The organism is Cognatiluteimonas sedimenti (assembly GCF_022808325.1).
GTDB lineage: Bacteria > Pseudomonadota > Gammaproteobacteria > Xanthomonadales > Xanthomonadaceae > Cognatiluteimonas > Cognatiluteimonas sedimenti.
This window is the reverse complement of record NZ_JALGCL010000001.1, coordinates 162,229-271,970: the sequence shown is the minus strand read 5'-3', so window position 1 is coordinate 271,970 and position 109,742 is coordinate 162,229. Positions and strand designations below refer to the sequence as shown.

The window sequence follows — 109,742 nt, the reverse complement described above, 5'->3', positions numbered from 1 at the left end:
AGGATGCGCGCCGGCGCCATTGACCTCGATCTTGGCGAACATCGGGAAGTCGACATCGTAGGTCAGCGAACAGAAGTTCTTGATCTCGGCGGCATCGCCCGGCTCCTGGTGGCCGAACTGGTCGCAGGGGAAGCCAAGCACCACCAGGCCGCGCCCGCGATAGTCGCGCCACAGCCGTTCCAGCCCCGCGTACTGGGGGGTAAACCCGCACCTGGACGCGACGTTGACGATCAGCAGGACCTTGCCCTGGTACTGCGACAGCGCCTGCGGCTGGCCGTCGATGTCGGTGGCGCTGAAGTCGTAGGCAGTGGTCATGGGCTCTCCGTGGCATCGCGGTTGCCGCCGGATTATGCCCCGGCGGCGGAAGCACGTGCCATGGAAAACGCCGCCATCCGGGACGGCGTTTTCGCGATGCACCGGCGCCCGACATCGCCGCTGCGACGCTGCTCCAGCGTCGTGCGGCCCGCCCGGCGGATCAGTTCGGCCTGGACACCTGCTTGACGACCTCGGCGGTCTTCTCGTCGCGGCCACTCAAGGCCACGTCGGCCTGCGACACGATGCCGCAGAGGCGACCCTGCGCATCGACCACCGGCACCCGCCGCACCTGACCGGCCTCCATCGCCGCGCAGCAATCGGCCAGCGTGCTGTCCGCGGCAACCGACTTCACCGGCGTGCTCATGCAATCACCGGCACTGCAGCTTGCCGGGTCCTTGCCGCCGGCGACGGCACGGGTGGCGATGTCGCGATCTGTGACCACGCCCAGCAACTGCCGCTGGTCGTCGACCACCGGGATCAGGCCGCAATCGTTGTCCAGCATCATCTTCGCCACTTCCCGCAACGGCGTGTCGCGGCTGCAGCACGCGGGATTGGCGGTCATCACGGTGTTCAACTCCATGGTCTGCTCCTGGCGTGGGGGGAAGCCCAGCCTGCCCCGCGCGCGGTTCTGGCGGCGTGAACCCAACCCGCCGACCCCTGGCCGCCGCGTTGGCAGTACCTTCGCCATGGGCTCGATGCCGCGACATCGGCTAGGCTGGCGGCTTGCCTCCGAGGGATTGCCCGCATGAACCATCCGCTTGCCCTGGCCGTGGCCCTGGCCCTGGCCGCCGCCGCGCCGGCCCACGCCGCCGCTTCCTCCCCCGCACCGGACCAGCCCGTGTCCAGCACCCCGCAATCGTCCAACCCGTTCTTCGCCGAGAGCCCGCTGCCGCTGCAGTACCCGCAGTTCGACAAGATCCAGGCCAGCGATTTCGGCCCCGCATTCGATCGCGGCATGGCCGAGCAGCGGCAGGAATTCGACGCCATCGCCGCCAGCGACGCCGCGCCGACCTTCGATAACACGATCCTGGCGATGGAACGTTCCGGCCAGGTGCTGTCGCGCGCACGCTACGTGTTCGGCAACCTCACCAGCGCCGACACCAGCGACACGCTGGACAAGCTCGACGCCCAATACTCGCCCAGGTTCGCGGCGCACCGCGACGCCCTGTACCTCAACCCGAAGCTGTTCGCGCGGGTCAAGGCGCTGTACGACAGCCGCGGCACCCTCGGCCTCGACGCCCAGGACGCGCGCCTGGTTGAGCGCTACTACACCGATTTCGTCCGCGCCGGCGCCAACCTGACGCCGCAACAGCAGGAACGGGTCAAGGCGATCAATGCCGAACTGGCGACGCTGACGACGAAGTTCAGCCAGGACGTGCTCGCCGAGCGCAATGATTCCGCGATCGTGGTCGACAGCCGCGACGAACTGTCCGGCATGACCGACGACCAGGTCAACGCCGCCGCCGAAGCCGCCAAGGCCAAGGGCCTGGACGGCAAGTTCCTGATCCCGTTGCTCAACACCACCGGCCAGCCCACCGAGGCGCAGCTCGACAATCGCGCCCTGCGCGAGCGCATCCATCGCGCCTCGGTCGCGCGCGGCAGCCGCGGCAACCAGTGGGACACGCGCGCGGCGGTGTCGCAGGTGACCAGGCTGCGCGCCGAGCGCGCGAAGATCATGGGTTACCCGAACTACGCCGCGTTCGCGGTCGCCGAGGAAACCGCGAAGACGCCGGAAGCCATCAACGCCATGCTCGAAAAGCTGGCGCCAATCGCCGTCGCCAACGCGCGCCGCGAAGGCTCGGTGCTGCAGGCGATGATCGACAGCGAGCAGAAGGCCAAGGGCCAGCCGAGCTTCCAGCTGCAGCCGTGGGACTGGGCCTACTACACCGAAAAGGTGCGCAAGGCGCAGTACGACTACGACGAGTCGCAGATCAAGCCCTACCTCGAACTGGACAACGTCCTGGAGAACGGCGTGTTCTTCGCCGCCGGCAAGCTGTACGGCCTGAAGTTCAAGCGTCGCACGGACCTGCCGGTGTACCAGCCCGACGTGCGCGTCTACGACGTGTCCAACGAGGATGGTTCGCAGCTCGCGCTGGTGCTGGTGGACCCGTACGCGCGCCCGACCAAGCAGGGCGGCGCGTGGATGAGCTCCTACGTCGACCAGTCCGACCTGATGGGCACCAAGCCGGTCGTCGCGCTGCACCTCAACGTCACCAAGCCGGCGGCAGGCAAGCCCGCGCTGATGACCTGGGACGACGCCAACACCGCCTTCCACGAATTCGGCCACGTCCTGCACGGCATGTTCTCGGACGTGAAGTACCCCTACTTCTCCGGCACCAACGTGCCGCGCGACTTCGTCGAGTTCCCCTCGCAGGTCAACGAGATGTGGATGGACGACCCGGTGGTGCTGGCCAATTACGCCAGGCACTGGCAGACCGGCGAGCCGATGCCCAAGGCGCTGCTGGACAAGGTGATGGCGGCCTCCAAGTTCAACGAAGGTTTTGCCACCACCGAGTACCTGGGCGCGGCGATGCTCGACCAGAAGTGGCACCAGGTCGCCGCCGACCAGCTGCCCGACGCCGCCGGGGTGATGGATTACGAAGCCGCCGCGCTCAAGTCCGTCGGCCTGGACTACGCCCCGGTGCCGCCGCGCTACCGCACCCCGTATTTCAGCCACATCATGGGCGGTTACGCGGCCGGCTACTACGCCTACATCTGGTCGGAGGTGCTGGATGCCGACACCGCGAAGTGGATCCGCGAGCACGGCGGCCTGACGCGGGAGAACGGCAACCGCTTCCGCGACATGATCCTGTCACGCGGCGGCAGCCAGGATGCGCTGGAACTGTTCAAGGCCTTCTATGGCGCCGACCCGGAGATCGCGCCGCTGCTGGAGCGCCGTGGCCTGGTTGCGGAAGGCGGCGACGACGCGGCCAAGCCCGACACAGGCCCGGTTCCGCCGAAGCCGTAAGCCACGGGATACGCCCCAAGCGAGCCGCCCGGAGCGATCCGGGCGGCTTTTTCTCCGGTCGACGACCAAACCCGTCCAGCGCCGGCGCATCAATCCAGCGCGACCAGCTCCTGCTGCGTGGCCTGCGCCCAGCCATCCCAGGGATCCTTGCGCAGGCTCGCGGCGCGGCGTTGCGCGCGTGGCAGCGGATAGTCGGCGCCGGATTTCGTGCGTCCCAATTCGGACCAGGCCAGCGGCATCGCCACGCCTGCCTCCTTGCGCGCGCGCAGCGACCAGCTGGCGACGCTGGTGGCGCCGCGGCCGTTGCGCAACCAGTCGATGAAGATCACACCGCGGCGCTTGGCCTTGCTTGCGGTGGCGACGTACTTGTCCGGCGCCTGGGTGGCCATCGCATCGGCGAAGGCTTCGCAGAAGGCCTTGGCCGTCCCCCAGTCCGGGCCCGGCGCGATCGGCACCACCACGTGCAGGCCCTTGCCCCCGGACAGGCGCACGAAGCTCTGCATCCCGATCTCCTGCAGCCGCGCGCGCACGTCGCGGGCGGCCGCGACGATCGCCTTCCAGTCCACCCCTTCACCGGGATCCAGGTCGAACACCAGGCGGTCGGGGTGTTCGACATCCCCGATCCGCGCGCCCCAGGGATGCAGCTCCAGCGTGTTCATCTGTACCAGGTCGAGCACGCCCTCGATGTCGTCGACGTAGAGGTAGTCGTCGCTGCCGCCATTCTTTTCGCGGATCGGCACTGCATGCACGGCCGCACCGAGGGTCCCGGCGTGGTGCTTCTGGAAGAAGCACTGGCCCTTGAGCCCGTCCGGGCAACGCAGCAGCGACAACGGGCGTCGCACCAGCTCCGGCAGCAGCCAGGGCGTCACCGCGCGGTAGTAGTCGGCGACCTGCTGCTTGCTGAGGCCGAGTTCCGGATACACCACCTTGCCGGGGCTGGTCAGCCGCTGCGCCGGGGCACTCTGGTCGCCGATGTCGTCCATGGTCTTGTCCTCCCGCAATCGCTGGAAACTCGCCTGCCGCAGCAGCCCTTCCTTGCCCCAGCCGCGGAACGCCAGCTCGGCGACCAGGCGTGGCTCGACCCAGGTCACGTCGCGCGGCCTGAAGGGCACGTGGGCCGGCAATGTCACCGTCGGCGGCGTGCGCGCCAGCGGCTGCAATCGCGCCAGCAACGAACGCAGTTGCGCATCATCGAAGCCGGTGCCGACGCGGCCGACGTATTTCAGCGCGCCGTGCTCGCGGGTCGCCATCAGCAGCGAGCCGAAGCCGGTACGCGAGCGCTTGGGCGCGGTGAAGCCGACGATCACGAATTCGTCGGACTGCGCGTGCTTGGTCTTGAGCCAGGTCGCCGACCTTCCGGGCGTGTAGTGCGCGCCCAGCGCCTTGCTGATGATGCCTTCCATGCCCTGCGTGGCACTGGCGGCGAACACTTTCGGTCCGTGGCCGACGATGTGCCTACTGTAGGCCAGCACCGGATCGGCCCCTTCCAGCAGGCTCTCCAGCAGCGCCTTGCGCTCGTCCAGCGGGACCGCCATCAGGTCGCTGCCGGCCAGGGACGGGAGGTCGAACAGCATGTAGCGCAGCACGCCGCGGGCACTGCCCTGGATGGTCCGCTGCAACAAGGCGAAGTCGTCGCCGCCTTTGGGATCGAGCGCGATCAGCTCCCCGTCGAAGCTGCCTTCGGCCACCCCCAGCCGCTCCAGCGCGACCACGATCTCCGGATAGTCCGCGGTCCAGTCGAGCCCATTGCGGGAAAGCAAACGCGCCTTGCCGGCGACGACTTCCGCCAGCAAGCGGTAGCCATCCCACTTGAGTTCATGGAGCCAGTCGTCTCCTTGCGGCGGGGCCTGGCGCAAGGTCGCCAGCTGAGGCGCCGGCGCCTTCCAGTTGCGGTTCCTGGCACGGGCGCCGGGCAATGCCGCGGCCCGCCCGGCCCAGTCCGGGCGCGATGCCCGCGAGCGCCTCGCCGGGGCAGCGCCGGCATGCTTGCCGGGCTTGGCCCTGGGCGGCCGGGGAGTCGCGGCAGTTCCATTGCCGCCCTTGGCGCCGGCAGCCCCGGGGGCGCCGACACCGGCTACCAGGTCGTCGGCCTCGGCATCGCGTGCCCATGCATCATCGCGCTTGAGCAGCAACCATTGCGGCTTGCCGCTGCGCCGCTGTTGCGTGCGCACCAGCTTCCAGGCGCCGTGCAGCTTGTCGCCATGCAGTTCGAAATCGATCTTGCCGGCCGCCAGCCCCGCCAGCGGGTCGCCTTCCGCGTTCCATACGCCACGGTCGAAGATGTCGACGTGGCCGGCGCCGTAATGGCCCTTGGGAATGTCGCCCGAAAATCCCGCATAACCCAGCGGATGGTCCTCGACCTCGACCGCCAGGCGCTTCTCGCCCGCGCGCAGCGAAGGCCCCTTGGGCACCGCCCAGCTCTTCAGCGTGCCGTCCATCTCCAGGCGGAAGTCGTAATGCCGCGCGCGTGCGTGGTGCAGCTGCACGACGAAGATCGGGCGTCGCCCGCGCTTGCCGGGACGCGTGTCGTCGAATGGTTCCGGCGTTTCCCCGGCGCGGCGCTTGCGTGCGTACTCGCGAAGGCTCATCGCCACCGCCCGTCAGGCGCGCTTGCGCGAGGCGGACCTGGCAGCCCCCTTGGCCGCGGCCTTCTTCGCTGCCTTCTTCGCGGTTTTCCGGGGCGCCTTCTTCGCCGGCGCAGTCTTGGAGGCCGCCTTCCGGGCCGGGGTGCGCTTGTTGCGGTCGATGCTCTGCTGCAACAGCGCCATGAAGTCGACCACGTTGGTGGTCGCGCCCTCGCCCACTTCCGGTTCCTCCTCCTCGCGCTTGACCACGCCATCCGCCTTCATCCGCTGCTGGATCACCTTGTGCAGGCGTTCGCGGAACTCGTCACGGTACTGGTCCGGCTCCCATTTCGTGGACATGGTTTCGATCAACTGCTCGGAGAATTCCTGTTCCTTCGCGGTGATCCGGTAGTCCCCGCGGGCGCCCTCCGGGATGTTGTATTCGTCGACGTCCACCAGTTCCTGCGGGTAGCGCATCATCAGCAGGACCAGCGCGTACCCCTGCGGCATCACCGCGCACAGGTGCTCGCGGGTCCGGATCACCACCCGCGCGATCCCGATCTTGCCGGTGCCCTGCAGCGCCTCGCGCAGCAGCACGTAACCCTTTTCCGCCTTCTTCGCCGGCACCAGCACGTAAGGCTTCTCGAAATACTGCGGCCCGATCGCGCCGGCATCGACGAAGCCCTCGACCTCGATCGCGTCGTGGCTCTCCGGCGCCGCCGACTTGATGTCCTCGGGCTCCAGCACGACATAGCTGCCCTTGTCGTATTCGAAGGCCTTGACGATGTCCTTCCACGGCACTTCGTCGCCGGTCTCGGCGTTGACGCGCTCGTAACGCACCGGCGCGTTGTTGCGGGAATCGAGCATGCGGAAGGAGATGTCGGTACGGCGCTCGCCGGCCATCAGCGAGACCGGGATGTTGAGCAGCCCGAACGAAAGCGTACCGGTCCAGACGGGGCGTGCCATGGTGGCCTCCTGGGGCGGGGCACGCCGGCGCGCGATGCCGGCATGCGGCGCACGAGTATTGGCGGCGGGGCGTGATGCGGTTGTCGACCGCCGGGCGCGGAGCGGGTGGCAGGAAAGCAAAACGCCGCCTTGCGGCGGCGTCGATCCTGATGAGCCTGCGGGGGCGCTCAGAACACCGGGGCGTCGTCTCGCAGGTGGTCCTCGCGCTCCAGCTTGGCGCACTGCCAGGCCGCATGGGCGTGGCCGCGCACGTCCGCCCAGGCCAGCGGCGAATTGCCACGCACCGCGCGCCAGTCGCCCGCCATGTGCGGTTCCACCTCGCCCCAGGGCTGGCCCGGGTACAGGTCGGTCGCTTCCTCGCCGAAGATGCGCGCACGGGTGCGGCCTTCGTCGTGGTCGACTTCGGGGGCGTGGTGCAGGTGGACGAGCATCGCGTCTTCTCCGGTGATGGCGCCGCCATTAGCGCAGGCACCGCGTTCGCGCCCGGTGAAGGGGATGTTCAACGGCCGTGACGCGGTCGCCGTCGACGCGCATTCAGCGCGGCGCGTCGTACCCGCCAGGGACGCCGTGCGGCGACATCACCAGCTGCCACAACTGCGCGCGGCGTGCGCGGAAGGTCGCCATCGACGCGGCCAGGTAGAACCGCCACATGCGGCGGAAGCGCTCGTCGTAGCGCGGCGGCAGCCTGTCCCAGGCGGCTTCGATGTTGTCGCGCCAGGCCTGCAGGGTGCGGTCGTAGTCGGTACCGAAGCCGTGCCAGTCCTCGGTCACGAACAGGCCTTCGCTGGCGCTGGCGATCTGCGCAGCCGACGGCAGCATCGAGTTGGGGAAGATGTGGCGGGCGATCCATGGGTCGGTGTGCCGCAACGAGACGTTGCTGCCGATGCAGTGCAGCAGGAACAGGCCGCCGCCGGTGGCCTCGTCGTTGCGCAGGCAGCGGCGCGCGACTTCGAAGTACGCGCGGTAGTTCTTCGCGCCGACGTGCTCGAACATGCCGATCGAAAAGATGCGGTCGAAGCTGCTGTCGGCGGTGTCGCCCGCGAGCGCACGGTAATCCTGCAGGCGGATGTCCACCGGCAGGCCGGCACACAGCTTGCGGGCGTAATCGGCCTGTTCGCGCGAAATGGTGACGCCGACGCCCTCCACGCCATGGTGCTGCGCCGCGTACTTGAGCGCCTCGCCCCAGCCGCAACCGATGTCGAGAACGCGCATGCCCGGGCGCAGGCCGAGCTTGCGGCAGACAAGGTCGAGCTTGGCTTCCTGCGCGTCGTCGAGGCCGTCGGCCTGGCGCCAGTAGCCGCAACTGTAAACCAGGCGCTTGCCCAGCATCGCCTCGAACAGCTCGTTGCCGAGGTCGTAATGGCGCTCGCCCACGGCCAGCGCGCGGCGCCCGGCCTGCAGGTTGAGCAGCCAGGCGCGGAGATCGTCCAGGCGCGAGCGCAGGCCGTGAACGCGCTCGTCGACGCCATGGCGCAGCAGCCGGTACAACATTCCATCCAGCGAGCCGACCTGCCACCAGCCGTCCATGTACGAGTCGCCGAGGCCGAGGGAGCCTTCGCGCAGCACGCGCCCGTAGAAGTGGTCGTCCAGGATCCGCGGGTCGCACTCGCCCGGGCCGTCGGGTTGCACGCCCGCTGCCTGCATCAGCCCGGTCACGCGCTGCCGCAAGGGATGGATCGCCATCGTCGCCCCCTCCACGCCGCCGCGGGCACGGCCCGCCGTTCAACCCCCTTCGAACAGACCGCGGTATCTGGCCGCCACCTTGGGCAGCAGCACCGCGGCCGGGACCTCGACCGTCTGCACGCCGTCCGCGTATGGGCCGACCTGGTAGGGCGGGAACACGAACCGCAGCCCCACTATCTTGCCACCAGCGCCCAACACCGGCTCGAACTGGGCGAAGTTGGCCGGATCCGGCGTGGTCCCCTCGTCGATCATCTGCGAGGCGTTCTTGACGATCTGCGCACGCTCGGCCGGCGGCGGCGCGTCCGCGTCCACCCGTTGCGACAGCGCGGACAGCAGCTGCTCGCGGACGTAACCGGCGATGTCGCGCCAGGCTTGCGGGTCGGGAATCAGTTCCGTGGCGGTAAGTTGCCGGTCCTGCTGCGGCAACCATACGAAGCGCGCCAGCAGCGGGTTGCCGTGGGCGCCGCCGGTGTAACTGCTGCCATCCGCAGCGATCGCGACCAGTTGCGGGGTGACGACCAGTTCGCTGAAGGCCAGCGACAGGTCGTAGGGGGCGGTCGGCTTCTGGGAACCCAGGCCCGCGACCGCCTGCATCAGTTCGCCCCGGGCCGCGTCGGCATAGGCCTTCAGCGCCGCCGCCAGCCCCGGATACCGCTTGGCGACGGGCGGGTAACTGATGCCGATGAGGTAGCTCGGGTCGCGCTCGACCACGTCCTGCAGCGGCGGCGCCGCGACCGCGGGCGTGGCGGCCGCATCCGCGGAAGCGGCGGGTGTCGTCGACGCGGGCGCCGCATCACGCTGGCAGGCGGGCAGCGCCAGAAGCAACAGGCAGGACAGGCAGGCGATGCGAAACATGGCGGGCTCCTTTCCCGGCACGGACCGCGATCACGATAGGGACGATGGCGTGATGCCTGAATGCACGCCAGAGCTGCTGCCCGCGCAAAAGAAAAACCCGGCCGGAGCCGGGTTTCTCGTTACAGCAATGTGGCGGCTGTGATTACAGCGCCTGGACTTCGTCCGCCTGCAGGCCCTTCTGGCCCTGCACGACCTTGAACGAGACCTTCTGGCCTTCCTGCAGCGACTTGAAGCCGGTGCCCTGGATGGAACGGAAGTGCACGAACAGGTCCGCACCCGACTCCGGGGTGATGAAGCCGAAGCCCTTGGCGTCGTTGAACCACTTGACGGTACCGGTCTGACGATCCGACATGTCTAACTCCTTGAAACGTTGTGTTGATTTGGCACGGAACGCGACACGCGGACCGAGACTGTCGAGCAAGGGGTATAGACGCGACGATGTAGCGGATCGTTTGGATCAACCGCATCGGGCCACGATGTACCGTGATCCCGCTTTGAACAGTGGGCGCACCTTAACCTACTTTTGGCCAAAAGTGTGAATGGGCGGCGTACGGCCCCCGGCCCCGCCCTGGACCGGCTACCAGTCGCTGCGCTGCGGCAAAAGCCCATGCAATTCGGCATCGGTCAGGTTGCGCCAGCGGCCAGGCTTGAGGTGGCCCAGCCGGACGTTGCCGATCCGCACCCGGACCAGCTGCTTCACCCGGTGGCCGAAGTGCGCCGCCATCAGTCGGATCTGCCGGTTCAGCCCCTGCACCAGCACGATCCTGAAGCCGTAGGGGCCGAGCTTGCCGGTCTTGCACGGCAGGGTCGCCTTCTCGTGCACCGGGATCCCGCCGCGGGCCATGGCGCGCAGGAACGGCTCGTCGACCGGGTGGTTGATCGCCACCAGGTATTCCTTCTCCAGCTTGTTCTCGGCGCGCAGGATCTCGTTGACGATGTCGCCGTTGCTGGTCAGCAGGATCAGGCCTTCGGACTCCTTGTCCAGGCGGCCGATCGGGAAGATCCGCTGCTCGTGGCCGACGAGGTCGACGATGTTGCCCCGCACCGCGGCTTCCGTGGTGCAGGTGATCCCCACCGGCTTGTTGAGCGCGATGTAGACATGGCGGCGCTGGCCCTTGGCCGCGCTGCGCGGCCGCAGCGCCTGGCCGTCGATCCGGACCTCGTCGCCCTCGCCCACTTCGGCCCCGACCCGGGCACGCTGGCCGTTGACGGTGACCCGGCCTTCGGCGACCAGCCGGTCGGCCTCGCGCCGCGAACAGTGGCCGCTGTCGCTGATGTGCTTGTTGAGGCGCATGTGCCGGGAACCGACGGTCAGGGCGCGCAATTCTACGCGGCCGGCGAAGGGTCCCCCGGCTCAGGTCCACGGACTCGATCGCGCTCCCGGTCCGCCCCGTGCATCGCCTCTGGAGTGGCAGCACCCGGCGCGCGGGTCGCCCGCTGCTCAGGCACGCAGGTCGTCGTACTCGGGATGGCGACCCATCCAGGCCTCGGCATAGGAACACGCCGGCCGCACCCGCAATCGCCCCGCGCGCGCGTATTCCAGCGCGGTACGCACGAGTTCCCCGGCGATGCCGCGGCCGCCGATCGCCTCGGGGACGATGGTGTGGGTGATGGCAAGGACATCCCCGGCCACGGTGTAATCGAGCCGGGCTTCGTGTCCGTCGCGCCGGGCCACGAATCGTTTCCGGGCCTCATCGTGGGCGACCGGGGAAGGGATGGAGGAATCGGCAGGCATGGCAGTCCCCCGCATCAGCGCTGGTCGCGCTTGCCCTGGTCATGGCGGTCCCGGGTGCTGATGGCGCCCTGGATCGCCTCCATCCGGCTTTCGCCGGCGTGCAACTCCCCGGCCCGATCCTGGGCTTCGGCGGACTGGAAACCGGCCGCATGCGGCAACTGGTCGGGCTGGCGGTCGAGCGCCTGCCATGCCGGCGGCTGGCGATCGTGCGCCTGCTTGGCTTCCAGCAGCTTGCGGGTGTTGGCCAGCGCCTGCTTCGGGGTGATCTTGCGCGGCGCGGCGGTGGTCTTCGATCCCGAGGACTTGCCGGCGGACCTGGCTGCCGGCGGTTGCGGAGGGGTTTTCGCCGCAACGGTTTTTTTCGCAGGCGCTTTCCTGGCAGGTGCTTTCCTTGCCGGCACGGCCGCGCGCGATGCCGATTCCTGCACCGCCTTCCCTGCGGCGGACTTGGCGACGGATTTTTTCGCCTTCGAAGGCGCTGCGGTTTTGCCGACAGCCGGCCGCACGGACCTTGCCGCCGTCGTCCTTGCGTCCTTGGTTGTTCTGTTCGCCGGCTTCACGGCCTTGCCGGCCCTGGAATTCGCGGCCACCTGCGTTGCGGCGGACTTCGCGGCGGGCTTCGACGCGCTCTTGCTGGCGGCGGTCTTCCGGGTTGCCGTCTTGGCCGTCCCGCCACCCTTCAATGGAATCCGTGCGCTTGCCATGCCGCCTCCACCACCGCGCGGCCCAGGCCGCAATGACGGTCTGGATAGCACACCCGATCTTCAGGCCGGGTGAGCATCGGCGGCGACCGCGCCGCAGCTCAGCCGAACGACGGATGCAGCAACCGATCCACGAAGGCCGCGCCCACGCGCGGCTCCATCAGCAACGTGAACGCGATGCCATAGGCCGCGCCCCAGAGGTGGGCGCTGTGGTTGACGTTGTCCTGGCCGTGCTTGTCCATCCACACGGAGTAACCGACATAGAGCGCGCCGTACACGATCGCCGGCACCGGCACGAAGAACACGAAGATCAGCGACCACGGCTGCACCAGGATGAAGGTGAACAGCACCGCCGAGACCGCACCGGAAGCGCCGAGGCTGCGGTAGCGCGTATCGCCCACGTGGCGCAGGTAGGTGGGCAGGATCGCAATCACTATCGCCGACAGGTAGAACAGCACGAACCCGACCCGGCCGATGTAGGGCACGAACCACTGCTCCACCAGTCGCCCGAAGAAGTACAGCGTGATCATGTTGAACAGCAGGTGCTGGAAATCGGCGTGGATGAAGCCGTGCGTGACCAACCGGTCGTACTGGTGCTGGCGCGCGATCGCCGGTGGCCACAGGACCAGGCGGTCGAGCAGGCGCGGGTTGTTGAACGCCAGCCACGACACCAGCACGGTGGCGGCGATGATCAGCACGGTCAGCGACAGCGACATCCGTCAGCCTCCGGCCGCCTTCAGCCGCAGGCCTATGGCTTCCGCCCGCAGCGCGGCGGTTTCCGCGTTGCGTGCCTTGAGCGCGGAAGCGACGTCGGCGGGCAGGCCTGCGTAGGGATCGCCGATCTGTGCCCTCAGCGCACTGCTGTTGCCTTCCATCTTGCGGAAGCCTTCCAGCAGGTCGGCCTTGGACTGGATTTCGTCGATGCGGTCCTTGACGAATCCATAGCGCGCCGGCGATAGCCGGGAGGCCTGCACGCCGGCTTCGTCGATGCCCTCGGCGGTCATCGCGAACAGTGCCTGGATTTCGGCGTCGCTGTCGTTGGCGGCGCGCGCCTGCTCGATCTTTCGATACTCCGCCTTCAGCATTTCGACCTCGCTGCCCATGCCGCGGACGTAGGCGTCGATGTCGGCGACCTGCAACGGCGCGTCGGTCGCGGCCGCGGGCGCGGCTTCCGGCGCGGCTTTTGCCGCGGGCGCCGATGCGGCGCCTGGCCGTGGCTTGGCGGCCGCGTCCGCCGCCTCGGTTCCGGCGGTGTCGGCGGGCTGGCCGCCACAGGCCGCCAGCCCCAGCACGGCGGCGGCAAGGATCCAGTACTTCATCGTCGTTCTCCCCATTCTGGCCGTCGCGGGTCGTCAGCCCGCCGGCCGGTAATTGTCCTGCATCGGATAGCGCCGCGCATAAAGCGCGAACGCCAGCGCTGCGGCGAACGCGAACGCGGCGAAGAAGAACATCAGGAAGGCGTTCTCGCTCCAGCCCGTGGTGGCGATGCGCGCAGTCACCGCGTCGTTGCGCACTGCGACATTCGTCAGCAGCACCCACAGGCTGCCGAAGGTGCTGGCCAGGTACCAGAAGGCCATGATCACGCCCTTCATGGAACCCTTGGCCTGGCTGTAGGCGAACTCCAGCGCGGTCGCCGAGACCAGGACCTCGCCGAAGGTCAGCAGCGTGTACGGCAGCGCCTGCCACGCCAGCGAGGTCACCGCGCCGCTGTCGATCTGCAGCTGGATCAGCCCGGCCACGATCCAGGCGATGCCCGAGAACGCGATGCCCCAACCCATCCGCCGCAGCGCGGTCGGCTCGTAGCCCAGCCGGCGCAGCGCCGGGTACAGCACCATGTTGTTGAAGGGGATCAACAGCATCACCAGCAACGGGTTCAGCGCCTGCATCTGCGCCGCCTCGCGCACCAGCCAGCTCGGCCACCACCAGCTGTGGTGCGGCACCGCCATGTCGCGGCCCTGGATCACCCAGGTACTGGCCTTCTGGTCGAAGAGCGACCAGAACGGCGTGGTCAGCGCGAACACGATGATGATGCGCAGCACCGCACGCACGCTGTCGACGGCGGCGGCATCGTGGCGGCCGCGGGCGCGCTCGAGCTGCATCGACACGCCAATGCCGCCGCAGGCGATCAGCGCGCCCAGCACCAGGCACGCGGTAATCACGAAATGGAAGCCCGCGGGCCAGAACGGCACCGCGAGGCCCGCCCACGCATGCAGGCCCCAGGCCAGCAGCATCGCCGCGGCCAGGACCACCCCGGCGACGGCCACGACCAGCCCCGGCCGCCCCTGCCCCGGCGCGTGCGACAGCAGCGCGGTGCGCGCGACGTTGTAGAACGAATCGGGATCCTCGCCGCGGCTCGGCGGCACCCGCACGTACTGCCTGCGGCCCATCCAGAAGACCAAGGTGGCGATGAACATGAGCACGCCGGGAATGCCGAAGGCGATCGAGGGGCCCAGTTCGCGCAGGAACAGCGGCATCAGCAGCGACGCGAAGAAGCTGCCGAAATTAATCGTCCAGTAGAAGAAGTCGAAGACGACCTTGGCCAGCGACTTGTTGGCCTGGGTGAACTGGTCGCCGACGAAGGACACCACCAGCGGCTTGATCCCGCCCGACCCCAGCGCGATCAGGAACAGGCCGGTGTAGAAGCCCTGGCGGTTGTCCTCGAACAGCGCCAGGCAGGCATGGCCGGCGCAATAGACCAGGGAGAACCACAGCACCGTGTCGTACTTGCCGAAGAACCGGTCCGACAGCCAGCCGCCGAGCAACGGGAAGAAGTACACGCCGATGACGAAGCTGTGGAAGATGTCCTTGGCCGCGCCCTCGCGATCGGCTTCCGGGATGTAGGCCAAGATCACGCTGCTGATCAGGAACTGCACCAGGATGTTGCGCATCCCGTAGAAGCTGAAGCGCTCGCAGGCCTCGTTGCCGATGATGTAGGGCACCTGGCGCGGCAGGCGCGCGAGCGTGGCGGCGCTCAATTCCAGGCCTCCAGGCCCTCGGACGCGCACAGCGCGGCGTACGACGGCCGCGCCTTCATCCGCTGCGCCAGCGCGGCCAGGTGCGGCCACTGCGTCGCCGGCTTCGGCATGTTGCGCGACCAGCGCATCAACATCGCCAGGTAGAAGTCGGCGGCGCTCACGGCATCGCCCAGCAGGAACGGTCCGCCCGCCGCGAGCCGCGCATCGATGCGCTGCCATGCCGCCTCGATCCGGGGCGCCACGTGCGCGCGCACGCCGTCGGAGAACTCGGCGCCGGCCGGTTCGTGCGGATACCACCAGATCCGGAACAGCGGCTGCACCGCATTGGCCAGGTGGAACATCCACTGCACGTACCGCGCCCGGCTCGGATCGTCGAATTCCGGCGCCAGGCCAGCCTGCGGATGGCGGTCGGCCAGGGTCATCGCCAGCGCCGCGGCCTCGGCCATCGGCTCGCCATCGAGCACCAGCGTCGGCACCACGCCGTCCGGATTGAGCGCGAGGTAGTCGGGGTGCTTCTGGGCACCGGTCGCGGTATCGACCAGCTGCAACTCGTGCGGGTGCCCGCATTCGATCAGCAGCCAGTGCACGAGCATGCTCGCGGCGCCGGGCGCGTAGTACAACCGGTCGATGGATTGTTCCAAGATGGCTTGCTCCGACATGGCTTCCAGCGCGGACTATGCCAGCCGCGGGCATTCGCTACCATGCGGCGGTCGTTCTCCCGGAAGCCATCGCATGCCACGCCCCGTCCATCTCGCCGCCGCACTCGCCGCCCTGCTCACCGCGGCGGCCCCCATGGCCATGGCCACGGCGGCGCCTGCCAGCCCCTCCGCCTTGACGACGGTCGCCGAGCGTTCCGGATTCACCAGGACCGGCCGCTACGACGAGGTGATCGCACTCTGCGACGCCTTCGCGCGCGCCTACCCGGATGCGGTGCGCTGCAGCGAGTTCGGCACCACCCCGGAAGGCCGGCCGATGAAGCTGCTGGTCGCGACCCGCAGCGGTGCGTTCACCCCGGAAGCCGCGAAGGCCGCTGGCGTACCTGTGCTGCTGGTGCAGGGTGGCATCCACGCCGGCGAGATCGACGGCAAGGACGCTGGCTTCCTCGCGCTGCGCCAGGCCCTGGACGGCGAAGCCGCCGCCGGCGACCTGGCCAGGCAGGTGCTGCTGTTCGTGCCGGTGTTCAACGTCGACGGCCACGAGCGCTTCGGCGCATGGAACCGCCCCAACCAGCGCGGCCCCGAGCAGATGGGCTGGCGCACCACCGCGCAGAACTACAACCTCAACCGCGACTACGTGAAGGCCGACGCGCCGGAAATGCATGCGATGCTGGCGCTGGTCGAAGCCTGGGATCCGCTTGCCTACGTGGACCTGCACGTCACCGACGGCGCCAAGTTCCAGCACGACGTCTCGGTGCAGGTCGAACCGCTGCACGCCGGCGACGAGGCGTTGCGCAAGGCCGGCACCGCGCTGCGCGACGGCGTGATCGAGCGCCTGGACGCGCAGGGCTCGATGGCGCTGCCCTTCTACCCCTCGTTCGTGGAATTCGACAACCCGGCGTCCGGCTTCGAGGATGGCGTGTCGACGCCGCGCTTCTCCAACGGCTACTTCCAGCTGCGCAACCGCTTCGGGATGCTGGTCGAGACGCATTCGTGGAAAGGCTATCCGACCCGGGTGCGCATCACCCGCAACGCGATCATCGCCCTGCTCGACCTGGTGGCGGCCAACGGCAGCCACTGGCTCGCCCTCGCCCACGACGCCGACGCACGTGCGCGGCAGCTGGGCGGCACGCCGGTTCCGCTGGACTGGAAGGTCGCCGGCACCGCACGCGCCATCGATTTCCAGGGCTATGCATACACGCGGACGCCATCGGACGTGTCCGGCGCGCTGATGACGCGCTACGACGAGACCAAGCCGGTAACCTGGCAGGTGCCGCTGCGCGACCATATCGTTCCGGACCACGTCGTCGTCGCACCGCGCGCCGGCTACCTCGTGCCGGCCGCGCACGCGGACTGGGTCGGCAGGAAGCTGCGACAGCACGGCATCGCCTTCCGCCGCCTCGACCACGGGCTTGCCGATGCCGCGCTGCAGGCGTTCCGGCCCGACCGCACCGAGTTCGGCAAGCAGTCGTTCGAGGGCCACCAGCGGCTGACGGTTGCGGGCGACTGGAAGCCCGAGGCACGGGACGTCGCCGCCGGCGCGCTGTTCGTGCCGATCGCGCAACCCAGGGCCCGGCTGGTGATGGCACTGCTGGAACCGCAGGCCCCGGACTCGCTGCTGGGCTGGGGCGAGTTCAACAACGCCTTCGAGCAGAAGGAATACATGGAGCCCTATGTCGCCGAGGAAATCGCGCGCGACATGCTGGCGAAGGATCCAAAGCTGAAGGCCGCGTTCGAGCAGCGGCTGAAGGGCGATCCCGCGTTCGCGGCCGATCCGCGGGCACGCCTGGACTTCTTCTATCGGCGGCACTCGTCCTACGACGACCGCTACAACCTGTACCCGGTACTGCGTACCGATACCGTGCCGGAGTGACGACCGGCAGCCGCCGCTCTTCGGCTGCAACCCGCCCTCACGCCGCGTTGAAGCCGCGTTCCTATGCTCGGGGCCCTTCCCGGGGAACACCGCCATGCGCATCGCCAGGATCCTGCCGTATCTGGTCGCCGTAACGCTCGCTGCATGCCAGCCCGGGGCGCCTGCCGGCGCGGGCGCTGCGGTCCCGCCAGCGCAGGCCCCAACGGACGGGATGCGGGCGCCTCGCCACGCCGACCAGGGGCCGCCCCCCGCCAGTCCGTCGCCGCAGCCGCAGCCCACCACGGCCGGCGCCACGATGCACTGGCAGTGCGGCGAACTGCTGGTCGATGCGGACGCCGAGGGCGATGCCGTGCGCCTGCATTTTTCCGGCCGCGAACTGCGGCTGCCGCACGTGGAATCACTGACCGGCACGCGCCACGCCGACGCCGCCGGAAACGAGTTCATGCGCCAGGGCGATGGCGCCATCCTGATCCTGGCGGGCGAAGAACAGCGCGACTGCAGCCCCGGCGATCGCGCTTCGCCGTGGACCGACGCGGCCGCGCGCGGCATCGCCTACCGCGCGGTCGGCAGCGAGCCGGGCTGGCTGGTGGAGGTCGGAGGTGGCGACGCTCCGCGCCTGCATGCCGTGCTCGATTACGGCGAACGCACGCTGGACATCCCCCGCGCCACCGGCATCAGCAGCACGCCCGGCTATGGTGGCAAGCTGTCCGACGGCACCGACGTCGTCCTGCGCACCAGGCGCGAACCCTGCCGCGACGGCATGAGCGGCGAGGCGTTCGAAACCGGCGCCGAGCTGACCGTCGGCGACAAGGTGTATCGCGGCTGCGGGGCATACCTGGGCGATTGACGCCGGCGACGCCTCTATCGACCCGCCCAGGCCGGTCGTGCGGTTGCGCCGCCGCACCGCTCAGTGGTGCTTGAAGTACTGCACTTCGCGTTCGTGCTTCTCGGCTTTCTCGCGGGTTGGGAAGGTACCGAGATTGCGGCGCTTGCCGGTCCGGGGATCGGGTTTGCGTGAGTACAGGCGGTATCCGCCCGATGGCAGCTTGCGGATCATCGCGGTCTCCATCCAGTGGGGCGCCGCCATGCCAGCACGGGGGCGATGAAGGACGTGGCAAGCGCGATGTGCGGGGGCGTTCAGCAGTTCTCGTATTTCCAGTTGCGACGCTTGCCCTCTGCCAGCCATTCGACCGCCTGGGCCAGCCGTTTCGCGCGGGTGTCCTCGCGCTTGGCCCCCACCAGCCAGTCGATGTATTCGCGTTGCTGGCCCGGCGGGAAGGCCTTGAACGTGGCGGCGGCGGCCTTGTTCTTCCGCAACGCCGCGGCAAGGTCGTCGGGGGCGGCCGGCGGCGGCCTGGGGCTGGTGGCCTTGCGCGCGCCTGGCGTCTTCACCCCTTGCTCGTTGAGTGCCATCGCCTTGCCGATCAATGCGAGCAGTTCCTTCTTCGCCGGCAGGTCCTTGACCGAGGCCATCCTGCCGAAGCTGCCCATGCCGTCGCGCTCGACGCCCTCGCCCATCACCAGCGCATGCTTCCAGAAGCCGAAGGACACGTGCTGCTTGAACGCCGCCATGCTGCACAGGATGCCGCCAGCGTGCATGAAGCACGGCATGCTCCATTTGATCGTTTCTTCGGCGCCCGGGCAGGCTTCGTGGACGATGGCGCGCAGCTTCCCCAGGATCGGCTGCGCGAAAGGGGCGGCGCCGGCGATGTAGGCATCGATGCGCGGATCCTGGCTGGGCATGGCAGGCACTCCGTTCTGGCCGCTGCCGCGTTGTAGCGCGCAATGGGCGCGGCGTGAAGTGCCGTTGCTACCCTGGTGGCGCTCGGTAGCGTCGCGGGTCAGCCATCCAGTTCCGCCCAGCGCGCATAGGCCGCGTCCAGTTCGGCCTGCAGGTCGGCGATGGCGGCATTGTGGGCCAGGATCGCGGCGCTTTCGCGCTGGTAGAACGCGGGGTCGTTCATCTGGCCTGCCATGTCCGCCAGGCGGGCCTCCAGGGCCTCGATCCGCGCCGGAAGCTGTTCCAGTTCGCGCGCGTCCTTGTAGCCGAGCTTGCGCTTTGCCGGTGCAGCCGCAGGTTCCGGCTTCGCTGCCAGCGGAGCCTTCGGTGCGGCGGCGGCGGCGGCGGCCGGGTGCGGCCGTTGCCGCAGCCAGTCGCTGTAGCCGCCGACGTATTCGCCGACCGTGCCATCGCCTTCCATCACCAGGGTGGACGTCACCACGTTGTCAAGGAAATCGCGGTCGTGGCTGACCAGCAGCAGGGTGCCCGGGTAATCGGCCAGCAGTTCCTCCAGCAGCTCCAGCGTTTCCACGTCGAGGTCGTTGGTCGGCTCGTCCATCACCAGCAGGTTGGATGGCTGCGCGAACAGTCGCGCCAGCAGCAGCCGGTTGCGCTCGCCACCCGAGAGCCGCGTGATCGGCGCGCGCGCGCGCTCGGGCGTGAACAGGAAGTCCTGCAGGTAACCGACGACGTGCTTCTGGCGGCCATTGATGGTGACGGATTCGCGGCCTTCGGCGACATTCTCGATCGCGTTCCAGTCCTCGCGCAGGGTCGCGCGGTACTGGTCGAAATACGCCGCCTGCAGGTTGCTGCCGAGCTTCACTTCGCCTGATGTGGGCGCCATTTCGCCCAGCAGCAGCTTGAGCAGCGTGGTCTTGCCGCTGCCGTTGGCGCCCACCAGGCCGATGCGGTCGCCGCGCAGGATGGTGGTGGAGAAATCGCGGATCACCGGTACGGTCCCGTAGCCGAAGGATACGTTCTTCGCTTCGATGACCTTCTTTCCCGATGCTTCGCCCTGCGCCACTTCCATGCGCACGTTGCCGGCCAGCTCGCGGCGCTGGCCGCGCTCGTTGCGCATCGCTTCCAGTCGCCGCACGCGGCCTTCGTCGCGGGTGCGTCGCGCCTTGATGCCCTGCCGGATCCAGGCTTCCTCCTGCGCCAGGACCTTGTCGAAGCGCGCGTTCTCCTGCGCCTGCGCGTTGAGCCGCTCCTCGCGGCGACGCTCGTAGTTGGCCCAGTCGCCCGGCCAGCTGCTGACCTGGCCGCGGTCGATCTCGACGATGCGGGTGGCCAGCGCGCGCAGGAAGCGGCGGTCGTGGGTGACGAACACCAGTGCGCCCGCCCAGCCCTTGAGGAAGCCTTCGAGCCAGTCGATCGCGGCGATGTCGAGGTGGTTGGTGGGCTCGTCGAGCAGCAATAGGTCCGGCGCCGATACCAACGCGCGCGCCAGCAATACGCGGCGCTTGAGGCCGCCGGAGAGGCCGGAAAACGTTGCGTCGCCGTCCAGGCCCAGGCGGGTCAGGGTTTCGGTGACGCGCTGCTCCAGCGACCAGCCGTGGCCGGCCTCGATCCTGGCCTGCACTTTCGCCAGCGCGGCAACGTCGACCTGGTCGGCGTGGCTGAGGTGGTGGAACTCGGCCAGCCAGGTCCCGAGTTCGCCCAGGCCACCGGCGACCACGTCGAATACGTCGCCCTGCGCGCCGGCCGGGACTTCCTGCTCCAGCCGCGCGATGCGGATGCCGCCTTCGACCCGGACCTCGCCATCGTCGGGTTTCAGTTCCCCGGCCAGCAGCTTGAGCAAGGTCGACTTGCCCGCACCGTTGCGGCCGATCAGGGCGATGCGCTCGCCGGGCTCGATTGCCAGGGTGACGCCTTCCAGCAACAACGGGCCGCCGACGCTGTAGTCGACGTCTTGCAGGGTGATCAGGGGCATGCGCCATTGTAGACGGCCCACGCGCCAACCCCTTGCCTGCGGCCACGCGCGGCGCATAATCCGGGACGGGCCAGGATGCATCACCCGGCAACCCGCCACCCAGACAGGAGACCGCCATGAGCAAGGGCATGGACCAGAAGAAGACCGAGAAGAAGAAACCGGAAAAGACGCTGAAGGAAAAACGCGCAGCGAAGAAGGAAAAGAAAGCCGGCAAATGAGCCGGCTTTTTTTTGCGGGGGCCGCGTCAGTAGCGCGAGCGGACGTCGACCTCGACCCGGATGTACTCCGCCAGCCAGGCGTTGCCCCACGGTCGCGCCTGGATGCTGACCACATCGCCCGGGTCGAGCTGTTCCGGGCGTAGCCACTGGCCGCGGTACTCGACCCGGGTGTTGCGGTCGTAGCGCACCTGCTCGCGGCCGCCGCTGTAGCCGCCGCGGGTGATCACGATGGTCTGCGCGCGCGGATCGACGAAGCTGACCGCCCCGCGCAAATCGCCCCCGTAGTAGCTGCCGCCATGGGCGTTGCGCACGTCCTGCACCAGCTCGATCCGGCGCGCCCACAGGCGCCCGCCCGATTGCACCGCGTCGACGCTGACGCGGTCGCCACGCTCCAGGCCGGCTACCGATTGCAGGCGGCCCTGGTAAACCAGCTGGGTGTTGCGGTCGAAGTACAGCTCGACCCGCGACTGCCCCCCGTAGTAGCCGCGGTTGTCGACGCTGACCAGCAGGCGCCCGTAGTTCGCGTCCACGCCCTGAACCGTCGCCAGCAGGCGCTGGCTGCCGTAACCGCCCGGGTACGCGCCTCCGCCCGGATAGGTGCTGCCACCGGGATAGCTTCCGTAACCGGTGGCGCAACCGCCAAGCAGCAGCGCCGCCAGCAATGCCAGCGCAATGTGCCAGCGCCGGGCGTGGCCGGCTTGGGGTCGATCCGAATGCGTGTGCATGGCGATACCTCCTGGACGGGCAGGATCGCGCGCGAATCGTGAATGCGCGGTTATCGCCGCCGACGCCGCGGGCGTCGATTCAGGAACTGCAGGACAGCATCGAGCAACCCGGCCGGTCGCGGGCCCACTCCGGCCGTCGCGCCGCGAATGCCTCGCGACCGGGCTGCTCGTCATAGGGATGGCGCATCACCTCGAGCAATTCCGCGATGCCGGCATGGTCGCCGGTCTCCGCGCGATCGATGGCCTGTTGCGCCAGGTAGTTGCGCAGCACGTATTTCGGGTTGGCGGCCTGCATCCGTGCGCGCCGCGCCGCCGTATCGAGCGGGTCGTCCCCCAGGCGCACGCAATAGCGCGACAGCCACGCGTCGAAGGCCGGCCGTGCCGCCGCGCGCTTGCCGTCGTCGTAGAACGCCCCGGCGAAATGCGCCAGGCTCGGCGCCAACGGATCGACGTCGGCCAGCGCACGGAAGAACAGGGTCATGTCCACTTCGGCCGATTGCAGCAGGCCGTGCAGCTCACGCATCAGTCCGACGTCGTCTTCGCGGCATTCCGCCAGCCCGAGCTTGCGCGCGATGTTGTCGTGATCGGCGGCGGCGTACGCCGCGGCGTAGCGATCCAGCCCGCCCTGCAACGCCGCGGCATCGGGGAACAGCGGCGACAGCGCCTGCGCCAGCCGCGACAGGTTCCAGTGCGCGATCCTGGGCTGCCAGCCGAAACGGTAGCGGCGGCCGCCGGCGTCGGTGGTGTTGGGGGTCCAGTCCGGGTCGTAGTCGTCGATCCAGCCGTAGGGGCCGTAATCGATGGTCAGGCCGAGGATCGACATGTTGTCGGTGTTCATCACCCCGTGCACGAAGCCGACCCGCATCCACTGCGCCACGGTCACCGCCGTGCGCTCGCAGACCTCGCCGAACCAGTCCGCGTACAGGGCCTCGCCCTTGCCGCGCAGGTGCGGGAAGTCGCGCCCGATGCAGAAATCGACCAGCCGGCGCAGCAGCTCGATGTCGCCGCGCGAGTACGGCAGCTCGAAGTTGCCGAAGCGGATGAACGAAGGCGCCACGCGGCACACGATCGCGCCGGGTTCGGGGCGCGGGTGGCCGTCGTAGAACATGTCGCGCACCACCGCCTCGCCGGTGCCGATCAGGCTCAGCGCGCGCGTGGTCGGCACCCCGAGGTGGTGCATCGCCTCGCTGCAAAGGAATTCGCGGATCGAGGAACGCAGCACCGCGCGGCCGTCGGCGCTGCGCGAGTATGGCGTCGCCCCGGCGCCCTTCAGCTGCAGTTCCCAGCGCTCGCCGGCGGCGTTGACGCTTTCCCCCAGCGTGATCGCGCGGCCGTCGCCGAGCTGCCCGGCCCAGTGCCCGAACTGGTGGCCGCCGTAATTGGCGGCGAACGGCTGCATCCCCGGCAGCAGCACGTTGCCGGCGAAGACCCGGGCGAACCCCGCGGACGCAACCGCTTCCTCGCTCAACCCAAGCCGCGCCGCCATCTCGCGCGAATGCGCCAGCAGCCGCGGCGCGGCGACCGGGGTCGGCGCGACGGCCGACCACAATGCGCCCTCGACCTGGCGCAGGCGCGGCCCGCTTTCCGGATCGCCGGGCAGTTCGCGCACGAAGGCGTTGTCGAAGCGCAGCGGTTCGGCGCTGCGCAGGCTGGCGGCATCCATGCAGCCATTGAAGCACCTTGCGCGGACGCCGGGCGCGACAAGCTGCGATCATGGCGGCATGACCGAACCCACTCCCGACTCCGCCGCCCTGGAGGCCAGCGCCGTCGAATTCACCGACCTGGCGCTGGATGCGGCGTTGTTCCAGGGCCTGGACGCCTTCGGCCACGTGCGCATGACGCCGATCCAGGCGCGCAGCCTGCCGGCCCTGCTCGCGGGCTGCGACGTGATCGCGCAGGCGCCGACCGGCAGCGGCAAGACCGCGGCGTTCGGCCTCGGCCTCCTGCACCGGCTCGACGCCTCGCAGACCCGGTTGCAGGCGCTGGTGCTGTGTCCGACCCGCGAGCTCGCCGACCAGGTCGGCAAGCACGTGCGCAGGCTCGCCACCGGCATCGCCAACCTCAAGCTGATGACGCTGACCGGCGGTACCGCGCTGGGGCCGCAACTGGCGTCGCTGGCGCAGCACCCGCCGCACGTCGTCGTCGGCACGCCCGGGCGGGTGCAGGAGCTGCTGCGCAAGCGCGCACTGGACCTGCGCGGGCTGCGCACGCTGGTGCTGGACGAAGCCGACCGCATGCTGGACATGGGCTTCGAGGAGCAGATCCGCGAGATCCTCAAGGCCACGCCGAAGGCGCGCCAGACGCTGCTGTTCTCGGCGACCTGGCCCGACGCGATCCGCGAGCTTGCGCGGAAATCGATGCGCGACCCGCTGGAAGTGTCGGTCGCGGAGGCCGCAGGCCAGGCGCCGATCGAGCAGCATTTCTTCGAGGTCGAGCCGGCGCAGAAGCTGGCCGCGCTGGCCGGCCTGCTGCTCCAGCACAACCCGGAATCGGCGGTGGTGTTCTGCAACATGCGCCGCGACGCCGACGAAGTCGCCGCCTCGCTGGCGCACCTGGGCTTCTCCGCGGCGGCGCTGCACGGCGACATGGAGCAACGCGACCGCGACGAGGTGCTGGTGCGCTTCGGCAACCGCAGTTGCAACGTGCTGGTCGCCAGCGACGTCGCCGCGCGCGGCCTCGACATCCACGACCTTGGTGCGGTGGTCAACTACGAGCTGCCGAGCGACGCGGACAGCTACCTGCACCGCATCGGCCGCACCGGGCGCGCCGGCCGCGCCGGCCTCGCCCTGAGCCTGGTGGCGCCGCGCGAGATGCCGCGCGCCCTGCAACTGGAACAGCAACAGGGCACGACTCTGCGCTGGGGCCGTGCCCCGCTGGCCAACCTGCGCGCCTGCCAGGCCCCGGCGGCGGCGATGGCGACCCTGCGCATCGACGCCGGGCGCAGCGACAAGCTGCGCCCCGGCGACATCGTCGGCGCGTTGACCGGCGAAGCCGGCCTCAAGGCCGACGCGATCGGCAAGATCGACGTCTTCGCCACCCGCAGCTACGTCGCCATCGCCCGTGGCCAGCTCGAGCGGGCGCTGTCGCGGCTGCAGGCGGGCCGGATCAAAGGGCGCAATTTCCGCGTCAGGCGGCTCTGAACAACGGCTTGCGCCTCGCAGGAGGCGCTCCGCGCCGCTTCCGGCGGTGCCGCCGGCCGGCTTGGCCTAGACTGTGGCCATTCCACAGGAGAAATGCCGATGGCAAAGCCCAATTACTCGTTCGAGAAGCGACAACGCGAGATCGCCAAGAAGAAGAAGCAGGACGAAAAACTGGCGAAGAAGCAGGCCGCCAAGGCCGCCGCCAACCCGCCGCCGCCCGGGCAGGACGGGCCTGCCGGCCAACAGGGCGAGTGATCCCGTCCCGCGACGCGGATACCTTCGCCGCCCCGGCGGACGCCGCGCCCGCACCGGCGCCCCCGCGGATCTGGGTCGATGCCGACGCCTGCCCCGGCGTCATCAAGGACATCCTGTTCCGCGCCGCCGAGCGCGCACGGGTCGAAGTCACCCTCGTCGCCAACCAATGGCTGCGCACGCCGCCGTCGCGGTTCATCCGCGCGCTGCAGGTACCCGGAGGGCTGGACGTGGCCGACGGCGCCATCGTCGAGCGCGTCAGCCCCGGCGACCTGGTCGTCACCCAGGACATCCCGCTGGCGGCGCTGGTGCTGGCCAAGGGCGGCATTGCCCTGGATCCACGCGGCGAGCTCCATACCGCCGACAACATGGCCGAGCGCCTGTCGATGCGCAATTTCATGGACGAACTGCGCGGCACCGGGGTGCAGACTGGCGGCCCGGCGGCGTTCCATGCCCGCGACCGCCAGGCCTTCGCCAACCAGTTGGACCGCTGGCTGGCCAGGCGCGCCTCCGGCACGTGAGCGGTTGCTCCAGCCCCGCCGCGTAAACTGTGCGCTTGTGCCCGGCCCCACCGGCGCCGCGAGATCGCCATGAGCGCCGAGACAGCCCCCGCCACCACCATCCGGTTCACCGATCTCGGCCTGCCCGAGCAGCTGCTGCGCGCACTGGCCGATGTCGGATACGAATCGCCCTCGCCGATCCAGGCCGCGACCATCCCGCCGCTGCTGGCCGGCCGCGACGTGCTCGGCCAGGCCCAGACCGGCACTGGCAAGACCGCCGCCTTCGCGCTGCCGATCCTTGCACGCATCGATCCGGCCCAATCGACGCCGCAGGCGCTGGTGCTGGCGCCGACCCGGGAGCTGGCGATCCAGGTCGCGGAGGCGTTCCAGAAGTACGCCAGCCACCTGCCCGGGTTCCACGTGCTGCCGATCTACGGCGGCCAGAGCTACTACCCGCAGCTGCAGGCGCTCAAGCGCGGCGTGCAGGTCGTGGTTGGCACCCCCGGCCGGGTGATCGACCACCTCGAGCGCGGCTCGCTGGACCTGTCGCAGCTGCGCTGCCTGGTCCTGGACGAAGCCGACGAAATGCTGCGCATGGGCTTCATCGACGACGTCGAGACGGTGCTGAAGAAGGTGCCGGAGCAGCGCCAGGTCGCCCTGTTCTCCGCGACCATGCCGGCGCAGATCAAGCGCATCGCCCAGACCTACCTGAAGGACCCGGTCGAGATCGCGATCAGGTCGGCGACCAGCACCGCGACCAACATCCGCCAGCGCTACTGGATGGTCAGCGGCGTCAACAAGCTCGATGCGCTGACCCGGATCCTGGAAGCCGAATCCTTCGACGGCATGCTGATCTTCGCCCGCACCAAGCTCGGCACCCAGGAGCTGGCCGAGAAGCTCGCCGCTCGCGGCCTCTCGGCCGCGGCGATCCACGGCGACGTCGAGCAGAAGCAGCGCGAGAAGATGGTGCAGTCGCTCAAGGACGGCCGCATCGACATCCTGGTCGCCACCGACGTCGCCGCGCGCGGGCTGGACGTGGAACGCATCAGCCACGTGCTGAACTACGACATCCCCTACGACACCGAGAGCTACGTCCACCGCATCGGCCGCACCGGCCGCGCCGGGCGCAGTGGCGAGGCGATCCTGTTCGTGGCGCCGCGCGAGCGCGGCATGCTCGGCGCGATCGAGCGCGCGACCCGGCAGAAGCTCGAGCCGATGCAACTGCCCAGCGTCGAGGCGGTGAACGAGCAACGCGTGGCCAAGTTCCTCGGCAAGATCGGCGCGGCGCTGGAAAGCGCCGACCTGTCCATGTTCCGCGAACTGGTCGAACGCTACGAGCGTGAACACAATGTGCCCGCGGTGGAGATAGCGGCGGCGCTCGCGCAGCTGGTGCAGGGCAAGACCCCGCTGCTGCTGCAGGCGCCGCCGGAACGTCCCCGTTTCGAACGCCCCGGAGGCACCACGCAAGTTCGTTCGCGCGACCAGCGCCCCGCCGCACCGGCCCGTCCCTCGCGCCACGGCGAACGCCCGTTCACGCCACCCCAAAGCGGCCATGCCACGCAGGCCAATGCCGGCGAGGCACTGTTCGGCGACGACCGGCCGGCGGCGCGCCCGCGGCGCGAGGCCCCGGAAGTCGGCATGGAGACCTTCCGCATCGAAGTCGGCCACAACCACGGGGTGCAGCCCGGCAACATCGTCGGCGCAATCGCGAACGAGGCCGACCTGGAAAGCAGGTACATCGGCCGCATCGACATCCGCGACGACTACAGCCTGGTGGACCTGCCCGAGGGCATGCCGCGCGAGCTGATGGAACACCTGAAGAAGGTCCGCGTCGGTGGGCAGATGCTGCGCATCCAGCGAGCCGGTCCCGGCGATGGCGACGGCGGCCCGGCACGCGGCCAGCGCCCCCACCCGGGGGCGCGCGGACCCCGCCCGCCCGGCAAGCCGCACGCCGGCGGCCCGCGCAAGCCCGGCGGATTCGCCAGGCGCGACAAGCCGCGCGGCTGACATGGCGCTCAAGGCCACCGTGTTCCGGGCCGAGTTGCAGGTCAGCGACATGGACCGCAACTATTACGCCACCCATGCGCTCACCCTGGCGCGGCATCCGTCGGAGACCGACGATCGCCTGATGGTGAGGCTGCTGGCGTTCGCGCTGCATGCGGACGAACGCCTGGAGTTCGGCCGCGGCCTCTCCAGCGTCGACGAACCCGACCTGTGGCTGAAATCCCGCACCGGCGAGATCGAACTTTGGATCGACCTGGGCCAGCCCGACGCTGCGCGCATCCGCAAGGCCTGCGGCCGCGCGCAACAGGTCGTGGTCCTCAACTACCACGGCCGCAGTGCCGACATCTGGTGGGAGAAGGTCGCCGGCCCGCTGGCGCGCTGCGACAACCTGACCGTGATCGACCTCGCCGCCGATACCGTGGCGGCGCTGGCCGCGCTCGCCGACCGCGGCATGCGCCTGCAATGCATGATCCAGGACGGCCAGGCCGAAATCTACGGCGAAGGCGGCAGCATCACCGTCGGGCAGGCGCTGCGCATGGCCCCCGCCGCACGGGCCTGAACGCGTGGGCGGCACGTTCGACGCGCTGGTCATCGGTGGCGGCGCGGCCGGGCTGATGTGCGCGCTCACCGCCGGCCAGCGCGGCAAGCGGGTGCTGGTGGTCGAACACGCCAACCGCGTCGGCAAGAAGATCCTCATGTCCGGCGGCGGGCGCTGCAACTTCACCAACCTCGGCGCGGCGCCGGCCAACTACCTGTCCGCCAACCCGCACTTCTGCAAGTCGGCGCTGGCGCGCTACACGCCGCGGGATTTCATCGAACTGGTGGAGCGCCACGGCATCGCGTACCACGAGAAGGAGCCTGGACAGCTGTTCTGCGACGTCTCGTCGAAGCTGATCGTGAAGATGCTCCTCGACGAGTGCGCGACGGCCGGCGTGCGCATCGAAACCTCATGCAGCATCGAGCGCGTCGGCCACGGCGACGCCGGTTTCCACCTGCGCACGGCGCGCGGCACGTACTCCGCGCCGGCGCTGGTGGTGGCCTGCGGCGGGCTGTCGATCCCGAGCATGGGCGCCAGCGGTTTCGGCTACGCGCTGGCGCAGCAGTTCGGGCACGCGGTGCTGCCCACGCGCGCGGGCCTGGTGCCGCTGACGCTCACCGGCAAGCACCAGGAACGGCTCGCGGACCTCAGCGGCGTCGCGTTCCCGGTGACGGCGCGCTGCAACGGCGCGCAATTCAGCAACTTCATGCTGCTCACCCATCGCGGCGTCAGCGGGCCCGCCATCCTGCAGGTTTCCTCGTACTGGCAGCCCGGCGACGACCTGCGGCTGGACCTGCTGCCCGGGCAGGACGCACTGGCGAGCCTGCAGCGGCTGCGGGCCGCGCGCCCGGCGGCGGAGCTCAGGACGGTGCTCGGCGAACTGCTGCCCAGGCGCTTCGCGCAGCGCCTGTGCGAAGCATGGCTGCACGCCCTGCACCCGGCGCGGCCGATGCGCCAGTTCAACGACCCGCAGCTGCGCGAAGTCGCCGCGCTGCTCGGCGACTGGCCGCTGGTCGCCAGCGGCACCGAGGGCTACCGCACGGCCGAGGTCACGCTCGGCGGGGTCGACACCGACGGGCTGTCGTCGTCGACGATGCAGTCGCGGCACATCCCGGGCCTGTACTTCATCGGCGAGGTCGTGGATGTCACCGGCTGGCTCGGCGGCTACAACTTCCAGTGGGCATGGGCTTCCGGGCATGCCGCCGGCATGGCGCTGTAACCCGCGCATTGCCTCGCGTGCATCCGCAGGAGCGCCTTGCAGGCGCGAGCTCTTCGCCAGATGTGCCGCAGGACCGGGGAACAGCTCGCGCCTGCAAGCGCTCCTGCCTACCCGCCCGTTGGCAGGAACACGATCATGGCGACACGGGGCCCGGGGGCTAACCGTCCTTGTGGCCATCCGGCTTCACGGGCGCCAGCCGCAGGTCCTGGAAGTCGAAGCTGAAGTCGGTCAGTTCCGAGGCGGGCACCATCCGCGCCTCGCGGATGCCGCCGTCGGGGTCGAGCGAGAACGTCAGGAACGCGTCCGCATTGAGCCAGCGCTGGTCCCAGCGGACCAGGAAGGTGTCGTGCTGCCAGTGCGAAAGGGTGCCGACCAGCTCGGCGGTATGCGCGAAGCGGATGCGCAACCTGTCGCCCTGCCGCGTGACCGCCACGTCGCCGTACCACGGGTCCCGATAGCTGCCGGCGTACGCCGACAGCGGCAGCGACGGCTTCGAGTTCGCATCGCGCGCCTTGAGGTGCTTCTGCCAGCTTTCGTCGGCCTTGCCTTCCTGCCTGGCGCGCGCCTTTGCGTAGGCATCGGTCCAGTCGTACGCCGGCAATCCGAGCATCGCGTCCAGCGCGCGCATCGTCACCGCGTTGAAGGCGGCGCCGGATTCGGCGTTGGTCAGCACGACCACGCCGACCTGCTGGTCGGGCAGCATCGTCACCCGCGAGACCATGCCCGGCCAACCGCCGGTGTGCCAGACCAGCTTGCGGCCACGGTAATCGCCGAGGAACCAGCCCTCGCCGTAGCCCATGAAGTTGGGCACGGCCGGCGCCAGTTCCGGGACCGACGGCTTGGCGACCGGGATCGGGGTCAGCATCGACCACATCTCGCGCTGGCGCTTCTCGGTGAACAGGCGCCGGGCGTTGTCGCCCTCGCCCGCGTACACGCCGCCGGCCAGCTGCGCGCGCACCCACTTCGACAGGTCGTGGGCGCTGGAATAGATGCCACCGGCGCCGCCGACGTTGGCCCATGTCATGCGCGGCGCCGGCACCAGGTCCTTGAAGTCGGCCTTGGCGTAGCCCATGGCCACGTTGTCCATGCCCTGCAGGTGGTCGCTGTTATAGCGGGTCTCGTCCATGCCCAGCGGCGCGAAGATGCGCTGCTGCAGGAATCGGTCGTACGGCATGCCCCCCGCGGCTTCGACCACCAGCTGCGCGACGCCGAACAGGATGTTGTCGTAGGCGTACTGGCCGCGGAACTGGCCGGTGATCGGCACGTCCTTCAACCGCCTGGCGACCTCGGCGTTGTCGTAGTCGGTGGTCGGCCAGTACAGCAGGTCGCCGGCGCCCAGGCTGAGGCCGCTGCGGTGGGCGAGCAGGTCGCGGACGCGCATTTCCTGGGTGATGTACGGATCGGACATGCGGAACCACGGCAGGTGCTCGATCACGCGGTCGTCCATCTCCAGCTTGCCGTCCTCGGCCAGCATCTGCAGCGAGGCGGCGGTGAAGGCCTTGGTGTTGGAGGCGATCGCGAACAGCGTGTGCGCATCGACCGGCGCGTTGGCTTCGCGGTCGCGCAAGCCGTAGCCGCGCTCCAGCACCACCTTTCCGTCCTTGACGATCGCCACGGCGATGCCGGGAACGTCGAACGTCTTGCGCACGTTCTCGACGTAGGCGTCGAAGTCCTGCAGTTGCGCCGGCAATGCCACGGCATCGGCCCCTGCCGAAGGGGCGGCTTGCGCCTGCGGTTGCGCCGCGAACGCGAATCCGGCGCAAAGCGCCACGCCGAGGCCCGCCAGGACCACTCGCACCCGCTTCCAGTCCAGCCGCAGTCCGTCCGCTCGCATCGGTGTCGCTCCCCGGAATCGATTCCCGACTATCGAAGATAACGCATCCACCGCGCAGGCCCGAAAGTCAGGGGCGGCATAATGGCGGCCACGACGCCCGCCGATGACCAGCGCTTGCCCGCCATGCCCGCAGCAGACGACGCGATTCCCGGCCTGGTGGTCATCGGCGGCGGCCCGGCCGGGCTGATGGCGGCCGAATGCGCACGCGCCGCGGGGCTGGCCGTGGACCTGTTCGAGGCCAAGGGCTCGATCGGGCGCAAGTTCCTGATCGCCGGCAAGGGCGGGCTCAACCTCACCCATTCCGAAGCACGGCCGGCGTTCGATGCTCGCTATCGCCAACGCGCCCCGTGGGTTGGCCGCTGGCTCGACGACTTCGACGCCGACGCCCTGCGCGACTGGGCACGCGTCCATGGCGTCGAGACCTACGTCGGCAGTTCCGGGCGCGTGTTCCCGCGGGACCGCAAGGCCGCGCCGCTGCTGCGCGGCTGGGTGCGACGGCTGCGCGAGGATGGGGTGCGCTTCCATGCCCAGCATCGCTGGCTCGGCTGGGATGCCGACGGCGCATTGCGTTTCGCGAGCGGCGACGGCGAGCGCCGCATCCATGCCGGCGCGACCGTGCTGGCGCTGGGAGGCGGCAGCTGGCCGCAACTGGGCTCCGACGGTGCCTGGCAGGAGGTGTTGCGCGGGCGCGGCGTCGACGTCGCGCCACTGCAACCGGCCAACTGCGGCTTCGACATCGGCTGGAGCGATCATTTCGCGTCCCGCCATGCAGGCGCCCCGCTCAAGCCGGTGGTCGCGCACTGGCGCGACGACGACGGCGAACACGCGCTGCAGGGCGAATGCGTCGCCACCGCCACCGGCATCGAAGGCAGCCTGGTGTATGCGCTGTCGGCGACATTGCGCGAAACCATCGCGCGCGACGGCGTGGCCATGCTCGAACTCGACCTCGTCCCGGGCCGCGACCTCGCGCGGCTGCAACGCGACCTTGCCAGGCCGCGCAATGGACGCAGCCTGGCCGAGCACCTGCGCCGCAATGCCGGGATCTCCGGCGCCAAGGCCGCGCTGTTGCAAGAAGTGCTCGACAGGGCGCGCCTGGGCGACAGCGAGCTGCTGGCGCGCACGCTCAAGCGCCTGCCGCTGCGCCTGCTGCGCGCGCGCCCGCTGGCCGAGGCGATCAGCAGCGCCGGCGGCGTGCGCCTGGAGGCACTGGACGATGCGCTGATGATCCGGGCGCTGCCCGGCGTCTTCTGCGCCGGCGAAATGCTCGACTGGGAAGCGCCGACCGGCGGCTACCTGCTCACCGCGTGCTTCGCCAGCGGCCGTCGCTCAGGGCTCAGTGCAGTGGACTGGTTGCGCACGCAACCGGCCATGCCCGCGCCCGCGAGCCGGCTGCCCGGTCAGAACGGCAACGACAGCCCCAGCAACGGCGCCGCGAACAGGTAGGCGCCAACCAGCACCAGGATCCACATCAGCAGCTTCAGGACCGTGCCGGCAACCTTCAGCGCCAGGTACAGCCCGACCAGCATCATGGCGATGCCCAACCAGTGCATGCGCGTGCCTCCGGAGGGTGTTGGCGTAGCTTATGCCAAGGCCACCAGGGCCATCGTCACGGCCGCGCCGATCCTTCAGGCATCGAACACGAGGCTGCAGCAGGTCACCGCGCCTTCGGCCTTCTGCAGCTCGGACACGTCGACGCAGGTGACTGCGACCCCGGCCTCCTGCAGCCGCTGCCGCGTGCGCGGGAAGCAATCCGGATACACCACGCCGGAGCCGATGCGCAGCGCGTTGGCGGCGTGCTCCTCGGCCGGATCGACCTCGACCACGCGGTAGCCGGCGAAGACTCCCGGATCGACCCAGGCCGGCTGCACCAGCAGGGTGTCGTCGGCCACCAGCGTCGCCGCCGATTTCAGGTGCAGGCATCCTCGGGTCGGCACCCCGTGCACGCGATAGCCATGGCCGTCCAGCAATGCGCGCAGTTGCGCGATGCCCTGGGCGTTGCTGCGCGCGGATTCGCCGACGAAGATGTCGCGGCCGATGCGCAGCACGTCGCCGCCGTCGAGCGTGCCGGGCGCGAGGATCCGCAGCAGCGGGCGGTAGCCGGCCAGCACCTGCGCGACCGATTCCACTTCTCCCCGCCGCGCTTCGGCGCCGGGCCGCGTCGCCACCGCGACCTCGTCCAGCACCAGCGCCACGTCCTCGACGAAAACCGCATCGGGCAACGTCTCCTGCGCGGGCAGCGCGACCACCCGACAACCCAGCGCCGACAACGCCTGTCGATAACCCTCGTGCTGGGCGATCGCGCGCCCGACATCGATCGTGCTGCGCTGGACGAACGACAAGACGCAATCGCCGAGGCTCGCGCTCACCTCGCGGGTGATGGCGACCAGCGTCATCTCAACCGGCCTCGGGCTTGCGCGCCGACGCCACCGGCACTTGCCAGGCGGCATAGCACGGCGGTGTCTCGATCGCGGCGATCATGCGCTCGAAATCGGCGCGCACCGCCGCGGCATCGCGTCCGCTTGCTGCCGACAGCGGTTCGACGTAACCGTCGCGCCAGGCCTTGAGGATGCCGGCGAAGGTGGCCCGCGGCACCCGCAGCGTATCGACCGTCAGGTAGTCCATGGCAATGTCGGCGTAGCCCGCCTGCGCCAGCAGCGCCGGCGTGTGCCGGCCGATGCGGCCGTCGCAACCGATGCCCTGCAGGAAGCCGAGCACGTCGCCGGTCCAGAAGCGGTCCGGGTCGAACGCCTGCGGATCCGGCGCCGGGAAATGCAGCATCGCGTAATCCTCCGACAGCAGGTGCAGCCAGCCCCCGGGCTTCAGCACGCGGGTGATCTCGGCCAGCACCAGCGGGAAGTCCGGCACCGCCTGCGACATGTGCCTGCAGGCGACCAGGTCGAATTCGCCATCGCCGCATTCCAGCGCGAAGGCGTCGCCCTGCGCGTAGCGGACGCGGCCCGCCAACGCTTCGCTGTCGCGGCGCGCGCGCGCGAGGTTGCCCTCGAGGATGTCGACGCCGAGCAACATCGCCCGCGGATAGCGTTGCGCCAGCCGCCGTGTGATCTCGCCGGTGCCGCAGCCCAGGTCGAGGATGCGCGGCGCCCCTGGCAAGGCATAGCGATCGAACAGGCGCTGCTCCTGTGGCCAGATTGCCTGCGCCTGGTGCGCGAGGTTGCGGGCCATGGACTCGTCGCCCATCTGCTCGGCCTGCGGGTTGCGGTCGTGCGCCATGCCTAGTCCCCGCGCCTTGGCGCAGGCTGCTGGGCGGCTTCGGCGGCGGCCTTCAACCGCGCCGCAAGGTCGGCCTGGTAGGCATCGATATGGGGCAAGGCACGCAGTACACGCGCGTGCGGGTCGATGGTGTAAAGCGCGTGGGGCGGCAGGTCGACGTGGCCGCGGCCCGCGGCCATCGGCAGCTCGACGTCGCGGCCGTCGACGCGAACCTGCACCGGCATCGGGAATGGCTTCCCTCCCGGCGCCTTCCATTGCAGCGACAGCCCCGAGGCATCGCGCCTGGCGACCAGCTCCGGCAATGCCGCCGAATAGGCATAGACGTCGAAGAACCAGCCGTAGTCGCGACCGGTGGCCTGGTTCACCGCATCGATGAAATCGCGGGTGGTGGCGTAGCGCGGCTTGAAGTTGCCCGGCCTGGGATCCGTGGTCCCGTACACCAGTTGCCGCGTGGCAGCGAAGAATGCCTGGTCGCCGATGAGATTGCGCAGCGTGTGCAGCAGCAGCGAGCCCTTGTAGTAGATGTCGTTGCCCGGACCGGTCTCGTCGTTGTAGACGGCATCCTCGACCATGCTCCGGCCGGAGACGATCGGCACCCTGTTCACCAGGAACTTGCGCTGGAACAGCAGCCAGGCGTCGGACTCCCTGTCGCCGCGCAGCCATTGCAGGTACAGGGGTTGCATGTAGCTGCCGAAGCCCTCGTGCAGCCACATGTCGTCCCAGTCGGCGTTGGTCACCTGGTTGCCGAACCACTCGTGCGCGAACTCGTGCTGCAGCAGCCAGTCATAGCCGTACTCGGTGAGCTTGTAGTCGTTGCCGTAGGCATTGATGGTCTGGTGCTCCATGCCCAGGTACGGCGTCTCGACCACGCCCATCTTCTCGTCGCCGAACGGATACGGGCCGATCGTGGCCTCGAAGAACTCAAGCATCTTCGGGAACTGCTCGAACAGCGCGCGAGCCCGGGCCTCGTTGCCCTTCAGGTGCCAGAAGCGCAACGGGATGAGGTTGCCGTAACGGCTGGCGTAGTCCGCCGACAGCAGTTCGTACGGGCCGACGTTGATCGCGATGGCATAGGTATCCGGGCTCTTCGCGCGCCACTTCCAGGTACGCCAGCCATCGTGCTCCTCCATGCCCATCGCGATGCCGTTGCCGGCCGCGACCAGCGGCGCCGGCACGGTGATCGCCTCGTCCACCAGCAGCGGCTCGCCCTGCGGGTGGTCGATGCACGGCCACAGCAGGTCGCAGCCCTCGCCTTCGATCGCGCTGGCGACCCACGGTTCGCCACCCGGGGCCTGGCTCCAGACGAAGCCGCCGTCCCAGGGTGCCCGGCTGGCGACATGCGGATGGCCGCCGTAACGGATCCTCAGTGTCGTGCGGGCGCCGGCGGCAAGCGGTCTTGGCAGGGCCACGGCCATCCTGCCTTCCGGATTCGACCAGGCAGCGGCGGGCAACGCCTGCCCATCGATCTCGACTGCCTCGATCGCGTAACTGGGATCGAGGTCGACGACCAGGCGCGACAGCGGTTGCAGGGCGCGGAAGGTAAGGCCGGCATCGCCGTCGAGACGGCGTTGCGCCGGGTCGATCCGGAAGCGGAGGTCGGCGTGCTCGAACACCACGACGGCCTGCTCGGGCGCGCGCGCGACGCCGGACTTTGCCGTGAGCGCCGTCAGCGCCGGTTGTCCGCGCGCCTGTTGAGCAAGGGCCGGCGCGGAAAGGGTCGTGGCGAGCAGGCAGAGCCCGGCCGCGGAAAGGCGCTTGCGCAGAAGCATCATGGAAATCCCCAGGACCAAGGCCTGCGAGTCTTACGTCCGGCCGGCGGCCGGCGCAAGTGCGACAGGTGGCATGCGGCGTTGAGCGGGCTTCCATGAACGCAAGCCGACAGCAGCTGAATGCGTCCGGCGGCGCTCAGATTTAGTTAAGTGGTTTTCACTTGTAGTGCATGCCATGCAAGCAAATGGCTTGCGACCTGCCCGACGGGCAGCACGATGAGGGACGCCATGAACATCATTTCCCAACGCAGCCTGCTGGCCATTGCCCTGGGTACCTTGCTGGCCGCCGGCTTCAATGCCCCGGCGGACGCGCGCCAGGACCCGCGCGAGCAGGACAAGCAGCAACACGACAAGCAGGCCAAGCACAAGGCCGGCGCGGACAAGGCCGGCAAGCAGGCACCGCAGCGGCAGCAGCACGTTCCCGCCGCGCAGGCCAATGCGCGTGCGGTCGAAGCCCGCCAGGACGCCATCGCCCGCCAGCGCAATGCGGAAATGGAAAGCCAGCGAGCCGCGCAGCAGCGCTCGGCACATGCCCAGCGGCAGGCACAGCAGCGCCAGGCGCAAGCAGCCGAACGCCGCCAGCAGGCGGCCGCGCAGCAGCAGGCTGCACGGCAGCAAGCGCAACGCCGGCAGCAGGCCGAACGACAGTCCGCCGAGCAGCATCGCCTGGCCGCGAAACGCGCCGCCGAGAGGCAGCGCGCGACGGTCGCGCATCGCGATCTCGACCAGCAGCGGCTGGAACGGCAGCGCAGCGAACGGCGTCTCGCGCAGCAGCGCCAGGCCGCGGAGCGCCGGGAGCATGATGCGCGCGCCGCGCAGGAACATGCCCGCCAGGAGCAGGCCCGCAAGCAGTCGCTGGTTTCGCACCGGATCGAGCAGCAGCGCGATCGCATTTCCCGCCAGGAACAGCAGCGCCGGATCGACCAGCAACGCCAGCGCGCCGAAGACTATCGCCGCTACGTCGCCACCCGGCAGGCACTCGAGCGCCAGCGGGCCATGCAGCTGCAGCAGCAGCGACGGATGGCGCAGTACCGCTACCAGCAGGAGTACTACCGCCGCGTGCACCTGCAGCAGCAGCGCTTGGCCGCGCAACGCTACGACTACCACAGCAATCCGTACTTCTACACTCCGGTGAACTATCGCTACGGCTACGGCGGCAACTACTACACCACCAACCGCTATGGCGCCGACATGCTGCGCCAGGCCGTCAACTACGGCTACCAGGAGGGCCTGCGTGCCGGCCGCGCCGATCGTTACGATCGCTGGAACAGCAACTACCGCGATTCCTATGCCTATCGTGACGCCAGCTACGGCTACGACAACTACTACGTCAGCCGCAGCGACTACAACTATTACTTCCGCCAGGGCTTCCAGCGCGGTTACCAGGACGGTTACGGCGACCGTTACCAGTACGGTCGCTATGACCAGGGCAACGCCTCGATCCTGCAGGCGGTCCTGGCGCTGATCCTGAACCTGCAATACCTCGGCTAGGCCGTCGTGCCAATCCGTCCGAAAACGCCCGGGGATCCGGGCGTTTTCCTTTCCGCTGCCGGCGTCCGCGTCAGCGCTTCGCGGTCACTGCCCGGCGCAGGTTGTTGCGGGCGCGCGCATCCAGGCGGGCGTGGAAATAATCGCTGAGGAAGATACGCTTGCGCGCCAGCAGCGCCTTGAGGAATGCCCGCCGCCTCAACCGGAACAGCCATGCCGGCAGCGTTCCGCGGTACTCGGCGGCGATGCCGCGGTCATAGGCGTCGAAGACCTCCGGTTCGGCACCGAGGATCGCCATGTCGCAGTCCAGGAACCGGCGGGCGTCGTCGGGGGCCGGATCGTCGTCGAAATCCGACGGCTCAAACCCGCCGTGGCGCGCCGTCAATCCGATCAGGTACGCGACGCGTTGCATGTCGATGCCGGCTTGGGGCTGCCAGCGCGCCATCTGCTCCAGCGCGAAACGTGCCGACCTTGCTTCGTTGTCGCTGCGCCCCGGGTCGTGGATGGCGTCGTGGTAAAGCACCGCCAGCGCCACTTCGCGCGGCTGCTTCCATCCCGGCCCCGCCATGACCTCGGCATAGTGCCGCAGCACTTCGAGGACATGGCGAAAGTCGTGGTAGGCCCGCGCCGGTGTCGCATAGGCGGCCTCCAGCGCGCTGCGTTGCGCATCGCCCAGGTCGAACGGCAGGCTCGCGAGGGACAAACGTCAATCCCTCCGGTGCTGCGCCACCGGCAGCTGCCAGCCGTAGCGGATCGCCATGAAGCGCAGGCCGAAGCACAGCAGGGCTCCCGCCAGCAGCACCGGTGGCCCTGGCAGCTGCAACCAATGCCCGGCAACGACGACGGCGGCACCGGCCAGGGCGGCGACTGCATACAGGTCGGACTGCAACACCACCGGCACGCGCGCCACCAGGATGTCGCGCGCCATGCCGCCGCCGATCCCGGTCAGCATGCCCAGGAGGATCGCGCCCATCGGGCCCAGCCCCGCGGCCAGGGCCTTGGTCGCGCCGGTGACCGCAAACAGCGCGAGCCCGATCGCGTCGAACACCTGCACCGGATTTCGCAGCCGCTCGACATCGTCGCAACGGTAGAAGGTGACCAGGCCCGCCGCGCAACTCACCCCGAGGTAATGCCACTGCGCCAATGCGACCGGCGGCGTCGCCCCGATCAGCAGGTCGCGCGCGATGCCGCCCGAGACCGCCGCCGCGAACGACAGCACGAGCACCCCGAACAGGTCCAGTTGCTTGCGCACGCCGAGGGTTGCGCCGCTGATCGCGAACACGAAGGTTCCGACCAGGTCGAGCACCATCAGGAAATCGTGCATGGGAGAAGTGGGCATGGCCGCTTCGGCGGGGGGGTTCCGTGCGACAGGATGACAGGCATGGCGGCCGCCGGGCCAGTGCTCGGCACCGCGCGCGGCAGCGTTCGCGGGCTGAACACGATCCTGCTGGTGGCGGCCGCACCCGGCCGGTCGTGCCCATACCGCGTAGAATCGCGCTGCAACGGCTGCAACCGTTGCATTCGCGCGTTTCGCCGGGCCTCGCGGCCTTACGTCTCGCTCCCTTCCCGCGTCATCTTCCCGCCACCAGGCGGAATGACGCCCCCACGGGAGCGCCCATGCCGGGCTACACCACTCGCCTGCTGACCGTTCGCCTCGGCGGGCGCGATTACCGCGTGCGCGCGCTCAGCGACCTGCAGCAGTTCGCCGATCGCAATGGCGCGGCCGAACGCGCGGGCATTTCCTCCGCCCTGTGGAGCCTGTTCGGGCAGGTATGGCCGTCGAGCCGCGTGCTGGCCGAGGCGATGGCCACGTTCGAGGTCGCCGGCAAGCGCATCCTCGAATTGGGCTGCGGGCTCGGCCTGTCCAGCCTTGTCCTGCAACAGCGCGGGGCCGACGTCACCGCCAGTGACCACCACCCGCTGGCCGAATCCTTCCTCGCCCACAACGCCGCGCTCAACGCGCTGCCCCCGATCGCGTATCGCAACCTGCCCTGGGCGGTACCGGACGCGACCCTGGGCCGCTTCGACCTGATCATCGGCAGCGACATCCTCTACGAGCGCGAACATGCCGCGCTGCTCGCACAGATGATGCTGCGCCACGCATCCGTAGACGCGGAGATCCTGATCACCGATCCCGGACGCGGCAACAGCGCCGCGTTCACGCGTTCGCTCGCCGGCCAGGGGTATGCCGTCAGCGAACGGCGCAGCCGCTTCAACGACAGCGACGTCGCGCCCTTCCGCGGCCGCCTGCTGAGCTACCGGAGATGATCATGGAACCGGACAAATTCGGCACCAGCTCGTTCGAGATCCTGGACGACGACGACCGCATCGATCCGTCGATCTCGTGCAGCCGCTGCGATGCAGTGTGCTGTCGCCTCACCGTGCTGGTGATGCCGGAGGACGACGTCCCGCGCCACCTGGTCGAGCGCGACGCGCATGGCCTGGAGGTAATGGCGCGCGGCGAGGACGGCTGGTGCGTGGCGCTGGACCCCCTGCACATGCGTTGCGGCATCTACGACCAGCGCCCCGGCATCTGCCGCCGATTCCAGATGGGCGGCGGCTATTGCCGCGCGACGCGCAAGGAATATCTCGAGCGCGGCGCCGCGCCGGAATGACGCCGGTCCGCGCGACCGCGGCGCCGCGCCCCGCCGCTTACGCCTCGACCAACATCTTGAAGCCACAAAAGAACATGCGCTTGGCATCGGCGCCGTCGCGTGAGTCCGCGCCAGCGCCCCGGCAGCGCCGCACGCCGGTCACGAACATTCGACGAGCGCCGGTGCGCAGGAGCGACATCAGGGGCCGCCCTGCCGCCGGGATCAGCCCGCCTGTTCCACCCGGTTGCGCCCGGCCGCCTTGGCCGCGTACATCGCGGCGTCCGCGCGCTTGATCAGGGACGGCAGGTCCTCGCCCGGCCCGAGCGTCGCCACGCCGATGCTGACCGTGGGCGTCGCACCCGCGGGATCCTGCATCGCGCGGGCATCCAGGCGCGCGCGGATGCGCTCGGCGGCCTGCAATGCGTGCGCGCCATCGACGCCGGGCAGCGCAACCACGAACTCCTCGCCGCCGTAACGCCCCACTTGGTCCTGCTCGCGCAACTCGGCGCGCATCGCCACGGCCATCGCCCGCAACGCGGCATCGCCGGCCTCGTGGCCCAGGCGGTCGTTGAGTTGCTTGAAGCGGTCCAGGTCGAGGAACAGCAACGACAGGGGCTGCCCCTGGCGGCGCACCGTGGCGTCCAGCGCCAGCAGCCGCTCGCTCCAGGCGCGGCGATTGTGCAGGCCGGTCAACGGATCGATGTCGGCCAGGCGGCGCGCCTGGTCGCGGTCGCGGCGCAGCGCCAGGCTGCGGTCGGCCAGGCCGAGCGACAGCACCAGCGCCTCCAGCGCACCGGCGGCGAGGGCGGCATCGCCGGCCCAGGTCCAGCCCGACAGCAGGCCATAGGGCTGCAGCCCGCCAATGACCGTCACCACCAGCAACGGCGTCCAGCCCAGGAGGAAATAGGCCGCGTAGCGCGAACCGCGCACGGTCGCAAACACGCTGGCGATCAACAGCCATGGTCCGCCCAGCACCAGCAGCGGATTGATCAGCGCCCGCGCCAGCGCATCCAGCCCCGGCACGATGCCGATCGCCGCGAGCAGCGTGATCGCTCCTGCGTAGCCGAGCAGCGGCCTGCGACCCGTTGGCAGGTATCGCCGCAGGTTGGCGAACCGGTCGGCGAACAGGACCGCGAACACCACCGACGCCGCGGTCGCGATCCGACCCAGCGTGCGCAGCCAGTCCGACAGCCAGCCCCAGCCCAGCGGTTCGAATACATAGCCGGTCTGCAGGCCCAGGATCAGCGCGTAAGCCAAAACGAAACCCGCGTAATACACGAACGTGCGATCGCGCAGGCGCAGCGCGAACAACAGCGCCATCAGCGCCATCGCCGCCATCATCGCCAGGCAAGCGCTGGCGAATGCGAGCCAGCGCGCATCCGCGCGCAGGTAGGCCGCCACCGGCTGCAACGCGAAGGTCATCGGCGCCGCGATCACGCCGGCCGCATCCACGTGCAGGCGCAATGCCTGCCCGGGCGCGGGCGCGACGTCGACGACGAACGCCAGGCGGCCATGGCCGGGCCAGGCCTGCGGATCGATCCGCGAGGCACGCGCGCTGCGCGCAGAAGCCGCTCCCGGCACCTGCAACGCCAGCGTCTGCAGCCCCGCGCCCTTGGCCTCGAGGACGAACGGCGGCGCAGGCCATGCATCCCGAGACGGCCACAACAGGACCCAGTTGCCGGCGGTCCCTGTGCCGAAAGCCTGCAGCCGCGCCGGATCGAAGGTGCGCAGGCGCGGATCGCCGCGCCGCACCGCGGCAGCCTCCTCACCGGCGACGGCCGGGCGCCACGCGCCCCGCAACGGCACGTCCGCGGCGGCTCCGGGCAACGGCGCCAGCGCAACCAGCGCGAAAGCCAGTGCCAGCATGCGGCACGGCCAAGCGCGCGCACGCGTGCCCCTGCGGCAAGCGAAGCGAGGCGTGGAAGCAGTCACGCCGCCAAGGGTAACGGACGACGGCGCCCGCCGGCATCGGTCTTTGGTGCAGGGCGCCGCAGGGGAGCGCGCTGGGGTCTTCGCCTGCGCCGACGAAACGTCGGCCATGGCCCGCTCGAATCGGCAACGACAGCGCGCCAATTGCCACACGGTCGGGCGCGATCGCGCCTTCAGTGCCGCATCAACAGCACCGGTATCAGCGCCACCAGCCCCAGCATTCCCAGGATCGCAAGCACCGTCAGCGCCACGCGCAGCGGCTCGCGGCGCAGCACGGTGGCGAAAGTGTCGGCAGTGCCGTCGCGCACCGCGGCGGCGTGCTCGGCGCGCGCGCGCGCCTGGCGCTCGGCCTGGTACTCCGCCATCAGGCGCTTGGCCGTGGCGATATCCCCGTCATCGGTGACCCAGATCCCGCCATGGGAAATGCCCCAGCGGCTCGGCAGCGTTTCGTAGAACTCGATCCGGTTGGCCTCGAGCATCGCCCGCACATCGGCGATCTCGTCGTCCGGCACGTGGCGCAGGTTGAGCAGCAACTTCGACATGCCCGGATCATAGCCGTTGGGGGCGGGACTCGGCTCACCCGCTCCCCGGTTCCGCCCCTCCATGGCGCTTGCGCCACGCCGCGAGCGCCATTTCGTAGCGTGCGATGGCGTCGTCGTACAGGTCGTAGACGCAACGCACGCAACCGCCGCCGCAGCAGTCGGCGGGGTCGGGTTCGGCCGGCCGGCGGGGCCGCGGATCGGCCGGGGTCGGAGCAGGATCGTTCATGTCTGCCAGCGTGTCCTTCCCTGCCTTCAGCTTGGGATGGTGGCATCCGAAGCGGACGCATGCGCGGCCAGTTCGAACGAGCGTACGCGCGCGGCGTGGTCGAAGATGTTGGCGGTCAGCAGCAGTTCGTCCGGGCAATGGCGCTCGACGAAGGCGGCGATGCCGGCGCGCACGGTATCGGGTGCACCGACCACCGCGCAGGCCAGCGCGCGATCGACCCCGGCCTTTTCCGCCGGCGTGCAGAACCCATCGATGTCCGCGGCAGAGGCGAGCGGTGGCGGCACCAGGCCGGCGCGGCCCCGGCGCAGGTTGACGAAGGCCTGCTGTTGCGTGGTGAACAACCGCTGCGCCTCCGCATCGGTATCGGCGACGACCACGTTCAGCGCCAGCATGACGTGCGGCCGCGCCAGCCGCGGCGATGGCCGGAAGTCGCGCCGGTACAGCGCCAGCGCATCCTCCAGGGCATCCGGCGCGAAGTGCGAGGCGAACGCGTACGGCAAGCCCAGCGCCGCCGCCAGTTGCGCGCCGAACAGGCTCGACCCCAGGATCCAGACCTGGACGTCGACCCCGGCGCCGGGCACGGCGCGCACCGCTTGCCCCTCCTGCGCCGGCTCGAAGTAGCGCAGGAGTTCGACCACGTCGGCGGGAAACTCGTCGGCGTTCTGGTAGTAGCGGCGCAACGCGCGTGCGGCCGCCTGGTCGGTGCCCGGCGCGCGGCCCAGCCCAAGGTCGATCCGGCCCGGATGCAGCGACGCCAGCGTGCCGAACTGTTCGGCCACCTGCAGCGGCGCGTGGTTGGGCAGCATGATGCCGCCGGCGCCGACGCGGATGGTCGTGGTGCCGCCGGCGACATGGCCGATCAGCACCGCGGTCGCGGCGCTGGCGATCCCGGGCATGTTGTGGTGTTCGGCCAGCCAGTAGCGGCGGTAGCCCAGGCGCTCGGCACGCCGCGCCAGGTCCAGGGTATTGGCGAACGCCTGCGCCGCGTCGCCGCCTTCGGTGATCGGCGCCAGGTCGAGGATGGAGAACGGGATCATCGGCAATCCTGCGGGTCCGGTTCCTCCAGGATGGGGGCGCGGGCCGCGAATTCCACGTCCGCCGGGCATCTTCCGGCCGCCGGCCCGGCATCCCGCTAGACTGTGCGCGGGAAGGCACGAAGGATGGCCATGCACGGCGAATACAAGGTTCCCGGCGGCAAGCTGGTGGTCGTCGACCTGGCGGTCGTCGATGGGCACCTGGCGCAGGTCCGGGTGAGTGGCGACTTCTTCCTCGAGCCCGACAGCGCGCTGGACGCGATCGATTCCGCGCTGCACGGTTTGCCCGCGGACGCCAACGAGGCGCTGCTGGCAGCGGCGGTGCGGGTCGCGCTCGGCCCGGGGGCGAGGCTGTTCGGGATCACGCCCGAGGGAGTCGCCGTCGCCGCCCGCCGCGCGATCGATGCCGTGGGGCAAACCGCGTGAGCCGCAGCAGCTGGCACGACCATGCTTGGCAACTGGTGCATGAGGCCCCGCAGGCTCCAACCCTGCACATGGCCCTGGACGACGTCCTGCTCGACGAAGTGTCGGCCGGTCGGCGCGCGCCGACCCTGCGGATCTGGGAATGGGCCAGCGCGGCGGTGGTGATGGGCCGCTTCCAGTCGCTGCGCAATGAGGTCGATGCCGACGGCGCGCGGCGCCACGGCATCGAGGTGGTGCGCCGCATCAGCGGCGGCGGGGCGATGTTCATCGAGCCCGGAAACACCATCACCTATTCGATCGTCGCACCGGTCTCGATGGTCGAGGGCATGAGTTTCGAGCAGGCCTACGCGCTGATGGACGCCTGGGTGATCGCGGCGCTCGGCGATCTCGGGATCCAGGCCTGGTACCAGCCGCTGAACGACATCACCTCGCCCGCCGGCAAGATCGCTGGCGCCGCGCAGGCGCGTCGTGGCAAGGCCGTGCTGCACCACGTCACCATGGCCTACGACATCGATGCGGCCAAGATGCTGGAAGTTCTGCGCATCGGCCGTGAAAAGCTGTCGGACAAGGGCACGACCAGCGCGCAGAAGCGGGTCGACCCGCTGCGCAGCCAGACCGGGCTGGCGCGCGAAGCGGTGATCGCGCGCCTGGTCGAGAGTTTCCGCCAGCGCCATGGCGGCCTGGAATCCGGCGCGCTCGGCCACGAGGAACTGGCGCGCGCGCAGGCGCTTGCGCGCGACAAGTTCGCAACGCCGGGATGGACCGGGATCGTGCCGTAGGCAGGCGACGCTGCTAGTCCGCGGACGCTGCCGCCTCCCGCCCCTGCTGGCGAATCAGTGCTTCCTCGCGCGCATCGTTGATCGCGTGGCGCACCGCGTCCAGGTCGATGTTCGAATCGTCGTGCGCGAACACGCCGGTCAGCTCGCTGTCCGGCCGCAACCGGCCGGCCTCGTAGAGCGCCCACATCTCCTCGCCATACCAGGTGTCCAGCAGCTCCGGCGCCCAGCGGCCGAGGCTGGCGGTGAGGTTGTTGACGTCGCGCAGCAGCATCGTGCGCGCGGCGTTGTTGCCGGCGGCGCTGACCACTTGCGGCAGGTCGATGATCACCGGGCCATCGGGAGCCACCAGCACGTTGTATTCCGACAGGTCGCCGTGGATCAGGCCGACGCACAGCATCTTCACCACCTGCCGCACCAGGAATCGATGGAAGCCCCGCGCCTGGCCTGGCGACAGCTCGACTTCGCCCAGTCGTGGCGCCGAATGTCCGTCGGCATCGACCACCAGCTCCATCACCAGCACGCCATGGTGGTAGCCATGCGGTTTCGGCACGCGCACGCCGGCGTCGCGCAACTGGTACAGCGCCTCGACCTCGGTGTTCTTCCAGGCGGTCTCCTGCTGCTTGCGCCCGTACTTGCTGGCCTTGGCGATCGCGCGCGCGTCGCGGCTGCCACGCACCTTGCGACCTTCCTGGTACTGCACGCGTTGCTGGAAACTGCGCTGCCCCAGGTCCTTGTACACCTTGGCGCAGCGCACGTCGTCGCCCGAGCGGACCACGTACACCGAAGCTTCCTTGCCGCTCTTGAGCGGGCGCATGACCTGGTCGATCACGCCGTCATCGATCAGCGGCTGCAGGCCGTCAGGGGCTTTCATCGTTGTCCGGGACCAGCCGCGAATAGCCGACCATTATGGAGCATCGCCGATCGGCGTCCGCTGCGCACCGGCGCGGCAGCGGCGCCCAGCCTCCGCCGCCTCGCGCGCCGGTCTCACGCCTTTCGCAGGAAACAGGTCTTCAGCACCAGGCCCTTGATCTTCTCGGAATGCCCTTCGATGTGCTCGGGATCGCCGTCGACCAGGCGGATGTTGCGGATCACGCTGCCCTGCTTCAGCGCGATCGAGGAACCCTTTACCTTCAGGTCCTTGATCACGACCACGGTGTCGCCGGCGGCCAGCGGGTTGCCATTGGCATCCCTGGCGACCACGTCGGTTTCGGCGATCGCGGCGGAAAGCGACCACTCATGCCCGCAGTCGGCGCAGACGGGGTTGCCGCCGTCGAGATAGGTGTTTTCCATGCCGCATTGCGGGCAGGCGGGGATCGTGGGCATGGCTTCTGCTTGTTGCGTGGAACCACGGATTATAGGCAATGGGTGGAAACTCCCGGCCACTCCATGGTCACGGCCCGCCTGCGATGCTCCGCTCCGGAACCCCACTGCGGACGCCCCGATGAAACGACAGCTCATCCTCGCCCTGGTCATCGCTACTGCCGGTTGCAGCGCGCCACCCGCGCCCTCCGCCCCCCCCGCGCCGGCCGATACCGCGGCCGACACGCCGTCGCCGCCGGCGGGAACGGATGTTCCCGCGACCACGCACCCTGCACCCACGCCGGTTGTCGACGACGTGGCGGCGAACGGCACCACCGTTCCGGTCCGGTTCCGGGGCGAATGGGCGGCCGACGTCGCCGCCTGCACCAGCCCGGGACATGAATCGCAGTTGCGCATCGACGGCGACCGCATCGCCTTCCACGAAAGCAGCGGCGAGATCCTGTCGGTTGCCGGCAGCGGTTCCGGACTCACCATCGTCGCGAAGCTGACCGGCGAAGGCGAAACCCGTGAGGCGACCTATCGTTTTCGCCTGTCCGAAGACGGCAAGACGCTGACCGATACCAGCAGCGGCATGGGCATGGTGCGCCGGCGTTGCGAATGACGCCGCGGCGGCGCGGGGCAACGCAGCCCGGCGCCTCAGTAGACGCGGAATTCCGCGCGGCAGCCGCCTGTCACCCAGATCCCGCCCCGATCCCAGCGCCAGTTCTGCCCCTGCACGCAACGCGTCCGCGACAGCTGCTTGCTGAGGTCGGCCCGTTGGCGGATCGGCACCCGGCAATACCGTTCGTGGCCGTCGTTGGACTCGCAGCGCACGACCTGGCCGGCGCCCGGGCCGGGCTGGCCGTAGCCGGGCCGATAGCCACCGGTGCCGGTGATGAATTCGGCCCTGCACCCGCCGGAGACCCAGATCCCGCGATTGTCGTAACCCCAGTTGCGGCCCTGGATGCAGTCGGTGCGCGACAGTTGCCGTGTCAGGCGCACGCCCCCGCGCACGTCCGCGGGGCAATAGCGGGTGCGGCCGTCATTGGATTCGCAGCGCACGTCTGCGCCGTAGGCGCCATCGGGGTACGGTGCGCCGGTTCCGGGCGGGTAGTAGCCGCCTCCGGGATAGCCGCCCCCGGGTGGATAGCCACCGTAGCCCGGTCCGGAGCCGGGGTAGCCGTATCCCACGCAGCCGGCCAATGCCAGGCTGCCAACGAAGATCGCGCAGGTCCGCAGGGTGCCGCCCATGATCCACCTCCGTGCCGGCCGACATGGCCGGAATTGCCAGTGCAATCGCGGGCACCGGCCAGGCATGGCCTGGTCGTGCCATGGCCTCAGCGCAACTGGCTGTCCTTGCTGCCGCGTCGGTTGTAACCGGCAGCAGCGCCCTGTTCGCGATCAAGCGCTTCCTGGCAGGAAACGCAAAGGCGTACGCCCGGCATCGCCTTGCGCCGCGCCTCGGGAATCGATGCGCCGCACTCTTCGCAATGCGTCAGTCCCGGCCCTTGCGGCAGTTGGCTGCGGGCGCGCTTGATCGCGTCCTCCACGGTCGCGTCGATCTGGTCCTGCACGGCGTTGTCGCCTGCCCAGCCGGTTGCCATCACCGTCTCCTGCCCGTTCTTCCAATCGCGGCAAGCATAAGCCCGCAAAGGTGAATTGCCGCCATCACGGCGGGAGCTGGTTTTCCGTCGACAGGGCAGCCATGCTCGACTGTGCCAAGCTAGGGGACTGCGCCCTGCTGGAAGACTTGCGCCTCAACGCTCCGAGACGGATTTGTGCGTGAGCAATACGGAACCGGCTTCGCCACGCTGGCACCGCGCGATGTTGTCGATCCGCCGCTGGCCCGTTCGTCGACCCGGACATACGCCAGGAACTGCCATGACCACGCCCCTGCCCCGCCTCTACGCCCACCCCTTCTCCTCCTACTGCCAAAAGGCGCTGGTCGCGCTGTACGAGCTCGGCACGCCATTCGAGTACCGAATGCTCGAGGATCCCGGCGCCGCGGAGGAGTTGGAGGCGCTGTGGCCGATGAAGCGCTTCCCGGTCCTTGTCGATGGCGGCCGCACGGTGCTGGAGGCCAGTTGCATCATCGAGTACCTGGACGTGCACCATCCCGGCCCTGCCCGCCTCATCCCCAAGGACGCCGACGCCGCGCTGGAAGTGCGCATGCTCGACAGGTTCTTCGACAACTACGTGTCCACGCCGCAGCAGAAGGTGGTGTTCGACCGCCTCCAGCCGGAGGCGGCGCGCGATCCGCACGGCGTCGGCCTGGCGCGGGCGATGCTCGACACGTCGTATGCCTGGCTCGACCGGCACATGGCCGGCCGCGAGTGGGCCGCGAGCGGGGAATTCAGCCTCGCCGACTGCGCGGCGGCGCCATTCCTCTTCTACGCCGACTGGACCCATCGCATCGACGCGTCGTTCGCACACGTCATCGCCTATCGGCAGCGATTGCTTGCGCGCCCGTCGTTCGCGCGCGCGGTCGACGAGGCGCGGCCGTTCCGCGGATATTTCCCGCTCGGTGCACCGGATCGGGATTGATGCGCGCCTGGTTGGCGACCGCGATGGCGGTCAGCCGACGATCTTCTTCAACTCCCCCGCCATCGCCTCGAACACGGCCGCCCAGTCGCCCTGCTCCGGTTGCCGGAACAGGCGCAGCGTCGGGTACCACGGACTATCCGCTCGGTCGAGCATCCAGCGCCATTCCGGGGCGTACTTGATCCCCACCCAGGTGGGCCGCCCGAGCGCGCCGGCCAGGTGCGCGAGCGAAGTGTCGGAGGTCACCACCAGGTCCAGCGCCTGCATCAATCCGGCGGTGTCGATGAAGGCATCGGCCCCGGCATCGAAGTCCGGTCCGGGGTTGCGCACTTCCATGCCCCGCGGAAGGCCAGCCAACTGGTCCAGGCCGAAGTTCTTCTGCAGGCTGACCAGTCGAACGCCGGGAACGCGCGCCAGCGGGTGGAACGAGGCGAGCGGGATCGAACGCCCGGCGTCGATCTTGCGCCCGGGATTGCCCTGCCAGCAGACGCCGACGTTGAAATGTCCCGTGCCGAGCCACTGCGACCAGCGGGCCGCCGCCCCGGCATCGGCAGCCAGGTATGGAATGCCGCCAGGGATGTCGTCGAGCCCGGTCCGAAGCAGGCGCGGCAGGCTCCACAGCTCGCAACGGTAGTCGAACAGCTCGCCCGCCGGCCGCTCCGACAGCAGCCGCACCGGCCACGGGCTGCTGCGCAACAACCGGAACATGCGCTCGAGCCCGAGGAAACTGATCCGTGCGCCCATCGCGTCGAGCAGCGGCAGGAAGCGCCAGAACTGGATCGTGTCGCCGAGGCCATTGGGTTCCGACAGCAGGATCGACTTGCCGCGCAGCGGTTCCCCGGCCCAGTACGGTATGTCGCGCAGCGGGCCATCGGCGTGGCGGCGCGCGTGCAACAGGCTGGTTTCGTAGTCCTCCCAGCCGCGACCGTAGTCGCCCTGCAGCAGATGCAGGGTCGCGCGCCGCTTGTAGGCTTCCGCATAGGCCGGCCGGAGCGCGATGGCGGCGTCGTAGGCTTCAAGCGCCTGCTCGAAGCGCCGGGTGTCCTGCAGGACCAGGCCGCGGTTGCTGTACGCCTCCGGAAACGCCGGCATCAGTTCGATCGCCGCCTGCAATTCCAGCAGCGCTTCCTCCATCCGGCCGAGGTCGTAGAGGACGTTGCCGAGGTTGTTGTGCGCATGCGCGAAGCCCGGATCCAGCGCGATCGCCTGGCGATAGGCGAGCACCGCCTCCTCGTAACGGCCCATGTCGTTGAGGACGATGCCGCGGCCATCGAACGCCTGCGCCGAACCTGGCTGCAGGGCGATGGCCTGGTCGCAGTCGCGCAACGCCAGCTCGAAACGCCTCAGCCGGCGCTGCGCCATGGCGCGCCGGATCCAGGCCGTGGCGAACCCGGGATTGCGCGCGATCGCGGCATCGTGGCTGGCCACGGCCTCCTCGAAACGGCCAAGCTCCTGCAGCGCGAGCCCCTGGTTGTCGTGCGGTTCCGCGAGTCCCGGGGCAGCATCGATTGCCTGGCGAAAGGCCGCCAGCGCCTCTTCGTGGCGGCCCATTTCGAACAGCGCGCGGCCGCGGTTGTTGAGCGCGCCGGCGTGCGCCGGCGCCAGTTCGACGGCGCGGTCGAAACTCGCCAGCGCCTGGATCGGGTCGCCCAGCGCGAGCAGCGCTTCACCCAGCTTGTCGTGCGCGTCGCGCAGGTCCGGCCGCAGCGCGAGCGCGGCCTGCAGGCTGGCAACGGCAGCCTCCGCGCGCCCCAGCGCGACCAACGCGGCGCCGCGGTTGCACAGCGCCTCGGCCATGTCCGGCTTCAGGCGCAATGCCTGGTCATAGCTGGCGATCGACTCGCCGGCACGGTCGGTCGCCAGCAAGGCGTTGCCATGGTTGTACCAGGCGCCCGGCACGCCGGGATTGACCCTGACCGCGTGCGCGATCTGCTGCTCGGCCAACGCCGGTTCGCCGCGCAGCATCAGCAGGATGCCCAGCAGGTGGTGGGCGCCAAAGTCATCCGGCCGTACCAGCAGCAGCTGCCGGCAGATCCGTTCCGCAGGCCCGGGCTGGCCCGCGCGCAACAGCGACAAGGCTTGCTCCAGGGTCTCGGCAGTCGTCACGATGCATGCCCCCGCGGCCGCACGCCGGTGCCGGCTGCAGGCGCGTACGGGGCATGGTATTCGGCGATCGTGCAGGAACCGGTGCGGCGGACCGGCAGGGAAGTGGTCGGGTGCATTCGGGACGGGCAGTGAATAGCGCCCGTCGAGGATACATCCGCCGTTGCGGCAATCGGAGCCGGCCACCACGATGGTCGATGCGCTCGACGCAGCCCTTCCCGACGTGACGGCGCGTGCGACAGGCGGCATTCGATCCCAAGGCGCCGGAGGATCGGCAAGCAGCGGGTTGTGGCATGCCGGGATCCGCGGGCGACGGCGCGGGTGTATAACACCATCACCTCTCCCGGGAGCGCCCGATGGCACGCGAACTTCCCCATCTCGCCGTCCTTGCCGCCGCCGGCGCGCTTGCGCTTGCATTGCCGGCGTTCGCAGCATTGAAGGTCGGCGCGCCGGCGCCCGATTTCAGCGCCCCGGCCTACCTCGCCGGCGAGCCGTTCACCTTCAGGCTCGCCGATGCCCTGGAGCAGGGCCCTGTGGTGCTCTATTTCTTCCCGGCCGCGCACACCCCCGGCTGCAACCTGGAAGCGCACCTGTTCTCCGAGGCGATCGACAAGTTCAAGGCGCAGCACGCCACCGTGATCGGAATCACCGCCGGCAATGTCGACCAGCTCGCCGCGTTTTCGAAGGAAACCGAACACTGCGGCGGCAAGTTCCCGGTCGCCGCCGACCCCGGCGCGAAGATCGCAAGGCAATACGACGCGCTGCTGAAGCTCAAGCCCGGGTGGTCGGACCGCACTTCCTACGTGATCTCGCCTTCCAGCACGATCGCCGCCGCACATTCGGACCTCAATCCGAACCTGCACGTGAAGGCCATGCTGGATGCGGTGACCGCGCTCGAAAAGTAGGGCCCGTCCGAACGCGGAAAACCCCGCGAGCGGAGTGCGGCCCGCCTACGTGGCTTGCGCGACCGCGCCACCGTAGGCGTCCGCCTGCACCTCGTGGCGTCGCCGCCAGAACCACAACGCCACCGCCGCCATCACCAGCGGCAGCACGAAGCCGAACTCGTCGATGGCGTAGGGAGTGATCGCGCCGCTCGGCGCCGTCATCGGCGTAAAGAAGCCCTGGATGAAGAGATTGTGGCTGGCATGCATCAGCGCGGCGGTCCACAGGCTGCCCGAGCGCAGTCGCAGCCAGGTCATGATCACGCTGCTCGACAGCACCAGCACCAGGAAGCAGGCGAACGCGAACCACCACTGCGTGCCGGCGTTGTAGTCGGCAAACAGCAGACCCGGCAGGTGCCACGCCCCCCAGATCGCGCCGGTCACCAGCGCGCCACCGGTGAAGCCGAGTCGTTCCACCAGCGCCGGCGCCAGGAACCCGCGCCAGCCAATCTCCTCGCCCAGCGCATTGGCCATGCTGCGCGCCAGCCCGACGCTGCCAAGCAGCAGGAAATAGGCGGACGCGTTGACCCAGCCGGGCGCGCCGCTCCAACCCAGCATCGGGCCGAGGCCAGCGACGAATTCCGGGTTGCCGAAGCCGCCAAGACCCGTGCTCCATACGATGGCGTAGGCGGCGGCCGCGTACCCCAGTGGCAACAGGTATGCCAGCCACTGCCAGCGCCACGCGCCCCAGCGCCAACCCAGGCGCGCCGCGGATTCACCACGCAGGTAACAGGTCAGCAGCGCCGCGATCCCGGGGCACCACATCACCCCGCCGACGTACATGCCCTTGCCCGCCGCGAGGTGCCCGGTGCCGATGATCGGCAGGTAGAACACGCAGCTCAGCAGCAGGGTCAGCAGCAGGAACAGGCCGATGCCGGAGGACGGGGCGCGTGCCATCGAAATCCTCAAAGGGGCAGCCAGGAGAGGGCGCATCCGACGACGACGCGTTCAATCCGCGCCCCCTTGCCGACCGGAATCACGGCTGCGATCAAGGCGTGCGCGCCGGGACCTGCGCCAGCGCGAAATCGATCCCGGCGCGCACCGCCGCCACCTGCGCGGCGTTGCACTGTTCGGGCGTCGCGCGCGGGCTGTCGGGATACACCTCGGTGGTGGTCGTGAAGCGGGCGCCAGTGATGCCCGCGCAAAGGCCGAGTTCCTCCAGCGCATAACGAATGACCCCAGGCGCGACCACCGGCGAGCCGATGATCTCGCCGTTGCCGTCGGCCGGGGCGATGTGGGTCACTTCCGCCACCGCGTCGATGATCGCCTGCTGGAACGCGGGCTGGGGGTTCCGGGTGTCGTCGACCAGGTAGAAGCCGTCGGGGATTTCGCCCGGTTCGAACGGTTTGCCGTCCCGCGCGGCCAACGCCGGTCGGAATTCGGATTCGTCGCTGTCGGTGGTCTCGTGCAGGTCGATGTGCATCAGCACGCGCCCGCGCAGCGGCGCCACCAGGCGCAACAGCCCCGCCGACTCCCTCGCCGGGCTGTCGGCATGGAACGAGCGGTTCGGGTCGAGGGCGTCGGGATTCCAGCGATGGATGCGTTCGTAGCCCCAGGGACTGACGCAGGGCGCCACCAGCAGGTTGGCCCGGCCCGCGTAATCGCCGCCATGTCGCTGGATGAAGCGCAACGCGCCATGCACGCCGCTGGTCTCGTAGCCATGGACGCCGCCCGTGACCAGTAACACCGGCAACGCGTCGTCCCAGTCGCGGCTGCGGATCGCCAGCAGCGGGTAGCGGTCATCCCCATAATCGAGTTGCCCGTACTGCTGGACGTCGTAGCGAACGCGCAGTCGATCGACGGCTGCCACGACCTCTTCGGCGTAACTGCGCTTGCGCATCTGGCCGTCGCGCCACTGGACGCGCTCCTCGACGCCCCAGGGAACACCGGGCGTGCCGATCGGGTAGGTGTCGGTGGTCATGCCCCTGCCCCGCCCTCGTGCCTGATGAGCGGCGCGAGGAAACCCAGGTAGTCGGCCTTGCCGAGCGGCGCGCCGAGCAGCCTAAGGATCGCGTATGCCGTGGTGACGTGGAAATACAGGTTGGGCAAAAGGTAATCGGCGACGTATTGGTGCCCCGGCAGTTCGCAATAGCGTCCGGGCCCCAGGCCAATGCGCTTGGCCTCATCGAGCTTGGCGTCGTCGATCGCGATGCCTGCGACCAGCTCCTGCGTCTGCGCGATCGCTGCGCGCGCCTCGGGAAGCGAACGGATGTCGTCCGGCCTCAGGTTCTCGATGGGCTCCCCGGCGCACCACTGCGAGAATCCGCGCGGGGCGTTGCAGGCGAAGGCGACCTGGGCCGAGAACGGCAACATGTCCGCGGCAAGCCGCTTGCCGAGGAAGACATCGGGGTCCGCAAAGTGCTGTTCGCCAACGTCGAGCAAATGCCCGAGCACGGCCAGTCGCGAGGCGAAGACGCGCTGGAGTTCGATGATCTTCTGGTTTGCCATGGTCTTGGAGGGCAGCGGGGGGTCGGAACTAGGATAGGCCGTCGGCGAGGGCCAGGGCGATCCTGTCCGGTCAGGGCCGCCGATGGTGCGCGCCGCGACGTCGATGTGGTTGCAGCGGTTGATGCCGACCACCGGCAGGGTCCGGTGGACCAGTTCGGTTACCTCGAACACCCGCCGCGCCTGCTGCTACAGCCCATCGGGTCCCGCTTCCGACGAGGCCGCTTCGGTCGATTCCCACGCCGCTCCGGAAGGCAGGGGGCCCGGTGTGCCCGGCTCCCGCACGTCCAGGCACGCGGGCCGCGCTCCACGATAGACTCCGACCAGCACCTGGGGGCAGCATGAATCAACGGTCGCGCATCGTCGTCTCCTTCGTCGTCCTGTTCGTGCTGTACCAGTCCGCCGAGGGCGTGGGCGCGCGCCTGCTGCACAGCTTTCCGATCCAGGCCGGGCTGATGACGGCCTGCGTGCTGGCCGCCTGGCCGCTGTCGCACTGGCTCGGGTTCCGGGGTTACGGTGCGTGGGCGCTGGGTCGCGCGCGGCGCGGGTGGTCCTGGCTGGCAGGCGGCCTGTTGCTCGCCATCGCCGCGAAGGCGGCGGCAGCGTGGCTCGGACTGCGCAGCGGCATTCTGGTCCCCAGCCCCGCGGGCTCCGCGATGCCGTCGCCGGTGTTGCTGGCCGCGCTGCCGATGATGCTGCTTTCGACCTTCGTCCCGTCGCTGGCCGAGGACATCCTGACCCGTGGCTTCTGGTATCGCGCCGCAGGCATCGCGTGGCGCCGAGGTGCGGCATTCGTGGGCTTTTCCGCAACGATGTACGTGCTCAACCACGTCTACCGGATCGGCAACGGCCCGCTGGAGTGGCTGTCACTCGCCAGCATGGGCATCGCCTGCGCCACGGCCCTGTGGCGCACAGGCTCTCTTTGGGCGGCGGTCGGCCTGCACTGGGGATGGAACCTCGCCAATGGCCTGGTCGATGCACTGGTCCCGATGGACATCGCGCTGCCGGCGCATGCACCGCTGCTGTCGATCGCGGCGAACCTGGCATTGACGGTGGTGGTACTGGCCCTGGGGCGTGGGCGCGACCTGCCGGAGCCCCGCGCACCCAACGCCTGATCGCCCGCGCTGCCCCGCGCGGACTTATCGTTCCGTGGGGCGGGTCCAGCCTTTTGCCTGCATGCAGGCCTCGAAGGCGGCCGTCCTGGCGTCGCCATCCGTTGCCTGCGCCGCGGCCTGGTCATCGCACTGCGCTTTCGCCGCATCGAACGGCTCGGCATCGCGCCCCTGCCAACCGGCATCCGACATCGAGGCGCAGCCACCCAGGCCCACCGCCAGTACCAGTATCGTTGCCTTGTGCATGCAGCAGTTCCCGGAACCGGTACCAGGCCGGTTGCGATGCCCATGGTAGCGCGGGTTCCGGCCGCCGGGGATGAGCCGGGCCCTTTCACGCAGTGCTGCGATAATGAAGGTGGATGTGCCCACCGAGTCGGGCGCGCAATGGAAGCGATGACCCCGAAGCTGCCCCCGCTCGCCACCGTGCTGGACCTGCTGCCCGATGCGGTCTGCGTGGTCGATGCCGACGGCCGTTTCCTGTTCGCCAGCGCCAGTTTCGAACGTATCTTCGGCTATGCGCCTGCCGAGGTGATCGGCCGGCCCATCTTCGAGCTGGTCCACCCCGACGACCGCGCCCAGACCGCGCGGCAGGCGGAACAGGTGATGCGCGGCGAAGTCCAGCGCCACTTCCGAAACCGCTACGTCCACAAGAATGGACACAGCATCGACATCCAGTGGTCGGCGCAGTGGCTGCCCGAGTTGGGCGTGCGCATCGGCGTGGCCCGCGAGGTGACCGAGTTGCGCCGCATCGAGCTGGAACTCGAGCACCGCGCCAGCCACGATCCGCTGACGGGCCTGCCCAACCGCCATCGCCTGCAGCACGAACTGCAACGCGCGATCGCGAATGCCGCCGACGGCGACGGCGGCCTGGCCCTGCTCTATGTTGACCTCGACGGCTTCAAGGCGGTCAACGATCGCGGCGGCCACGACGCTGGCGACCGGATCCTGCAGGAAGTCGCGCAGCGACTGCAGCAGGGTTTGCGCCACGGCGATCTGGTGGCCCGCGTGGGTGGCGACGAGTTCGTGGTGCTGTTGCCGGGCTGCAACGATGAAGGCGCCGCGCGCGCGATCGCGCGTGAACTTCGCGCTCGCCTGCAGGCGCCCTGCGTATCGGCAGGCGAGCCGGTGCACGTGGATGCCAGCATCGGCATCGCCTGTTTCCCGGCTGATGGCGACGATCCCGAATCCCTGCTTGCCCACGCCGACCGCGCGATGTATGCGGCGCGGCGGCAGGCACCGCGGCGCGGGAGCGCGGTCGCGGTGTAGGCCTGCCACGGGCGGTCGCCCCAATCGGGCGAGCCGCGCGCCACTTCAGATCCGCTTCACGCCGCCGCCATCGCCGCCTCGCACCACTGCGGCATCGTTGCGGCCATGCGATCGAACGGAAGCGACACCCACGACGCGACGACGTCCAGCGGCTTCGACCTGGTCGTGGTCGGCGCCAGCTTCGCCGGCGCCGCGTGCGCCATTGCCGCCGCGCAGCGCGGGCTGCGCGTGTGCGTGCTGGAACGAAAGCGCGACCCTGGCGACAAGCTGCGCACCACCGGCATCATCGTCAAGGAAGCCGCCGAACGCACCCTGCTCAACCAGGTCCCCGCGCCACTGACGCGGCGGATCGAGCAGGTGCGCCTGTACGCGCCCAGCCTCAGGCAGGTGGCGCTGGCCGCGCCGGGCTACTATTTCCTCGCCACGGACACGCCGGCGGTGATGCGCTGGCTCGCCGGACAGCTGCGTGCGCATGGCGTCGACCTGCGCCTGGGATGCGCCTTCACCGATGCCCAACGCTGCGACCATGGCTGGCAGGTGCAGGGGGCCGGCCACGCGCGGTACCTGGTGGGCGCCGACGGCGCGCGCTCTCGCGTCGCGCGCCGCTGCGGCCTCGGCGAGGTGCGCCAGTTCCTTTACGGCATCGAATACGAATTCCCCGGCGCGCAACTGGCCAGTCCCGACGCCCTGCACTGCTTCATCAGCAAGCGCTACGCGCCCGGCTACATCGGCTGGCTGGCGCAGAACCCCACCGGCGTGCAGGCCGGACTGGCACTGCGCCACGACCCGGCCAACGCACGCGTGCCCGACATCGACGGCTTCCTGCTGCGCGTTGGCATCGCGGGTGGGCTTCCGCGCTACCTGAAACCCGGCCACACCCGCGCCGGGCTGATCCCGTGCAGCGGCCCGGTGTTCGACATGGCGCGCGACCGCGCCATCCTCACCGGCGACGCCGCCGGCATCGTCTCGCCGGTGACCGCCGGCGGCATCCATGCGGCCTGGGAACACGGCTGGGCGGTGGGCCGCGCAGTCGCGGCGCACCTGCGCGACGGCGACGCAGCGCCGGAACAGGTCGCGATTGCCGCGGCGCCGCGATTCCGTGCCAAGCGCGCGCTGCGCTGGGCCTACGACCGCCTGCAGTTCGACTGGCCGTTCGACCTGCTGCTGCACTCGCCGCCACTGCGCTGGGCGGCCGAACAGGTGTACTTCCACAAGCGCAGGAATTGAGGCCGGAAGCCAGCAGCCAAAGCTGGCGCCGGGATCACGACGCAGGGGTCCCGTCGGCACAAAGCGAGGCAGGGGGACGGAAGGGCCAATCCAGGGTTGCCGGGCCACATCCGCCCCCGGCAACGGCCGCGCCTGCCGGTCGCGACCCCGGGGAACGTCTCTCCAGTTCTAGCTGCAGTGCCCGCAACAGGTGCTGCCGCCGCTGATGTGGACTTCCTTCTCCAGCGGCGTCGCCGGGCAGCCGATTCCGTCCAGAACGCCCAGCACCTGTGCAGCGGTGGCCACGGAAATCACCTCGAGGCGGCCGCGCCCGGCATCGAAGACGACGCGCGCATCGGGATCCAGCGGTCGCAGTGCGGCAGCGAGTTTCGCGGCATCGAGGTTGGGGGTGGACAGTTCGAACTGCATTGCGATTTCTCCATGGGAAACCGGGGTTTCCCGGCCGCGCAATGATGGAAGAGCCGGAATGCGGCGACCTTGATCGGGGTCAACCCGACGACAGTCGATCACGCATCACGCAGGGAAAGGCGCGCGGTCGCTGAACGCAAGCGCAAGGGCTGGACAAGCCTCGGATACTGGAGAACAGCCCTTCCACTGGCGTCGAATGCCGTTTCGCGACGCCGTCGGGCAGCGGCATTCCGCCGATTCCTACACGCATCGGCCACACAGCATCGGCAATCGTATCGCCATGACCGCAGCCCGCCCCGCTCCGCCGCCCTGGTGGATCGTCCAGTGCGGCGACGACCCAGTCATCGCCACCGCGATCCATGATGGACACGACCTCGACGCAAGCACCTGCGCCGCGATGGTGCTGCCCGAGGACGCGCGCCTGCGCGAGGAAGATCCCCATACCGGCCAGGCGATCATGGACGTGCCCAACCATGTGGTCGCGCTGCGATCGCGATTCGAAGCCGACCTCAACCGCGGCCTTGGCGACGCGATCTACCTGGATCCCGCGCAATGCTGGGGACTGCAGGTCTGGCGCGCGCCGCCCTCCGGCGCGCTGTTGCGGCGACTGCAGGATTACCACCGCGGCTTTTACCACATGCTCGCCGCGCTGCTCGACGGCATCGTGGCGCGGCACGGCCGCTTCGTGCTGCTCGACGTGCACAGCTACAACCACCGGCGCAAGGGTGCCGACGCCGCGCCGATGCCGCAGGCGTCCGCCCCCGACATCAACATCGGCACGTTTTCGATGCCGCGCGAACACTGGGCTTTCCTGCTCGATCCGCTGATGGAGGCGATGCGCGCATTCGACTTCAACGGCCGCCGGCTGGACGTGCGCGAGAACGTGGCCTTCCAGGGCAAGGGCGAGCTGGCGCGGTTCGTGCACGAACGCTATCCCCGGACCGGCTGCGCGATCGCGCTGGAGTTCAAGAAGTTCTACATGGACGAGTGGACCGGAACCCCCGACCCGGGGGAGCTTGCGGCGATGCGGTATTTCATCCGCCACGTCGCCGCGCAGGCACGAGTCCTGCTGGGCCAACCGGCGTGAGCGCAGGGGCGCCTGCCCGGAAGCCGCCAGCACCGCACCTGGACGGCGAGCATGCCTATCGCCGCCGCCTGCCCGATGGCGGTCGCGTGTACCTGGACCGACCGTTGCCGTTCCTGCTGCTGGCCCGCTACCCCGACGCGCCGTTCAGCCTCGCGCGGCGGATTGCCTCGATCGGCGCGGCCAGCGTGATCTGGCCCGAGGCCGGCGACGAGCCGGCCGATGCATCGGCCGGCATCCAGGTCGGGGGGTTGCTGGACCAGCTGCAAGCCGATTACCCGCGTTTCCTGCTGGTCGACCTGCACGACCTGCCGCGCGACGCCAGCGTGCAAGAGCAGAGCCCGCGCCTGGAGCCGTTCGACTTCGTTCTGGGCGCCAGCGACGACCCGGCCGCACGGGAAGTGGCGAAGGCCCTGGAGCGGGCCTTGGCGGACATCGAGATCGACCTGCGAAAACCCGAAGTCCGCAGATCCGGCCTGCTGCCCGCATCGCCCGGGATCCAGGCTGCCCTCGAGGGCCGCGAGGGGATTTCGCGGCTGTCGCTCGGCATCCCGCAGATCCATCGCATCCCGGGTGATGGGCGGCGCATCTACCCGCAGATCTACCACCAGCTGGAAGTCGCCGTTTCCGACGCGTTGCTGCAGGCGGTGGCCCACTTCGTCGAACGGGTCGCCGCCGGCGATCGCGACCGCGACCGCGGCGGACGCCCGCAGCATCGTTCCTTCGGGCGTCGGCGCTTCGTCCAGGCCGCCACCCGCGCCGACCGCGCGCTCGCCCGGATCAGCGCCTCGTTCGATTTCCTCCTGGGCGTGTCCCCGATCAACACCTTGCAGGCCTGGGAGGAGTTCGAAGCCGGCAAGCGACGCCGGCCGCCGGAATTCCGCTACCGCCCGCTGCCGATCAACCCGGATGCCGCCAAGCGCCGTCTCTATGCCATCGACCTGCGCGCGGTCGAGGACCCGGTGCTGGAGCAGCTGTTCGGCGAAAAGCGAATCGAGCTGGACCAGCAGCTGATGATGCTGCAGCGACGAAATACCAGCGCCTTCCGCTACGTGTCCCTGCTGCAATACGGCGCAGTGGAACGCTCGCTGCTCGAACTGGCGCGCGTGATCCTGGAGGCGTTCCCGCCCGGGACCCGGGGCACCGCGCCGCGCGTGGATGCCTCCGTGGTCCAGGCCGAAGCGCAGCGCATGCTTGGGCGCTATGCGCAACGCGCCCCCGCTTTCGCCATCGCGGAGACCTGCCTGCGCGCGGACATCGGGCCGGGGCTGATGGTGTCGGGCCGCTCGCTGTTGATTTCCACCGCCACCAGCGTGCCCAAGCCACGCCTGGACCCGCTGCTGCAGCACGAGATCAGCGTGCACGTCCTCACCTTCGTCAACGGCAACCAGCAAGGGCTTGGCATCTTTGGCGCCGGCCTGGCCGGCTATGAAGGCCTGCAGGAAGGGCTGGGCGTCCTGGCCGAATTCCTGGTCGGGGGCCTGACGGTGGCACGCTTGCGCCTGCTGGCTGCGCGCGTGCTCGTGGTCGAGGCGATGCTGGACGGGGCCGACTTCATCGCCTGCCACCGCCTGCTGCACCGCGAGCACGGCTTTTCCGCCCATGGGGCATTCAACATCGTGACCCGGGTTTTCCGATCCGGCGGCCTGACCAAGGATGCGATCTACCTGCGTGGCTTCCAGCAGGCACTGCGCTGGGTCGCCGAAGGCCGCCCGCTCGATCCGTTCTGGTACGGCAAGATCGCCGAGCGCCACGTGCCGGTGGTGGAAGAGCTGGAGTCGCGCGGCATGCTGCGGGCACCGGTGGCCACGCCTGAATTCCTCGAACGCCCCGGCGCGCGCGCGATGCTGTCGCGTCTGCGCCAGGGCCAATCCTTCATCGACATGCTCAGGGAAGACCCGCCATGGTGATCGCCTTCTTCGTCAACTCGATCGACTCCGAATACCCGCGCTACACCACGACGGTGCTCGCGCACGAAGCCTCGCGCCGGGGCCACGACGTGTGCTACCTCACCCCGGGCGATTTCGTCCTGAGCCCCGACGACACCCTGCAGGTGCACGCACGCATGATCCCCCCCGGCAAGGGCAGGTCGCGCAGCCGCGACGAGTTCTTCAAGGCGCTGAAGAACGCCGGCAGGAAGAGCAGGTTGATCGACGTGGAGGAACTGGATGTCCTGATGCTGCGCAGCGATCCGTCCCGCGAGGCGAGCGAGCGGCCCTGGGCGGAGACCATCGGCATCCAGTTCGGGCGCCGGGCCGCCGATGCGGGCGTCCTGGTACTCAACGACCCGGAATCACTCTCGCTGGCGATCAACAAGCTGTACTTCCAGTCGTTCCCTCGCGAGGTGCGCGCCAAGACGCTGATCACCCGCAACACCAGCGACATCAAGGCCTTCGCCAAGGCCAATGGCGGCAAGGTCGTGCTCAAGCCGTTGCAGGGCTCCGGCGGACAGGGCGTGTTCGTGGTGAACTCGAAATCTTCGGGCAACCTCAACCAGATGGCGGAGGCGATCTCGCGCGACGGCTACATCATCGCCCAGGCCGTGGTCCCGGGCGCCGACAAGGGCGACATCCGCCTGTTCATGATGAACGGCGTCCCGTTGCAGGTGGACGGCAAGTTCGCGGCGATGCGCCGGGTAGGCGCCGAGGACGACGTTCGCAGCAACATCCATGCCGGTGGTACTGCAAAGCCGGTGAAGATCACGGAGCGCGAACTTCGCCTGGCGGAACTGATCCGGCCCAAGCTGCAGGCCGACGGCATGTTTCTGGTGGGCATCGACATCATCGGCGACACCATCCTGGAAGTGAACGTGTTCACCCCGGGCAACCTGTTCACCTGCAGCGAAATGGCCGGGGTCAACTTCGCCTCGCACATCATCGCCTCGATCGAGCGCAAGCTGCAGATCCGAGACGAATACCCCGGCCACTTCGTCAACTCCGCGCTGGCGGTCATGTAGGCGCGGAGGAAGCACGGTCCCGGTAACGTCCAGCCGGGCCGGGGCCCGCGGGCCGCCGGCTCGGGCGCGGCCAGCGGGGGGCGGTCGGCCACGAAGCACCACCGTCCGCTGACTCCACGCCCGGGATGGGGCTTGCGGTCCTTTGTGCTGCCAGGCCGGGGCTGCTAGGCCTCGCGCAGGCTGCGGAACACGCGCAGCATCGCATCGGCGCTGACGGCGACGTCGTCCTCGCTCGTCGCCCAGTTGGAGACCGAGATGCGCATGGCCGCGAGGCCGTGCCAGGTGGTGCCGCTGGCCCAGCAGGTGCCGTCTGCCTGGATCCCCGCGACCACCGCACGCGTGAGCTCGTCGTCGTCGCCGAAACGCACCAGCACCTGGTTGAGGACGACGTCAGCCAGGATGGTGACGCCTGCTTCGGCAGACAGCAGTCCGGCGAACTGGCGGGCACGCGCACAGCAGCGGTCGACGAGGTCGGCGACGCCATCGCGACCGAGGGCGCGCAACGCCGCGTACACCGGGATGCCGCGCGCGCGGCGCGAGAACTCGGGGACCCAATCGACGGCGTCGCGCTCGGCGCCCCCGGTCTGGATCAGGTAGGCGGCGCTGGAGGTCATCGCATCGCGGTGGTCGCCGGCGTCGCGCACGATCGCCACGCCGCTGTCGTAGGGCACGTTGAGCCACTTGTGCGCGTCGGTGGCCCAGGAATCGGCGAGCTCGATGCCGTCGGCAAGCCCGCGCACGGCTTCCTCGCCGCTGGCGCGCGCCCACAGGCCGAAGGCGCCATCGACATGCAGCCACGCGCCATGCGCATGCGCGGCGGCGGCGATCCCGCGCAGCCGATCGAAGGCGCCGGTGTTCACGTTGCCCGCCTGGGCGCAGACGATGACCGGGCCCTGCAGGGTCGGAAGCAGCTCGCGCAGGCGCTGGTCCTGCATCCGCCCCTGGTCGTCGGACTCCACCTGCACCAGCGCGCGCATGCCAAGGCCCAGGTAGCGCAGCGCGACCTCGACGGTGACATGCGCCTCGCGCGAGGCCACGACGTGGATGCGCGGCGCGCCATTGAGGCCATCGGCCTCCACGTCCCACCCTGCCCTGCGCAGCACGCCATGGCGCGCTGCGGCTAGGCAGGTGAAGTGCGCCATCTGGCAGCCGGTGACGAAGCCGACGCCGCTTTCGCGCGGCAGGTCGAACAGCTCCAGCAGCCAGCGCGCCGCGATTTCCTCCAGCGCGGCGGCGAGCGGCGAGATGACGTGGATCCCGGCGTTCTGGTCCCAGGTCGACACCAGCCAGTCCGCCGCCAGCGCAACCGGCAGCGACCCGCCGATGACGAAGCCGAAATAGCGCGGCGCGGCGCAACCCGAAGCGCCACGCCCGCTCTGCACGGCGAGGAGGTCGAGCACCGCCGCAGGATCCTCGCCCTGCTGCGGCAATGGCGCGTCCAGCGCCGCCATCATTTCCCCACGCCCGGCGCGTGCGCCGACGAAACGTTGCGGCAGATCGTCGAGGAAGGCACTGGCGTGCCGGTGGGCGCGGTCGAGGAGTGGATCGAACGGGCTGCTCATGCGATGTTCCCGGCTGCGGTGGCGCGGGTATCGTAGCCCCGCGGGCTTGCAGGAGCAGGCCGTGCCACCCCGCACTCCTGGCGCCTGGATCGGGCGAGCCGCCATCGCTTGCCGCAGGTCAAGGCCGCTGGCGTACGCCGCAGCCACTATCCATCCAGGAGGAAAAGCATGCGCCCGAACAACCACACGTCCACGGTGCCGCCCCTGCTGGCCGACACCGCCGCGATCGACGCCTACCTGCACGGTTATCCGGACGTGTTCGCGGCGGCGCGCCAGCCTCCCGTCGACCTCGCCGCGTGGCAGGCGCTGGGCGAGGATGCAGGCGAACCCGCCTACGCCACGGCGCAGCGGCTCGGCCTGCCGCTGGTCCGGCTGGATGGCGTGGAAATTGCGCCGGAGGCCATCGATCTGGTGCCCTCGCAGATGGCGCGGCGCCTGCGCGCGGTGCCCCTGCGCATCGTCGGTGGACTGGTGGCGGTGGCGATGGAGGACCCCGGCATGCCCGACGCCCAGGTCCTGCTCAATTTCCTGAGCCGCGAGCGGGTCGTGCCGCTGGTGGCTTCGCCGATGCAGATCCGCGACGCGATCGCGCGCCGTTACGACCAGGCCGAGGACCAGGCGATGGCGCGCCAGCTCGGCATCGACCCCAAGGGCGGCACCGATGCCCCGGACGAGCGCGAAGCGCATCGCCTGGCACTGGAAAAGCCCGTCGTGCATATGGTCCACGCCCTGATTGCCGATGCGGTCGCGCGACGCGCCTCGGACATCCACCTGCGCCCGGGCGAGGATGCCGCGGACGTGCTGTACCGCATCGACGACGAGCTGCTGCCGGTGCGCCGGCTGTCGCGCGCGCTGCTGCCGGCGGTGGTCAGCCGCATCAAGGTGCTGGCCTCCATGAACCTGGCCGAGCACCGGCGTCCCCAGGACGGCCGCGCGACGTTCCAGGTCGACGACACGCGCGACGTGGACCTGCGCATTTCGGTGCTCCCGGCGGTGTTCGGCGAAAGCGTCGTCGTGCGCCTGCTCGATACCGCCGAGGGCTTGTGGAGCCTGGACCAGCTCGGCCTCACGGATGCCGACCGCCAGCGCCTGGACGACGCGATGGCGCGCAGCCATGGCATGTTCCTGGCCACCGGCCCGACCGGTTGCGGCAAGTCGACCACCCTGTACGCGATGCTGCTGGAGCTGCGCAAGCAGCGCATCAACGTCCTCACGATCGAGGACCCGGTCGAGTTCCACATCGCCGACATCCAGCAGATGCAGGTGAACCGCGCCGCCGGCTTCACCTTCGCCACCGCGATGCGCAACTTCCTGCGCCACGATCCCGACGTGATCATGGTCGGCGAGATCCGCGACCGCGAGACCGCCGACATCGCTTTGGAAAGCGCACTCACCGGCCACCTGCTGCTGAGCACGCTGCACACCAACACCGCGGCAACGACGGTCACGCGGCTGCTCGACCTCGGCGTGGAGCCCTACCTGCTGCGGGCATCGCTGCTGGCGGTGATGTCGCAGCGGCTGGTGCGGCTGACCTGCCCGCAATGCCGCGTGGTCGAGCCGGTCGACGCGCACGTGCGCGAAACCCTCGAGGTAGGGACGGACGAGGTCTTCCACGTCGGCCAGGGCTGCCACCAGTGCGAAGGCCTGGGCGTATTCCGACGCCAGGCCGTGTATGAACTGATGGTCGTCAGCCCGCGCATCCGCCGCCTGATCGTGGCCGATGCCGATGCCGACGCGCTGCATTCGGCGGCGATCGACGAAGGCATGGTGCCGATCACCCAGGCGGCGATCGCGATGGCGCGCAGCGGCACGATCTCGCTGGCCGAAGCCTGGCGGGTACGCGCCGAATAGGCGGCTGTCGCTCGGACGACGGAAGCCGCCCGCGGGCTGGACGCGCGGAAGCGAGCGCGCGTCGTCCCCGCGCGCTGGCCGCGCGCCTGGATGACCCAGGTCAGGGCAGGAGACGTTCCCGTGCGGGAAGCTGGGATTCCACGCCAAGGGAACTGCGCCATGGGCAAGCCCATTCCGGTCGAACTCAACCCGGCCCACCAGATCGAGATCGATGGCGCGCTGGTGGCGGAGGCCCTGGGGCTGGAAGTCGCCAGGTTCCGGCAGTTGCTGGAAGACCGCAAGATCACCGTGCTGTGCGAGCGCGGACTCGACGAGGATGCCGGTCAATATCGCGCCAGCTTCTACCATGAAGGCAGGCGCGCGCGGCTGGTGGTCGACGAGGCAGGCCGGATTCTCGGCGAAATCGAGCAGCAGCCCGCGTCCGCCCGGTAACGCCGTGGTTCGACGGCACCGGGGCTTGCCGATTCGCCGCCGCTGGCATCCGCTCGTCCCGGCGAAAGCCGCCTGCGGCACCGGCACGGCTCGCGTTGGCGGATGCCGTTGCGGCAGGCCACGTGGTCCAATGCAGGCAGAGCGATCCGCACCGGACACCTAACGATGCCGGCCACAGCCAGGACGGGACTGAGCACTGACGAAGCCGCCGCCCGCCTCCGGCGCGACGGCGCCAACGTGCTCCCGGAACCGCCGCGCAAGCGCGGATGGACGCTCGTTGCCGAAGTGCTGCGCGAGCCCATGTTGCTGCTGCTCGTTGCGGCCGCCGCGATCTACATGCTGTTGGGCGACCCGCGCGAAGCGTCCCTGCTGCTGGCCTCGGTGCTGCTGGTGATCGGCCTGACGCTGTACCAGGAATACAAGTCCGAGCGTGCGCTGCAGGCGCTCCGCGACCTCAGCAGCCCGCGCGCGCGGGTCCTGCGCGACGGCGCGGCCACGGTGGTGCCGGCGCGCGAAGTGGTGGTCGGCGACGTGCTGCTGGTCGGTGAGGGCGATCGCATCCCCGCCGATGCGCGGGTGCTGGAGGGCGCCGACCTGCATGTCGACGAATCCCTGTTGACCGGCGAGTCGGTTGCGGTCGCCCGCGCCGCCGGTGGCGTCGGCGACGACCAGCTACTGCACGCCAGCACCCTGGTGGTGCGGGGGCGCGGCAGCGCGGAGGTCGTCGCGACCGGCGCCGCCACGGCGGTCGGCAGGATCGGCGACACGCTGGCGTCCATCGACGTCGAGCGCACGCCGTTGCAGCGCGAAATGCGGCGGACGGTGGCCCTGTTCGCCACCCTGGGCATCGCCACCTGCGTGGCGATGGTGCTGCTCTACCGTTGGCTGCGTGGCGGCTGGCTGGACGCGGTCCTGGCGGGCATCACCCTGGCGATGTCCAACATCCCGGAGGAGTTCCCGGTGGTGCTGACGGTGTTCCTGGCGCTGGGTGCGTGGCGCATGGCCCGGCACAACGTGCTGGTGCGGCATGCGCCGGCGATCGAAGCGCTGGGCTCGATCACGGTGCTGTGCACCGACAAGACCGGCACCCTGACCGAGAACCGCATGGCGGTCGCCGAGCTCGATGGCCACGATACCGGCGAACTGATCGCGATGGCCAGGCTCGCGTGCCCGCCGCTGTCGCACGATCCGATGGACCGCGCCGTGGTGGAGGCCGCCGCGGGCACCGGCCTGGCCCCCGAACCGGAGGGCTGGCAACGCCTGCGCGAATACCCGCTCTCGAGCCGGTTGCCGGCGCACGTCGAGGTCTGGCGCAGCGACGATGGCCAGCTGCGCGTCGCCGCCAAGGGCGCGCCGGAAACGATCCTCGCGCTGTGCGGGCTGCCGGAGGACGAGCGCGCGGCACTGCTCGCGCGGGTGGAGGCGATGACGCAACGCGGGTTGCGCGTGCTCGGCGCCGGCGCCGGCAACCTGCCCGCCGCGATGGGGTCGGCACTGCCCGACGATGTCGCCGCGTTCCAGCTGCAATGGCTGGGCCTGATCGGCTTCGCCGACCCGCTGCGGCCGGCAGTACCCGAAGCCGTCGCCGACGCTCGCGCTGCGGGCGTGCGCGTGCTGATGATGACCGGCGACCACGCGGGCACCGCGCGTGCGATCGCCACGCAGGCCGGTATCGCGATCGGCGCCGGCGTGGTGGGCGGCACGGACGTGGAAGGCTGGGACGAGGCGACGCTGGCACGGCAAATCGAGTCCGCCAGCGTCTTCGCCCGCGTGCGCCCGGAGCACAAGCTGCGGCTGGTGCAGGCGCTGAAGCGACGCGGCGAAATCGTGGCCATGACCGGCGACGGGGTCAACGACGCCCCCGCCCTGGTCGCTTCGCACGTCGGCATCGCGATGGGTGGCCGTGGCACCGACGTGGCACGCGAGGCCGCGTCCATCGTCCTGCTCGACGACAACTTCGTCAGCGTGGTGCGCGCCATCCGCCTCGGGCGCGGCATCTACGAGAACATCGCCAAGGCGGTGCGCTACATCCTCGCCGTGCACGTGCCGATCACCGGGCTGGCGCTGCTGCCGCTGCTGGTGGGCACGCCGCCGGTGCTGCTGCCGCTGCACGTGGTGTTCCTGGAACTCATCATCGATCCGGCGTGTTCGATCGTGCTCGAACGCGAACCGCCGCCCGCCGACATCATGCGCCGGCCGCCCCGCGCGCCCGGACGAAGACTGCTGGATCGCTGGACCATGCTGGGTGCGCTCGGGCAAGGCGCGGTGATGTTCGCCACCGTGGCCCTGACCTTCGCGATCGCGCTGCGCACGGGCCTGCCGCACGCGCAACTGTCGGCGCTGGCCTTCGTCGCGATCGTCGCCGGCAACCTGTTCCTGATCCTGCTGCACCGCTCGGGCGATTCGCTGTGGCAGGCGCTGCGCACGCCAAATCCAGCGTTCTGGACCGTCACCATCGTCGCCAGCGCGGTGCTGGCGCTGGCGGTCCTGCATCCCGCCGTCGCCAGCCTGTTCGGATTCGCGCCCCCGCCGACGGCGCTGCTGGTCTGGGCGATCGGGTTGCCGTTGGCCGCGGTCGTCGTCCTCGATACCTGGCAGCGGCTTCGCGCCCGGCGGCGCGCGGGATGAACGGGTGCGGCAACCCGCAGCTCTCGTACGCGGCGCCGCGTCAGGCGCGCATGCTGCCGGTATTCAGGTAGCGCTGGTGCCACGACAGCGCTTCGGGCAGCAGGTGCGGGGTGTGCTTGCCGAAGCTGTCGCGGCAGGCGCGCTCGAAGTAGTCGGCCAGCATCGGCCGGTAATCCGGATGCACGCAGTGGGCAATGATGGCGCGCGCACGCTGCTTCGGCGACAACCCGCGCAGGTCGGCCAGCCCCTGCTCGGTGACCACCACGGCGACGTCGTGCTCGGTATGGTCGACGTGGCTGACCATCGGCACGATCGCCGAGATTGCGCCGCCCTTGGCGGTGCTCGGGGTCATGAAGCACGACAGGAAACCGTTGCGGGCGAAGTCGCCGCTGCCGCCGATGCCGTTGATGATGCTGCTGCCCGCGACGTGGGTGGAGTTCACGTTGCCGTACAGGTCGGCCTCGACCATGCCGTTCATCGCGATGCAGCCCAGGCGCCGGATCAGCTCGCCGTGGTTGGACATCTCCTGCGGCCGCAGCACGATGCGGTTGCGGTAGCGTTCGATGTTGCGCACGAACTCGTCCACGCCTTCCGGGCTGAGCGAGAACGACGTCGCCGAGGCCATTTCCAGGGTGCCGTCGGCGAGCAGGTCGAGCATGCCGTCCTGGATCACCTCGGTGAACGCGTTCAGGCCACGGAAGCCGCCCTCGCGCAGGCCGGCCAGCACGGCGTTGGCGATATTGCCGACGCCCGACTGCAGCGGCAGCAGGCGCTCGGACAGGCGGCCGACCCTGATCTCGTGGCGGAAGAATTCCACCAGGTGCGCCGCGATCCGCTTCGACACGTCGTCCGGCGGACTGAAACGGCCGATGCGGTCGGGCGCGTCGGTTTCCACCACCGCGACGATCTTGGCCGGATCCACGCGCAGGTAGGGTTCGCCGATGCGGTCGCCCGGATGCAGCAGCGGGATCGGCTTGCGGTCGGGCGGCATCGCCGTGCCGTAGTAGATGTCGTGCATGCCGTCCAGGCCCAGCGGCTGGCGCTGGTTGACCTCGACGATGACCTTGTCGGCCAGGTCCAGCCAGGTCTTGTTGTTGCCTATCGAAGTGGACGGCAACAGGCGGCCGTCGGCCAGGATCGCGGTGGCCTCGATGATCGCCACGTCGATCCTGCCGAGGAAACCGAACAGCGCGTACTGCGCGACGTGGCCCAGGTGGAGGTCCATGTACTCGATCTCGCCGCGGTTGATGCGCGCGCGAAGTTCCGGATCGGACTGGTAGGGCAAGCGGAAATCGATGCCGCCCGCCCGCGCCAGCGCACCGTCGAGCTCCGGCGCGGTGGAGGCGCCGGTCAGCACCCGCAGGCGGAAGGGCTCGCCACGCTCGTGCGCATCGCTGATGCGGGTGGCCAGCGCCAGCGGCACGGCCTTCGGATAGCCGGCGCCGGTGAATCCACTCATGCCCACGGTCATGCCGGGCGCGATCAACGCCGCGGCATGGTCCGCATCCATCCGCAATGCCGCCAGCCCGGCATGGGCGATACGCCCGCTCATCGGCGTTCTCCGGCTTACCCGCCCCGCACCCAGACCAACGCTTCCTCGCGCTGCCCTGGCATGAAGACGCGGTAGCTGACGAACGGAAGCAATGCGCTCTCGATCCGGGTCCCGGCCCTGACCCACGCCTGGTCGGAGACCACCGCCACCCGCCCGAAGTGCCTGAGCTTGCCCAGCATCGGCAGCGCCCGTGCGATATGCGACCCGAGGCCGGAGACCTCGATCGCGTCCAGCGATCGCGTCTCCACGAACACGTGGATCACCTCGTGCGTGGCCATGGCCTGCTCGATGCGATCCATCATCGCCGCAAGATCGACCCCGGTGAGCCGGTCGGACACGGTCACCGCGATGACGTCGTCGGCACCGTCGATGAACTCATGCATGGTGGTCGCCCTCCGCGCGCATCGCCTCCTCCCGGGTCGCATGCACGGTGCCGGGCGCGTGGTGGGGCGGCGAGTAGATCGTTACCAGCCGCAGGCGTTTGGCGCCGGTGTTGCGGATGTTGTGGCGCATCCCGGCGGGCACCAGCAGCAGCGCGCCCTTGTCCAGGACCTGGCTCACTCCGTCCAGCACCGCTTCGCCACCGCCCTTGGCCACGAGGAAGATCTGGTCGGTGTCGTGGTGGACCTCGTCGCCGATCTCCTCGCCTTGGCGCAGGCACATCAGCAGCACCTGCGAATGGCTGCCGGTGGCGACCTCGCGCCGGAAATCCTTGTTGCCCTTGGCCAGCTTGCGGATTGAGCCATTGAATGCCGTCATGGAGCATCTCCTGTCGGGAACATGGACACCATGGCACAACGGGAACGGGCCGCATTGACCGGTATCAAGCCGCCCGCCCGCGGATTGCCGCGGCCGCGCCGGGACAGCCCGTTCCGCGGCCGTGGCGGCCAGCCGCCGGGGCTTCCACGATCGAGGCCTACCCGGGGGCGTGAGGCATGGCAAAGGGGCGCCGGACAAGGTTGGCATCATCGATGACCGGCGGATGCGACGGCATCGGCAGCGAGGTCGCGGCGGTGCGAAGTACCGCATCGGTGGCATCGATCGCGGTGAACCCGGCGCTTCGCCGCGCGCCCGGCCCGGGGCCACCGTGCCCTACAACGTGGAGGTCACGTCGCCGCCGCGCGCACGCAGCAGCTCGGCGGCCTGCCCGCGCTGTTCGGCGGAGAACGCGTGCACCACGACCGTGGTCCTGCCGCTGGCCATGGCCTCGCGCGTGGCTTCGACGTAACGGTCGTGGTCCGGCCGCAGCGAAACCAGCCCGCCCAGCATCAACCCGCCAACCGTGCCGAAGAACAACAGCACCAGGCCAGCCGCCAACGGCGAGCTGACGACCGGATGCAGCCCCAGCGCGTACAACGCGGCGAACACCAGCACTCCCAGCACCGCACCGGCGATGCCCAGCCGGACGTGGGCGACGACGATCGTGCGCCAGATGCCGCGGCTCTCGGGCTCCAGTTTGCGGCCCGGATGCGGGTCGTCCGGCGCGATCACCTGTACCTGCGACGCGCCCAGCGCCAGTTCCGTGGCGACGGCCTTCGCCGCCTCGCGCGCGGCCGCTTCGCCCGCGAACACGGCAGCGACCTTGCTGTTCGACAATTCGGCGGTGATCGGCGTGGTCGCGGTGGTCATGCAGCTGTCCCTCATGCCAATGGCGCCAGCGTTGCAGAAGGGCGGTCACCGGGACGTGAGAAGGCACGCGTCGGGGGCAACCGCGTTCAACCAGGTTCGTCGCTGCGCACCTGGGCGTGGCTGATGAGGGCGAAGATCACGCTGCCGCCGACCACGTTGCCGGCCAGCGTCGGCAGCAGGAACGCCACGAACCCGGCGCCGCCGGTACCGTCTTCGAACACCAGGTAGAGCGCTTCGATCGAACCGACGACCACGTGCGCGAAGCCGCCGATGCCGACCAGCCAGGTCAGCAGGACGATCACCAGCGCCCTGGAATGGTCCGCCGCGGCAAGCAGCCAGACCATGGTGGCGATCAGCCAGCCAGCCACGATGCCCTTGCTGAACAGGACCCAGGGCGCCTGCCGCAGCATCTCCGTGGCCGTACCGTGCAGCGCGGCCGCGGTGGCCGTATCGATGATCGGCATGTGGACGACGGCGAATGCGAATACCGCGCCACCGACGATGTTTCCGAGCAGTACGATGCCCCACAGCCGCAGCAGCCGCAGCAACGGACGCAGGCCGGGCTTCGTCATCAGCGGCAGCACCGCGGTGGTCGTGTTCTCGGTGAACAGCTGCTGCCGCGCCAGGATCACGATCAGGAAGCCCACGGTATAGCCCGCCGCCACCACCAGTTGCCATGCCGGTGCATGCGGCAGCCGTGCCTGCAGCAGCGCAGGCACCAGCATCGAGAATCCCATCGACAGCCCCGCGGCCAGCGACGACCACGCAAGCGCCGACGCGCTGCGCGCCATTTCCATCTCGCCCTGGATCCGCACCGCTTCGTGCAGCACCTGCACGCTGGGCGGCAGCTTGCCTTCGACCTCGCGTTCTTCGGACGGCGACAGCGTGACGCCCTCCCCGCGTCCGTTTCCCGAGCGCACGGCTTCCTGGTTGTCCTGGCGGACTTCGCCCACGTGCGATGCCATGCGTTTTCCTGCGGAACCACGAGCCTAGGCGCGCGCCCGCGATGGCCCCGTCACGATGCGAACGTCTCGTGCACCGCGTCTTCACGCATGCTGAGTGTTCGAGGGACAATCATGCGCAGGCCTTTTCCCAACCGGAGATCCGAGGATGAACGCACAGACCCGCATTTCCCTGCTTGTGGCCGCATGCCTGTTCGGCCTGGCGGCCTGCAACCAGCCACCTGCGACCGATACCGCGGCCACGCCGGCAGCCACGCCCGCCACGGAAACACCGCCGGTCGAAACGACAGCGCCGGCAACGGAAGCCCCGGCTGCGACTGCGCCCGCAGCCACGACGCCCGCCGCCGGCGACAAGCCCGCCGCCGTGGTGACCGACTGCAAGACCGAGATCGAAGGCAGCGACGCGATGCAGTACAACGTCGGTTCGATCACGGTGCCGGCGTCGTGCACGAGCTTCACCATCACCCTGAAGCACACCGGGACCATGCCGGCGGCGGCAATGGGCCACAACGTCGTGATCAGCAAGGCGGCGGACATGCAGGCGGTGGCCGCCGACGGCATGGGCGCCGGTGCCGCGGCGATGTACGTCAAGCCGGGCGATACCCGCGTCATCGCCCACTCCGATGTCGTCGGCGGTGGCCAGAGCACGTCGGTGAGCTTCGACGTCGCCAGGATCAAGGACGGCGGCCCGTACGAATTCTTCTGCAGCTTCCCGGGCCACTCCGCGATCATGAAGGGCACCATCGCGGTCGGGTGAGCCGAAACCCCGGCGGCCCGCAGCTTTCGTGGCGGGCCGCCGGGCATCCGGGCACCGGGCCCGCCAGCAGGAGCAGCCCAGCGGGATCAGCCCCGCGGGATCAGCGCTTGCGAGCACGTGCGCGCGCCTTGGCCCGCTCGTCCACCACCGCCGTGAGCAGCGCGCCGGCGAATACGATCAGCGCCGCGTAATAGATCCACACCAGCGCCAGCACGATCGTGCCCATCGAGCCGTAGGCCGAGCCGGGATCGGCGCGCCCCAGGTACCAGCCGATCGCCGCGCGCCCGAGCAGGAACAGCAGCGCGGTCGCGGCCCCGCCGCCCAGCGCCCGCCGCCAGCCGACCGAGCGGTCGGGCAGGTAGTGGTACATCAGCGCGAAGCCCAGCGCATAGACCAGCCACGAGGCCGCGATCGCGACCAGCGGCAGCATCCACTCCACCCGCTCGAACAGCAGCTGCAGCACCGTGTTCAAGGTCATCGACACCACCAGCAGGAAGCCCAGCGCGAACACCAGCCCCAGCGAAAACACGCGCTTGCGCAGCCACGCCAGCAGCCCTGGCAGCGCGGTCGCATCGGTGCGGAAGATCTTGTTGAGCACGTCCTGCAGTTGCGCGAACACCGCGGTGGCGCCGACGAACAGCAACGCCAGGCTCCACCATCCGGCGATGGAATCGGTGTCCGGCCGCTGGCGAGCGTTGCTGACGATGGTGCGGGCCACATGCTCGGCCTCGGTGCCTGCAAGCAGGGCGATCTGCTGCATCAGCGCCTCCTGCGCGCCCGGCACGATCGCATTGGTCAGCCACACCAGGATCAGCAGCAACGGCGCCAGCGACAGCAATGCGTACAGCGCGAGCGCCGCAGCCTGGGCCAGGAGGTCGACGTCGATGACGCGGCGCAAGAGCGCGGCCGGCAGGCTGCCGCGCGCGCTGCGGACCAGCGCTTCGATCGCCGGCCGCCGCGTCGACTTCCCGCTCTGCGCGCGCGAGGCGGTCGGCTTGGTCGGGTCCAGCTTCGCCGCGGCCTTGGCGACCGCCTGCCCCGCCGACTTGCCGGCGCGGCCGGCTGCCGGCTTTGCGGTCCGCGCGGCGGCGCTCACGGCGGGTTTGCGGGAAGACGGACGCTTGGCCATCGGCTCGGTGTGATGGAAGGCCACGCACCAATACCCCGCGATGCGTGAAGCCGGCATCGCCAAACACACCGCGGGTCAAGCCGGTTCATCCCGGATGCCTTGTTACACGCTTCCATTCCACGCAGGCGGCGCCGCCGCGGCGCCAATCGCCTGCGCATTGCGGACTTTGACCCGGAACACGATGTGCGGGGGCGCGAAAGCTGGAGCCCTGCCCCCGACCCGTCGATGCGATAGTGCCCATGGCCGCGCGGTGCGCGCGCAAAGGAGAAGACAGATGATTCGCGCCGTCATGTGTGCCGCGCTGACATGCATCCCTTTTGCGGCCCTGTCGGCAGCCGAGTCCGTTCCCGGCGTTCGACTTCCGGCCTGGGCCGTGCCGCTCGGCTATCGGCTGGACCTGCGCGTGGATCCCGCTGCAACCGGGTTCGGAGGCCACGCCGAAATCACCATGCGGCTGGAACGGGCCGCCGACCATGTCTGGCTCAACGCACAAGGGCTGCAGGCGCAGCGGATCATCGTCACCGATGCCGCGGGCCAGGCCTCAACCGGAACGCTTGGCTTCGTCGACGACGAGCGAGGCATTGCCCGCCTCGACTTCGGCCGCATGCTGGCGCCCCAACGACTGGTTGTGGCCATCGACTATCGCGCGCAATACAGCGATGGTGATGGCGCCTACCGCATCCAGATGGACGGCCGCAGGTACATCGCAACGGCGACGCAACCACTGGGAGCCCGCAGGATGTTCCCCGGCTTCGACGAGCCTGGCCACAAGACGCCGTTCAAGCTCAGCCTGACCGTTCCGGACGACCTGGTCGCGCTGGCCAATTCCGCGGCGACGACCGAGGCTCTCGATGGCAAGGGCTGGAAGACCGTGTCGTTCGCGCCAACTCAACCGCTCCCGACCTACCTGGTCGCGTTCGCGGTCGGCCCCTGGGGCATGCGCGCGGCACCCACCCTGCCATCGCGCCACGGCCGCGATCGGCCGGTGCCGCTGCGCGCGATCGCGCTGGCCGCCCGCGCGGGAGACATGCAGTGGGTGCTCGCGCAGGCTCCCGCGATCGTCGAGGCCCTCGAGGACTACTACGACCAGCCCTACCCGTGGGCCAAGCTCGACCTGCTGGACGTCGACGGCGGCATGGAAAACCCGGGCCTGGTCGCCCTCGGCAGCCTCGGCTCCGCCGCGCCCGACGCGCCGCTTGGCGCCCTGCAGGGCGCGTTCGACCTGGCGGCGCATGAACTCGCGCACCAGTGGACCGGCAACATCGTGACCATGGCCTGGTGGGACGATCTCTGGCTGAGCGAGGCATTGACGATCTGGATGCAGCACAAGCTGTCGCTGCGGTTGCATCCCGAATACCGGGCGGACCTGCAGCAGGTGCGCGAAGCGCAGCGGGCAATGGCTGCCGACGCACTGGCAAGCGCCAGGCAGGTACGTCAACCAGTGGTGTCGCACGCGGACATCGACGGTGTGTTCGACGGCGTGAGCTACGGCAAGGGCGCCGCGGTGGTCGCCATGTTCGAGCAATACGTGGGCGCGGCGGCTTTCCGCCGCGGACTGCGCGACTACGTGCACGCGCACGCCATGGAGTCGGCCAGCGCGACGGACCTGGTGGAGGCAGTCGCGCACGCCGCGGGGGACGACGGCCGCCTGCGCGCGGCCTTCCGGAGCTACATCGAACAGCCTGGCGTGCCTTACCTGCGCATCACCGTACAGCCGGCGGCGCAAGGCCTGGCCCTGCACCTGCACCAGGACCGCTATCGTCCCATTGGTAGCAGCGCGCAGCCGGCGCTGCGCTGGGGCATTCCGGCGTGCGTGCGCTACGCCGGGAGGGACGGCCGCGCACGTTCGCGCTGCACCCTGATGGACCAGGCGGACGCACGCATGGACCTGCTCGATGCCGCGCCCGACGCATGGGTCATGCCGAACGCGGGCGCGCGTGGCTACTACCGTTTCGGCCTGGATGGCGTCGCAATGGCCAGGCTGGGCCGCCATCTGGACGCACTCGACGACGCAGAACGGCTCGCCTACGCCGATGCAGTGGACGCAAGCTTCCGCATGGGCGACATCGATGCCGGCGACCTGCTTGCCGCACTGCAGCCCCTGGCCGCCTTCGGCGGCAAGGACCTGGCGGTCGCGACGCTCGACCAGGCCAGTTGGCTCTGGCGTCATGCCGCAACCGGCGATCGGGCCCGCGCGCGCCTGGTGGCGTGGGCGCGCGCCGCCTGGTCGCCGCGGCTGGAGTCACTCGGAATCCGCGCACGCGCGGGCGAACCCGAAGCTGATCGCGGCCTGCGCGCGTTGCTGGCCGAAGCCCTGGCACTGACCTACCGCCTGCCGGAGGTCCGCGCGGCGTTGCTGCCGCAGGGGGATGCCGCGCTCTCGGCGCTGGCCGCGGGGCGCAACCCCGGCTTCGTGCCGGGGGCCAGCGACCTCCTGCCCGCGGTCCTGGGCGTCGCCGTCCAGGAACGTGGCGCGCCGGCGGTGCAGGTCCTGGCAGGCGCGCTGGCGGCCACGAACGACGTGGCGCTGCGGCGCGCCATCGTCGCCGCGCTGGGCTACGCCGACGATCCGGGCCTGGGCACGCGCATACGCGACCTTGCGCTGGATCCACGCATCGCGGGCGGCGAACGCATCGCCCTCGCGCTCGGCCGGCGAGATACCCCCGCGGCGCGCGACGCGTCCTGGGCCTGGCTTGCCCGCCCCCATGCAAGGTTGCTCGAGCACATCCCGCCCAGCCGCGTCGCGACCTTGCCCGTGCTGCTGGGCGCGGAGGGTTGCTCGGTGGCCGAGGTTGATCGCCTGCAGGCGTTTTTCGGACCGCTGCTTGCGCAACGCCCGGAACTGGCGCCCAGCCTCCTGCAGGCCCGGGAGGCGATCCAGCAGTGCGCGGCGTTGAAGCAGGCGCAGGATCGGGCGACCCTCGTCGACGGGGGAACCCGGGATCGGGGATGAGCGTGCGCGCGGATCGGTGGATCCGGTGAAAAACGCCGACGCCGGCCACCGTTCCCCGCGTCAGGCGACACTGTCCGGGACGACCCCGGCCTGGCGCGCGGCCAGCCAGGCTTCCAGTGCATCCGGCGGCAATGGCCGCGAATAATGGAAACCCTGGGCCAGGTCGCAGCCTTCGGCGCGCAGGAAACTGGCCTCGTGCGAGTGTTCGACGCCCTCGGCCACGGTCTGCAGATGCAGGTTGCGCGCCAGGGCGATGACCGTGCGGCAGATTTCCTCGTCGTTGGCGTCGTTGCCGATGCCGCTGACGAAGCTGCGGTCGATCTTCAGGCGCGTGACCGGGCAATGCTTGAGGTAGGCCAGGCTGGAATGCCCGGTGCCGAAGTCGTCGATCGACAGGCATACGCCCTGCGCCTTCAGCGCCGCGAGCACGGCGATCGCGCGCTCCGGGTCGCGCATCAGCATCGACTCGGTGATCTCCAACTCGAGCCGCTCGGCGGCGACGCCGGTGGCCGCCAGCACCGCGGCGACCTGCGCCGGCAGGCGGTCGGCGTCGAGCTGCTGCACCGAGCAGTTCACGGCCACGCCGGGGATGCGCAGGCCCTGGGCATCCCACGCGTGCAGCTGGCGGCAGGCTTCCATCAGCACCCACAGGCCGATTTCGTCGATCAACCCGGTTTCCTCGGCGATCGGGATGAACTGGCCGGGCGGCACCAGGCCCCACTCGGGATGCTGCCAGCGCACCAGCGCCTCGACGCCGATCAGGCTGCCGTCGCGCAGGTCCAGCTGCGGCTGGTAATGCAGGCGGAACTGTCGCTGCGCCATCGCCACGCGCAGGCCGCTTTCCACCGCAAGGCGCTGCGCGGCGTCGGCCGACAATGCCGACTCGAACACCTGGCGCCGGCCGGGACCCTTGCGCTTGGCTTCGTACAGCGCAAGTTCCGCGTGCTTGAGCAGGGCGTCGGCGTCGGCGCCATCGCGCGGGAACAAGGCGATGCCGACGCTGGCGGTGATCACCGCCGGATGCTCGGGCCCCAGCAATGGCCGGGCGAAGGCATCCAGGACCTCCTGCGCCAGGGCATCGATCGCGGCGCCGTGCGCCGTCCCCCGCAGCACCATCGTGAACTCGTCGCCGCCGAGCCGTGCCAGGAAGTTGCCGGCGGGGAGCACGCTCTGCAGGCGCTGGGCCGCGGCCCGCAAGGCCTGGTCGCCGACCGTGTGGCCGAGGGTGTCGTTGATGCCGCGCAGGCGATCCAGGTCCACCACCAGCACCGCGGCAGGTGCTCCTGCTGCGACCACGTCGCCCAGGTACATCTGCAACAGGCGCCGGTTGGGCAGACCGGTCAGGGCATCATGGTGGGCAACGAACGTCAGCTCGGCCGCGTGCGCCCTGGCTTCGGACAGGTCGGACCACGTGACGATCGCGCGCAACGGTTCGCCTGCCGCTCCCGGGATGGCGTTCACTTCCTCGTGGATGTAACGGGTCGTGCCGCGACCATCGACCAGCCGGTACTCGCGCGTGAGCGAAGCGTGGTGGCGCAGGTGGTTGGCCGCCGGCTCCAGCGTCGGCAGGTCGTCGGGATGCACGCGGCTGGCCCACCAACCCGGCTGCATCATGTCCCGCGCCTGGAACCCGTACAGCCGCTCGGTGTTGGAACTCACCCACTGGGCCACCAGGCGCTCGCCCTGTTGCTGCGCCAGGAACAGGACGACCGGACTGGCATCCAGCACCTGCTCCAGGCGCGCGCGCGCGCCTTCCGCCTCCGATGACGCCAGTCGCACGCGCCAGCGCAGCGCGATCGCGAATCCGATCAACGCCAGGAACAGCCCGGCGACAGCGACCAGCGCCGGCCCGAGCCATTGCGGCACGACGGTCGTGGGGATCGGTGCCAGCGCGCGACCCATCGCCTTGAAGTAGACCGAGCGTGAATCGTCGTGCCAGCGTGCGATCCAGGCATCGATCCGCGCCAGTTCGCGCGCGTGCGTGCCCTTGGGCGTGGCGTAGTAGAGCGTCGCCGGACTGAACACCACCGGCGTCTCCACCAGCCCGTAGGCCCGCGCCGAACGCCGTCCGAAGAAGCTGTTGGCGACCGCGACATCCGCCTTGCCGGTGCGTACCGCGTCGAACGCGGCCGCGTAGGTGGCGGTTTCCACCGGCGTCCACGGCACCTGCAGTCCGGCGAGCACGTCGTGGAGTTCTTGCTCCTGCACGCTGCCTTGCAGGAGCGCCACGCGCAGCCGCGACAGGTCCGCCATCCCCTGCAGCTCTATGCCGCTGTGCGCGAACACCTGCGACCACGAATAGGTGACGGGGATGGCATGGAAATCGAATTGCCGGCTGCGCTCGGCCGAGTACGCCACGTCCGGCATCAGGTCCAGCTGCCCCGCCTGCAGCTGGTGCAGGCAGTCGTTCCACTCGCATTGCCGGTACGCGAGCTGCCAGCCCTCTTCGCGGGCTATCGCGTCGAGCAGTTCGACGAACAGGCCCGCGGGCCGGCCTTGCCCATCGGTGTAGATCTTGGGCGGGTTCTCGTATACGCCGACCCGCAGCACCGGTCCGTGGCCGGCCCGCGCCGCATCGTTGCCGCAGCCCGGCAGGGCCGCGGCCGCCGTGGCCAGCAGCGCCGCGAGGGCGGTGATCCAGACTGCTTGCGCCCGCATCAACGGCTCCGAAAGGTTTCATTGCGGATGGCGATGAACCGCCGCCCCGCGCCGGAGCATGGCACAAGCGCGGCACGCTGGCTCACCGGGCGCTCACCGGCCCGGCGCTAGAACAAGGTTCCGAATCAACTGCGCCACTGCCATGCCCAACCGCGAGGACCTCGAAGCCCGGTTCTGGAAGCACCTCAACGATGACCGCACCCTGTTGCTGGGAGCCGCGGGAGTCGTTCCGCGGCCGATGACGGCCATCGCCGAGGACGATCACGCGCCGCTCTGGTTCTTCACCGCCGCGGACACCGACGTTGGCGAAGTACTCGAAGGGTCACACGCGCCGCTGGACGCAGTGGCCACCTTTGCGGCAAGGGACCATGCGCTGTTCGCCACGATCACCGGCGCGCTCGTGGCCGACAAGGACCGCGCGGCCGTCGACCGCCTTTGGAATCCATTCATCGCCGCCTGGTTCGAGGGCAAGGACGATCCCAAGCTGCGCCTGTTGCGCATGGATGTCGCCGACGCGCACGTCTGGCTCAATGAGAACAGCATGCTTGCCGGCATCAAGCTGCTGCTCGGTCGCGACCCCAAGGAAAGCCATCGGGACAAGGCTGGCGAAGTGGATCTGGGCTGAACCCTTCATCCGCCGTTGACATGCAAGCGCTCGCAAGTCCGGCGTATACGGAACGACCCGGCTGCCTCGTGTAAATTGACCGCTCATGGGATACCTGGCAGACAGCCACTGATGGGGACGCCCGCTTCGGGCCGGGAGCCGCCATCCCTCCGCGCCACGCCACTGCGGGACTGTTGTGCAGCCGGTCTCCGCAGCGTCGCTTGCGCCTCGTGCACTGGCTCATCGCCGGCCTGGTGTACCTGGGCATCGCCCTGCTGCTGCTGGCTGGCGCCCGCCAGGGGTGGATCAGCGCGAGCGCAGTCGCCGCATGGTCGGGCTTCGTCGGACTGGTCGTGGTCGCCGGCTACTGTGCGTTGCGCAGCGGGTGGAGCGAGCGTTTCACCGATCCCGCCATGACCATGTGGCAGCTGTCGATGGGCGTGATCGCGGTGAACTGGGGCTATGTGATCTGCGGCCCCATGCGCACCTCGGCACTGTTCCCGCTGATGGTGATCTTCGCCTTCGCGGCCTACTCGATGCGGTACAGGCAGATCGCCTGGCTCACGCTGTTCGCCGTGGCTTGCCTGGTGGGAGCGGTCGCCATCCGCCAGGTCTTTCCGCACTGGCTCCCGGTCGCGGAGGCCGTCAGGCCGTTGCAAGTGGACATCAACAACCTGCTGATGATCCTGGTCGTGCTGCCGGCACTGGCACTGGTTGCGGCGCGCCTTTCCGAACTGCGCTCCAAACTGCGGGACCAGCGCGCCGCGCTCGCGAAGGTCCTTGCGGACGTCGAACGGATGGCGGTGCGCGATGAACTGACCGGTCTCCCCAATCGTCGCGCGATGATGGACACCCTGGCCCGCAGCGCGATCCACGCGCGGCGCGGGATGCTGCCGTTCTGCGTGGCGATGGTGGACCTGGAGCATTTCAAGCAGGTCAACGACACCCAGGGGCACGCCGCCGGGGACGCGGTCCTGCAGCGCTTCGCGGAGGTGGCGTCACGCACCCTGCGCGAAGGCGACGTGTTGGGGCGCTGGGGCGGTGAGGAATTCCTGCTTGTGTTGCCTGGCGCCACGCTCGCCTCGGCGAAGCCGGTGCTTTCGCGCATGCAGTCCGCCATTCGCGAAGCCCTGCTGCCCGGCCTCACGATCACCTTCTCGGCCGGACTGGCCGCATATCGCGACGCCGAGCCGGTCGAAGCGCTGCTCGCGCGCGCCGACGACAGCCTGTACCTGGCCAAGCATGCCGGGCGCGACCGGATCGAATCGTCGCTGGATCGCACGCCAGCCTGACCCCGGCATCCGGATGCACTGGGTTGCCGCGTTGGACTCCTGCAGGCAGATGCCCGACCGTCCGGCCGGCTGCGAGCGTCGTGCTGCAGAGTACCCGGGACAATTCTTCGCCGACCCCAGCCTGCTGGTTCCGCAACTGGTGGCCGCGACCGCGCTGGCGCTGGGCATGATCCACCACTTCCAGGGCGATGCCCGCAGCGTGCTGCTGCTGTTCGTGGCGATCTTCTTCGGCCTGCTCGGGCTCGACACCCGCCGCTACCTGGCCCTGACCATCTGCATCGCGGCGGGCTACGCCGCGCTGGTGACGTGGGAGTTGGCCGACAGCGGCGCCACCCGGCACGCCTGGCTGATGGAAGCACTGCGGTTCCCAGCGCTGGTCGTGATCTGGATGAGCTTCATCGGCGGCTACTTCGCGTCGATCCGCAACCCGCTCGCCGTGCAGCGCAACGCGGGGGCGACCGCAGGCAGGCTACGGTCATGCACCGCAAGCCGCGAGGGACCACGCCCGCGGCAACGGCAGGCAACCGCGGCTGAGGCCAGAACTGGGGAATGCCGGTTCATCATCCGCCGAGCCGGCGAACCGCTCAGCCAGGCGGAGGATGGAGGCCGCCGGTTGTCGAGCTTCCGCCCCGATGTTCGTCGCGGAAGAATGGGACGCACCCCGCCCGCCCGACCCTGACCTGTAAAGGAGACAACAGATGATCCCGAAGAACACGATCTGCCTGTGGTACGACCACGACGCGCTCGAGGCCGCGACCTTCTACGCCAGCATCTTCCCGGACACCACGGTCGGAGCCGTCCACCGCGCGCCCGGCGATTTCCCCGGGGGCAAGCAGGGCGACGTGCTGACCGTCGAGTTCACCGTGATGGGCATTCCCTGCATCGGCCTGAACGGCGGTCCGGTGTTCAAGCAGGATGAAGCATTCTCGTTCCAGGTCGCGACCGACGACCAGGCCGAAACCGACCGTTACTGGAACGCGATCGTCGGCAACGGCGGCCAGGAAAGCGACTGTGGCTGGTGCAAGGACAGGTGGGGCGTGTCCTGGCAGATCACGCCGCGCGTGCTCACCGAGGCATTCACCGGCAAGGACCGCGCCGCGGCCAGGCGCGCATTCGAGGCCATGCTGACGATGCAGAAGATCGACGTCGGCGCGATCGAAGCCGCGGTCCGCGGTTGAGGGCATGCGGCCGGAACCCCGCGCACCTCACGTCACGCGTTCCCCGGCCGCCATGCTGGCGGCAATCGCATCCCCGGCCGCGGGACGGATGGCCAGGCGCAGGCGCCCGCGATGCCGGCGCAGGCGCAGCTCCCGATGCCTGACCAGGTAGGCGACCGCCACCGCGGCGGCCGCCAGGCCGGAGAGCGCACCCACCCCAAGTGCCCAGCGCGCGCCGAAGCGGTCGACCACCCAGCCCACCAGCGGCGCGCCAATCGGCGTGCCGCCCATCACCACCGCGATGCGCAACGCCAGCACCCGGCCGCGCATGCCGCGCTCGGTGGTGAGCTGCATCATCGAGTTGCTGGCGGTCATGAAGGTCAGCGCGGCCAGGCCGACGACGAACAGCGCCGCCGCGAACGACCACGGGGTCGGCATCACCGCTGCCACGGCCAGGCTGATGCCGAAGGCCGCCGCTGCGCCACCCATCAGGACCATTCCGGGGAACGGCCGGCGCGCCGACAGCAGCGCCCCGCTCATCGTGCCCACCGCCATCGCCGAGGTCAGCAGCCCGTACTGGCTGGCGTCGCCGTCGAACACGGTGACCGACATCGTCGAGATGAAAATCGCGAAGTTGAAACCGAACGTGCCGATCAGCGCCAGCATCACCAGCACCGCCATCAGGTCCGGACGGTCCCACGCGTAGCGGAACCCGGCCAGCAGGCTGCCGCGGGCACGTTCGGGTGGCGCTTCCGTGTGCAACTCGCCCAATCGCAGGCACAGCAACGAGGCCAGTACCGCGGCGTACGACCCGGCGTTGACCAGGAACAGCCAGCCCTCGCCGATCGCCGCAATCAACGCGCCCGCCACCGCGGGGCCGAGCATGCGCGCGGCGTTGAAGGAGGTCGAGTTGAGGGCGACCGCATTGGCAAGGCTGGCGTCATCGACTAGGTCCGACACGAACGCCTGCCGTGCCGGCGCGTCGAACGCGGTCACGCAGCCCAGCAACAACGCGAAGCCGTGCACGTGCCAGAGCTGCACCGAGCCGCTGACGGTAAGCAGGCCCAGCCCCAGCGCCAGCAGCCCGGCGGCACCCTGCGTGCACAACAGCAGCTTGCGGCGGTCCAGGTGGTCGGCGGCGAAGCCGGTCAAGGGCAGCAACAGCAGCGGCGGCCCGAACTGCAGCGCCATCACCGTCCCCACCGCGGTGGCGTTGTGGTCGGTGAGCACCGTCAACACCAGCCAGTCCTGGCCGATGCGCTGCATCCAGGTGCCGACGTTGGACACCAGCGCGCCGCCGGCCCACAAGCGGTAGTTGTAGCTCCGGAGGGAATGGAACACGCCGCTCATGCGCGAGCGGCGCCGGGCAAAGGCGTGGACTTCATCGACCAAGCCTACGACAAGTCGATCTGGTGGCTTCATCACGACACGCCACCGCTGCAATGCGCCGATCCGGATGTCCTGCGCGCGCCTGGGATCACCGAGGCGATGCCGGCAGATCGCGCCGCAAGCCGAGCCCACGCCGGCGTGCGCGGATGTGCAATCCTGCGCCTCGAACGAGCCCGCCAGCCGACGCAGCGTCCCGCTCGCCTAGTCGGCGGCAGGCGGCGGATCGTCGGAGGGATGGTCGACGATGTACAGCCACTTGCCGTCGATCAGTTTCTGCACGTCGACGTAGCGTCCGCGTTCCGTCGTCTCGGCCTGCGTGTCCGGGTCGACCATGGTGAACGCGTAGGTGCCCCAGGTCGTCCGGGTGTCGCCGGCGGCCGTCTGGCCGAGCTGCGTGAGGACGCCGTCCTTGACTGTCGCGTGGGCGAAAAAGCCGGCGAACCCGTCGCGGATCGCCTCGCGGCCCTGGGCCATCGGTCCGCCCGGAAACCAGATGATCCCGTCTTCGGCATAGCACGCTGCCACGGCGTCGGCATCGCTGGCCTTGAATGCCGCCAGGAAGCAGTCGCCGGCCGACTGCGGCTCCGCCGCACCCGCCACCCCGCCGGCCAGGGCAAGTACGGCCAGCAACACTCCCGCAGCCAATCGGTTTTGCACGTGCATGCCGGATTCTCCCAGGGTGGCGCGCCAGCGGCGGCCTTCGCAGGGCCAACGCCGATCCCGAACGGTTGCGGTCATCGGGGCCGGGGCTTGCCCAAGCTGGTTGCGTCATGCCGGTTGCGCCATGCCGGTTGGCCCGTGACGCGATTCGGCGCCTGCCCATAGAATCGGCGGCCATTGTCCGAAGCCCGTCCGGAAACCCCATGCCATCCCGCCTGCGTTTCCCGCTTGCCCTTGCCCTTGCCCTTTGCTGCGCGCGTGCGTTCGCGGCCCAGGACGACGTGCAATCCCTGGCGCAGCAAGCCACGGCCGCCTACCAGGCCAAGGACTACGCGGCCAGCGCCGATGCGTTCGTCGCCGCCATCGCGGCCGGAGGCGACGACCCCGCGCTGTACTACAACGCCGCCTGCGCCTCCGCCCTGGCCGGGCGCAAGGAGGCCGCGTTCGACCTGCTCGCCAAGGCCGCCGCCGCCGGCTACACCAGGGTGGATGCGATCCGTGCGGACACCGACCTGGCCTCCCTGCGCGCGGATCCGCGCTTCGAGGCGTTGCTGGCGCGGACCGAAAAAGCCGAGCAGCGCCGCCAGCGGATGTGGAACAGCCCCGCGTTCGATACGCCCTACCAGCCCCAACTCGGCGAGGACCAGCGCGTCGCCGGGCTGTCGCGACTGTGGTCGGAGGCCCGGTTCAACTTCGCCAGTTTCGACCTGGTGCCCGAACTGGACTGGGACGCGCTGTACCTTGCGACCCTGCCCGACGTGCGCGCCGCCGCCAGCACCGCCGACTACTACCAGGTGCTGCGCCGCTTCGTCGCGCAGTTGCGCGATGGCCACAGCAGCGTGCGCCCGCCGGTGGAAGTCGCCAACCAGCTCGACTCGCAGCCCGGCGTGCGCACGGCGCTGGTGGAAGGCCGCGTGTTCATCGTCGAGCTGCTGGATCCGAAGCTGGCCGAATCAGGCGCGGCGCCGGGCCTGGAGATCACCGCGATCGAAGGCCAGCCCGTGCAGGCCTGGGCGCAGGCGCACATCGCGCCTACCAGCCGGCTTCCACGCCGCAGGACCTGGCCGCGCGCACCTACGAGCGGGCGCTGCTGTCCGGTCCACTCGGGCAGCCGGCGCGGCTGACCGTGCGCGACGCCGCCGGCCGGTCGCGCGAGCTGTCGCTGCCGCGCATGCCGGCGCGCGACTTCGAGGCCGCGGTCTGGGCTGGTCCCGTGTTCCAGTGGCGGATGCTGCCGGGCAATATCGCCTACGCGCGCGTGCTGCATTTCGGCGACGACAGCGCCGCGGCCGGCTTCCGCGAACACTTCGACGAGATCGCGAAGGCCGACGGGCTGGTCATCGACGTGCGCGAGAACGGCGGCGGCGACAGCAGCAACGGCTACAAGTTGCTGGCGATGCTCACCGACAAGCCATTCGCCGGCTCCAGCTGGCAGACCCGCGAATACGTGCCCGCCTGGCGCGCCTGGGGGCGTCCGGAAGGCACCATCGCGGAAGCGGCCTCGCGGATGCAGCCCGATGGAGAACGTCATTACGCCGGCCCGGTGCTGGTGCTGACGAGCGCCCGCACCTATTCGGCCGCGGAAGATTTCGTCGTCGCCTTCGACGCCATGCAGCGCGGCCGCATCGTCGGCGAACCCACCGGCGGCAGCACCGGCCAGCCGCTGTTGTTCGACTTGCCGGGCGGCGGCAACGCCCGCATCTGCACCAAGCGCGACCGTTACCCGGACGGCCGCGAGTTCGTCGGCGTGGGCGTGCAGCCGCAGGTGGTGGTGGCACCGAAAGCCGCCGACTTCCTCGCCGGGCGCGATACGGTGCTGGATGCGGCGGTGGCGTTGCTGCGCTAGGTCCCGGCTGCCAGCCACGCCGCAACCGGGGGCCCCGCGAAGAGCTGCACGCGGCTCGCGCGTCAGTCCTTGCGGGCGCTCAGTCCCTGCATGATCGATTGCACCAGCGCCTCTGCGTTCCACGGCTTGGCCAGGAAGTGGTGCAGCCCTGCCTCGCGCCGGGCACGATCCACCGCTGCGGTCTCGGCCTGTCCCGAAAGCATGATCTTGACCACCGTCGGGAAGCGTTCGTGGGCCTTGATCAGGAACTCGTCGCCCTTCATGCCCGGCATCAGCCAGTCCGACACGATGACCAGGAGCTTGTGGCCCTCCTGCGCCAGTTCGTCCAGCAACTCCAGCGCTTCCTCCGCGCTTTCGGCCACGTCGATGTGGAAGTCGCTGCCGAACGCGCGCCGCAACTGGTCCTTCAAGGCCGTCAACACGATGATCTCGTCGTCGACGCACAACAACACGCCCTTTTCCATCATCCGGCTCCTGCGATTGGCAAACTGACGGTGAACGTGCTGCCGCGGCCGACCTCGCTCTCCACGACGATCGTGCCGCGATGCTTCTCGATGATCTTGCGGACGATGTCCAGCCCCAGGCCGGTGCCTTCGCCGGCCGGCTTGGTGGTGAAGAAGGGATCGAAGATCCGTTCGCGCACCTCCGGCGCCATGCCGCAGCCGCTGTCGGTGATCGACACCAGCGCATTGTCGCCGTCCCGGCGTAGACCAACGGTCAGGCTGCCCTTGTAATCCATCGCCTGCAGAGCGTTGTGCACCAGGTTGGTCCAGACCTGGTTGATCTCGTCGGGCAGGCACCGCACCGGCGGCAGGTCTTCGAACTGCCGCACCAGCTCGATGCCGTGCTTGATCTGGTTCTGGTAGATCGTGAGCACCGTCTCCAGCCCTTCGCGCAGGTCGGACTCCATCCATACCTGCACGCCGCCGAAGCGCGAGAACGACTTCAGCGCGAAGATGATCTTGGCGACCCGGTCGACCGCGGTATTGATGTTGTCGGCGTTGGTGGTGATGGTGGCGATGCCGTGCGCGGTGTCCAGGATGCGATCCGCGGCCGGATGGCGCAGCAGCGGCAGCACCGCGTCCAGGTCCGCGTGCGACTGCAGCTGCACCAGCAGGCCGGCGCGATGGCGCGCCTGCTCCAGCCCAAGCTGCTCGAGCTGCTCGGTGACCTCGCGCACGATGCGTCGTTCCTCGCGCGTGCTCAACACCACCGAAGGCTGGCTCGCGCGCCTGAGCAGGTCGCTGAAAAGCACGCGATGCCCGGCGTCGAGCTCGTGGAGCAGGCCCGGCAGGTCCAGCAGGGCGCTGTCGAGCGCCTCGGAAATATTGCGGCCGCTGGACTTGATCGCACCGATGGGGGTGTTGATCTCGTGCGCCACGCCGGCGATCAACTGCCCGAGCGCGGCCATCTTCTCCGAGTGCACCAGGTGTGCTTCGGCCTGGTGCAGGTCCTCGAGCGCCTGCGCGGCATCGCGCCGCGCCGCCTCCGCCACGGCGTACGCATCGGCGTTGGCCAGCGCGATCGCCGCGTAGGCCGTCGCCGAGCGGAACACCTCCAGTTCGCGTTCGCCGTAGGCGTCGGCCTGGTGGCTTTGCACCGTGACCACGCCGATGCGGCGTCCGTTGGCGATCAGCGGGCGGAACACGGCCGAAAGGATCGGCGCGGACTCCTGGATGTCGGTCGCGCTGGGCGCGTTGTCCAGCTGGGTATCGTTGAACAAGGTCAGCTCGCGGTCTTCGCGGAAGGTCAGCACCGCCAGCGACGTGGGGTGGTCGAGTGGATACGAGGTGGTCGAATCCACCACGCCGTCCTCGATGTAATAGACGTAGTCCAGCGAGTCGCCGGCGGGCGACAGCAGCGCGACGCCGAACGCATCCATCGGCAGCAGCTCGGCGATGTGGCTTTCCATCGTGCGGCAGATCGCCAGCGTGTCCAGGGACGCGGTGAGGTCCTTGCCGATGTCGCCCAGCAGGCGCAGCGTCTCCGCCGACGCGGCGAGTTCATCGTTGGCCCGCTTCAGGGCGCTGTTCGACTGCCAGCGCGCGACGATGGTCGCCACGTGGCTGGCGACGTAGTTCAGCAGTTCGAGGTCGGACTGGGTGTAGGTCACGTCCGCGCTGTAGCTCTGCACGATGATCAGGCCGTGGACCTTGTCCTGCGCGACCAGCGGCGCGCCCATCCAGCTGTTGAAATCCACCAGGCCGCGCGGCGCTCGGATCTCGCCGGCGGCCACCAGCGACTGGAACGTCGGGTCGTCGAGCAGCCACGGCAGGCGGGTACGGATCACCAGCGACGAAATGCCCTCCCCGAAGGGGAAGCTTTCCGGCACTTCGTTCGGGTCCTCGTCCACCAGGTACTGCTGGCGGATCATGCCTTCCTGGGCATCGTAGGAGGCGATGATGAAGTTCTTCGCGTACATCAGCCGGCCGACGATCTCGTGCAGCTGCACGTAGTGCTCGCGCTCGGGGCTGTCGGCCGTGGACAGCGCGGCGATCTCGTAGAGGGCCCGCTGCAGTTCCTCCGCGCGCCGGCGTTCGGCCAGCTCGGCCTCGAGCCGCTCGATGCGCTGCGCCATCAGCACGGCGTCATCAGCCATCCTCGGCCTCCACCCGGTTGCGGCCGGCGTGCTTGGCCCGGTACAGCGCCGCGTCGGCGCGCGCCAGCAGGGTGTCGGCGGTGTCGTCGGGGCGCAGGGAAGCCACGCCAAGGCTCGATGTCACCGAACCGATGCCGCGGAAATGGTACGCGGCGATCGCCTCGCGCAGTGCCGTTGCCAGCACCAGGCACTCTTCGGCGCTGGTGTGCGGGCACACCACCAGGAATTCCTCGCCGCCCAGCCGCCCCAGCGCGTCGGTATCGCGCGTGTGCTCGCGCAGCAGGTCCGCCACCGAGACCAGGACCGCATCGCCGGCGCCATGGCCGAAGTTGTCGTTCACCTGCTTGAAGTGGTCGATGTCGAGCATGATGATCGAGAGGTCGAACTCGTAGCGCCGCGCCCGCGCCACTTCCTCCTCCAGCGCTTCGTCGAGCTTGCGCCGGTTGAACAGCCCGGTCAGCTTGTCGGTCACCGCCAGCACTTCCAGCAACCGGTTCTTTTCCACCAGTTCCTCGGTGCGGGCCGCCACGATGTCCTCGAGCTCGGCGTTGATCCGCCGCAGCGCTTCGTTCTGGCGGACCAGGTCGCGGTCCTGCCAGTAGGCGCGGATGGCCGCGCGCACGGTCAGCAGGATGTCCTCGTTGAGGAACGGTTTCTCGAGGAAGCGGTAGAGGTTGGCCTCGTTGATGGCGCGCTTCACGCCGGACATGTCGCTCTGACCGGTCAGCAGTATCTTGACGGTACTCGGCGATTTCTCGTGCAGCTGGACCAGCAGCTCGTCGCCGCGCAGGCCGGGCATCATGAAATCCGACAGCACCAGGCTCAGCTCGATGCCCTGCGCGCGCAGCTCGGCTTCGATCTCCAACGCCTCGTCGCCGCTTTCGGCGAATTCCAACTGCACCTCCGGCCCGAAATGATTCGTCATCAGGGTGCGCAGCGCGTTCAATACCGTGGAATCATCGTCCACGCACAGGATGATGCTGTTATTTTCCAAGGGTCACCGGGCGCGTGCTGTCGGTTTCTGTGCCAAGGGAACCGCCTGTTTCCGGCCCGGGCGCAGCCGGGGGCCACGCATGCGCACAGGCCGTCGCCGCGGCCATCCCCATGCGGTGCGCCGGCTTGCGACAAGGTCGTTGCGCCCGGCTGGAAGCTCGCCCGTCCCGTTGCCGATGGCTGGCTGGTCGAGGCGTTCCACGGGGTTCATGGGACGGATGATGCCACGGGCCGGGGAATGGGGTCAGGTTCACGGTTCGAGGCACGCTGCCATCATTGAACCGGGCACGGCCGGGTCACGCGACGCGCCGCAGCGGCGCGGGAAAGCAGCCCCCCTCGGGTAACGGGTCGCGGACCCTACGCGCGTTCCCCGAGCGCCCGGGCGGCGGTCACCGCGGCCTGCAACACGCGGGCATAGGCCTCGCGCGCCTGCCCTGCCTCGCGCGCGGCGGTTTCCAGCCACTGGATGTAGGACGCGATCAGGTCACCGGCGTTGTACTGGAGGCCGAGTTCGCCGATGGTCCTGGCCACGGCATCGCGCACGTGCCAGTCGACGATCGCGCCCTTCTCGGCCTGCGCGGCGAGATCGGCGATCGCCAGCACGTGCGGTGTAATGAGACCGGCGACGGTAGCCTTCATGGGATCGACCTGGTGTCCACGAGCCGGGAGCATAGCGTGGGGACGATTGGGATCGTCATCCTTTTGCAGCAGGCGGCGCTCCGGCGGCGCGGAATGCACGCGGCCTGGTTCCCCTGTTTCCGCGCAGGCATGGCAAGCTGCGCCGGTCGTCGCCCGGAACCCTCGCCATGCCCAGTCGTGCGGCCTTGCTGCTCCTGCCGGTGCTCGCCGCTGGCGCGCTCACCTCGTGCGTACATGCCCCCGCGCCGGCGCCAGCGCCGCAGGGCGCCGTGGATCCGCCCGAAGTGCTGCTGCTGGGTGAAGTGCACGACAGCGCGCCGGGCCACGCGGCGCGGCTGGAACGACTGCAGGCGCGCCTGGCGGCGGACTGGCGGCCGGCGATCGCGATGGAGCAGTTCGACCGCGAGCAGCAGGGCGCGCTGGACGCGGCCATGCGCGATTGCGCCGACGCCGCCTGCGTCATCGCGCGCGTGGCGCCCGGCAAGTCCGGCTGGCACTGGGACCATTACGCGCCGGTGATCGCGCTGGCGCTCGACTACGACCTGCCGCTGTACGCCGCCAATCTCTCCCGCGCCGACGCCGCCAAGGTCGTGCGGGACGGCTTCGGGGCGGCGCTGTCGCCCGCGATGATCGCCCGATACCACCTCGACACCCTGCCCCCGGCGCTGGTCGCCGCGCAGGAAACCGAAGTGCGCGACAGCCATTGCGGGCAGTTGCCCGAAACGATGGTCGGGCCGATGGCGCGGGCGCAGATCGCGCGCGACGTGGTCATGGCGCAGGCGCTTGCCGAGCATGCGTCGACGGGCGCCGTGCTGCTCGCCGGCAACGGCCACGTGCGTCGCGACATCGGCGTGCCCTACTGGTTGCGCCAGGCCGGCCTGGCGCCGTTCGCGGTGGGCTTCCTCGAGCCCGGCGGCTCCGCCGAGGCTTTCGACGAAGTGGTGTCCATTCCCGAGGTCGAGCGGCCGGATCCCTGTGCCGCATTCGGCAAGACGACCTCAAGCGGATCGCCCGCCGGCACCTGAAGCACTTTGCCACCGCGGCCACGCACCCGACGCGTTCCGTCGCGCCCCTTCCGTGCCCCTCCAACGAAAGAGGCCCCGCGGTGCGGGGCCTCCATCGACAACTCATCGGCGCGGAAAGGTCATTCGACCCGCTCGCCGTCGCGCCACTGGCCCTCGTAGGAAAGGGTCCCGTCGGCTTCATAGTAGCGCCCGTAGCCGTGCATCTTGCTGGCGCGCAGTTCGCCGATGTAGACCTTGCCGTTGCGGAACCGGTAGTTGCCCTGCCCCTGCATCTGGTCGTCGAACCAGTCGCCCTCGTATCGCGCGCCACTGGTCCAGCTGTAGATGCCGCGGCCCTGCATCTTGCCGTCGACGAAACCACCCTCGTAGCGGTCACCATTCTCGTAGAGCGCGATCCCCGTGCCGTGCGGCTTGCCGTCGCGCTCCGGGCCGGTGTACTGGTACGGATCACCGGCGCTATCGAAGAAGGTCTTCGGCCCGGTGGCCGTCGCCCGGGGAGTCTCCTGCACCAGGACCGCCAGCGCAGTGGTGCCGGCATTGCACGCCCAGGCGCGGTTGTCGGCCAGGCGGCCGTTGCTGCGCTCTGACAACTCGCGGTCGGCGACAGCCTCCGCCTCGGCGCGGGTTCCGGACACGCCCCAGCCGTAGGCGAAGCCGTTGCTGGTCACCGAGCGGTACGCGCCACAGCCGGTCCCCGCCCACGACAGCACCACGCGGCAGCCCTGGCCGCCGTGCGACGCGCACTCGTCCATCGCGCGCTTCTCGGCGGTGGCTTGTCCCGGATGATCGTGCGCGAACCCGAAGCTGTAGCCCTGCGCCTCGTCCACGGCCAAAGCCGCGTGCGGCGTTTCCTGCGCCGACACCTGCGGCGCCAGGCCGACCATCGCCAGCAACAGCAACGCACGCATGCAATGCAAATCCATCATTCCCCTTCCCCTGTTGGTTGGACAGCATGCGGGTTATAGCATTCCGGCTGGCCGCCGCAACGCGACCCTGGCCGCACCGTGCAACCCCGCGAATTCGGACGAAATGCAAGGCCGTGCGGATCCCTCCCCGCAGCAACGGCCGGTGGGTAAAGCGGCCGGAGCACCTGGATGTACCGGCGAGGAACTCATGTCCGCCGCCTCTTTTTTTTGCGACCGAGCGTCAGGGGTGCATGGTCGATCCGGATTACCCTTGTTCGTCGCACCATCGAGACCCGGCCAACCAGGCTGGTGACGAAAGGGAGTGACCCACGATGAACCGGAAACCAGCAAAAACAGCCGCAACGCATGCCGCCACGGCCACGCCATTGCCGGAGTCCATGACCACGGGCAAGGCCAGCCCGGCCAGGGCCGCCGTCGGCGACAAGCCGGTCTTCGCCTACATCGCCAGCCTGCCGCAACCGCAGCGCCGCATCGCCGAACGCATCGACCGGCTGGCGGCGGACGCCCTGCCCGGCCTGCAGCGCAGTGTGAAGTGGGGCATGGCGTACTACGGCGTCGGCGATGGCTGGTGCTTCTCCTCCGGCGCCTTCGCCAGCCACGTCAAATTGATGTTCATCAACGGCACCGCGCTGGCTCCGGTGCCGCCGGTGACGCCCGTCGCCATGGGCAAGTCGACGCGCGGCGTCGAGATCGCCTCCCTGGACGAGATCGACGAAACCCAGGTCGTGGCGTGGATGAAACAGGTTGCCGCGTTGCCGGGCGCGGGGAAGCGACCAACGAAGAAGTAGACCGCCTGCGGGAACATCCACGAAGCGCGGCCAATTGAACCTAACCCCGTCGTGCCCCGTTGTGGCGATGGCGCTATCCTCGACGTGCCACCCCGGACGGGCTGCCGATGAAGCAAGGCGTCCATTACGTATCCACGGCGGACGACGTCAGCCTGGCGTGGGCCTCGCTCGGGCGGGGCGTGCCGCTGGTCAAGGCCGCGACCTGGCTCACGCACCTGCAATACGATCTGGAGAGCCCCGTCTGGTCGCACTGGGTGCGGTTCCTGGGCGAACACTTCCGCTACATCCGCTACGACGAACGTGGCTGCGGCATGTCGGACCGCGTGGTGCGCGACCTGGATCTGCCCCAGTGGGTGGACGACCTGGAAACGGTCATCGAGGCGGCCCGGGTCACGCAGCCCGTGGTCCTGCTGGGCATCAGCCAGGGCGCGGCGACGGCCATCCGCTACGCGATCCGCCACCCGGAGCGCGTGTCGCACCTGATCCTCTACGGCGGCTACGCCGTGGGCGGACTGCGCTCGGGGGATCCGCAACGGCTCGCGCTCTACAAGGCGGTGATGGACGTCGTGCGGCTTGGCTGGGGCAGCGACAACCCGGCATTCCGGCAACTGTTCACGTCGCGCTTCGTGCCACGCGGCACGCAGGCGCAACTGGACTGGTTCAACGAACTCTGCCGGCGCACGACCTCGGTGGACAATGCCGGCGCCCTGATGCAGGCGCGAGGCAACGTCGATGTCCGCGACTGCCTGGCGCAGGTCACCACGCCGACGCTGGTGCTGCATGCCAGCCGCGACCAGATCGCACCGCCGTCGCAGGGACGCTACCTGGCCAGCCATATCCCCGGGGCGACCTTCGTCCAGCTCAACTCGGACAACCACGTGCTGCTGGAAGACGAGCCGGCCTGGCTGCTGTTCCAGCAGGCAGTGCTGGAGTTCACCGGCATGTCGACGGGTGCGCAGCCCGCCGAGCCGTCGCAGTCGCGTTTGACCGCGCGCGAACGCGCCGCACTAGGGCTGCTGTGCGAGGGCCGCAGCAACGCGCAGATCGCCTGGGAACTGGGCGTGTCCGAAAAGACCGTGCGCAACCACCTGTCCAACCTCTACCGCAAGCTCGGCGTGCGCAGCCGCGCTGAAGCGATGGTCCGCGCGCAACGCCCAACGTCCTGATCGGGACATTTGTCCCGGGATCCGCCGGCCCGGCCCGGCGACCGGGACAACCTTCCCATGTCTCCCGCGCGCGCGGACGCGCACGATCTCCCTCTGCCGATCGGCGCCCGTGGAGGTCACGACCATGTCCCGCTTGCTTGCACTGATGTATGGCGCGGCCGCGTATGCGGTCTTCCTGGCGACCTTCCTGTACGCCATCGCATTCGTCGCCGGTGTCGGCGTCCCCCGGCATGTCGACAACGGGCCGCTCGTCGCCTGGCCGGTCGCGCTCGCCATCGACCTCGCGCTGCTCAGCCTGTTCGCGATGCAGCACAGCGGCATGGCGCGACCGGCCTTCAAGCGCTGGTGGACGCGGATCGTCCCGCCCGCGATCGAACGCAGCACCTACGTGCTCGTCAGCAGCCTCGTCCTGGTGCTGCTGTACTGGCAGTGGCGACCGTTGCCAACGGTGGTCTGGGACGTGCACGGGCCCGGCTACTGGGCGCTGATCGCGATCTCGGCGCTGGGCTGGCTGCTGGTGCTGGCCAGCACCTTCCTGATCAACCACTTCGACCTGTTCGGCCTGCGCCAGGTGTGGGCCTACGCGCGCGAATGCACGCTGGCCGACCAGCCCTTCGTCGCCCGCGCCTTCTACCGCATGGTGCGCCACCCGTTGATGCTGGGATTCCTGATCGCGTTCTGGGCGACGCCGCACATGACCGTCGGGCACCTGCTGTTCGCCGCGGTCACCACGGCGTACATCCTGGTGGCGGTGAAATTCCTCGAGGAGCGCGACCTGCTGGCGCAGCATGGCGACGCGTACCGGGCCTACCAGCGCGAGGTTCCGATGATCGTGCCGCGGCCTTGGCATCGCCGTCGCGGAGCGCCGGCCGGTCCCGTCATCGGCCAGCGCAGGCCCACGGCCTAGGCGCCGTCGTCGCAGGTTCGCTTGCGCTCGTGGAACCGCTTTGCTGCTTCAGCGCCCCGACCAGGCCCCGATTGATGCGCCGATGATCACCAGCGCAAGCGCTGGCACGGCAACGCCACCGGAAATCGTCCCTGCGCAATGGTCCCTGACACCTTTTCCCGATACGCGGCTACGGGGATGGTGGCAGGCGCTCGGCCACCCAGTGGCTGCGCCGCCCGTCCGCGTGCTCCAGGAAGAGCTGCTCCGGGTAGCTTTCGGCAATGCGCCATGCCGACGCCCCCTGCAACAGCCCCGCCACCGCGCTATCCGCGTCCATCAGCGCCTTGTTGGCGCACGCCATGAGGGTGGACTGGAGCTCCGACACCACCAGCCGGCCCTGCGCGTCCATGGTGTAGCGACCGCCCATCTGGTTGCAGCCGCCCCGGATCGCGAGCGAGCCATCGTTGAAGGCGATGCCGTGCTTCGGCGTGCCGTCGGGCAGCACGGCTGCAATGGGCTGGCCCTGGCTGTCCGTGGCGCCCTGCAATTTCCAGCGGCCCACAGCGGAAAGGGCGTCTGGAACGGCCGGCGCATCGGCCTGGGTCGCCGTCGGTGCGCAAGCGCTGCCGAACGCGACCAGCACCAGCAACGACAGGGTCATCCGGATCGTCATGAGGGGCAGCCTAGCGGGTCGCACCGCAATGCGGGGTCAAGGCCGGCGTACCATGCCCTGTCCCCGCCCGAGGATCGCCCTGCGCAGGACTGACGCCATGCATCGCGCCCTGACCCCGTGGATGCTCCTGCTGTCGCTGCTGCTGCCCATCGCGGGGCACGCGCAGGCTCCGCCTGCCGAACCCGACGTCCGCGTCGTCCTGCTGGGCACCGCCGGCGGCCCGGTCGTCCGCCCCGACCGCGTGGGCATCGGCACCCTGGTGCTTGCCGGCGACCAGGTGCTGCTGTTCGATGTCGGCAGGGGCGTGCCGACCGCGCTGCGCGCCATGCCGGAGGATCCCGGCATCGTCACCGCGACCTTCCTCACCCACCTGCATTCCGACCACCTGGTCGGCCTGCCGGAGCTCTACCTGTTCCCGTGGGCATCGCAAGGGCGCCGCACGCCGTTCCGCATCCTGGGCCCGGCGGGCACCCGCGCCATGATGGCGCATCTGCAGGCGGCCTTCGCTTTCGACATCCACGTGCGTCGCGACATCGACGAGCACTTTCCGGGCGAAGGCATTGCCGTGGACGCCACGGACATCCAGCCCGGCGTGGTCTACGACACCAACGGCGTCAAGGTGACGGCCTTCCTGGTGGACCATGCACCCGTCGAGCCGGCGTACGGGTTCCGCGTCGACTACCGCGGCCGTTCCGTCGTGCTCTCCGGCGACACGCGGCCTTCGCCCAACCTCGCCGCGTTCGCCAAGGGCGCGGACCTCCTCATCCATGAAGTCGGGCGCTGGAAGGGCGATCCCGCCCTTGCGGGCGATCCGGCCGCACCGATGCCCAACGCGCTGACGCGCGGGCAGATGCGGGGGATCGCCGAGCACCACACCGACCCGGTGGAAGCGGGCGTGATCTTCGCGGAGGCACGGCCGAAGCTCGCGGTGTTTTCGCACTACGCCAGGGCCGGCGACGACCTCCTGCCGCTGGTCCGGCGGCATTACCCGGGCCGGGTGGAAGTCGGCCGGGACGGGATGGTGATCGAGATCGGGGAGCAGGTCCGGATACGGGCGGACTGAAATGGGGTCAGGGACAATTTGAGGGTCGCGGCGGCCTCCGGGCGGGCGCGCCGTTGCAAAGCGGGGCGCATTTGCACCCGGAAATGGTCCCCGAAACCTTTTCCCCAAGCGGGCTGCGGGCGGCGTGGAGCATCTCGCTTGCTTATTGTTTTTCGATATGTTTAATATCGTTAAACGATAAAGCGGAGTGCACCCATGGCGACCCCGGCCCCCTCGCCCGTCCCGTCTACCGCCTTGGCCTGGTCGCGCCCCTTGATCCGCTGGTTGGTGGTGCTCAACCTGCTGTACCTCGCGGGCATCGGGCTGCTGTTCGTCGCCAGCCTGCTGGCGGGAGATGCGCTGTTCGATGCCTTGGGGGTACGCCAGGGTCCGCATCGGCCGCAGATGGTGTTGGGCATGCGCACGATGATGGTGGTCGGCATGCTGGCCGCCGGCGTGGCCGACCGGGTTCTGCGGCAGTTGCTGGCCATCGTCGACACCGTCCGCGCCGGCGATCCCTTTGTCGGCGACAACGCGCGTCGCCTGGAGATCATCGCCTGGTGGGTGCTTGCCGGTGAGGTCCTGCGGCTTGCGATCGGCGCGATCGCCTGGGCCGCGAGCAGTCCGGCGCAGTCGCTGGACGTGGACATCGGCTTCTCGCTCGCGCCCTGGCTGGCGGTGCTGCTGCTGTTCGTGCTCGCGCGCGTATTCGCCGAGGGCACGCGCATGCGCAGCGACCTGGAAGGGACGGTCTGATGGCTATCGCCGTCCAGCTCGACGAGATGCTCCACCAGCGGCGCATGACCCTGACCGAGTTGTCCGCGCGCATCGGCATCACCGTCGCCAACCTGTCGATCCTCAAGACCGGCAAGGCCCGGGCGATCCGCTTCTCCACGCTCGAGGCGATCTGCGCGGTGCTCGAGTGCCAACCCGGCGACCTGCTCGCCTACGACCCGTCCGCGCCTTCCGAGGACTGACCATGAACGCCAGTGCCGCTTTACGCCGCTTTTTCGCACAAGACCGGGAACGGTACGAAGGCGTCCGCCCCGTGCAGGTCTGGGGCCTGCGCCTGTTCTACCTGCTGATGGCGCTGATGGTGGCGACCGAGGCCTGGGGCGTGCTCCTGCGCCACCAGGGACCGTGGGACCACACCCGCGCCGTTGCATGGTGCGTCTGGGCCACCTACCCCACCCTCGCCATCTTCGGCCTGCTGCGGCCGCTGCGCTGGCTGCCGCTGATGGTGTTCACCATCGGCTACAAGTCCCTCTGGTGGCTCTTCGTGGCATGGCCGCTGTGGCGCGCGGGCACCCTGGCCGGCTCGGACGCGGAGCAGATGGCCCATGTGTTCGGGTTCACGCCAGTGCTGGCGCTGGTGGTGCCGTGGGGGTATGTGTGGCGCGAGTTCGTGGCGCCGCCTCGCGGGAGGTAGCGCGGACCCTGCGCTAGGTCGGGATCGAGGGTGTCCTGCGGTGCGACACCCCGAGCAGGACCAGCGCAACGGGCAAGGCGAGGAGATGCCAGCGCAGGGTCGTCGCCGGCGTGGCGAGGACGTAAGAGATGGCGCCGTGCTGCAGGCCCGCGTAGGCCACCGCCAGCCCCAGCAGTTCGAACAGCCGGCCATTGCGCGCCAGCGCGCCGACGGCCATGCCCCATAGCGCAAATGACGCGCCCACGGCCAGCGCCGCAGCCGCGGCCGTGGGCTGCGACGAGGCCAGACGCAGCACGGCAGGCAGCGCCAGCGCCCATGCGAGGCCGACGGAAACCAGCACACGCGCGACGGCCAGTCGCCGTCGTGCCGCCGGCGCGGTGAACACCAGCGCGCCGGTGCCGGTCTCCTGCTCGCGCAGCACCAGCCGCGCGAACACGTCCAGCAGCAGCACCCAGGCCAGGAGGATGCAGATCGCCACCACCGCCGGTTCCGCGAACGCCTGCATGCCCAGCAGCACCAGCAGGGCCAGCCACCACCACCAGCGGCGCTGGCGCAGCACCAGCCGCAGTTCGGCCGCCACCAGCGCACCGGACGGCCCGCGCTCCAGCGGCCGCAGGATGAAGTCGAGCCAGCGCAGGCGCGCGCCCGCCCGGGCCGCGCGCCCCGCCTTACAGACGTGCGCGGCGCAGCGATCGAGCAGCGGCACCGCCAGCGCCAGCAGCACGAACGCCCAGGCCAGCCAGAACCCGCGGGCGCGCAGGGTGGCGGCGTCGATGTCCCAGTGCGTCCAGTCCACGAGCACGGCCGACTCGCCCTCCTTCAGCACCTGCACGCCGACGTTCAGCCCGCGCTCCACGCCCGGCGTCGGCGGGACCGGCCAGTCGCGGCCGAGGTCGTGCTCGGCCAGCAGCACGCCGTGGGGATCGCCGGGGAACGGCGTCGGCATGTCCGCGATGCGCGAGGCCTGCGACGTCCCCACGCTCAGCAACGTCACCCACAGCACGAAGAACAGCACGTTGCCGACGCTGCGCCGCAGCCACGGCACCATGTCGAACCACACCGCCACCGCGGCGGTCAGCGCCAGCGTCGGCAGCGTGAGCAGCACGGTCGGCTTGAGCAACTCGACCAGGTCGATGTGCCGGTCCTCCGCGCGCAGCCACTGCAGGAACAGGCCGACTACCATCCCTGCCGCCACCACCAGCCCGAACAGCAGCATGTGGCTCAGCCACTTCGCGAACAGGTAGGCGCCGCGGCGCATGGTGGTGGCGACCAGCAGCTGCCAGGCGCGCGTCTCGAAATCGCGCACCAGCGTGCCGCGCACCAGGAAGAAGCCGAACAGCGACAGCATCGAACTGTAGATCAGCGCCTCGATCATGCCGATCCAGGCGCTGGAGTAGCGCCCGCGCATGCCGTCGATGGAGACGGTGAGGTACTGCGCCTCCGTCGCCGGGAAGCACCACCACATCAGCGCGCCCAGGCCGACGATCACCACCCAGGTGCGCGGCGCACGCAGGCGCTGGCGCAGGTCCGCCACCAGCACGGCCGCGACCGAGCGCCACAGGCCCGCGGATGCAAGGCTCATGCGTCGACCGCCTCGCCACTGCGATGCAGCAGCCACAGGTAGCCGTCCTCAAGGTCGGGCGCCACGCGCACCGCGTCGTCCGAGGGCTGCTCGCCCACCACGCGCACTTCCACGCCATGCGCGCGCCGCTGCGCGCGGCTGATCTTCAGCCGCGTGCGCGCTTCCGCCAGTTGGTCGGCCGGCAGCGTCCACTGCCACACCTGTCCCTCGGCCGCGGCCATCAGCGCCTCGGGGGCGCCGTGGAAGCGCAGCTTGCCGCGCGCCATCACCGCCAGGGTGGCGGCGCTGGCCTCGATGTCGGACACGATGTGCGTGGACAGGATCACCAGCCGTTCGCCGGCCAGTTCCGCCAGCAGGTGGCGGAAGCGCACGCGCTCCTCGGGATCCAGTCCGACCGTCGGCTCGTCCACGATCAGCAGCTTCGGGTCGTTGAGCAACGCCTGGGCGATGCCGACGCGCTGGCGCATGCCGCCCGAATAGCCGCCCAGGCGCTGGTCGGCGACGTCGTCGAGGCCCACCATCGCCAGGCATGCGTCCACGCGCGCCGCGACCGAGCGCGCCGGCAGGCCTTTCACCGCCGCGAGAAAAGCGAGGAACTCGCGCGCCGACAGCGCCTCGTACACGCCGAAGTCCTGCGGCAGGTAGCCCAGCTCACGGCGTAGCGCGTCGGGCTTGCGGGCGATGTCCTCGCCGCGCCAGGTCACCCGGCCGGCGGTGGCCTTCGCCAAGGTGGACAGGACCCGCATCAGCGTGGACTTTCCGGCCCCGTTCGGCCCCAGAAGCCCGACGATGCCCGGCGTTAGCGCCAGATCGACGCCGGCGACCGCCTCATGGCCACTGCGGTAGCGGTAACCGACTGATTCCAGTGCCAATTCGAGAGCCATTCCGTCCGCCGCGCCTGCCTAGATGGGTTGGTAGTGTAGTGATGTATAACACCAAAACAATAGGCCATCCGGCAGGGTCGGCGGCGCCGCGCCGAGGGCCGCAGTGGCAAGGACTTATCATTCCGGGCATGGACAGCCCGGCTCCGCTCGACCCCACCACGACCCCGTCGGACGCCAGCGAGCTCAAGCGTCTGGAACAGCGCCTGCGGCGCCTCGAGCAGCTCATGGTGGACACCCAGGGCGTGGCGCACCTGGGCACCTGGGAGTGGGACATCAGCGAGCCGACGGCCACCTGGTCGGCCGAGCTCTACCGCATCTACGGCCTGAGCCCCGACAGCTATACGCCCAGTTACGAGAACTACCTGGCGATGGTCCATCCCGAGGACCGCCAGCGCGTGATGGACGCCACCAACCGCGTCTTCCACGAGCACGTGCCCTACTCGCACGACGAGCGCATCCTGCTGCCGGACGGCTCGCTGCGTTACCTGCACACCTGGGCGCAACCGGTGCTGGACGACGACGGCAAGCTGGTACGGCTGCTCGGCGTGTGCCAGGACATCACCGAGCAGAAGCGCGCCGAAGCGCAGGTGCTGGAGCTCAACCGCGAACTCGAGCGCCGCGTCGCCGAGCGCACGCGCACCATCGAGAACACGCTGCGCGACGTCGAAGCGTTCAACGCGATGGTCAGCCACGACCTGCGCGCGCCCCTGCAGGTGATCGCCATGACCTGCCAGGTGATGGCGATGGACAAGAGCGCGCCTCTGCCGCCGCAGTTCAGCGGGCACCTGGAACGCCTGCAGCGCTCCGTCGGCCACATGACGGAGCTGGTCAACGACCTGCTCGCGCTCGCCCACGTCGGCGGCGCCGCGCTCGAGCGCACCGAGGTGGACCTGTCCGCGATGGCGGCGGAGATCATGGCCGACCTGCGCCGCCTGGCGCCCGAACGCGAGGCCACGGTGGACATCGCCCCCGGCCTGGCCTGCCGCGCCGATCGCGGGCTGCTGCGCTCGGTGCTGGAGAACCTGCTGGGCAACGCGTGGAAATACTCCTCGCGCGTTGCGCACGCGCGGATCGAGGTCGGCGCCAACACGGTGGATGGCCGCACGCGCTTCTTCGTGCGCGACAACGGCGCCGGCTTCGAGTCCGCCGACGCCAGCCGCCTGTTCCGCCCGTTCGAGCGCCTGCACAAGGCGTCCGAGTTCACCGGCACCGGCGTCGGCCTGGCGGTGGTGCAGCGGATCATCGAGCGGCACGGCGGGCAGATCGAGGCGGAAGGCGAACCTGGCCGGGGCGCGGTGTTCACGTTCGACGTCGGCTGTTGAAGTCGCAACGGGAATGCGGACCTTCGTACTGAGAGCGCGCGCCGCGCCCACCGACAGCCAGAAGCTGCTGGCGGCCATCGGCCAGGAGGCCCATCCGGAGATCCTGGCGCACACGCTGATGAACGCGATCTTCGTCGCGCAGTCGCACCGGCCGGACGTGGTCGTGTACCTGGTGCTCGAAAGCACCCAGGACTACTCGCGCACCCTCCGCTTCGAGGCCAACGCCATGCACGACATCGGCGGCTTCGACGAGCGCGCCCTGCTCGGCAAGGTCGCCCGCGCGCTCGACGCCTCCCGCGGCATGGGCAAGGAAGAGGCGCGGCCGGTGGAACCTGGCGTCACCGTGCGCACCATCGCCTTCGAGCGCCTGGTGCAGGAGCTCGCCGCCGACCACCCGCTGTTCGTCATGGACCGCAAGGGCACGCCGATCCGCGAGCAGGCTTTCGCCGGCAACCCCTGCTTCCTGCTGACCGACCACATCCCGATGCCGAAGAAGACCTTCGGCAGCCTCGAGCGGCTGGGGGCGAAGAAGGTTTCGCTGGGGCGGACGATGCTGTTTGCTTCGCAGTGCGTGCTGTTGATCCACCATGTGCTGGACGAAGCCGCGGGCGCAGTGGACTGAGCCCCGCGGAAGAACCCGACCCCTGGCACCGCGACTTCACCGGCGAAAAATGGGGTCAGGTTCATTTCTGACCCAAACCCCGTTGTTTGCCTGATTCCATCGGGCGAACACACCCCACATGCTGGCGCGCCCCAATCCGGAGCACCCCGCATGGCCCGCTTGCCCCGACTCGACCTGGCCGGCGTGGCCCAGCACGTGGTCCAGCGCGGCAACGACCGGCAGGCCTGCTTCGCGGACGACGGCGATTACCTCCACTACCGCCAGGAGCTCGGCGAAGCGGCCCTGAAGCATGATTGCGCCGTGCACGCCTACGTACTCATGACCAACCATGTGCATTTGCTCGTGACGCCGCAGGCCATGGGCGCGGTCTCGCGGATGATGCAAGCCATTGGCCGGCGCTACGTCGGCTGCTTCAACGCCCGATATCACCGCACGGGTACGCTGTGGGAAGGCCGGTTCAAGGCCGCGGTGGTCGACAGCGACACCTACGTCATGCGTTGCCATCGTTACATCGAGTGCAATCCCGTGCGGGCGGGCATGGTCGCCACGGCGGGCGACTACCGTTGGTCCAGCCACCAGCACAACGCCCACGGCTCCCACGAACCCAGGCTCATCCCGCATCCGACTTACCTCGCCCTGGGTGCCACCGAAGACGAACGCCGGGCGGCCTACCTTGCCCTGTTTGCCGAAGACCTGGCCAAGGACGAGGTCGACACCTTGCGGCTCAACACGCGCCAGCAGAAAGCGTGGGGCTCGGAGCGGTTCCGGGCGCAGATCGAAGCCCTGACGCAACGCGCCGCAGCCGTCAGGCCGAGAGGGCGACCGCCAACCTCACGGGATAAATGAACCTGACCCCTTTTCCTTCTCTAACCTGACCCCTTTTCCCCAACCTGACCCCTTTTCCTTCTTGTCACGCGCGAGGCGTGAAGCCTCCGGGGCCAAGCCGAACTCAGCGGGCACGTGCGCCTGGGGACTGCAGCTGATCATCCTCGCTCCCATCGCTTGCGCAAACGCGGTTGCCGCCCAGTTCCTTCGCGCGGTACAGCGCCCGATCGACGCGCCGCAGCGCGGTCTCGAGGGTGTCGCCGGGGTGCAACACGGCCGTGCCCAGTGAGGCCGTCACCTGCGCGACCGGTGCCACCGGCACGGCCGCGATCGCCACGCGCAGGCGATCGGCGATGCCATGCAGGGCCGCCGCATTGACGTCCGGCAGGATCACGAGGAACTCCTCGCCGCCCCAGCGCGCGATGCACTCACTCGCCCTCAGCAGGCGCTCGCAGCTCGCGGCCACGGTCTGCAGCACGCCGTCGCCGGCCGGATGACCGTAGGTGTCGTTGATGGCCTTGAAGCGATCGAGGTCGAGCATGACCAGCCCGGCCGTGCCGCCACGCGCCGCCACGTCGCGAAGCACGCGCTCGCCGAACAGGCGGCTGTGCACCCCGGTGAGCGGGTCGCGGTGCAACTGCACCTCGATGCCGTCGCGCTCGGAGGCCAGCCTCCGGATCTTCCCCGTGAGGCCGCGCTGCACGGGCAGCAGCACCACCAGCATGAGGCTGGCGGGCCCGAACGCCATGGCGAGGTCCACGCCGCGCGGCGTCCCCAGTTCCCCGGGGTGGGTCAGCAGGTAGACCAGCACCGGGGACGCCACCAGCAGCCAGCCGACCGCGGCGGCGACGTACGCGCGCCGCCCCGGCACGAAGATCATGAGCATCGCCATGAAGACGGCGAACAGCGACGATATCGGCGGCAGCGTGTCGATCAGCCGCAGCTCCGGCGACAGGCTTGCCTGCACCGTGTAGAGCCACGCGGGCGCCATCAGCGCAAGGGCCGACAGGCACAGCGCGATGCGCGTGATGACGCCCACCCATGCGGGCCGCAGCCACAGCGCGCAGAGGAGACCGGCAAACAGCGCGCTTGCCACGGGCGGAAGCACCCGATCCATTGGGCGATGGACCGGGCCGAGCCAGTGGATCGCCGTCGCACAAACGCCCGCCAGCAAGGCCAGCGAGAGCATCACCATCATGGCGACGCGGAGGTACTGATCGTCTGGATCCTGCACGGGCATTCGGGGCTACTTGGGAGTCGGCGCCCGTGCCGGCGCGTCGGCAGGCAAGGCGTCGACATTATGGGGGAACGGGGTCAGGTTCACTTCCGACGCGCGTACGACCCGAACCCCGACGCCCCGCGCCAGCCTCGCCTATTCCGATGGTGCAAGGCGCCGTCGATGCTGGCGCCATGGCCAGCCAACCGCGACTCGACCTGCCCGGCATCCCGCAACACATCGTGCAGCGTGGCAACAACCGCCTGCCTTGCTTCCTGGATGACACGGACCGCGCCTGCAATCGCCAGCTGCTGCGCGAGGCACTGCTCGCCACCGGCTGCCGGCTGCACGCCTACGTGTTGATGGACAACCACGTCCAACTGCTCGCGACACCACCTGAAGCGGGCACGACCGGGCGGATGATGCAACTGCTGGGTCGCCACTACGTCAAGCCGACGCATCGGCCGGCCAAATCATCGGCTACGGATAACTGAACCTGACCCGGTTTTGTTCCGCGCCGCAGCCGTCAGGCCGAGAGGACGGCCGCCAACCTCGCGGGATAAATGAACCTGACCCTTTTTCTCAGACGGGGACCACGGCCTCCGCGCCCGCGCCTGCGGCGTCCGGTGCCGCGCCTGCGACATCGGCGGCCTCCATGCGATCGCCGCCACAGCCGCCCAAGGCGACCACCACCGCCAGCACGAGGAAATATGGACGCATGTTCGAACGGCTCGACCAAAGGATCCAGAAATACTACAGGCAGCGCATCCAGATCCCCGGCCGCGCGCATGCTGCCCGGTGAAATGGTGTCAGGGAGAATTTGAGGGCTGCGACGACCGACCCGGGGGGCGCCTCGGCCGGGGAGATCAGCTACTACAAATGGATAAGTGAACCTGACCCCGTTTTAGGGGGAATTGGTACTCCGTAAAAGGGGCCAGAGTAAATTTCTGTTTGAAACGAAAATTTACTTCGGCCCCTTTTTAGACAGGAGTCCTATTTCAAGGAATTTGTACTCCGACCCCAGTCTTCACCGCTTCCCCGCCTACGCCCGCCTTTGCGCCAGCACGATGTGCCACGTCCCACGACGTCCATCGATGGTGTGTTCCCGTGCCACTGTGAACCCTGCCTGCGCGAGTTGCGCATCGAACGCAGGCGGCACCCATCGCATTGCACGTCGATGCCCAACGCCTCGAGGGCATCGGCCGGTTCAGTCGATCCGGCAGCATTCCCACGTATCCTCAGGGTATTTGAAAGACGACCTTGATCAGCGGGATTTCTTGTTGCAGGAACCCGGTGGTGTGCACATAGGTGATGTACTGCACCTGGCCGTTGCCGGTCGAAAATTCCGGATGCGCGAACGCGGCGTAGTCGTTGGTGCCGTTCCAGCCCGGTTCGCCGGTGAAGAGCAGTGCGGCATCGGACCACGGCCCCCACGGGGTGTTCGCCACACGGTACATGATGTCGTCGGTGAAGAGCTGCGCGTAGATCGCCATGTACGCGCCGAGGTAGGCGTTGTAGAAGACGCTGTTGCCCGCGGCGCCGCCCTGGAACACCGTGACGGCATCGGCTTCGTCAGCGCTCCAGCTGCCATCAGCCGCGTAGTACCGCCATTCCGACTTGACCAGCGCATCCGCCAGTGGCACGCGCCCGACGTTGCAGTCCATCACCACCCAATTGGGAACGCACTGGTAGGAATAAAGCATGTCCGCTACCACGATCGAACCCCAGATGTAGCCGCCCTCGGCATCGTCCCAGAGCAATTGCGGCATGGGCGAACCCGGGTTCTGGATGGGGCGCGTGACCTTCCCGTCTGGCGTCATGACGGCGATGCCGGCGCCCAGGTTCGTCCAGTCAGGCTGGCCGGCGACGCGATGGATTGCGATGTAGAACAGCAGCAATCGGTTGCGCGCTTCGTCCGGCACCACCTGCTGGGCCCACAATGCGACCTCCGCACCGCACGGCTGCGCCCTGCAGTGCGCGTTGTCGTGCACGTAGTTGTACATCGCCTCGGCTGCCGTGAGCGGCAGGAATTCGCGCGGCGCTCCGGCCGAGTCGACGAGATCGCGTTCGAGCGCGATACCGCCGGAGGCGTCGAGGTTGGTGGTCCAGGAAAGCGAGTTGTCGTCCCAGAACTTGTTTCGCGTTCCGGGCACCGACATCGAGGTATCGCCGAAGGTCCAGATGGATTTGCCCCTGAACAACGCACTCTGGGCATTGTCGCGCGCGTTGATCACCGGGTTCTGCTGCACGAGGCCGAGCGGCGTCACCGACTGCACCATCGGGAGCGGCGGCGGCGCTTCGTTCGCGTTGTCCGCAGCGAATGCAGGCGCCGCTGCCAAGGCGATGATGGCCAGCGCAGCCGACGACCTTGGAACGTTTCGTGGAGCGGTCATGCGATCTCTCCTTGTCGTGCAAGCAAATGGAATCGTTCGTATTTTTGTGCGTAACAGTGCCCGGTTCACTTTCCGTCAGGCCCGGCAGATGAGTGAACCTGACACCGTTCCTGGGCCGAATTCTTGCGGCCCAGGGAATGGGTACTCTGACCCCGTTTCATTCAACGCGGTTCGATACCGGCCGCGGCCGCGGCCCGGGAAACTGCCCTGGCCCTGTCTTGCTCCCTGACGGGCTTTGCGGGTCCTCACTGCGCCAACGCCTTGACCAGGTCGAACAGATAGTCGCGGCCGACATAGACCGAGCGGACCTCGAGCCGTTCGTCCAGCCCGTGCGCGCCGTTGCCGTCCGGATCGCCCCAGGCACCGGGCACGCCGTAGGTCGGGATGTCGACCGCCGACAGGTGCAGCCCGTCGGTCGCGCCGGTCGACATCGCCGGGATCACCGGAACGCCCGGGAAGTATTTCGCGCTGAGTGCCTCCATCGGGCCGATGAGGGCCGGGTCCAGCGGCGGCATCTTCGCCACGGGCTTGCCCTTCTGCTTCTGCTCGATCGCGATGGCCGGGAGCAAAAGGGGACGGGGGTAGTTAAATGAGCCAATTAACTACCTCCGTCCCCTTTATTCGGTGGAAAAGGAAAAATGAGCTTGGAACATCTTCAGCAGCGGATGCTGCCCACGTCCAGCGCTGGCCGGCTTCCGCGATGCCGTTGCACGCGTAACGCTTTCCCCGCCAGCGACGAACCCAGCATGTACTCCGTCTGCCTGCAGATTGTCGCAGCCGCTTCGGTCAATTCCGCCTGTTCAAGCTGGACGATCGCGGTTGGGCCATTCGCGCCTGGAA

General features: G+C 69.5%; 113 protein-coding genes (2 of these 113 only partly in view). 48 read left to right on the top strand and 65 right to left on the bottom strand.

The features are described 5' to 3' along the window. Positions 1–315 carry the 5' portion of a glutathione peroxidase gene (locus tag MQC88_RS01320; protein WP_243318513.1) on the bottom strand. 168 nt of this gene lie to the left of the window's left edge, so only the first 315 of its 483 coding nucleotides appear in the window; it begins with the start codon at positions 313–315; the stop codon falls past the left edge of the window. 160 nt (positions 316–475) lie between these two features. After that, positions 476–895: a CBS domain-containing protein gene (locus tag MQC88_RS01315; protein ID WP_243318511.1), complete on the bottom strand. Its 420-nt coding sequence runs from the start codon at positions 893–895 to the stop codon at positions 476–478. A gap of 165 nt (positions 896–1,060) precedes the next feature. Here MQC88_RS01315 and MQC88_RS01310 point away from each other — a divergent pair, with 165 nt between their 5' ends. Continuing rightward, complete coding sequence (locus MQC88_RS01310; RefSeq protein WP_243318509.1) at positions 1,061–3,283, top strand: M3 family metallopeptidase; 2,223 nt, start codon at positions 1,061–1,063, stop codon at positions 3,281–3,283. Positions 3,284–3,372: 89 nt separating this feature from the next. Here the strand turns inward: MQC88_RS01310 and ligD are convergent, their stop codons facing one another. The 9 genes from ligD to MQC88_RS01265 form a co-directional block, all read right to left on the bottom strand. Next, positions 3,373–5,871, bottom strand: coding sequence for a DNA ligase D (ligD, locus tag MQC88_RS01305; RefSeq protein ID WP_243318507.1), 2,499 nt, complete (start codon positions 5,869–5,871; stop codon positions 3,373–3,375). Positions 5,872–5,883: 12 nt separating this feature from the next. Further along, positions 5,884–6,813 (bottom strand): non-homologous end joining protein Ku, encoded by a 930-nt coding sequence (gene ku / locus MQC88_RS01300; protein WP_243318505.1) that lies wholly within the window; start codon positions 6,811–6,813, stop codon positions 5,884–5,886. Positions 6,814–6,980: 167 nt separating this feature from the next. Beyond that, positions 6,981–7,244 (bottom strand): hypothetical protein, encoded by a 264-nt coding sequence (locus tag MQC88_RS01295; protein WP_243318503.1) that lies wholly within the window; start codon positions 7,242–7,244, stop codon positions 6,981–6,983. Positions 7,245–7,347: 103 nt separating this feature from the next. Continuing rightward, positions 7,348–8,496 carry a cyclopropane fatty acyl phospholipid synthase gene (cfa, locus tag MQC88_RS01290; protein WP_243318500.1) on the bottom strand — a complete coding sequence of 383 codons (1,149 nt, stop codon included), beginning with the start codon at positions 8,494–8,496 and terminating at the stop codon, positions 7,348–7,350. Positions 8,497–8,535: 39 nt separating this feature from the next. After that, positions 8,536–9,351, bottom strand: coding sequence for a DUF3298 and DUF4163 domain-containing protein (locus tag MQC88_RS01285; RefSeq protein ID WP_243318498.1), 816 nt, complete (start codon positions 9,349–9,351; stop codon positions 8,536–8,538). A 142-nt stretch (positions 9,352–9,493) separates the two neighbouring features. Beyond that, complete coding sequence (locus MQC88_RS01280; protein WP_117203630.1) at positions 9,494–9,703, bottom strand: cold-shock protein; 210 nt, start codon at positions 9,701–9,703, stop codon at positions 9,494–9,496. A 225-nt stretch (positions 9,704–9,928) separates the two neighbouring features. Continuing rightward, complete coding sequence (locus tag MQC88_RS01275) at positions 9,929–10,645, bottom strand: pseudouridine synthase (RefSeq protein ID WP_243318496.1); 717 nt, start codon at positions 10,643–10,645, stop codon at positions 9,929–9,931. 147 nt (positions 10,646–10,792) lie between these two features. Next, positions 10,793–11,026: a GNAT family N-acetyltransferase gene (locus tag MQC88_RS01270; RefSeq protein WP_425491514.1), complete on the bottom strand. Its 234-nt coding sequence runs from the start codon at positions 11,024–11,026 to the stop codon at positions 10,793–10,795. A gap of 74 nt (positions 11,027–11,100) precedes the next feature. After that, on the bottom strand, positions 11,101–11,487 hold the full coding sequence (locus MQC88_RS01265) for a hypothetical protein (RefSeq protein WP_243318492.1): 387 nt from the start codon (positions 11,485–11,487) through the stop codon (positions 11,101–11,103). A 46-nt stretch (positions 11,488–11,533) separates the two neighbouring features. Between MQC88_RS01265 and MQC88_RS01260 the strand changes: the two genes are divergently transcribed. Continuing rightward, positions 11,534–11,863 (top strand): hypothetical protein, encoded by a 330-nt coding sequence (locus tag MQC88_RS01260; protein WP_243318490.1) that lies wholly within the window; start codon positions 11,534–11,536, stop codon positions 11,861–11,863. Positions 11,864–11,888: 25 nt separating this feature from the next. Here MQC88_RS01260 and MQC88_RS01255 read toward each other — a convergent pair whose 3' ends face one another. Genes MQC88_RS01255 through MQC88_RS01240 form a run of 4 tightly spaced genes read right to left on the bottom strand, consistent with a single transcriptional unit; the run spans position 11,889 to position 15,403 of the window. Next, on the bottom strand, positions 11,889–12,503 hold the full coding sequence (locus tag MQC88_RS01255; RefSeq protein WP_243318488.1) for a rhomboid family intramembrane serine protease: 615 nt from the start codon (positions 12,501–12,503) through the stop codon (positions 11,889–11,891). Positions 12,504–12,506: 3 nt separating this feature from the next. After that, positions 12,507–13,106, bottom strand: coding sequence for a hypothetical protein (locus MQC88_RS01250; protein ID WP_243318486.1), 600 nt, complete (start codon positions 13,104–13,106; stop codon positions 12,507–12,509). A 33-nt stretch (positions 13,107–13,139) separates the two neighbouring features. Then, a complete protein-coding gene (locus tag MQC88_RS01245) occupies positions 13,140–14,762 on the bottom strand; it encodes a POT-type proton-dependent oligopeptide transporter (protein ID WP_243318485.1) in 1,623 nt (540 codons plus the stop codon). Further along, positions 14,759–15,403, bottom strand: coding sequence for a glutathione S-transferase family protein (locus MQC88_RS01240; RefSeq protein ID WP_256451729.1), 645 nt, complete (start codon positions 15,401–15,403; stop codon positions 14,759–14,761). Before MQC88_RS01240 ends, MQC88_RS01245 begins: the two co-directional genes overlap by 4 nt. A 91-nt stretch (positions 15,404–15,494) precedes the next feature. Between MQC88_RS01240 and MQC88_RS01235 the strand changes: the two genes are divergently transcribed. Together MQC88_RS01235 and MQC88_RS01230 are read left to right on the top strand one after the other, a co-directional pair. Further along, complete coding sequence (locus MQC88_RS01235) at positions 15,495–17,291, top strand: M14 family metallopeptidase (protein ID WP_243318483.1); 1,797 nt, start codon at positions 15,495–15,497, stop codon at positions 17,289–17,291. A 211-nt stretch (positions 17,292–17,502) separates the two neighbouring features. Further along, a complete protein-coding gene (locus MQC88_RS01230; RefSeq protein WP_243318481.1) occupies positions 17,503–18,138 on the top strand; it encodes a hypothetical protein in 636 nt (211 codons plus the stop codon). Between the two features lie 60 nt (positions 18,139–18,198). Here MQC88_RS01230 and MQC88_RS01225 read toward each other — a convergent pair whose 3' ends face one another. The 5 genes from MQC88_RS01225 to MQC88_RS01205 all read right to left on the bottom strand — a co-directional run bounded on the left by MQC88_RS01225 (position 18,199) and on the right by MQC88_RS01205 (position 23,610). After that, positions 18,199–18,348, bottom strand: coding sequence for a hypothetical protein (locus MQC88_RS01225; RefSeq protein ID WP_243318479.1), 150 nt, complete (start codon positions 18,346–18,348; stop codon positions 18,199–18,201). An 80-nt stretch (positions 18,349–18,428) separates the two neighbouring features. Then, on the bottom strand, positions 18,429–19,034 hold the full coding sequence (locus MQC88_RS01220; RefSeq protein ID WP_243318477.1) for a YdeI/OmpD-associated family protein: 606 nt from the start codon (positions 19,032–19,034) through the stop codon (positions 18,429–18,431). Between the two features lie 98 nt (positions 19,035–19,132). Further along, entirely contained in the window at positions 19,133–21,004 is a 1,872-nt protein-coding gene (locus tag MQC88_RS01215) for an ATP-binding cassette domain-containing protein (protein WP_243318475.1), read from the bottom strand. Positions 21,005–21,248: 244 nt separating this feature from the next. After that, a complete protein-coding gene (locus MQC88_RS01210; protein WP_243318473.1) occupies positions 21,249–21,947 on the bottom strand; it encodes a DUF5666 domain-containing protein in 699 nt (232 codons plus the stop codon). Positions 21,948–22,026: 79 nt separating this feature from the next. Then, positions 22,027–23,610, bottom strand: a complete 1,584-nt coding sequence (locus MQC88_RS01205; RefSeq protein WP_243318470.1) for a protein adenylyltransferase SelO — start codon at positions 23,608–23,610, stop codon at positions 22,027–22,029. A gap of 58 nt (positions 23,611–23,668) precedes the next feature. Here MQC88_RS01205 and dbpA point away from each other — a divergent pair, with 58 nt between their 5' ends. From dbpA to MQC88_RS01175, 6 genes are all read left to right on the top strand, one after another. Next, a complete protein-coding gene (gene dbpA / locus MQC88_RS01200; RefSeq protein WP_243318468.1) occupies positions 23,669–25,087 on the top strand; it encodes an ATP-dependent RNA helicase DbpA in 1,419 nt (472 codons plus the stop codon). A gap of 99 nt (positions 25,088–25,186) precedes the next feature. Then, complete coding sequence (locus MQC88_RS01195; protein WP_243318465.1) at positions 25,187–25,342, top strand: hypothetical protein; 156 nt, start codon at positions 25,187–25,189, stop codon at positions 25,340–25,342. Between the two features lie 68 nt (positions 25,343–25,410). After that, positions 25,411–25,860, top strand: coding sequence for a YaiI/YqxD family protein (locus tag MQC88_RS01190; protein WP_243320190.1), 450 nt, complete (start codon positions 25,411–25,413; stop codon positions 25,858–25,860). Between the two features lie 69 nt (positions 25,861–25,929). Then, positions 25,930–27,846 carry a DEAD/DEAH box helicase gene (locus MQC88_RS01185; protein WP_243318463.1) on the top strand — a complete coding sequence of 639 codons (1,917 nt, stop codon included), beginning with the start codon at positions 25,930–25,932 and terminating at the stop codon, positions 27,844–27,846. Between the two features lies 1 nt (position 27,847). Then, positions 27,848–28,402 carry a YaeQ family protein gene (locus MQC88_RS01180; protein WP_243318461.1) on the top strand — a complete coding sequence of 185 codons (555 nt, stop codon included), beginning with the start codon at positions 27,848–27,850 and terminating at the stop codon, positions 28,400–28,402. 55 nt (positions 28,403–28,457) lie between these two features. Then, a complete protein-coding gene (locus MQC88_RS01175; RefSeq protein ID WP_243320187.1) occupies positions 28,458–29,600 on the top strand; it encodes a BaiN/RdsA family NAD(P)/FAD-dependent oxidoreductase in 1,143 nt (380 codons plus the stop codon). Between the two features lie 157 nt (positions 29,601–29,757). Here the strand turns inward: MQC88_RS01175 and MQC88_RS01170 are convergent, their stop codons facing one another. Continuing rightward, positions 29,758–31,434, bottom strand: coding sequence for a serine hydrolase (locus MQC88_RS01170; protein ID WP_243318459.1), 1,677 nt, complete (start codon positions 31,432–31,434; stop codon positions 29,758–29,760). 123 nt (positions 31,435–31,557) lie between these two features. On the opposite strand from MQC88_RS01170, the gene MQC88_RS01165 reads away from it, so the two are divergent. Continuing rightward, on the top strand, positions 31,558–32,877 hold the full coding sequence (locus tag MQC88_RS01165; RefSeq protein ID WP_243318457.1) for a TIGR03862 family flavoprotein: 1,320 nt from the start codon (positions 31,558–31,560) through the stop codon (positions 32,875–32,877). Here the strand turns inward: MQC88_RS01165 and MQC88_RS01160 are convergent. The 4 genes from MQC88_RS01160 to MQC88_RS01145 form a co-directional block, all read right to left on the bottom strand. Then, a complete protein-coding gene (locus tag MQC88_RS01160) occupies positions 32,832–32,984 on the bottom strand; it encodes a hypothetical protein (protein ID WP_243318456.1) in 153 nt (50 codons plus the stop codon). The genes MQC88_RS01165 and MQC88_RS01160 overlap by 46 nt on opposite strands. Positions 32,985–33,059: 75 nt before the next feature. After that, positions 33,060–33,827, bottom strand: coding sequence for a dimethylarginine dimethylaminohydrolase family protein (locus MQC88_RS01155; protein ID WP_243318454.1), 768 nt, complete (start codon positions 33,825–33,827; stop codon positions 33,060–33,062). A 1-nt stretch (position 33,828) separates the two neighbouring features. Continuing rightward, positions 33,829–34,665 (bottom strand): class I SAM-dependent methyltransferase, encoded by an 837-nt coding sequence (locus MQC88_RS01150; RefSeq protein WP_243318451.1) that lies wholly within the window; start codon positions 34,663–34,665, stop codon positions 33,829–33,831. Between the two features lie 2 nt (positions 34,666–34,667). Further along, entirely contained in the window at positions 34,668–36,434 is a 1,767-nt protein-coding gene (locus tag MQC88_RS01145; RefSeq protein WP_243318449.1) for a M1 family metallopeptidase, read from the bottom strand. A 228-nt stretch (positions 36,435–36,662) separates the two neighbouring features. On the opposite strand from MQC88_RS01145, the gene MQC88_RS01140 reads away from it, so the two are divergent. Continuing rightward, entirely contained in the window at positions 36,663–37,925 is a 1,263-nt protein-coding gene (locus MQC88_RS01140; RefSeq protein ID WP_243318447.1) for a coiled-coil domain-containing protein, read from the top strand. Positions 37,926–37,995: 70 nt separating this feature from the next. On the opposite strand, the gene MQC88_RS01135 is transcribed toward MQC88_RS01140, so the two are convergent. Both MQC88_RS01135 and MQC88_RS01130 read right to left on the bottom strand, forming a co-directional pair. Continuing rightward, the gene (locus MQC88_RS01135; protein ID WP_243318446.1) at positions 37,996–38,625 is read right to left on the bottom strand and encodes an HD domain-containing protein; all 630 of its coding nucleotides are present in this window, start codon (positions 38,623–38,625) and stop codon (positions 37,996–37,998) included. A gap of 3 nt (positions 38,626–38,628) precedes the next feature. Continuing rightward, positions 38,629–39,246 carry a trimeric intracellular cation channel family protein gene (locus tag MQC88_RS01130; RefSeq protein WP_243320185.1) on the bottom strand — a complete coding sequence of 206 codons (618 nt, stop codon included), beginning with the start codon at positions 39,244–39,246 and terminating at the stop codon, positions 38,629–38,631. A 293-nt stretch (positions 39,247–39,539) separates the two neighbouring features. Between MQC88_RS01130 and MQC88_RS01125 the strand changes: the two genes are divergently transcribed. After that, positions 39,540–40,190 carry a class I SAM-dependent methyltransferase gene (locus tag MQC88_RS01125; RefSeq protein WP_243318443.1) on the top strand — a complete coding sequence of 217 codons (651 nt, stop codon included), beginning with the start codon at positions 39,540–39,542 and terminating at the stop codon, positions 40,188–40,190. A 2-nt stretch (positions 40,191–40,192) separates the two neighbouring features. Further along, the gene (locus MQC88_RS01120; RefSeq protein WP_243318439.1) at positions 40,193–40,537 is read left to right on the top strand and encodes a YkgJ family cysteine cluster protein; all 345 of its coding nucleotides are present in this window, start codon (positions 40,193–40,195) and stop codon (positions 40,535–40,537) included. Between the two features lie 37 nt (positions 40,538–40,574). On the opposite strand, the gene MQC88_RS01115 is transcribed toward MQC88_RS01120, so the two are convergent. The 5 genes from MQC88_RS01115 to MQC88_RS01095 form a co-directional block, all read right to left on the bottom strand. Then, positions 40,575–40,715, bottom strand: a complete 141-nt coding sequence (locus MQC88_RS01115) for a hypothetical protein (protein ID WP_243318437.1) — start codon at positions 40,713–40,715, stop codon at positions 40,575–40,577. 23 nt (positions 40,716–40,738) lie between these two features. Continuing rightward, positions 40,739–42,382, bottom strand: a complete 1,644-nt coding sequence (locus MQC88_RS01110) for a sensor domain-containing diguanylate cyclase (RefSeq protein ID WP_243318435.1) — start codon at positions 42,380–42,382, stop codon at positions 40,739–40,741. Between the two features lie 236 nt (positions 42,383–42,618). Continuing rightward, complete coding sequence (locus tag MQC88_RS01105; RefSeq protein WP_243318432.1) at positions 42,619–42,987, bottom strand: DUF6164 family protein; 369 nt, start codon at positions 42,985–42,987, stop codon at positions 42,619–42,621. Between the two features lie 34 nt (positions 42,988–43,021). After that, entirely contained in the window at positions 43,022–43,213 is a 192-nt protein-coding gene (locus tag MQC88_RS01100; protein WP_243318430.1) for an oxidoreductase-like domain-containing protein, read from the bottom strand. A 26-nt stretch (positions 43,214–43,239) separates the two neighbouring features. Then, entirely contained in the window at positions 43,240–44,250 is a 1,011-nt protein-coding gene (locus MQC88_RS01095; protein WP_243318427.1) for an LLM class flavin-dependent oxidoreductase, read from the bottom strand. A gap of 123 nt (positions 44,251–44,373) precedes the next feature. Between MQC88_RS01095 and lplB the strand changes: the two genes are divergently transcribed. After that, positions 44,374–44,673: a lipoate-protein ligase small subunit gene (lplB, locus tag MQC88_RS01090; RefSeq protein ID WP_243318425.1), complete on the top strand. Its 300-nt coding sequence runs from the start codon at positions 44,374–44,376 to the stop codon at positions 44,671–44,673. A gap of 68 nt (positions 44,674–44,741) precedes the next feature. Next, entirely contained in the window at positions 44,742–45,449 is a 708-nt protein-coding gene (locus MQC88_RS01085; protein WP_243318422.1) for a lipoate--protein ligase family protein, read from the top strand. A gap of 13 nt (positions 45,450–45,462) precedes the next feature. Here MQC88_RS01085 and MQC88_RS01080 read toward each other — a convergent pair whose 3' ends face one another. Together MQC88_RS01080 and MQC88_RS01075 are read right to left on the bottom strand one after the other, a co-directional pair. After that, complete coding sequence (locus MQC88_RS01080; RefSeq protein ID WP_243318420.1) at positions 45,463–46,320, bottom strand: PA4780 family RIO1-like protein kinase; 858 nt, start codon at positions 46,318–46,320, stop codon at positions 45,463–45,465. 113 nt (positions 46,321–46,433) lie between these two features. Beyond that, positions 46,434–46,772, bottom strand: coding sequence for a zinc ribbon domain-containing protein YjdM (locus MQC88_RS01075; RefSeq protein ID WP_243318418.1), 339 nt, complete (start codon positions 46,770–46,772; stop codon positions 46,434–46,436). A 118-nt stretch (positions 46,773–46,890) separates the two neighbouring features. Here MQC88_RS01075 and MQC88_RS01070 point away from each other — a divergent pair, with 118 nt between their 5' ends. Continuing rightward, positions 46,891–47,370: a hypothetical protein gene (locus MQC88_RS01070; RefSeq protein ID WP_243318416.1), complete on the top strand. Its 480-nt coding sequence runs from the start codon at positions 46,891–46,893 to the stop codon at positions 47,368–47,370. Positions 47,371–47,405: 35 nt separating this feature from the next. Here the strand turns inward: MQC88_RS01070 and MQC88_RS01065 are convergent, their stop codons facing one another. Together MQC88_RS01065 and MQC88_RS01060 are read right to left on the bottom strand one after the other, a co-directional pair. After that, positions 47,406–47,999, bottom strand: a complete 594-nt coding sequence (locus MQC88_RS01065) for a DUF3011 domain-containing protein (RefSeq protein WP_243318414.1) — start codon at positions 47,997–47,999, stop codon at positions 47,406–47,408. A gap of 86 nt (positions 48,000–48,085) precedes the next feature. After that, positions 48,086–48,352, bottom strand: a complete 267-nt coding sequence (locus MQC88_RS01060) for a DksA/TraR family C4-type zinc finger protein (protein ID WP_243318412.1) — start codon at positions 48,350–48,352, stop codon at positions 48,086–48,088. A 277-nt stretch (positions 48,353–48,629) separates the two neighbouring features. On the opposite strand from MQC88_RS01060, the gene MQC88_RS01055 reads away from it, so the two are divergent. Beyond that, a complete protein-coding gene (locus MQC88_RS01055) occupies positions 48,630–49,292 on the top strand; it encodes a glutathione S-transferase family protein (protein WP_243318410.1) in 663 nt (220 codons plus the stop codon). 30 nt (positions 49,293–49,322) lie between these two features. On the opposite strand, the gene MQC88_RS01050 is transcribed toward MQC88_RS01055, so the two are convergent. Continuing rightward, a complete protein-coding gene (locus tag MQC88_RS01050; RefSeq protein ID WP_243318408.1) occupies positions 49,323–51,395 on the bottom strand; it encodes a tetratricopeptide repeat protein in 2,073 nt (690 codons plus the stop codon). Between the two features lie 353 nt (positions 51,396–51,748). On the opposite strand from MQC88_RS01050, the gene MQC88_RS01045 reads away from it, so the two are divergent. Next, on the top strand, positions 51,749–52,297 hold the full coding sequence (locus tag MQC88_RS01045) for a peroxiredoxin (protein WP_243318406.1): 549 nt from the start codon (positions 51,749–51,751) through the stop codon (positions 52,295–52,297). 45 nt (positions 52,298–52,342) lie between these two features. Here MQC88_RS01045 and MQC88_RS01040 read toward each other — a convergent pair whose 3' ends face one another. From MQC88_RS01040 to MQC88_RS01030, 3 genes are all read right to left on the bottom strand, one after another. Then, on the bottom strand, positions 52,343–53,230 hold the full coding sequence (locus MQC88_RS01040; protein ID WP_243318404.1) for a CPBP family intramembrane glutamic endopeptidase: 888 nt from the start codon (positions 53,228–53,230) through the stop codon (positions 52,343–52,345). 91 nt (positions 53,231–53,321) lie between these two features. Continuing rightward, positions 53,322–54,254, bottom strand: a complete 933-nt coding sequence (locus tag MQC88_RS01035; RefSeq protein WP_243318402.1) for a M14 family metallopeptidase — start codon at positions 54,252–54,254, stop codon at positions 53,322–53,324. After that, a complete protein-coding gene (locus tag MQC88_RS01030) occupies positions 54,251–54,952 on the bottom strand; it encodes a DUF1993 domain-containing protein (protein WP_243318401.1) in 702 nt (233 codons plus the stop codon). The genes MQC88_RS01035 and MQC88_RS01030 overlap by 4 nt, the downstream gene beginning before the upstream one ends. Positions 54,953–55,119: 167 nt before the next feature. On the opposite strand from MQC88_RS01030, the gene MQC88_RS01025 reads away from it, so the two are divergent. Beyond that, the gene (locus tag MQC88_RS01025; protein WP_243318399.1) at positions 55,120–55,893 is read left to right on the top strand and encodes a CPBP family intramembrane glutamic endopeptidase; all 774 of its coding nucleotides are present in this window, start codon (positions 55,120–55,122) and stop codon (positions 55,891–55,893) included. Positions 55,894–55,917: 24 nt separating this feature from the next. Here MQC88_RS01025 and MQC88_RS01020 read toward each other — a convergent pair whose 3' ends face one another. Beyond that, on the bottom strand, positions 55,918–56,136 hold the full coding sequence (locus MQC88_RS01020) for a hypothetical protein (protein ID WP_243318397.1): 219 nt from the start codon (positions 56,134–56,136) through the stop codon (positions 55,918–55,920). 147 nt (positions 56,137–56,283) lie between these two features. Between MQC88_RS01020 and MQC88_RS01015 the strand changes: the two genes are divergently transcribed. Next, on the top strand, positions 56,284–57,156 hold the full coding sequence (locus MQC88_RS01015; RefSeq protein ID WP_243318395.1) for a diguanylate cyclase domain-containing protein: 873 nt from the start codon (positions 56,284–56,286) through the stop codon (positions 57,154–57,156). 105 nt (positions 57,157–57,261) lie between these two features. Next, positions 57,262–58,383: an NAD(P)/FAD-dependent oxidoreductase gene (locus tag MQC88_RS01010; RefSeq protein WP_243318393.1), complete on the top strand. Its 1,122-nt coding sequence runs from the start codon at positions 57,262–57,264 to the stop codon at positions 58,381–58,383. A 168-nt stretch (positions 58,384–58,551) separates the two neighbouring features. On the opposite strand, the gene MQC88_RS01005 is transcribed toward MQC88_RS01010, so the two are convergent. Beyond that, positions 58,552–58,791 (bottom strand): hypothetical protein, encoded by a 240-nt coding sequence (locus tag MQC88_RS01005; protein WP_243318392.1) that lies wholly within the window; start codon positions 58,789–58,791, stop codon positions 58,552–58,554. A 280-nt stretch (positions 58,792–59,071) separates the two neighbouring features. Here MQC88_RS01005 and MQC88_RS01000 point away from each other — a divergent pair, with 280 nt between their 5' ends. Genes MQC88_RS01000 through MQC88_RS00990 form a run of 3 tightly spaced genes read left to right on the top strand, consistent with a single transcriptional unit; the run spans position 59,072 to position 62,831 of the window. Further along, entirely contained in the window at positions 59,072–59,878 is an 807-nt protein-coding gene (locus tag MQC88_RS01000) for an N-formylglutamate amidohydrolase (protein ID WP_243318390.1), read from the top strand. Then, positions 59,875–61,785 carry a peptidase MATCAP family protein gene (locus MQC88_RS00995; protein WP_243318389.1) on the top strand — a complete coding sequence of 637 codons (1,911 nt, stop codon included), beginning with the start codon at positions 59,875–59,877 and terminating at the stop codon, positions 61,783–61,785. Before MQC88_RS01000 ends, MQC88_RS00995 begins: the two co-directional genes overlap by 4 nt. Next, positions 61,779–62,831: a glutathione synthetase gene (locus MQC88_RS00990; RefSeq protein WP_243318386.1), complete on the top strand. Its 1,053-nt coding sequence runs from the start codon at positions 61,779–61,781 to the stop codon at positions 62,829–62,831. The genes MQC88_RS00995 and MQC88_RS00990 overlap by 7 nt, the downstream gene beginning before the upstream one ends. A gap of 164 nt (positions 62,832–62,995) precedes the next feature. On the opposite strand, the gene MQC88_RS00985 is transcribed toward MQC88_RS00990, so the two are convergent. Next, positions 62,996–64,393, bottom strand: a complete 1,398-nt coding sequence (locus MQC88_RS00985; protein WP_243318384.1) for a pyridoxal phosphate-dependent decarboxylase family protein — start codon at positions 64,391–64,393, stop codon at positions 62,996–62,998. A gap of 168 nt (positions 64,394–64,561) precedes the next feature. On the opposite strand from MQC88_RS00985, the gene MQC88_RS00980 reads away from it, so the two are divergent. The 3 genes from MQC88_RS00980 to MQC88_RS00970 all read left to right on the top strand — a co-directional run bounded on the left by MQC88_RS00980 (position 64,562) and on the right by MQC88_RS00970 (position 69,304). Continuing rightward, complete coding sequence (locus MQC88_RS00980) at positions 64,562–66,244, top strand: GspE/PulE family protein (RefSeq protein ID WP_243318382.1); 1,683 nt, start codon at positions 64,562–64,564, stop codon at positions 66,242–66,244. Between the two features lie 159 nt (positions 66,245–66,403). After that, positions 66,404–66,676: a DUF6522 family protein gene (locus MQC88_RS00975; RefSeq protein WP_243318381.1), complete on the top strand. Its 273-nt coding sequence runs from the start codon at positions 66,404–66,406 to the stop codon at positions 66,674–66,676. Positions 66,677–66,841: 165 nt separating this feature from the next. Next, positions 66,842–69,304, top strand: a complete 2,463-nt coding sequence (locus MQC88_RS00970; protein WP_243318378.1) for a cation-translocating P-type ATPase — start codon at positions 66,842–66,844, stop codon at positions 69,302–69,304. A gap of 40 nt (positions 69,305–69,344) precedes the next feature. On the opposite strand, the gene scpC is transcribed toward MQC88_RS00970, so the two are convergent. From scpC to MQC88_RS00945, 5 genes are all read right to left on the bottom strand, one after another. Then, entirely contained in the window at positions 69,345–70,856 is a 1,512-nt protein-coding gene (gene scpC / locus MQC88_RS00965) for a succinyl-CoA:acetate CoA-transferase ScpC (RefSeq protein WP_243318376.1), read from the bottom strand. 14 nt (positions 70,857–70,870) lie between these two features. Beyond that, entirely contained in the window at positions 70,871–71,239 is a 369-nt protein-coding gene (locus MQC88_RS00960; protein ID WP_243318375.1) for a SpoIIAA family protein, read from the bottom strand. Next, the gene (locus MQC88_RS00955) at positions 71,232–71,615 is read right to left on the bottom strand and encodes a cupin domain-containing protein (RefSeq protein WP_243318373.1); all 384 of its coding nucleotides are present in this window, start codon (positions 71,613–71,615) and stop codon (positions 71,232–71,234) included. The genes MQC88_RS00960 and MQC88_RS00955 overlap by 8 nt, the downstream gene beginning before the upstream one ends. Positions 71,616–71,948: 333 nt before the next feature. After that, a complete protein-coding gene (locus MQC88_RS00950; RefSeq protein WP_243318371.1) occupies positions 71,949–72,485 on the bottom strand; it encodes a hypothetical protein in 537 nt (178 codons plus the stop codon). A gap of 86 nt (positions 72,486–72,571) precedes the next feature. Then, positions 72,572–73,450, bottom strand: a complete 879-nt coding sequence (locus tag MQC88_RS00945; protein ID WP_243318368.1) for a formate/nitrite transporter family protein — start codon at positions 73,448–73,450, stop codon at positions 72,572–72,574. A 145-nt stretch (positions 73,451–73,595) separates the two neighbouring features. On the opposite strand from MQC88_RS00945, the gene azu reads away from it, so the two are divergent. Further along, positions 73,596–74,204 carry an azurin gene (gene azu / locus MQC88_RS00940; protein WP_243318366.1) on the top strand — a complete coding sequence of 203 codons (609 nt, stop codon included), beginning with the start codon at positions 73,596–73,598 and terminating at the stop codon, positions 74,202–74,204. 100 nt (positions 74,205–74,304) lie between these two features. Here azu and MQC88_RS00935 read toward each other — a convergent pair whose 3' ends face one another. Then, on the bottom strand, positions 74,305–75,333 hold the full coding sequence (locus tag MQC88_RS00935; protein ID WP_425491513.1) for a YihY/virulence factor BrkB family protein: 1,029 nt from the start codon (positions 75,331–75,333) through the stop codon (positions 74,305–74,307). Positions 75,334–75,706: 373 nt separating this feature from the next. On the opposite strand from MQC88_RS00935, the gene MQC88_RS00930 reads away from it, so the two are divergent. Further along, positions 75,707–78,286, top strand: coding sequence for a M1 family metallopeptidase (locus MQC88_RS00930; protein WP_243318363.1), 2,580 nt, complete (start codon positions 75,707–75,709; stop codon positions 78,284–78,286). Between the two features lie 60 nt (positions 78,287–78,346). Here MQC88_RS00930 and MQC88_RS00925 read toward each other — a convergent pair whose 3' ends face one another. Next, positions 78,347–80,944, bottom strand: a complete 2,598-nt coding sequence (locus MQC88_RS00925) for an EAL domain-containing protein (protein ID WP_243318361.1) — start codon at positions 80,942–80,944, stop codon at positions 78,347–78,349. Positions 80,945–81,086: 142 nt separating this feature from the next. On the opposite strand from MQC88_RS00925, the gene MQC88_RS00920 reads away from it, so the two are divergent. From MQC88_RS00920 to MQC88_RS00905, 4 genes are all read left to right on the top strand, one after another. After that, complete coding sequence (locus MQC88_RS00920) at positions 81,087–81,569, top strand: pyridoxamine 5'-phosphate oxidase family protein (RefSeq protein WP_243318359.1); 483 nt, start codon at positions 81,087–81,089, stop codon at positions 81,567–81,569. Positions 81,570–81,778: 209 nt separating this feature from the next. Then, positions 81,779–82,840 carry a GGDEF domain-containing protein gene (locus MQC88_RS00915; RefSeq protein ID WP_243320183.1) on the top strand — a complete coding sequence of 354 codons (1,062 nt, stop codon included), beginning with the start codon at positions 81,779–81,781 and terminating at the stop codon, positions 82,838–82,840. Next, on the top strand, positions 82,791–83,519 hold the full coding sequence (locus MQC88_RS00910) for a hypothetical protein (RefSeq protein WP_243318357.1): 729 nt from the start codon (positions 82,791–82,793) through the stop codon (positions 83,517–83,519). Before MQC88_RS00915 ends, MQC88_RS00910 begins: the two co-directional genes overlap by 50 nt. A gap of 19 nt (positions 83,520–83,538) precedes the next feature. Next, entirely contained in the window at positions 83,539–84,018 is a 480-nt protein-coding gene (locus MQC88_RS00905) for a VOC family protein (protein ID WP_243318355.1), read from the top strand. Positions 84,019–84,045: 27 nt separating this feature from the next. Here MQC88_RS00905 and MQC88_RS00900 read toward each other — a convergent pair whose 3' ends face one another. Both MQC88_RS00900 and MQC88_RS00895 read right to left on the bottom strand, forming a co-directional pair. After that, positions 84,046–85,347 (bottom strand): MFS transporter, encoded by a 1,302-nt coding sequence (locus MQC88_RS00900; RefSeq protein WP_243318353.1) that lies wholly within the window; start codon positions 85,345–85,347, stop codon positions 84,046–84,048. 240 nt (positions 85,348–85,587) lie between these two features. Next, the gene (locus MQC88_RS00895; protein ID WP_243318335.1) at positions 85,588–86,124 is read right to left on the bottom strand and encodes a YybH family protein; all 537 of its coding nucleotides are present in this window, start codon (positions 86,122–86,124) and stop codon (positions 85,588–85,590) included. Positions 86,125–86,249: 125 nt separating this feature from the next. On the opposite strand from MQC88_RS00895, the gene MQC88_RS00890 reads away from it, so the two are divergent. Both MQC88_RS00890 and MQC88_RS00885 read left to right on the top strand, forming a co-directional pair. Then, the gene (locus MQC88_RS00890) at positions 86,250–87,170 is read left to right on the top strand and encodes a TPR end-of-group domain-containing protein (protein WP_243318325.1); all 921 of its coding nucleotides are present in this window, start codon (positions 86,250–86,252) and stop codon (positions 87,168–87,170) included. A gap of 2 nt (positions 87,171–87,172) precedes the next feature. Then, positions 87,173–87,892 (top strand): S41 family peptidase, encoded by a 720-nt coding sequence (locus tag MQC88_RS00885; RefSeq protein ID WP_243318324.1) that lies wholly within the window; start codon positions 87,173–87,175, stop codon positions 87,890–87,892. A 62-nt stretch (positions 87,893–87,954) separates the two neighbouring features. Here the strand turns inward: MQC88_RS00885 and MQC88_RS00880 are convergent, their stop codons facing one another. From MQC88_RS00880 to MQC88_RS00865, 4 genes are all read right to left on the bottom strand, one after another. Further along, positions 87,955–88,356 (bottom strand): response regulator, encoded by a 402-nt coding sequence (locus MQC88_RS00880; protein ID WP_243318323.1) that lies wholly within the window; start codon positions 88,354–88,356, stop codon positions 87,955–87,957. After that, positions 88,356–90,491 carry an ATP-binding protein gene (locus tag MQC88_RS00875; RefSeq protein WP_243318322.1) on the bottom strand — a complete coding sequence of 712 codons (2,136 nt, stop codon included), beginning with the start codon at positions 90,489–90,491 and terminating at the stop codon, positions 88,356–88,358. The genes MQC88_RS00880 and MQC88_RS00875 overlap by 1 nt, the downstream gene beginning before the upstream one ends. Next, positions 90,484–91,458, bottom strand: a complete 975-nt coding sequence (locus tag MQC88_RS00870; RefSeq protein ID WP_243318321.1) for a diguanylate cyclase — start codon at positions 91,456–91,458, stop codon at positions 90,484–90,486. Before MQC88_RS00870 ends, MQC88_RS00875 begins: the two co-directional genes overlap by 8 nt. A gap of 383 nt (positions 91,459–91,841) precedes the next feature. After that, positions 91,842–92,123, bottom strand: coding sequence for a hypothetical protein (locus MQC88_RS00865; protein ID WP_243318320.1), 282 nt, complete (start codon positions 92,121–92,123; stop codon positions 91,842–91,844). Positions 92,124–92,290: 167 nt separating this feature from the next. Here MQC88_RS00865 and MQC88_RS00860 point away from each other — a divergent pair, with 167 nt between their 5' ends. Then, positions 92,291–93,148 (top strand): ChaN family lipoprotein, encoded by an 858-nt coding sequence (locus MQC88_RS00860; RefSeq protein WP_243318319.1) that lies wholly within the window; start codon positions 92,291–92,293, stop codon positions 93,146–93,148. A 119-nt stretch (positions 93,149–93,267) separates the two neighbouring features. Here MQC88_RS00860 and MQC88_RS00855 read toward each other — a convergent pair whose 3' ends face one another. Further along, complete coding sequence (locus MQC88_RS00855; protein ID WP_243318318.1) at positions 93,268–94,071, bottom strand: DUF4189 domain-containing protein; 804 nt, start codon at positions 94,069–94,071, stop codon at positions 93,268–93,270. Between the two features lie 380 nt (positions 94,072–94,451). Here MQC88_RS00855 and MQC88_RS00850 point away from each other — a divergent pair, with 380 nt between their 5' ends. The 3 genes from MQC88_RS00850 to mddA all read left to right on the top strand — a co-directional run bounded on the left by MQC88_RS00850 (position 94,452) and on the right by mddA (position 96,935). Continuing rightward, positions 94,452–94,862, top strand: a complete 411-nt coding sequence (locus tag MQC88_RS00850) for a DUF1801 domain-containing protein (RefSeq protein ID WP_243318312.1) — start codon at positions 94,452–94,454, stop codon at positions 94,860–94,862. 107 nt (positions 94,863–94,969) lie between these two features. Further along, entirely contained in the window at positions 94,970–96,028 is a 1,059-nt protein-coding gene (locus MQC88_RS00845) for an alpha/beta fold hydrolase (protein ID WP_315857041.1), read from the top strand. A gap of 124 nt (positions 96,029–96,152) precedes the next feature. Next, on the top strand, positions 96,153–96,935 hold the full coding sequence (gene mddA, locus MQC88_RS00835; RefSeq protein ID WP_243318310.1) for a methanethiol S-methyltransferase: 783 nt from the start codon (positions 96,153–96,155) through the stop codon (positions 96,933–96,935). Positions 96,936–97,104: 169 nt separating this feature from the next. Here mddA and MQC88_RS00830 read toward each other — a convergent pair whose 3' ends face one another. Then, a complete protein-coding gene (locus MQC88_RS00830; protein ID WP_243318309.1) occupies positions 97,105–97,575 on the bottom strand; it encodes an META domain-containing protein in 471 nt (156 codons plus the stop codon). 109 nt (positions 97,576–97,684) lie between these two features. Here MQC88_RS00830 and MQC88_RS00825 point away from each other — a divergent pair, with 109 nt between their 5' ends. The 4 genes from MQC88_RS00825 to MQC88_RS00810 all read left to right on the top strand — a co-directional run bounded on the left by MQC88_RS00825 (position 97,685) and on the right by MQC88_RS00810 (position 100,058). Further along, positions 97,685–98,650 (top strand): MBL fold metallo-hydrolase, encoded by a 966-nt coding sequence (locus MQC88_RS00825; protein ID WP_243318307.1) that lies wholly within the window; start codon positions 97,685–97,687, stop codon positions 98,648–98,650. A gap of 252 nt (positions 98,651–98,902) precedes the next feature. Next, positions 98,903–99,385, top strand: coding sequence for a DUF2975 domain-containing protein (locus tag MQC88_RS00820; RefSeq protein WP_243318306.1), 483 nt, complete (start codon positions 98,903–98,905; stop codon positions 99,383–99,385). Next, the gene (locus MQC88_RS00815; RefSeq protein ID WP_243318305.1) at positions 99,385–99,606 is read left to right on the top strand and encodes a helix-turn-helix domain-containing protein; all 222 of its coding nucleotides are present in this window, start codon (positions 99,385–99,387) and stop codon (positions 99,604–99,606) included. Before MQC88_RS00820 ends, MQC88_RS00815 begins: the two co-directional genes overlap by 1 nt. Positions 99,607–99,677: 71 nt before the next feature. Next, on the top strand, positions 99,678–100,058 hold the full coding sequence (locus MQC88_RS00810) for a hypothetical protein (protein WP_243318304.1): 381 nt from the start codon (positions 99,678–99,680) through the stop codon (positions 100,056–100,058). 13 nt (positions 100,059–100,071) lie between these two features. On the opposite strand, the gene MQC88_RS00805 is transcribed toward MQC88_RS00810, so the two are convergent. Further along, positions 100,072–101,640 carry a hypothetical protein gene (locus tag MQC88_RS00805; RefSeq protein WP_243318302.1) on the bottom strand — a complete coding sequence of 523 codons (1,569 nt, stop codon included), beginning with the start codon at positions 101,638–101,640 and terminating at the stop codon, positions 100,072–100,074. After that, a complete protein-coding gene (locus MQC88_RS00800) occupies positions 101,637–102,524 on the bottom strand; it encodes an ABC transporter ATP-binding protein (RefSeq protein WP_243318301.1) in 888 nt (295 codons plus the stop codon). The genes MQC88_RS00805 and MQC88_RS00800 overlap by 4 nt, the downstream gene beginning before the upstream one ends. Before the next feature lie 128 nt (positions 102,525–102,652). Here MQC88_RS00800 and MQC88_RS00795 point away from each other — a divergent pair, with 128 nt between their 5' ends. The 3 genes from MQC88_RS00795 (at position 102,653) to MQC88_RS00785 (ending at position 105,314) form a co-directional block, all read left to right on the top strand. Further along, positions 102,653–103,846, top strand: coding sequence for a sensor histidine kinase (locus MQC88_RS00795; protein WP_243318299.1), 1,194 nt, complete (start codon positions 102,653–102,655; stop codon positions 103,844–103,846). Positions 103,847–103,859: 13 nt separating this feature from the next. Further along, positions 103,860–104,468, top strand: coding sequence for a tRNA (pseudouridine(54)-N(1))-methyltransferase TrmY (gene trmY / locus MQC88_RS00790; RefSeq protein WP_243318297.1), 609 nt, complete (start codon positions 103,860–103,862; stop codon positions 104,466–104,468). 150 nt (positions 104,469–104,618) lie between these two features. Continuing rightward, entirely contained in the window at positions 104,619–105,314 is a 696-nt protein-coding gene (locus MQC88_RS00785; RefSeq protein WP_243318295.1) for a transposase, read from the top strand. Positions 105,315–105,417: 103 nt separating this feature from the next. Here the strand turns inward: MQC88_RS00785 and MQC88_RS13025 are convergent, their stop codons facing one another. Next, positions 105,418–106,527, bottom strand: coding sequence for a GGDEF domain-containing protein (locus MQC88_RS13025; protein ID WP_243318293.1), 1,110 nt, complete (start codon positions 106,525–106,527; stop codon positions 105,418–105,420). A 176-nt stretch (positions 106,528–106,703) separates the two neighbouring features. Between MQC88_RS13025 and MQC88_RS00775 the strand changes: the two genes are divergently transcribed. After that, positions 106,704–107,003, top strand: coding sequence for a transposase (locus MQC88_RS00775; protein ID WP_243318292.1), 300 nt, complete (start codon positions 106,704–106,706; stop codon positions 107,001–107,003). An 88-nt stretch (positions 107,004–107,091) separates the two neighbouring features. Here the strand turns inward: MQC88_RS00775 and MQC88_RS00770 are convergent, their stop codons facing one another. The 4 genes from MQC88_RS00770 to MQC88_RS00755 form a co-directional block, all read right to left on the bottom strand. After that, positions 107,092–107,229: a hypothetical protein gene (locus tag MQC88_RS00770; protein ID WP_243318289.1), complete on the bottom strand. Its 138-nt coding sequence runs from the start codon at positions 107,227–107,229 to the stop codon at positions 107,092–107,094. Between the two features lie 518 nt (positions 107,230–107,747). Further along, positions 107,748–108,902, bottom strand: a complete 1,155-nt coding sequence (locus MQC88_RS00765; protein WP_243318287.1) for a DUF4185 domain-containing protein — start codon at positions 108,900–108,902, stop codon at positions 107,748–107,750. Positions 108,903–109,147: 245 nt separating this feature from the next. After that, a complete protein-coding gene (locus MQC88_RS00760) occupies positions 109,148–109,471 on the bottom strand; it encodes a M20/M25/M40 family metallo-hydrolase (RefSeq protein ID WP_243318285.1) in 324 nt (107 codons plus the stop codon). A gap of 86 nt (positions 109,472–109,557) precedes the next feature. Then, positions 109,558–109,742: the end of a hypothetical protein gene (locus MQC88_RS00755; RefSeq protein ID WP_243318282.1), read on the bottom strand. Its footprint extends 367 nt past the window's final position; only the last 185 of its 552 coding nucleotides appear in the window; its start codon lies off the right edge, out of view; its stop codon occupies positions 109,558–109,560.

Excerpts from the sequence above, each read along its gene's own strand:
- MQC88_RS00895 (WP_243318335.1), bottom strand. The coding sequence starts at position 86,124 with ATGACCGCAACCGTTCGGGATCGGCGTTGGCCCTGCGAAGGCCGCCGC.
- MQC88_RS00850 (WP_243318312.1), top strand. The coding sequence starts at position 94,452 with ATGACCACGGGCAAGGCCAGCCCGGCCAGGGCCGCCGTCGGCGACAAG.
- MQC88_RS00900 (WP_243318353.1), bottom strand. The coding sequence starts at position 85,347 with ATGAGCGGCGTGTTCCATTCCCTCCGGAGCTACAACTACCGCTTGTGG.
- MQC88_RS01095 (WP_243318427.1), bottom strand. The coding sequence starts at position 44,250 with ATGATCCCGTTCTCCATCCTCGACCTGGCGCCGATCACCGAAGGCGGC.
- MQC88_RS00935 (WP_425491513.1), bottom strand. The coding sequence starts at position 75,333 with ATGGCCAAGCGTCCGTCTTCCCGCAAACCCGCCGTGAGCGCCGCCGCG.
- MQC88_RS01155 (WP_243318454.1), bottom strand. The coding sequence starts at position 33,827 with ATGACGCTGGTCGCCATCACCCGCGAGGTGAGCGCGAGCCTCGGCGAT.
- MQC88_RS01045 (WP_243318406.1), top strand. The coding sequence starts at position 51,749 with ATGGCACGCGAACTTCCCCATCTCGCCGTCCTTGCCGCCGCCGGCGCG.
- MQC88_RS01145 (WP_243318449.1), bottom strand. The coding sequence starts at position 36,434 with ATGCTTCTGCGCAAGCGCCTTTCCGCGGCCGGGCTCTGCCTGCTCGCC.
- cfa (WP_243318500.1), bottom strand. The coding sequence starts at position 8,496 with ATGGCGATCCATCCCTTGCGGCAGCGCGTGACCGGGCTGATGCAGGCA.
- MQC88_RS00855 (WP_243318318.1), bottom strand. The coding sequence starts at position 94,071 with ATGGATTTGCATTGCATGCGTGCGTTGCTGTTGCTGGCGATGGTCGGC.
- MQC88_RS00925 (WP_243318361.1), bottom strand. The coding sequence starts at position 80,944 with ATGCGGGCGCAAGCAGTCTGGATCACCGCCCTCGCGGCGCTGCTGGCC.
- MQC88_RS00805 (WP_243318302.1), bottom strand. The coding sequence starts at position 101,640 with ATGAGCCTTGCATCCGCGGGCCTGTGGCGCTCGGTCGCGGCCGTGCTG.
- MQC88_RS01100 (WP_243318430.1), bottom strand. The coding sequence starts at position 43,213 with ATGAACGATCCTGCTCCGACCCCGGCCGATCCGCGGCCCCGCCGGCCG.
- MQC88_RS01250 (WP_243318486.1), bottom strand. The coding sequence starts at position 13,106 with ATGAAGTACTGGATCCTTGCCGCCGCCGTGCTGGGGCTGGCGGCCTGT.
- MQC88_RS00910 (WP_243318357.1), top strand. The coding sequence starts at position 82,791 with ATGCCGGGCGCGACCGGATCGAATCGTCGCTGGATCGCACGCCAGCCT.
- MQC88_RS01035 (WP_243318402.1), bottom strand. The coding sequence starts at position 54,254 with ATGACCACCGACACCTACCCGATCGGCACGCCCGGTGTTCCCTGGGGC.
- MQC88_RS01040 (WP_243318404.1), bottom strand. The coding sequence starts at position 53,230 with ATGGCACGCGCCCCGTCCTCCGGCATCGGCCTGTTCCTGCTGCTGACC.
- MQC88_RS00865 (WP_243318320.1), bottom strand. The coding sequence starts at position 92,123 with ATGAAGGCTACCGTCGCCGGTCTCATTACACCGCACGTGCTGGCGATC.
- MQC88_RS01175 (WP_243320187.1), top strand. The coding sequence starts at position 28,458 with ATGTGCGCGCTCACCGCCGGCCAGCGCGGCAAGCGGGTGCTGGTGGTC.
- MQC88_RS01315 (WP_243318511.1), bottom strand. The coding sequence starts at position 895 with ATGGAGTTGAACACCGTGATGACCGCCAATCCCGCGTGCTGCAGCCGC.
- scpC (WP_243318376.1), bottom strand. The coding sequence starts at position 70,856 with ATGAGCGGGCGTATCGCCCATGCCGGGCTGGCGGCATTGCGGATGGAT.
- MQC88_RS01080 (WP_243318420.1), bottom strand. The coding sequence starts at position 46,320 with ATGAAAGCCCCTGACGGCCTGCAGCCGCTGATCGATGACGGCGTGATC.
- MQC88_RS00845 (WP_315857041.1), top strand. The coding sequence starts at position 94,970 with ATGAAGCAAGGCGTCCATTACGTATCCACGGCGGACGACGTCAGCCTG.
- MQC88_RS01230 (WP_243318481.1), top strand. The coding sequence starts at position 17,503 with ATGCGGGCGCCTCGCCACGCCGACCAGGGGCCGCCCCCCGCCAGTCCG.
- MQC88_RS00795 (WP_243318299.1), top strand. The coding sequence starts at position 102,653 with ATGGACAGCCCGGCTCCGCTCGACCCCACCACGACCCCGTCGGACGCC.
- MQC88_RS01210 (WP_243318473.1), bottom strand. The coding sequence starts at position 21,947 with ATGCACACGCATTCGGATCGACCCCAAGCCGGCCACGCCCGGCGCTGG.
- dbpA (WP_243318468.1), top strand. The coding sequence starts at position 23,669 with ATGACCGAACCCACTCCCGACTCCGCCGCCCTGGAGGCCAGCGCCGTC.
- MQC88_RS00800 (WP_243318301.1), bottom strand. The coding sequence starts at position 102,524 with ATGGCTCTCGAATTGGCACTGGAATCAGTCGGTTACCGCTACCGCAGT.
- MQC88_RS00960 (WP_243318375.1), bottom strand. The coding sequence starts at position 71,239 with ATGCATGAGTTCATCGACGGTGCCGACGACGTCATCGCGGTGACCGTG.
- MQC88_RS01205 (WP_243318470.1), bottom strand. The coding sequence starts at position 23,610 with ATGGATGCCGCCAGCCTGCGCAGCGCCGAACCGCTGCGCTTCGACAAC.
- MQC88_RS00990 (WP_243318386.1), top strand. The coding sequence starts at position 61,779 with ATGGTGATCGCCTTCTTCGTCAACTCGATCGACTCCGAATACCCGCGC.
- lplB (WP_243318425.1), top strand. The coding sequence starts at position 44,374 with ATGGCCATGCACGGCGAATACAAGGTTCCCGGCGGCAAGCTGGTGGTC.
- MQC88_RS01110 (WP_243318435.1), bottom strand. The coding sequence starts at position 42,382 with ATGCTGGCACTGGCTTTCGCGCTGGTTGCGCTGGCGCCGTTGCCCGGA.
- MQC88_RS01065 (WP_243318414.1), bottom strand. The coding sequence starts at position 47,999 with ATGGGCGGCACCCTGCGGACCTGCGCGATCTTCGTTGGCAGCCTGGCA.
- MQC88_RS00880 (WP_243318323.1), bottom strand. The coding sequence starts at position 88,356 with ATGGAAAAGGGCGTGTTGTTGTGCGTCGACGACGAGATCATCGTGTTG.
- MQC88_RS01215 (WP_243318475.1), bottom strand. The coding sequence starts at position 21,004 with ATGCCCCTGATCACCCTGCAAGACGTCGACTACAGCGTCGGCGGCCCG.
- MQC88_RS00950 (WP_243318371.1), bottom strand. The coding sequence starts at position 72,485 with ATGACCACCGCGACCACGCCGATCACCGCCGAATTGTCGAACAGCAAG.
- MQC88_RS01060 (WP_243318412.1), bottom strand. The coding sequence starts at position 48,352 with ATGGCAACCGGCTGGGCAGGCGACAACGCCGTGCAGGACCAGATCGAC.
- MQC88_RS01015 (WP_243318395.1), top strand. The coding sequence starts at position 56,284 with ATGACCCCGAAGCTGCCCCCGCTCGCCACCGTGCTGGACCTGCTGCCC.
- MQC88_RS01005 (WP_243318392.1), bottom strand. The coding sequence starts at position 58,791 with ATGCAGTTCGAACTGTCCACCCCCAACCTCGATGCCGCGAAACTCGCT.
- MQC88_RS00945 (WP_243318368.1), bottom strand. The coding sequence starts at position 73,450 with ATGGCATCGCACGTGGGCGAAGTCCGCCAGGACAACCAGGAAGCCGTG.
- MQC88_RS01310 (WP_243318509.1), top strand. The coding sequence starts at position 1,061 with ATGAACCATCCGCTTGCCCTGGCCGTGGCCCTGGCCCTGGCCGCCGCC.
- MQC88_RS01125 (WP_243318443.1), top strand. The coding sequence starts at position 39,540 with ATGCCGGGCTACACCACTCGCCTGCTGACCGTTCGCCTCGGCGGGCGC.
- MQC88_RS00980 (WP_243318382.1), top strand. The coding sequence starts at position 64,562 with ATGCGCCCGAACAACCACACGTCCACGGTGCCGCCCCTGCTGGCCGAC.
- MQC88_RS01070 (WP_243318416.1), top strand. The coding sequence starts at position 46,891 with ATGAAACGACAGCTCATCCTCGCCCTGGTCATCGCTACTGCCGGTTGC.
- MQC88_RS01085 (WP_243318422.1), top strand. The coding sequence starts at position 44,742 with ATGGCCCTGGACGACGTCCTGCTCGACGAAGTGTCGGCCGGTCGGCGC.
- MQC88_RS00785 (WP_243318295.1), top strand. The coding sequence starts at position 104,619 with ATGGCCCGCTTGCCCCGACTCGACCTGGCCGGCGTGGCCCAGCACGTG.
- MQC88_RS00770 (WP_243318289.1), bottom strand. The coding sequence starts at position 107,229 with ATGCGTCCATATTTCCTCGTGCTGGCGGTGGTGGTCGCCTTGGGCGGC.
- MQC88_RS01165 (WP_243318457.1), top strand. The coding sequence starts at position 31,558 with ATGCCCGCAGCAGACGACGCGATTCCCGGCCTGGTGGTCATCGGCGGC.
- MQC88_RS00905 (WP_243318355.1), top strand. The coding sequence starts at position 83,539 with ATGATCCCGAAGAACACGATCTGCCTGTGGTACGACCACGACGCGCTC.
- MQC88_RS01160 (WP_243318456.1), bottom strand. The coding sequence starts at position 32,984 with ATGCACTGGTTGGGCATCGCCATGATGCTGGTCGGGCTGTACCTGGCG.
- MQC88_RS01105 (WP_243318432.1), bottom strand. The coding sequence starts at position 42,987 with ATGTCGAAGTTGCTGCTCAACCTGCGCCACGTGCCGGACGACGAGATC.
- MQC88_RS01055 (WP_243318410.1), top strand. The coding sequence starts at position 48,630 with ATGACCACGCCCCTGCCCCGCCTCTACGCCCACCCCTTCTCCTCCTAC.
- MQC88_RS01225 (WP_243318479.1), bottom strand. The coding sequence starts at position 18,348 with ATGATCCGCAAGCTGCCATCGGGCGGATACCGCCTGTACTCACGCAAA.
- MQC88_RS01025 (WP_243318399.1), top strand. The coding sequence starts at position 55,120 with ATGAATCAACGGTCGCGCATCGTCGTCTCCTTCGTCGTCCTGTTCGTG.
- MQC88_RS00775 (WP_243318292.1), top strand. The coding sequence starts at position 106,704 with ATGGCCAGCCAACCGCGACTCGACCTGCCCGGCATCCCGCAACACATC.
- MQC88_RS00765 (WP_243318287.1), bottom strand. The coding sequence starts at position 108,902 with ATGACCGCTCCACGAAACGTTCCAAGGTCGTCGGCTGCGCTGGCCATC.
- MQC88_RS01185 (WP_243318463.1), top strand. The coding sequence starts at position 25,930 with ATGAGCGCCGAGACAGCCCCCGCCACCACCATCCGGTTCACCGATCTC.
- MQC88_RS01235 (WP_243318483.1), top strand. The coding sequence starts at position 15,495 with ATGCCACGCCCCGTCCATCTCGCCGCCGCACTCGCCGCCCTGCTCACC.
- MQC88_RS01220 (WP_243318477.1), bottom strand. The coding sequence starts at position 19,034 with ATGCCCAGCCAGGATCCGCGCATCGATGCCTACATCGCCGGCGCCGCC.
- MQC88_RS00970 (WP_243318378.1), top strand. The coding sequence starts at position 66,842 with ATGCCGGCCACAGCCAGGACGGGACTGAGCACTGACGAAGCCGCCGCC.
- MQC88_RS01010 (WP_243318393.1), top strand. The coding sequence starts at position 57,262 with ATGCGATCGAACGGAAGCGACACCCACGACGCGACGACGTCCAGCGGC.
- MQC88_RS01180 (WP_243318461.1), top strand. The coding sequence starts at position 27,848 with ATGGCGCTCAAGGCCACCGTGTTCCGGGCCGAGTTGCAGGTCAGCGAC.
- mddA (WP_243318310.1), top strand. The coding sequence starts at position 96,153 with ATGTCCCGCTTGCTTGCACTGATGTATGGCGCGGCCGCGTATGCGGTC.
- MQC88_RS01000 (WP_243318390.1), top strand. The coding sequence starts at position 59,072 with ATGACCGCAGCCCGCCCCGCTCCGCCGCCCTGGTGGATCGTCCAGTGC.
- MQC88_RS01150 (WP_243318451.1), bottom strand. The coding sequence starts at position 34,665 with ATGGCGCACGACCGCAACCCGCAGGCCGAGCAGATGGGCGACGAGTCC.
- MQC88_RS01170 (WP_243318459.1), bottom strand. The coding sequence starts at position 31,434 with ATGCGAGCGGACGGACTGCGGCTGGACTGGAAGCGGGTGCGAGTGGTC.
- MQC88_RS00875 (WP_243318322.1), bottom strand. The coding sequence starts at position 90,491 with ATGGCTGATGACGCCGTGCTGATGGCGCAGCGCATCGAGCGGCTCGAG.
- MQC88_RS00825 (WP_243318307.1), top strand. The coding sequence starts at position 97,685 with ATGCATCGCGCCCTGACCCCGTGGATGCTCCTGCTGTCGCTGCTGCTG.
- MQC88_RS01140 (WP_243318447.1), top strand. The coding sequence starts at position 36,663 with ATGAACATCATTTCCCAACGCAGCCTGCTGGCCATTGCCCTGGGTACC.
- MQC88_RS01075 (WP_243318418.1), bottom strand. The coding sequence starts at position 46,772 with ATGCCCACGATCCCCGCCTGCCCGCAATGCGGCATGGAAAACACCTAT.
- ku (WP_243318505.1), bottom strand. The coding sequence starts at position 6,813 with ATGGCACGCCCCGTCTGGACCGGTACGCTTTCGTTCGGGCTGCTCAAC.
- azu (WP_243318366.1), top strand. The coding sequence starts at position 73,596 with ATGAACGCACAGACCCGCATTTCCCTGCTTGTGGCCGCATGCCTGTTC.
- MQC88_RS00830 (WP_243318309.1), bottom strand. The coding sequence starts at position 97,575 with ATGACCCTGTCGTTGCTGGTGCTGGTCGCGTTCGGCAGCGCTTGCGCA.
- MQC88_RS01275 (WP_243318496.1), bottom strand. The coding sequence starts at position 10,645 with ATGCGCCTCAACAAGCACATCAGCGACAGCGGCCACTGTTCGCGGCGC.
- ligD (WP_243318507.1), bottom strand. The coding sequence starts at position 5,871 with ATGAGCCTTCGCGAGTACGCACGCAAGCGCCGCGCCGGGGAAACGCCG.
- MQC88_RS01280 (WP_117203630.1), bottom strand. The coding sequence starts at position 9,703 with ATGTCGGATCGTCAGACCGGTACCGTCAAGTGGTTCAACGACGCCAAG.
- MQC88_RS00890 (WP_243318325.1), top strand. The coding sequence starts at position 86,250 with ATGCCATCCCGCCTGCGTTTCCCGCTTGCCCTTGCCCTTGCCCTTTGC.
- MQC88_RS00955 (WP_243318373.1), bottom strand. The coding sequence starts at position 71,615 with ATGACGGCATTCAATGGCTCAATCCGCAAGCTGGCCAAGGGCAACAAG.
- MQC88_RS00920 (WP_243318359.1), top strand. The coding sequence starts at position 81,087 with ATGCCCAACCGCGAGGACCTCGAAGCCCGGTTCTGGAAGCACCTCAAC.
- MQC88_RS01130 (WP_243320185.1), bottom strand. The coding sequence starts at position 39,246 with ATGCACGATTTCCTGATGGTGCTCGACCTGGTCGGAACCTTCGTGTTC.
- trmY (WP_243318297.1), top strand. The coding sequence starts at position 103,860 with ATGCGGACCTTCGTACTGAGAGCGCGCGCCGCGCCCACCGACAGCCAG.
- MQC88_RS01195 (WP_243318465.1), top strand. The coding sequence starts at position 25,187 with ATGGCAAAGCCCAATTACTCGTTCGAGAAGCGACAACGCGAGATCGCC.
- MQC88_RS01295 (WP_243318503.1), bottom strand. The coding sequence starts at position 7,244 with ATGCTCGTCCACCTGCACCACGCCCCCGAAGTCGACCACGACGAAGGC.
- MQC88_RS01285 (WP_243318498.1), bottom strand. The coding sequence starts at position 9,351 with ATGTTTCGCATCGCCTGCCTGTCCTGCCTGTTGCTTCTGGCGCTGCCC.
- MQC88_RS01020 (WP_243318397.1), bottom strand. The coding sequence starts at position 56,136 with ATGCACAAGGCAACGATACTGGTACTGGCGGTGGGCCTGGGTGGCTGC.
- MQC88_RS01255 (WP_243318488.1), bottom strand. The coding sequence starts at position 12,503 with ATGTCGCTGTCGCTGACCGTGCTGATCATCGCCGCCACCGTGCTGGTG.
- MQC88_RS00815 (WP_243318305.1), top strand. The coding sequence starts at position 99,385 with ATGGCTATCGCCGTCCAGCTCGACGAGATGCTCCACCAGCGGCGCATG.
- MQC88_RS00975 (WP_243318381.1), top strand. The coding sequence starts at position 66,404 with ATGGGCAAGCCCATTCCGGTCGAACTCAACCCGGCCCACCAGATCGAG.
- MQC88_RS01120 (WP_243318439.1), top strand. The coding sequence starts at position 40,193 with ATGGAACCGGACAAATTCGGCACCAGCTCGTTCGAGATCCTGGACGAC.
- MQC88_RS00985 (WP_243318384.1), bottom strand. The coding sequence starts at position 64,393 with ATGAGCAGCCCGTTCGATCCACTCCTCGACCGCGCCCACCGGCACGCC.
- MQC88_RS01115 (WP_243318437.1), bottom strand. The coding sequence starts at position 40,715 with ATGTCGCTCCTGCGCACCGGCGCTCGTCGAATGTTCGTGACCGGCGTG.
- MQC88_RS00860 (WP_243318319.1), top strand. The coding sequence starts at position 92,291 with ATGCCCAGTCGTGCGGCCTTGCTGCTCCTGCCGGTGCTCGCCGCTGGC.